Genomic DNA, 83,886 nt, shown 5'->3' with positions numbered 1-83,886 from the left:
TTCAGGGCAAAGACAATCTGCTCTTCGGTGAATCGTGACTTTTTCATCGGCACAACCTCCGCTCAGGGGAGTCATTATCATGCCGGAATTCTGTTTCTGAATGGAGCAGGATTTCGGGTCAGGGTCAATTTCTTCTCACGCAGAAGAAATGTATGCTGATGATTTTAATGATTAATTAATTGCGGTCCTCTTAGGAGATCTCTTTGTTTTTTTAGGTTCAGGGTAATTTGAATGACATGTTTATAAGTTTAAGCGAGAAACCTGCTACGTATGACAAACTTAATGATTTTTCTTGTCACGACCACGTTTCATTTCTTTCATCCGTTGGTCTTGCCGTTCCGGCTTTAGTCTGTGAGCCTTAGATTCTGCCGCACTGATGTTAATATCAGGCTGCGCAAATATAAAATTTTCATACCCTCCCTCTGAATTTAACCATGACGCCCCCCCTGAGGGTTGGTCGGAGCGAGATAGACTATCTGTACATGCCGGCGTTACTTATGAGTAGATAAGTTATGAGCCGAAATGAAAAAAGAAAACTTAGACATGACAATAACCCTTAATGAGTTTTGAAATTGATTAGGTAAAGGAAAAGTTAATGCTGTGAATTACGCAATCGGTATTATTCGTGAGGTGCCTCTATATAAGAAATAGTTAAAGATTCAATGCGGGTAGATTAAGCCTGACGGCATTGATTATAATGAGTTAATGATTTGAAGCGGCAGGCATTATTGAGTGTATCGGGGTTGTCATCATCCGAATTATGTCCAAGCTTTGCCCTGAATAAGTGTTATCTTTTTGATTTTTTTTGTGTGATTGATAAGTGTTGAAGCGTAAAATGTGAGGATTTTAATAAATGGCTGATTGAATTTAATGATGAAATTCGCAAGAGTGTATGTGTATGTTTTATATATGTCGTTATACGTTACTTTCAAGGCGTACCTTTTATTCAGGTCGACTCTCAGGCCGATTTCTGAATCGCCATGGATAATCTAGACACTTCTGAGCCGTTGATAGTATTGGTTTTCATATTCTGTCGGTGACATCTGATCGCTAAAACCATGCCGACGCTTACTGTTATAAAACATTTCGATGTAATCAAAAATATCGCTGCGGGCTTCTTCCCGCGTTCCGTAGATCTTTTTCTTTATCCGCTCGCGTTTCAATAACTGGAAAAAGCTTTTTGCAACCGCATTCTCGTGGTAGTTACCGCGACGGCTCATGCTGCCCTCCAGGCCGTGTGATTTCAGGAACGATTGCCACTCATGGCTTGTGTACTGACTGCCCTGGTCCGAGTGAACCAGCACCTGTTTTTGTGGATTACGCCGCTATAAAGCCATCAGCAGTGCATTCAGGACAATGTCCTTTGTCAACCGGGATTGCATGGACCAGCCGATAATTTTGCGTGAGAACAGATCAACAACCACGGCAAGATATAGCCAGCCTTCGTGGGTCCTGATGTAGGTTATGTCCGTTACCCAACGCTCATCCGGAGCATCCGGATTGAACTGCCGCTGGAGCCTGTTGGGCGACACGATACTGACCTCGCCTTTACGTGCCCGCGGGCTCCGGTATCCGACCTGAGCCTTTATCCCGACACGTTTCATCAGTCGCCAGACTCTGTTCACTCCGCACTGTTGCCCGCTGTCCCGCAGATCTAGATGGATCCTGCGATAACCATAGACGCATCCCGATTCCAGCCAGAACTGTTTAATCTGTCCTGTCAGTCTCAGGTCTGACTGATGGCGTTGTGAATGCAGCTGCTGAAGCCAGGAGTAAAAGCCACTGGGATGAACATTAAGCACCCGACAGAGCAGGCGAACAGGCCAGCAACAGGTGTTGTCACGGATAAAGGCGTACCTCAGTCGGACAGCTTTGCGAAGTACGCCGCGGCTTTTTTAATATGTCCCGTTCGTCGGTAACCCGCTTCAGCTCTTTCTGGAGGCGGCGGACCTCACCCTGAGCATCTGACTGTTCTTTATTAGTGGAGGATTCCGGACCGTACTTCTTTATCCAGGCGTAAAGGCTATGGGTGGTAATATCGAGACGTGTTGCAACACTGGAAACAGAATGACCGCGATCAATAACCTGTTTGACTGCTTCAATTTTAAACTCTTCGGGATAACGTTTACCGCTCATGGGCACCTCTCTTTAAGTCATCTTAAATGACTCCGAGGTGTCTGTTAAACCCGTGGCGATTCATTCGGAATTGATAGTGTAATCCTGGAAGCAAGCACTGAAACGCCCTGTATAAAAAAAGCAGCGTCAGTGAGATTGTAAGAATAGCTTGGGGCAGTATAGGCAAGCGCATTGGTCGTTTCGTTTCCGTCAGTGAACTCATCATGCCTGACGCCGGGGCCGGCCTCAGCGCGCAGAGTATGAAGCGGCCCGCTGAATATCTGCCTGCCGTATCCGGCTACCGTGGTGTAGCGGCCGCGGTACCAGTCGAGTCTGTCGCCTGACCACCCGCTCTGTGAGAAGAGGCGTCCAGATTATGCCGCAGGCGCAGGCCTGCCTGATATTTCTCAGAGGAGCGGGTGTAATCAGAGCTGTAGTTGTAGGCTTCTCCCCAGAGGCTGTAAGCGTTCGCCCTATCAACCAGGTCAGCGTTGAATCAGCCCAAAGGGTGGGTGTCCGGAATTACCTCCCTCATGGGCGTAGCTGCCCTGAACGTTACCTGCAAAATCACTTTCAGCCGTAGAAGGATTATCAGGAACGGTAAAATGTTGACGCTGGCCGGGGGCCCCGCCGAAAATAGGCTCAGGGCAAACAATGGCATGCCGTGCACTGAGGTCAGTGCTTTCAATTTTCAGCTCACATGTAAAAAAAGAAAGCTTATATGGACTGAAAATCTTTTCCTGCGGTAAGTCGCTAAGGCATCGTAAAAATCATTAACGATTTCATTAAGATGAGCGATTTTTACGTCATTGCGTGACCGCGTCCAGCAGCACGACCGGCACATAGACGCGGGTCAGTCCGGTACCCAGCGCAGCCACGAGCAGGGGGAGCAGGGATCCGACCAGCGAGGTGGTGCCTGGAGCACGTCATATTCCGAATCGTGGCGCTGCTGCCTGCGCCATTGACTGACCATGGATGCCATCCTGCCCCAGAAACAAAGGTGATGGCAGCCTGCGCGGCCTCAGCATCAGTCGGGCCACAGACTGGCTCTCCATCCATCCAGCCTGCCATCCGTCAATGAGAAGAGGGTACGGGTGACTCTACTGCAGCGCGCGCAGCCGGCAGGATCGCTGAAAAGCCGCGTGAAAAAAATGATACTCCGGACAGAAGAGCGCATCAGTGCCCTGCGGGTAGAAACGTCAATGTGTCAGGTGAGCAGAATCACCCTTTTATACCTGAATTGCTGCATCATTATTCCGGCTGTAAATAACTGGCCGACCCGCTTTCGCGCCAAACACCTGTTCTGTCATCAGGCAACGCCGCCTGCGCGGCGCGCGGCTATCACTTCCTCAGGAACACTAAGTTCCGGCCCCTGCGTAGTGGCTGTATGCCTGAACTGTGTTCCTCCAGAAACAGGTATCAGTACCAGAACTTTCTGAAAAGTTCTTTTCCTAAGAAGTACCTTTCTGTGCTGCAGAGGCCCGGTGCCCGGGTTAAACCGGGTTGTCCTGCAATCTGTATTGCCCGGGCATTTCTCTGAATGTTCCCTGAATGTGAAACCGCCGCTGGAAAATTATCGTCGTCTGATCAAAAGTCGCATTTAGATATCTTTACGTTATAAGAGGTTAATTTACGTTTCGTTCATCTTTTGCCGATTTGTATCACACCGGGGGAAATATGAAAATCATCGTGGGGGGTACAGGTTACCCTGAAAAAAGAAACATCCTGACTGACGGTTTACATGACTATCAGGACTACCGACTCAAGAATGTCTGGACCTGGGCCAACGCTTTCAGACAGAGGTTTCTGCGCCGCAATAAGCTGTTTATCTTTCGTCCATTTCCCTTTTTCTTCTCAGATGACGCCGACATCATTCATCTGTTCAATGAAGTCGCAACCGGTGCGGGCAGCTGGGTGGCAACCTTTGAAACCGAACTGCCCCGTGTCCTTCCGATCAGGGGGATTGATAAATTCACCAATCCCGAACTGTCCCGGGAGCTCAGGCATGTCAGCTCACCGGGCTGCAGGGGTATCATCGCTATATCCGAAGCCACCCGGCAAATCCAGTTGCAGTTACTTGAGCACTTTCCGGCTGAGCGGTCGGCTATCCTTCCTAAACTGCACGTCCTGCATCCCCCTCAGCCGGTTCTGCAGGAGAGGATCGCAAAGACGGTGGGAGGCCCGCTGACCTTTACCTTTGTGGGAAATGAGTTTTACCGGAAGGGAGGCGCTGAAGTCGTGCTTGCTTTCAGTCAGCTGCTCAGGGAAGGCGCGCTCAGCGCGAACGATGTGCGTGTCAATATCGTGGGCGACACGAGCAGGACGCACAACGTGGCGCACGGAAATTTTCAGGACGACGCGACGTTTCGGGGAAGCATCGAAAAAGCGCTCCGCGAAACGCCGGTCTTCCAGCCATTCACCTCTCTGGCCAACAACGCGGTACTGCAGCTTATCCGGTCCACTGACGTCGGGCTGCTGCCCACGTGGCAGGACACCTACGGTTTTTCCGTCCTTGAAATGCAGGCGTGCGCCTGTCCGGTGATCACCACAAACATCCGGGCGCTACCGGAGATTAATCCGGACGAAGCGGGCTGGATGATACGCTGCCCGCTGAATGGATCGTTCGAATTGAGCGTAAAGTCTGAGGATGAGAAACAACGGCTGCGCATAAGCATGGTAGAACAGCTTAAAAGGATAATTATGGATATCATGAAAAACAGGGCCCAGCTTGAGAGTAAGTCAGCAGGTTCATTAAGGCGCATACGCGCAGAGCACGATCCCCGTCTTTTTCAGCAGCGGCTGAACGCGGTGTACAGGGGAGAAAAAATGCCGGAACCTGCCTCAAAATGAAGCATGTACCCGGATGGATCCTGGCATTCATTCTGGTCGCGACAGCCCTGATGCTGATACCCCATGGCATCCAGGTCGTCAGGGAGCACGTAAAACCTTGGGTGCAGTACTGCCGTGACCCTTTCACTGCCAGACATGCTGTCATCCGATGTGCGGATATTGAGCCCTGATGTCCCCGGACTGAGCAGCATGGAAGCCTCCTCAGAAAGAATTTAGATGACTGGCAGCGGCATGGCCAGCATCCAGAAGCTGGTCAGCCCGGTCACCAGCGAGGTGAGCAGCAGCGATCGCGCCGGCGGCAGAAAGCCACCCCAGCGACATCGATACGCCGGATGATGCGGGCGCCGGAGGTACCCGCCCATGCGGCGATTCTTTCACGCCGGTTATTAATGTAAACCATAGCAGTAAAAAAGCCCGCACAGCGAGTGAGCTAAAGCGCGGGCAATCTTTGGGGGTAACTATCGAACCCTCTGGTTTGTTACCATCATGCACTTTCCAGCAACAAAAGTTGCAATCTGAGCCGCCTGGACGAAGAAAATAAACCGCTTCCGAAAATGGAGCGGGCGTTCAACTGCAGTTTGTGATGTACAACATCACATCACTCATATTGAAGGGATATGGAAAGCTATTAGAAAAAACTGAGATCGTTATATAATCTGAATTTAGTGAAATGGTATGATTTTTAGCATTAAGAATTAACCACGTATGTAAGTGTTAACTCTGGGATCTTATTGTAAATATCAGAAATCCTTAAGACAGTAAGTCCCGATTATACCTGAATACAGATGTGACAGTTTTGGGGGCAAAAAAAAGCCCGGGCAAGTGAGTCCGGGCGGCATAATTAAATGCCAGATATAGCAATAGAATGTTGGTAATTCCGAGGAGAACCGGAACGGTTTTATGATAGAGGTGGTTCCTGAATAGTCCAGTCGTTAGTCATAAAAAAACCCGCGCAGAGGCGGGTAAAAAATTCGTTCAACTGGAAATTCTCTTTTCGTACGCATAACGCTTGCTGTGTGTATATGAATACGTCGCTATTATAGCAACATAAACTTGAGCGTTTTGAAAAGTTCCATGATAAGAATTTACTGGATGGATTAGCCGATTTGGTGCGGTTTCAGAAGTGATAGTTTCGTAATTAAAAAAGCCCGGCACTGATGGCGTCCGGGCTGCACATAGGGTGCCAATCATTATCAATCGGAGTATGCCGTTAATACAGAGAAGTAGAAGCGACATTTTGATATTAGGATGAGCCCGTAAAAATTCCAGCGAAGCGGTACAATCAGTGACGCAAATCTTTAGGTCAGTCAACTCACAAACATACGCGCTGATATCGCGGTTGCTGAATTTTAAGGGCGCATTGTCTGCAGATCCAGAGGGATGACTGCGTCAGCAGTATTCGCACAATATCTTTAAACAATACAACGCCGCACAGCCCGGCAAGCTTCTCGCTATTAAGCGTCGGAACAAATCAGGTTAGCGCTCGCACATGAGCTGAACCGCACGTTCAGGAAGGCCAGCAGGCGGTTAATATTTGCTGGGCCAGCCGCGTCACCTTTCAGCCATGACCGTCGTACCGTCTGTACGATAGCTCTGAAGCAGTCGACGACTCTGTATGTTGAAAATACCACAATTCTCAGCAACAAGGTGGGTTGTCATTTGCCGGTCGACAAATTCCTGATTGATTCAAGCCGATTAACTGTGTCATTAAAGAAAAAATCCCAACAAAAAGTTGTCACGACAGGATCATCATCAGGTAGCCTGACTCGGACAGGTCAGTAGCTCTTTGTGGCCAGTGCACATAATTATACCTTTCATGAAAGCTGCAGGTTCTGCTACCTATCAAGCCTGACAGCCATGAATTAGTTAAAATATTCTTTCTCAAATATATTCATCGGGTCACATATTCTGAATGTCACAGCCACTTTTAGGGGGGGAGTATGATATCAGATTGAATAACTCAATTTGTTATTGATCCCGCTGAGAGGCCTTACTGTACCTAGAAGATTTAGTCTGACCCTGTTAGTCGAAATAATTTTTTTGCACTCCGTATGTGATTAAATTAGAAATTTGCGACCGGGAAGTGAAAAGAGTCCGTTTTACGCTAAAATTAATTTCCCGTTACTGGAAATTCAGGTCACATCAGACAGCTATGAACTATAATGACGTTCTTCCATGCGAAATGGTAGGGAAATATTTCTCTGGTAGTTTTTCATCTTATAAGAAACTCATGACGCAGGTTATCTCTGTTGAACGTAACGGTGGAGGTTTCCTTGTTACACATACTTTCAACGGCCGCATCAGGAAAACCGCCTTGTCTGTGTTCAGGCTTCGCTTTCCTTTTATTTCTTAACCTTTTTACCCACGTGCTGTCATGGATATTCGATTTACATGACAGCTGGCTCTGATAAGCGTTGCGCTGAAGGCATCCTGTCAGCGTACGAAATCTCACTTTACCGAAAAGAGAAACTGCTGGGTATCCTGACATCAGAGAATATTGCGAACTCTCACCGGACAGTTCAGCATTACCGTATCGTTGAAATAATACGGAGTCGATTTTAGGTCAGATAAATCCTTTATCCGGTTGCTGAATCATTAAAGTGTCCCGTGGGGAGGTAATGTCATCATCAGCGCATGAGGCAGCATGCCTTGCGATCCGCGGTTTACTGGAATGACCACATCTGGCCTTGAAAGGATCTATTGGGGGATTTTAATTCATACAGTTTCTTTAACCTATACTTATCGTTAATTCCGGGATTCAGATGAGGGTACAGATGAACAGTTTACTTACGGTTGAATATGAAGTTCAGATAAAAAGACTGGCTTGCCTGCATCAATCAGGAGAGGAATATCAAATCATCAAATCTGATATAAATGCAGCACTAATGCATCTGAGCAGAGAGATTGGTCTAGATCCCGGAGACCGGGTTGAGACATGGAGTGAGCTGCACACCTCTCTTAAGAGGTCTCTTTTAATCTCTGCTGACCCGCACTGGATTAATGTCATCCGGTTTGCCCTTTCAAGGATAAAATCCTACAAGAAAAATGCTCTTGTATCCCGTTCGGGTAAAAGAACGGCTCATACTTGATGGCTATTCAGGCGCTTCATAAGCTTAGTGGCTATCGCGCTTATTAGCATTAGATAGACCCCCGAAGATCCCTACTTTAGTCTAAGGTCCCGTTTGCGCGGGCTGTTTTTCTGTGTGGTCAGTGAAAACTTTCTCTCAGAAAGACGCGCGCCAAAGCCGGTGAGCGGGGTTCAACTCTTGAGTTGGAGTGGAGGTGTGACATCAATGTTGCATAACGTTCGGCCTGAAGACCAGTCAGTAATATCTCATTGATTTGAGCCCCTGACAAATTCCTGCAAATTAAGATAACCGGGCTTTTGATCAGGTCGGTTACCTTGCAGACATGAAATCAGCCCGTTTCAGAGATGGCTTCCGGAAGCCAGCTTCTTCCATATGAGGCAGTGTATATCGTACAGGTCATGCTATCTAACACTCTAAACGGCAGCCTTTTACTGGTGTACTTGCGGCTTCAATCAGGTGGTTTATCGTTATATTGTAAAAATACTTCCTGCGGACTTTGGTCGCTATGCTTCCTGGTAAATTACGTCTCCGTACGTTGCTCATATTACTTTCCGTCGGCGGAGTGATACTGACCGCCTGCCTGCTGCTCGGATCGCTGCTGATTTTTCAGAAGGGCAACATTGAGGACAGCCTGCTTGAGAGTAATATCGCCTATGCGCGCAAGCTCGCCGACACCACCGATCGTTATCTGAGCACGGCGCAGCGTGAGCTCGCTTGGAGCGCCGGGCAGATTAAGGGGCTTAACGATCCGGGACACCTTCGGGACGAGACCGATCGCTTGCGACTGCAGTCGGGCTTTTTTAATACTGTAGTGGTGGTTAACCGCGACGCCTTTATCGCCGCGACCTCGCCGGAAAGCCTTAGCCTCATCGGCATAAAGCTGCATTCCGACGCCAGCAGACAGGCCATCACCACGCAGAAGCCGTTTATCTCATCGCCCTTTACCTCTGCTACAGGTAACTACGTGATCTTCCTGTCTCAGCCTCTGTTTACACCGGACGGAAGTTATCTGGGCTACATAGGCGGCACTATCTACCTCAAAAAGCAGAGCATGCTGAGCGACATTCTCAGCCTGCATTTTTACGCCCGCGGATCCAGCGTCACCGTCGTCAGCAATGACGGCCTCATTATATTCAGTCACGACCCGGCTCGAGTGGGAAGCAGAATGGCGTTGAACTCAGCGTTGCAGAAGCGACTGGCCACCACGGATAGCGGGGGGTTCAGCACGGAAGTTGACGGGCAGAAGTTCCTGACGGGCTACGCCAGCCTGCATAATACCGACTGGAACATTTTCATTGCAGGAACCTCTGAAACAGTCCGGGATATCCTGGTGCGAACCGCAAAAAATGCGCTGTGGTTCCTTCTGGGGATCATTGTCCTGACGGTCGCTCTGGTGATCCTGGTGGCCGGGCGTATTGCCTATCCGCTGGAGAAGCTGGCCGATATGGTGCGAAATGAAGGCAGTGAAGCGTCGTTCGATTCGGTACCGGCTTGGTATTATGAAGCCGACAGCCTGAAGGAAGCCGTACAGTATCACCGTCACGCGGTGGCGGCTCGCATTGCTGCGCTCAGCGACGAGGCCATGAGCGATCCGCTTACCGGGCTCTGCAACCGCCGTGGCTTTACGCTGCTGGCAGACAGGAACCGTGATGACGCAACTCAGTGCGTCATAGCCATTGACATCGACCACTTTAAAAAAATAAACGACTGGTACGGCCATGAAGCGGGTGATGCGGTACTGGTAAGCCTTGCCGGCCTGCTGCGGCAGACCTGCCGCGCGGGTGACGTGGTCAGCCGTTTTGGTGGAGAAGAGTTTATTGTCCTTCAGCCCCGGACGTCAGTGGAAGATGCGGCCCGGACAGCGGAGCGCATCCGCGAATTAGTCAGCTCCACAACGTTCCCGTACGTGGGGGTCATGACGGTCTCTGCAGGAGTAGCCGCGCTGGCAGACAGTGCCGGAGACAGGGATACGATGCTTCGCCGGGCAGACGAAGCACTCTATCAGGCGAAGAGCGCAGGGCGTAACGCGGTGATTGTAGCAGGTCCCTGGAGTGTCTGACGTCGTGAAGAGCAGGGATCATGAGCACGCTTCTTTTGGCAGCATTTCTGTCGCTGGGGGCCCGTGATTAAGGTCCAGAGCAATGAAAAATTCTTTGTGAGGGCCCCCTCTGCGCTGTTTTTGTTGTTTGATGCTCAGCAACCTGAAATAGTGTGAGGAGTGACTCTGTTCTTTAACTGCATTGCTGCAATCAGCGCCATACATTAACAGAGAGAGCCTTTGCGGTTATAATCTGCATCTCTATGACCTGATTCGCCGGATAAGCAACAGCACTGTAAAAAGGTTATGATAAAACTGGCTCCGAAGCATTTTCGGCTTCTTTCCCTGATGCAGGAAAGAGAATCGGTACCGGCAGACATAATGCCTGCCGTAATGGCGACGCTGATAAGACTGCGGCTGGCCGAATTTTTTTACGGCGAGGAATGGCGAAGGGTCAGTGAGCGCTACCGCCTGACGGCGAGGGGAAAAAGGGTTCTCATGGCGTACGATGCCAGGATTAAGCGGGACCAGCAACGCAGTAAATGTCAGGGAAGCAGCAGGCGGTGCGAGAAAAAACCTGAGTCTGACATAACGTAAAATTTGGCAGCAATTAAGCCAGTATACGTCAGCAGGCCGTACTTTGTTCCGGACTGCACACATGCTCCCACGTAAATAACTTTTTTTATAAAAATCGTTTTTCTTTTCATTTTTCCCGAGCAGAAGAAGTCATTATCTCTGAACCCTGAGAGAACCACTGCTACAACGCTTATTGTAGCAGTGGTTCTTCTGCGATGATTTAACGTCTGTACGCTCCAGCTGATGTGTAGCAGGATATTCATCTGAGGCTCCCCCACAGATGACAGTCAGTAAAGTTATCTGTCTGCACGGTTTACAGATAGGCTAGTCATCACCCTTGACGAAGGGTTCACACGAACTAAGCTTCTCCTGATTCTAATAACAACTGCAGTATGAAATCCGCATGCTATGCCGCGCCCATCAGCGCGGTTTTTTTTATGCTAATAATCACCTTCCTGACTGTTAAGACTCTAATCGTCAGGAGTGAAACAAATCATTAAATGTTTTTTTCATCTATGTTACCGTCATCCCGCGATCATCCTTGTCGCGAATTTCTTTACTTTTTTCCGACCGACATACCTGGTCAGGTTGCGGGACTTTTTTATCATCTCCCTGAGTCAGTGCCCCTTTTTTGCTTTTGCTGCCTATTAACGGCGTCGCAAGTTGAGTCCGGACTTCGGTAACCCGCAGAATCTGATCCAGCTCCCCTTGAAGCTGTTACTGACTGTTCTGATGACGCGTTGCGCCATCAATGGCCATCAGCACGGTTGCCTACATCCGCGCTTACCGGCTTAATACCGGCAACCGTATCATTGCCGAGCTTTAGGCGCCTGAAGAGGCATTGCGCAGCATGCACAGCCAGGGCATGTTGATGAGGTCATTGTGCATTCCCAGGCAGCCTTCCGTCAGCAGGGTAGCTCATTCCTGCGCGGCCGTTGTCAGCACTGACCACGCAGCTTCCAGCCCAGCCACTCGTCGAGTTCACCTTCCGGCAGCGGTCGGGAGTAGAAGAAGCCCTGCGCCTGGTCGCAGCCGTACTGCGTAAGTGCGTTAACCGTTTCTGCATCCTCCACCCCCTCTGCCAGCACCGTGTAATCCAGCTCCTTCAGCATCGCGATGATGCTACGCGCGATGATGCGCGATGCGGTGTCTAACGAGATTTCGCTGATGAGCGTGCGGTCCAGTTTGATGACGTCCAGCGGCATGCGCCGCAGGTAGCTGATATTGCTGTAGCCGGTGCCGAAGTCGTCCAGCGAAATGCCAAATCCCCTGAGCTTCAGCATCTCCAGACCCTGCATCGCCGCCGGGCTTTCAATAATGCGCTCGGTCTCCAGGCACTCTATGCCCAGCAGCGAAGTGGGCAGCTTTGCCCTGATCATTTTTGCTTCCAGTGCGTCGGCAAAACCCTCACGCGAAAAGTCTCTGCAACTGACATTGATGGTCAACGGGAGCTGGATGCAGCTATTGCGCAGGCGGGCAAGGCGCGCGATCGCGCGATCGGTTACCCAGGCTGTAAGCGTGCTGAGCAGCTCAGTCTGCTCAGCCAGCGGCACAAACAGCGCGGGAGAGAGTTCGCCGCGCTGAGGGTGACGCCAGCGCGCTAGCACCTCCAGGCCCACAGGGCGGCCGCTCTGCAGGCAGATTTTGGGCTGGTAGGCGAGCCACAGACCTTTGTCTTCCTGCAGAGCAGCTGCCAGATCGTTTATCAGGGTAAAGTCCTGGGTGTGACGGGCATCGGATGCCAGGCTGAAGCGCATCGCGGGAACGCCGCGCCCGATGGCTTCGTGCAGGGCACTAACCGCGCGGCGTAGCACCTCCTGCGCCGTAATGCTGCCCGTGGTAAAGGCCACCTCGCCGGTGTGGGTGCTGAGCGCCACGGCGATGCCGTCGCCCAGGTCGGCGCTGATCCCCTCCAGTCGTCCTGCCACCCAGTCCGCGGTGAGCCGGCTGTCGTCACGCGTCAGCACGGCAAAGCGGCCGGTGGCAACGGTGTAGAGCAGCTCGCCAGTGGCAGGACGCAGCCGCAGCGGCAGCAGCGTGGCTACGTCCTTCAGCAGGCTCTCCACCGGACCCATGCCCATTGAACGCGCGAGCTCATAGGCGCGCGGCATGTCGATGCAGTCAATCAGCACCAGCCGACGCGGCGTATTGTCCCCCGCCACCGCCAGATACTGAAGGTCACGGATAAGGCGCTGGCGGTTAGGCAGGGCAGTGACCGGGTCAGCAAACCCGGCGGAGTGCCAGGCCTCCAGAAACGACATCACCAGCGCGGCCAGCAGCTTCAGGGTGGTGACTTGCTCAGCGCCAAACGGGTGCGGTGCGGTGTCAGTGACGCACAGCGTGCCGAGCACGATCCCCTCCCGGTTTTTGAGTGGCACGCCGGCATAGAAGCGGATGTAGGGCGCGCCGGTGATGAGCGGGTGCGTCACAAAGCGGGCGTCCAGCCAGGTGTCGGGCACCACCACTGCGCAATCATTATCCACCGCGTGGCGGCAAAGGGAGTCTCTACGCGAGGACTGCGTGAGGGCGAAGTTGTGTGCGGCCTGCACGTGCTGGTGCTCGTCGTCCAGCACGGAAATAAAGCTTCCGGGGATGCCGAGCGCCTGGCTGGCCAGCCGGACAAACTTGCGCAGCACGTCATCGCGACTTTCATCGGGACTGCGCAGCGCTTTCAGCGCCCGCGCGCGGCGATCGTCGTCGCCGTTAAGATTCATCAGCATGGGTTCCTCCGCCCCGGCCTGGTTCCGGTGCGAAATTATAAAGGTAAAGTGGACGGTAACGAACCGTTATAAAAGGCGGTAACTGCGAAAGGAAAACACGATTAAAAACTTTCTTATGGCGCTTACTATAGGCGTTATCTGGTCTGATGTCATGCTTATTTTGTTTAGAAAATTATTTCAAGTAACGCGATTCTTTAATTTTATCGTCGGGGGGTGTCCTTTTTTAATTATTCCTGCCAGACTCCTGTTAAATAAATGTAGCGTACAAATTAATCACGCGCGCAATTAAAAATAAATGATAATGTTTTTTTTAAAAATAATAACAACACCGGGGAAGCCTTATGCAGCTGCTTAACACTTTACCATCCGCCGCGTCGTGCTGTGGATGATGATCCTCTCACTGACAGCAGTGGCGCGGGCCGGCAGCTACGGCGCGATGACGCTGCGTGAGATGTACCGCCTCGCCGACAGCGGCGATGCCACCATGAACGAGGTGCTGCACGGCCTCGGCGGGGTCAACGCGCTGATTGGCTAGATAGATCTGGCCCCGTAATAGAAGAGCAAAGGCATAGCGCAGGTCATGCTGGCGGTCGCGGAGCTTAACCGCATCACGCTGCAGAACGCCGCCCCGGTACAGGAATACTCCGCCACTACGGGCAACCTGAGTGGGCAGACGACCGCGCTGGGCGGTGCCATTACCCGTTTAAGGTGCTGGAAGAAGAGGGCTACACGGCTGCCGCAGCGTCCGCCCCGCCGGTCAGCTTAAGACGGGCTATCCCGCCATCCAAAGGCGAGTGGGTGGCCTTCGGGCATCATTAACGTGTGGTGCGCGGCGGGGGATTTTTCTCCAGCCACGCCCGCACGCGGTCGGCTTCCGGGCCCGACTCCCGCACGGCCCGGGTGAGACGCTCCTGAGTCGTACGGAGCTCCAGCGTCCAGAAGGTGATCTGCCATTGCTCCCGGATGTCTATTCGGCTCAGGTCGGGGGGGACCCGTCGCTGGATATAATTACGGTTTTTCATCAGGTTATCCTTTTTATCGGTATAGGGTGTGGCGGCGCGATAAATACGGCCACCAGTAAACCTGCCTATCCTGGCGAATAATCATCCAGAAAGAACAGGAATAATCCCTGTGTTAGGATTTCGTAAAAAAAGGAGAAGATTCCTGGTCGTATGGATAATATTCCCGTTGAGCTGTTCGGCTGATTTGACTTAGCAGAATAAAAATAAATGACGTACCTGCTGTTAATTACCCCGCTGACGATTCATGACGCATTGCACTACGGGATTTATATTAAGATAATTTAATGAATATGGGCGGCCCCCGTCTTTTTTCCTGAAGGTCCGTTATGGTCTGCCTATCTAAAAGGAGTATCGTCTGGGAAATCAGCTTTTATACCGGCCCATTGCGGTCGGTTCCGACGTCCGCGAGCTGCGGCTCGCCGCTGGACTGTCACAGGAGGCCGCCGCTGAGCGGTTTGAGCTCAGCCTGCGCGTCTGGCAGATGAAAGAGGCGGCAAAAAATCCCGCACCCCTGAGCCAGGGGGAGTACGAACTGCTGCTGCTGCTCGCCGGGCGACATCCGCATTATGCCCTTGTGCCGCAAAAGAAAAAGTAGCAGCCTCTGTACGCTGACGGCTCGCTGAAGTTCAGTCGGGCCCGGCCGATAAGAGAATAAGAACATGAGCGGTAAATACTACTAAGCGGTGCGGTGCGGACGCACCGCTCTCGAAGAGGTGCATTGCGCGGGTTGTGTCGGGCTGGCTGAAGCCGGCGGAGTCCGCTTTCTTGGCACGTTTTACTCGCTCAGGCATGCGCTTCAGTCCGCGCTCCTGCGGCACATCGACTGCGTTATATGCCTGCGGTGCGCCTCCCTGCAGCGCTGAACGCGCCCAGGAATGGTCCTGAAATTACATTTTCGTGATGCCCGTACTACAGGGCGTCACTATATCCCTGACCCCGCCCGCGGGGGTGGGGCAGCCTGACGGACCTTTCTTCCGGCGGCGGGGTGGCAGGCATTTCTGCGGCCCCGTCTGATTGAACGAGTCCCCTTTTTGCTGTGTCATGCCGGCCACAGCTCATTCGACCTCTGGGGGGACAGACCCTGAAACGCCCGACATCAGACCACGAGGTTGCCCGCCTCGCGGCGCTGGCATCCTATCAGCAGGCGAATGCGCTGCCGGAAAACGCGCTGGACCGCCTCACCACGCTCGCCGCGCGCCTTTTTCGCGTACCCACCGCCTTCGTTTCGCTGATTGATGACCAGCGGCAGCTTTTTGCATCCCGCTACGGGCTTAACATCACCGGCACCGCCCGTAGCGTGGCCTTCTGCGACCACACGCTGGCGCAGGGCGAGATCCTCTGCGTGCCCGACGCCCTGGACGATCCGCGCTTTCGCGACAGCCCGCTGGTGCACGGCTACCCACACATTCGCTTCTACGCGGGGATCCCACTGACTACCCCGGACGGGCACCATATCGGTACCGTGTGCCTGACCGACACGCAGCCGCGCCCGCCACTCACGGACGCGGATCGGCAACATTTGACCGACATTGCTGCGCTGGTAATGGACCGGATGGAAGTCCACCGGCTTGAACTGCTGCGCCACGCCAGTCAGCAGCGGCTGGAGTCCATCTCGGCCACTTCCCCGGACGCCATCATCTGCACCGACCTGCGACAGGGCATCACCTTCTGGAATCCGGCTGCCACCGCGATGTTCGGTTACGGGCCGGAGGAGATGGCGGGTCAGTATGTAGCCGGGCTTATTCCCGAGCGCTGCCAGACCGACTACCGCAACGAGCTGGAGCGCCTGACGGCCGACGAGGCGGCGATTTCGCAGCCGCGCACGCTACAGATATGGGGGCTAAGGCGGGACGGCCGGGAATTTCCGGCCGACGTATCGTTCTCAGGCTGGCGGGAGGGCGGAGAACGCCTGGTGGGGATGATCATCCGCGACGTTACCGCCCGGCATGAGAGCGAGGCCCGTCTCTGCGAACTCGCCTCACTGGACATGCTGACACGCCTGGCCAGCCGCGGTGCGTTTATGCAGCAGCTGGGGCAGCTGACGGAGGCCGACGTGCCTTATACCCTGCTGATGATCGATCTGGACGGCTTCAAGGAAGTCAATGACACGCTCGGGCACGCCGCCGGCGACGCGCTGCTCTGTCACGTAGCGGAGCAGATCCGGCAGACGTGCCCCGGAGCGGTTACCGCCGCCCGGCTCGGCGGCGACGAGTTTATCATCCTGCTGCCGGGCGGAAGTAGCGGTGCCGGACTGACGGCAGATCGCCTGATTGCCGCGGTGCAGAGGCCTTTCAGTTACCACGGCTCACCTGTGGTGGTCGGCGCCAGCACAGGTATTGCTGCCTATCCTGAACACGGAGAGGACACGTCGGCCGTGATGTCGGCGGCGGACCTGGCGCTCTACCGGGCAAAGGCGTCGGGTAAGGGCTGCAGCGTCCTGTTCCGGCCTGAATACCTGGCGGCGGAGCAGCGCCGCCGGCGCTTTGAGCGCGAGCTGGAAACCGCGGTTCGCCAGCAGCAGTTCATTCTGCACTACCAGCCGCGTTATGATGCTGGTACCGGCCGCCTGCTCGGCTGCGAGGCACTGGTGCGCTGGCAGCATCCTGCCCGCGGCCTGCTGCTGCCCGCTGATTTTATTGAGATGCTGGTGAAAAGCCCGCTGTCCGTTACGCTCGGTGAATGGATTATCCGCACCGCACTGGCGCAGGTCCGCCAGTGGCAGGTCCGCTGCCCGGAGCTTCGGGTCAGCATTAACCTGTTCCCGCGACAGCTTTCTGACCCCGGGCTGGAAAGCGTGCTGCGGGAGTCGGCAGGCGGCGACGCCGTCTTTGTGGACCTGGAGGTTGATGAGCCGCTGCTGGCGGAGCTCGTTCAGGATGCTCCGGCGCAGTTCGCAGCCATCCAGCTCACGGGGGCCGCATTTGTTATAGATCATTACGGCCGTACGCTGGGCGCCATCAGCCTGCTGCGACACGGCTTCGTCAGCGGCTTCAAGATCGACAAGTCGCTGACTCTTGAGCTCGATACCAACAAGCGCGTGCGTATGATGTTCAGGGCCATCGCGGCGCTGGGGAAAAGCCTCGGGCTCAGCGTGGCGGCGGAAGGGGTGGAGGATGTGGGGCAAAGGGCGTTCGTGACTGGCGCCCAGTGCGACATCATGCAGGGCAACGGGCTGTGCAGGCCCCTGACAGCAGCGGCCTTTGAAGCTCTGCTTGCCGCGGAAAACGCCAGCATGACAATCATGGACAAATGACTAATCGGGGGAGTTACCGTCGCTGCGCATCAGAGGTGAGAAACAAAATGGAGAAAGGAAACAACCGTTCTTTATATTCTACAAATAAAATCGGTCCAACATTAGTGCCGTCTGCAGCCGTACGGGAAGGGTCATAGTAAAGAAGGGTTCTGATCATGAGGCTGCGAGCAGTGTATGGCCGACATTTATGACAGGCGCCCACTGGTATTATCTCCTGACGCCGTTCGTGAGTAGCTGAATCCGGAGACGTCGCGCGGCCGGGCAGAAGAAATCGCGCATGACGCAGCCTGACTGAAAAGGCGTTCCTATGGCAGACGGTTAGCAGAAAGGCAGGTCATCTTCATCAGGGCAGGGACCTTATTTAGCCAATCCCTGACGGTTAGGGCTTACCTGCTGAGGCTATCGAAGACGAAAGCTGTGCCTGGCGTTCACTATGATTCTTTATCCAGTTACTGATCTGGCTCGTCGCGGAGCTGTTCAATGGCGAACAGCAAAGAAGGGGAACATTCTTCTCTGTTTTTACTTAAAGAGCTGCATCAGCTCGATGGCCAGTCGCTCACGATTTAATTCCCCGCCCTCGCTGGCTAGCCTGAGACAGCACATGCCGGCAACGAAACAGGCATCATAAAAATTTCTTTAACGGTTTCATATTCATGGATTCTCATCAGAACTCCAACTGATGCCGTGTCAGGTAATGAAATGCAGGCTTTTAAGGAAACTGTTGTCTCAAGAGAGGCGACCCGCAGCCTGAGAGGGATTAAGCGCAGGGTAACTCCGCGGCGGGCATGGTGAGTATGAATTCTGCTCAGTTTAATGTTGTTAAAGGGCGAATGAAGCCCCGTAAATTGCCCTGATACCGTTGTACGGATGGGCGCGCAAGCTATCCGCACTCTGCAGGGAAATCCTCCGCCAGCAGGTGGTGTAGCAGCGCGTCGTTACCGGGCACTGGCACCCGACGCCAGCCCGATCGCTTCAGTATGGCATCCAGCGCAGGCAATTCGCCGGTGAGTCGTGCAGACAGCGGTGCTGTCTGTCGGCCATGCTCATCAAATCCCTTGTCCAGCGCGCTGCGGCAAAGATACACGCCGGACACCGTCGGGCTGAGCCGTAGCTGGTGCCGGCCGCACCATTCGCGCCCGGCCAGCACCATATAAATCCAGCCTGTCAGCTTTACCGCCTGCAGCGCGTGCTGCAGGCGATAAAGGTCGTTTTGTGCTCCCAGGTTGCCGCTTCCCGCGCGCCAGAGGTAGTCCAGCTTGCCGGGCAGGTCAGCCTGCAGCCCTTTCCCGCGTCCTTCTTTCAGCAGCCAGCTGATATCGCCGGCCACCCCCCTGGAGAAGCGTCGCTGCTTCTCAGCCACAGCCAGCCATCTGACCAGAAAAAGATTATCCTGCGCGGCTGAACTAGTGAGCCCGTCGCGGCGGGCCGTATGCAGAGCAACCAGCCCGCACCAGGCAAGATGACTGACTCCGAGGTTACCGTTGTCCATGGGTATTCCTTTAATACGGTTCCTCCCGCAAACGGAGGCACCTGAAAAAAACATTGTAAGACATCATTCATGTTCAGGTAAATGAACCGGGCGTAAGGCACCTTCAGCTTTAAAGGCGGGCTGAAGCCAGCAGCAGGCCGCCCGACACGAATCATAATTCTCTGTATCATTATCCGGCGCGGCTGTCAGTTACCGGCCTCCTGAATACGGGAGATAGGGTCAACTTTTCGCGCTTACAGGTCGCGTGAAGATGCAATGGCAACAGCATCAGATGCTCCCGGGAAATTTCTTCTCCGTAGATAGCATTACCTGGCAGGCTATCGGGAGTATTATGGCTCTGCAGAAAAGAGCGTCATCCCTTGCAGACGGACGAGGAAGATATGAGATAGTCACAATCGGCGGCGGAGCCCATCCAGCCTTTTGCCACCCTCAGCTCCATGAACATCACCTGATATGGTGCGGCAACGGCATCAGTGCAGCGATGCCGAAACACTCACACTGGAGCCTGGGCGCGGTGGGGCTGTTATGCTGACAAATGAGAAGCGGCACTTTGTCAGCAATTCTGTTGCGCTGGCAGCCGTTACCTGTTCCTGAGATGGGTCATGGCCTTTTTTGCGAAGCAGTTGTAAAAAGCTGCGGTGCCGGGGCCTCCCGGTGATTCAGAGAGACTACCACCTGAATCGCCCCTGTATTCCTGCTGTACTTGTGTAGTCTGGCCCCGTCGCTAGAGGGATTCACCGCACATTGAGCATAGCACCTGCTACGATTTTAACTTTCGTAACGTTAATATTTAGTCGGTATCCTCTTTATGCCAGTACCCATCACAGAGCCGAAAGATAAAGCGGCAGACTTTCAGTTATCTGAAAAATGGAAGGTGCTTTGCGCAATACCTTAACGGGGTTCATATTTAATGCCAGTAATACGGAGAAGGTATGAGCTGAACTGAATATATAGTGAGGTCTAAAGACAGCCAGATAGTGGCAATTTACCCAAAGGATCGAATGGGAAGCGGTAAGTACGATGCCACTTGAAGCAATTTCCATTCACTACTTATGCAAGGTAATGCTGCAATACGCTACTACAGGATAATCCACTGGCTTGCGCTGCCAGAAGGGCGTAGGGAGCGTAAATTTACCTTTTTCGCCGTGAAGTCAAAAACCGGGCCAGCGCCCGGTAAAAGATGCAATTTTCCATTGCACCCAGGTCCGGAACTGCTCCGGACCCCCGATAACCTAAATCGTCTTCAAGACATGTCAAAAAATATCTGCAAAATCATCTTTTTAATTTAGAGGCCGTAAGTGAAGTTCCATGGACTAAAAAACGAGATTTTGCACGAAGCCAAGGTTACGAGGGAGCCTGCTATGTGGACTGACATCACAGGACGTGAGCCCTCGCTTTTCCAGCGTATTATTTTACCTAACGGCATTCTGGACATGGAGGCGACCTGCCTCGGCAATAGGCGAGGGGGGCAGTATCATGCGGGAGTGCGCTACAATAAGGTCTTTAATCCTGTGGTCCCCTCACTGGAAGCCGGTCATCGCTTCTCTCTGAATGCTGAAAGAACTGGTTGAGCTGCAGCCTGGTCCTGAGTCACCGCAAGAGATATTTTTGCCCGAGGCTTACTTGAGGTATTCTACTTAAGATCAGGGCGTAACCCTCACTGCATTACGATATTCGTCAGTCTTTCAGACTCAATTTATCAACATAATATCGCCATATTGCGGACATCTTTGCTGGGATCCCGGCATATATCATTGGGCAGGTCTTTACAGCTAGTACTCTAACTTCCGGGGTCAGCGAGTGTCCTGCCCGTCAGGGTAAAACCATGGTGGAAAGCAATCGGCATGTACAGGATGAAATCAGCAGAAAACATCTGCTATTCAGAAAATTAGATCAATCTTTTAAATGGAATCCGCGACCTGAATCTTCTTCTACAGCTTAGGCAAGCCCGGGTTAAGCCTAAGTCCTATGCGCTAATTCTGGCGATGAACTGTTATTTAACAATTAATGACAAAAGAGCGCATCAAATCCAGGTCACCGCTCAGGCCGTGTATTTTTCAATGGAGATGCTTGACATTAAAAAAGAGATTTTGTAAAAATTAAATTGCCTGATGTGTTTCATTCGCTAGTCCAATCATTCATCTCGCATATCAGGCCGGAAGCCCCTCCTCAACCGTAGGGGCTTTTTGTTTGTATCAATTCTCCCAGAGCTCAACTGAGCATTCCACGATGCACTGCGTCAGGGTTTATTATTTTTATTATATGTTTTAGATTGTTATCAATGCGGTGAATCCCTCTAAGCGATGAGGCGACAGCAATCACTCTCCTGAGTGGCAACAAGCCTAATAGCGGGTAAGACTGGCTGGGCTTACTCACCGGGAGGCACCCGGCGCCGCAGACGTTTCAAAGTCGGAACGAATCCTCCTATATGGCCTGGCATGAGATAAGAGCCAGCGCAAGTTTGCGGATGAGGGAGGCTGCACTTCGTCTACCGGGAGGCACCCCGCGTTCCGGCAACCTGCTATTAAAAATTATTGTATATTTCCCCCTATGGGGAGGGGGTAAACAGCAGGGCACGTGTAAGAATGAAGCGACACAGGTTGTGATTTTTCTTAGCCACGGGAGGCCTCCCGGCACCATAACTGTTACTGAATAATTGAAAAGCGCTGAATCGTCACCGAAAAGCTTCAGGGCAGCCGTGAGCACTATAAGGTTCCCGGAGCAGATTTATCACTGAATTACCAGAATCCTGCTGAATATGCAGTAAGCTCGAAAATGTAAAGTAAAAATATAAATAAAGCGTCAAAACTAATTGACCGTTTTTATCAAATTACGTGGTCAGCACTACTGAACTGAGAAACTTTATTTATTCAGGTGAAGTTATACTAACTGCGTTAGCACAAAATATAACCTAGACTGTCCATTCCGTGGTACTATCTTACCTTAACTTAATTTAGGTCTGTGTGATGAATTTTAAAATACATGATAAGCTCATTCATGAGGTAGAGTCCCCAGAAGGCCTTCTTTACAGAATGATAATTATTTACACCTGTTTTATGACTGCGTTGATAGCCATCCTTTTTTTGGTAATAGGTGACACAACAAAAATAAATTTTTATTTCTTTATAAACTCTTGCACTGTAACAGTAATGGTATGGTTTATTAGAAAGTCATTCAATATATTTTCGAGAGATATACATCTGCTGGCTTTCAGGGTAAGCTTATTTTTTCTCCTGAATTCTTCCCTTGCGTCTATGGCTGGAGGCCTTAACTTGATTGATAGGGATACAGCATCTGTTATTGCCGCTCTTTTATATGTTCCAGCAATGCTGGTTATCATTCATTCGTTCAATAAATTCATAGCCTATGTTAATCATAATTATAAATCCGCAGTCAGTCTGTCATTAACAGATGAACTGACCGGATTACCAAACAGACGACACCTCAATGTTAAACTTAGAGAGCTTGAAAGCAGGGCTGGTACAATTTGCATTGCAGACATTGACCATTTTAAAAAAATAAATGATACATACGGTCATGAGGCTGGAGATAAGGTGCTGAGAAACATGGGCCTGAGACTGAGTTCGTTTGTGAAAGATGAAATTTTCATTTCAAGATCTGGGGGTGAAGAATTTGCTATTATTATTTTTGATAACACAAATGCTGAAGATGTTATCAGGAATATAAAAACTTCAGTCTCAGATGGTTGCAATGGAAGTATCGGGGTGACGTTAAGTATTGGAGTGGCAATAAAGCAGAAAGAGGACTCATCTTCCGCTGCTATTACATCTGCTGATAATGCTCTATATCAGGCAAAAAGTGCTGGAAGAGACTGTATCATGTATGGTCAACGCTATCGCAGATAAAATATCTGATTTTTTAAAGGGCGAGATGCCCTTTTAATTTCCAAGCTATGAAGTCTTTTAGTCGGGATTTTTAAGCTAATTTCTTTGTGCGTCTAATAATTTAAGTAAATGCAATACTGCCTTAGAGGGATTTCTGTGCCGCCAGGCAAAAGCTATATCAGTGTATAGGGTGTTGTTTTCAATCTCACAAATCACGATGTTCGGATTGTTAACACAGCACATTGACTCAGGCACTAATGCGATGCCACATCCTGCCCCTACCATACCAAGAGAAGACATTATTTGTGGCGCCTGAAGAAATCGCGCGGTGGTAAATCCTGCGCGTATGCATGTGCTGGCGATGAGTTCATAAAGACTGGGAGCGACTTCACGCGGAAACATAATCAATGTTTCATCCGCCAGATGCACCAACGAAACGGTGCGTTGATGACTGTATGGATGACCTGCAGGTAAAGCAATCATCATTCTCTCAGTTGCAATAACCTTCAGATTAAACGATTTACTGCTTTCACAGGGTAAGCGAATAAATGCTGCGTCTAGTAATCCATCATGCAGATCCTGCATCAGCAAAGCCATATTCTCTTCCCGGGTGATGAGTTCCATCGCCGGATAATGCGTTTTGAATCGATGAATAAGTTCAAAAACTGGCGCCCCAAAGGCCACCGAACTGGCAAAACCCAGTTGGATTTGTCCGCTTATGCCCCTAGCCATGCCGCGGGCTCTCTCAAGCGCATGATCGGCAAGGTGCACAATTTCTAAGGCATCACTGAGGAATGCCTTGCCTGCTTCGGTGAGTTCAACACCACGCGTCTGACGTTTCAATAAAGGTGTCCCAATTTCATGCTCCAGCCGCTGAATTTGTTGGCTTAACGGGGGTTGAGAGATGCCCAGAGCCTCAGCGGCACGAGTGAAATGCAGCGTCTCAGCGACAGTAATAAAATAACGCAGATGGCGAAGTTCCATATCAAAAACGTCTCAAAGTTAACATGTTTCGCTATTGGATTCGGCTAGCTAAAAAGACCAAGATGACATTAAGACGGCTTAACTATCTATTTGCGAGGTGGCAAATGTATAACTTTGTATCTGAGTCTAAATGCGATGAACAGTTGAGAGAAACTGTTAAAAAAATTAATCACGATTCACCAGAAAAAATCATCTATCAGACTTCACTCATGAGCGCATTACTTAGTGGGGTTTATGACGGTTCAACCACAGTTTCCGAGCTGCTGAAACAAGGTGACTTTGGTCTGGGGACCTTTAATCGGCTGGATGGAGAACTCATTGCCTTTGACAGTAATGTTTATCAACTACGCTCTGATGGCACCGCCAACCCTGCTAATCCCGGACAAAAGACGCCTTTTGCTGTTATGACCTTTTTCAAACCAGAGTATCATCACCGCCTAGCCGAAACTGCTACACGAGAAGATGTTCATCAGGTTATCAACAGCAAAGTCACCTCAGACAATCAATTCTGCGCCATGCGCATCAGCGGACACTTCCATACTGTTCAGACACGAACAGTACCCTGTCAGTGCCGTCCTTATCGCTCGATGCCTGAAGTACTGGGCAATCAGCCCACATTCACCTTCAAGGACACCCTGGGTGAATTAATCGGCTTTCGCACACCGCAATACATGCAAGGAATCAACGTGGCAGGTTATCACGAGCACTTCATTACTGATGACCGGCAGGGTGGTGGGCACATCCTCGATTACGTGCTCAGAGAGGGAAATCTGACCTTCGGCGCGATTAACAAGCTTATCGTTGAATTACCCAGTGACAACGAATTTCTTCGGGCAGAGCTCAATCCTCACAATCTTGATGAAGCCATTCGGTCCGTCGAAAGCTAACAGCAGGAGGCAAAATGAAAACGTTGAACAATAATGCTCTTTGGAATAGCGGCGCCGATTTAGTTGTCGCGCAGCTTGAAGCACAAGGTGTAAAACAGGTGTTTGGGATCCCCGGAGCCAAAATAGACAAAGTATTTGATTCACTGCTGGATTCACCCATTCAGCTAATCCCCGTAAGGCATGAAGCAAATGCCGCCTTTATGGCCGCCGCGGTAGGCAGACTGACGGGACATGCAGGTGTCGCACTCGTTACCTCCGGCCCGGGTTGCTCTAACCTGATTACCGGTATGGCAACCGCTACCAGTGAAGGGGATCCGATGGTGGCGATAGGAGGAGCGGTTAAACGGTCGGATAGCGCTAAACAGGTTCACCAGAGCATGGACACCGTTTCGATGTTTCGTCCGGTCACTAAATATGCTGTTGAGGTGACAGACCCTGCCGCACTGCCCGAATGTGTGTCGAATGCCTTTCGTCATGCTGAAAATGGACGCGGCGGAGGCGCATTTATCAGCCTGCCACAGGATGTTATCGATCAGCCTGTTTCCGGTAGCCCTTTGAAAAACCATGGGCACGTTAAGCTGGGTGCCGCTCCCGATGGCCTGATTGCCGCTGTCGGCCAGGAAATCAGCCGGGCAAAAAATCCTGTCATTTTGCTGGGACTGATGGCCAGCCAGCCAGAAAACAGTGCCGCAATCCATGAATTACTGTCAAAAAGCCAGATCCCTGCGACCAGTACATATCAAGCTGCAGGCGCGGTCAGACAGGAGAACTTCTCTCGGTTCGCAGGTCGTGTAGGATTATTTAATAACCAGGCCGGTGACAGATTGTTGCAGCAGGCTGACCTGATCATCACTATTGGCTACAGCCCGGTAGAGTATGAACCGGCCATGTGGAACAGTGGTAAAGCGATTCTGGTGCATATTGATGTGTTACCAGCTGATACAGATAACCACTATCTGCCCGACGCTGAACTAGTGGGCGATATAGCGCAGACCGTAGGCAAGATTGCCGCGCACATTCACTTACCACTTCAACTCAGCAACGCCGCTTCTTCTGTACTGGAAGACCGACAGCACCAACGGCAATTGCTGGCCATGCAAGGCGCCAGCCTGAATCAGTTTGCACTGCACCCACTGCGCATCGTACGTGCGATGCAGGACATCGTTAACTCTGATATCAGTCTTACCGTTGATATGGGCAGCTTCCATATCTGGATAGCGCGTTATCTGTACAGTTTCCGGGCGCGCCAGATTATGATTTCCAACGGACAGCAGACTATGGGTGTCGCTCTGCCATGGGCTATCGGAGCCTGGTTAGTTGATCCTTCACGCAAAGTCGTGTCGGTCTCCGGGGACGGCGGATTTCTGCAGTCAAGCATGGAGCTGGAAACTGCCGTCAGGCTAAAAGCCAATATTCTGCACATCATCTGGGTCGATAACGCCTACAACATGGTCGCGATGCAGGAAGATAAAAAGTATCAGCGTATATCAGGCGTCAACTTCGGCCCGGTTAACTTTAAAGCCTATGCCGAAGCATTCGGCGCCATCGGTTTCGCAGTTAACTGCGCAGAAGAACTCGAGGCAACGTTACGCAGCGCGATGGATGTCAGCGGCCCTGCAGTGGTTGCAATCCCGGTCGACTATAGCGACAACCCGCTGCTGATGAGTCAGTTGAACCTGAGCCAAATCCTCTGATTTAAAAAGGAAAATATTATGAAAAACAGAGTCGCATTTGTGACCGGAGCCGGCCAGGGTATCGGCTCAGCTATTGCCATACGCCTGGCTAAAGACGGCTTTGCGGTTGCCATCGCGGATTTCAATGTCGAAACAGCACAGCATGTCGCTGATGAGATAGTCCGGTCGGGAGGAAAAGCTATAGCACTAAGGGTTGATGTCACCCAGCGCGAGCAGGTCTTTCATGCCGTTAATGAAGCACGCCATGTTTTGGGGGATTTTAATGTAATTGTGAACAATGCTGGTATTGCGCCATCAACTCCTATAGCGGATATCACCGAGGAGATCATCGATAAGGTTTATGATGTCAACGTCAAGGGTGTGATTTGGGGTATGCAGGCAGCAATCAGCGCGTTTGTCGCGGAGAAACATGGCGGTAAAATCATCAACGCCTGCTCTCAGGCAGGGCATGTGGGGAATCCGGATCTGGCCGTATACAGCTCCAGTAAGTTCGCCGTTCGCGGGCTCACGCAGACGGCGGCAAAAGACCTTGCAAATCGAGGTATTACTGTTAACTCCTTCTGTCCGGGTATTGTAAAAACCCCCATGTGGGAATCCATTGACAGACAAATCTCTCAAGCTGCGGGGGAGCCAGCAGGCTTTGGCACGCAAGAGTTTGCAAAACGAATTACGCTGGGCCGACTCTCCGAGCCGGAAGATGTGGCCGCTTGTGTGTCATTCCTGGCGGGGCCTGATTCCAACTACATGACCGGCCAATCGCTACTCATCGATGGCGGAATGGTATTCAACTAATTCCTCAATTGTGCTTACTCACATTCCTGTGTGAGTAAGCAGTTAGCCATGCTCAAGACCAGGAGGAGGCACTTAACCAGGCATCTCGTCTTAAATACGCAGTCTGCATTCTGGTATCAGATCTCAGCCAAAAGGCCCAATGTGAATCATCAGGCGGTAAGAGGCAGCTTATTGGTTAACCATAAGCAAGTTGATCCAGCCAGACCCTCACAATCAAAACGCTCTGGCAGGCTGACGTAAATTGTTCATCAATCAGCAAAGGCGCACTTCTGCTAAAAGAGGTTCGAACACATAAGGCTGTATACCTTCCTGATCCTTCATCAGATGAAAAGGTCCAAAGGTCAGTCCGTGAATAAGGTTAAGTAACGTCAGAGAATCAATGCTCATGAAACTAGTCAGTACTATCAGAAAAACTTTGTATGCGTTTCTGTAGACGGGAAATTTGTCCTGTTATATCTGCCGTCCTTTCCGCAAGTCCTCTGATAGCACTGGCAATTACGGAGAAGCCACGCCCATGTATACCCGCCCTTGCCGCTTCGATACTGGCATTGAGAGAGATAAGTTTGATCTGTGCAGCAATATTTCCGTTCTCTGAGACCAGTTCGGCAATTTCTTTCGCTGCTTCAGCTGTCTGAATGTTCCTCCTGACCTCGCTATCTTCATGCAGCCGTCGGTCTTTTCGGGCCTGAATATCAATCAGCGCCCCGACGGCACGGAGCGGAGTACCGTCGTGCGCGCGCTTTGTCTGACCGCGAGCCTGAAACCACCGGTATTCACCACTGCGAAGCTTAAGGCGATATTCTATATCGAAACCTGTCTTGCCGCTGTAGTCCATCAGGTGCTTAACGAAAGCGTCAAGTGCAGCCTGCCTGTCATCCGGATGAAGGCGTGAAGCCCAGCTGTCCATCACGTCCGGAAATTCTTCGACAGTTTCAAAACCCAGCAGTTTTCTGAACTGCGGTGACCACCAGAAGACGTTATCAGGATTAAGCGGATTGCCTCCAATGATATCAAGATCCCAAAGTCCATCGTTGAGCATTTCCCGCGACAGGTCAAAGCGCGTGGAAACAATATCAAAAAGACGTGCCTGAGTGGTCTGCTGTTCAATATTTTTGATAATGCCTACTAAGCGCGGAGGCGAAAATTCCACACAGTACTTTGCCTGAAATAGAAACCACTGAAAATTGGTTTTGTCAGTTTTGACCATGCACTGAAGCGGTTTCTTAGCCGGACCATGGCTGAGTGAAGAGAAAACGAAATCTGTGAAAGCATCCTGATGCTGTGTATGAACTCTCTGCATAAGAGAATGCGTTCCGACTTCTTCATCAGGGGTCAGACCTAAAAGACGACGGGCTGAGTGCGATAAAAATACGGGCGAATCACTGTACCTGTCGGGTGACTCAATGTACCAGACGCATTCATGCCCTATCTCCATCACACACTTCAGTAGTTCAGTATCACTGTGATATGCGTAGCGCTCTTGAATATCTGGTACTTCAGATATAGCTGATTTAACCTGTACTGTGGCAGGCTTTTTTTGTAGTAATTTTTTGAACATTATTTCTCCTGGTTAATTTACATCGGCACAAAAATAAGACTGATATGTCATATCGGCGCGTACAGTCAGAAGTTCAGTGAATTAAATTAAGTTGTAACAATAACTGTACTAAAATGGCCTTATCATGGACTTGTCGTCAGCGCAGGATTTCAGAATTTTTCTGTTGATAATAATGCCCTGCAGCTAAAGCAAACAGCTCGGGTTAACAGGCGTAAGTTCTCCTGCAACGCTACCTACTGTTCATAGATAAGGCAGTCATGACCCTGAAATCCCAGTACTGAAAAAGTCACTGTTTATTTATAATTTAAGGTTTCTTTGGGCGAATTTTAGATACGATTTTTTTTCAAGGTCTTATTCTTTGATTACTAATAATTAACATCGGCGATGGTGTACCCCCGAGGACGCTGGTTGAATGGAGTATCAGTATCGGACATTTAGAAATCAACGCTGTGTACAGTTTTATGAATCCAAAATAGATAAATGACTGTGCTGTTCTCTATAAAATCTTCAACTTTCTGACTCTGGACATTTGATGAAAATACCATTTTTAAGATTGATTATTCCTGTTGAAGCAGGACAGCTATCCGTAACAAGTCAGCTAATTTTAACAGTATTAGCTTGTCATATCTGTTCTGAATATTTTATGTGCAGAAGATTCAGATTCATAAATATTAACTATAAGAACTCGGGAAAGCGCTGGCGTACCAGCGCTTATGATAAACCTGTTTTTAAAGAATAGCCGGAGAATTTAAAAACTTTCCCAGTTTACTTTACTCACATTAGCAGCAATCACATCAGGCATTTTTTGCAATTGTAATTTTTTTCTGATTACCGGCCTGACACTTACCCCGGCATGGGCCTGATTTTTATCAAGGATGAAAGTGGACACCAGTCCTGACAGTGTTTCAGCCTGTTCCTGGAGTGATTTTGAGGCTGAAGAAGCCTCTTCAACCAAAGAGGCGTTCTGCTGGGTGACCTCATCCATCTGCCCGATGGCCAGATGGACTTGCTCGATGCCCTTGCTCTGTTCAGATGTTGCGGCCGCAATCTCATTAACCAGGTCTGCAACTTGCTGAATCGCACTGGTGACGTTCTCTGTGTTACCGCCAACATGCGTTGCCTGCTGAAGCCCTTGTTCGACCTGAGAAACGGAAAGTGAAATCAGGTCCTTTATCTCACGTGCAGCAGTAGAAGAACGCTGTGCCAGATTACGCACCTCAGAGGCAACAACCGCAAACCCTCTTCCATGTTCACCGGCGCGCGCGGCCTCTACCGCAGCATTAAGCGCCAGAATATTGGTCTGGAAAGCAATTCCTTCAATCAGTCCCGTAATTTCAGAAATTTTTGCTGAACTCCCGCGGATATAGGACATGGTTTCCAGCATCCCACTGACTGCGCTCCTGTTCTGACGGGATAAATCATTAGCATTGTTTGCCAGTGTGCTTGCTTCAAAAGCTCCCTCAGCATTCTGCCGAACAGAATCGCTCAGGGTAGCCATGCTTGCAGAAGTCTGTTCCAGCGACGCCGCCTGTTGTTCTGTACGAGATGAAAGATCCTCGTTTCCTGCGGCAATCTGTGTTGACCCCGTACTGACTGAGTGTGCCGCCTGGTTCACCGATAAAAGCGTTGAGGAGACCCTTTTGAGCAGATTGTTAAACGCCGATGCCGTCTTTCCTACTTCATCATTTCTGATCACGGAAGCCACTTGCGTCAGATCAAGGTGGTTGCTGACGTCAGTTATTGTGTTTTGAAGATTGTTCAGGCTGCGCTTTATACCCAGAACGATATTGATACAAAATATGCCAAGAACCAGGATAACTCCTGCCGATACAGAGGTCATTATCCAGAACGTCTGAGAATAAATTTTCTTATTAACGACTCGTAGTCCATCACCAATTTGAATATTTAAATCTATTTGTTTAGTGAATTGTGACTCCATTTCTCTCGTGGCAGCACCCACACCTTTGTCCCCCCTGAGTAGAGCCAAAGAAACCGCATCATCATTATTACTGCCTGAGGCAGCTAAGAACGCGGGCAGGGCAGCACGAACGGCATCAATGTTACGAAATGCCTGCTCAGTCATAGCCTTATCTTCGTCACTGGAGATATCGTTCGCCATGTAATAATCAGTAAGTGACTTCAGTGTGTGAAGCAGGTCGTTGATCCTTTCTTGTGCGGCGTCCTGGTCAGCTTTCGTTAAAGCCGTCTGATGACGGTACAGCGCAATACCCAGCTGATTCGTGGTACTTATGGATTTGTTCAGGTCCTTGATACTCGGTATCGCATTGGCCTGTACATATTCGAATCGCGCCTGAAAGCCCGAAATCACTGCAAGTGAAACGGCAACAATCGATAAGAGAGATACAGCCAACAAAAAAAACGCCATCAATAATCGCTGTGTAATGGTCATATGAGCCCTGGTATAAAAGTTAATAAAAAAATCAACAATGTATTATCGACGTAATCTCAACAGGCTTTAATAGATTATTTTTTGAATATCTACTGAGAGAGGCTTGATGTTTATTAAAGATCCGCTAAGCAGGTTACTATTCTGTTGTGTTATCTGACACCGAGGGGCAGATTTTGGCTTCCATCCTTCAGCAGAGAAACCGGAGCTATACCATGCTGCGATATACATACGTAAACTCTGTCTGAAGTACGACCTCCGCTTCTGCGCATGTTAAATTCCCACTTTCATAGTCATGACCGATAAACACATGCTTTGAAAACAATATTCACTGTAATCAACATTTAAGCTACATCGAACAGCGTGATCATGGCTGTTCGAGGATTGCGGATGGAGGGGATTTTCGCAACGCAAAAAAATCAATAATTTCTCCTTTATGTTTCATCGTGTAAATTTTTCTTGTTCTTTACCGGTAACATCTTACTTTCATTAGGTACGTTTCAAACATATCAACTGAAGAGGAATATTTATGACTACGCATCATTTTCTTAAAGTAATTGAGACTTTGGGAGTAGGGATTTTTGCTCTGTTATTAGTCTGCCTGGCTGTTACCGGGACACTGTCAACTTTAGGCATTGATCATTCCTGGGCATACCCTCACAGATAACTGACTTTTGCACCAGGGAAATTGAGAGCGCGATAAAAAGATATCAGACCCTGTTTTCATGTATTACGAAGGGTGAGGTCATGTTGCTCAAATAGGAAATTGAATTCATCAGGAAAAGATGTGTTCGGCAGTTATAACCTGTTGAATGTCATGAGGTTCAGCCAGGATAAACGTAGCTTTCCCCATAACAGGCGGGCATACATATGTTTTGCCGAATTCAGTTTATGTATCATCAGATATTGCAGCGCTTTTCTGACACCTGAGTGTGTTAAACGAAACCCAGAACGCAAGTAATAGAAAACTGAAAGACAAATAAATGCTAGAGAAAACATTGTCCGGTAAGGCACTCGCTTAATCTGAGGGTATCGACCCTAATGAACCACTTCCGGTCATGACCGCCGTAATAAACAATCCAGAGTCATCAGCGACAGGTAAGCACGCTTTGCCGAACTGAAGCTTAAGATTTCATCAGTCGTGCTCTGTAATAACAGGTCCGATTATGCGCTTAAGGCATATCTTCGTGAAATGACTGACGTCATTCTAGGATATCTATAATGACCCTATGATATTTATAGCCGGATCCGGACGCATCTGAAGTTCAAACCAAACTTACTGGCAGGTGATGTCAGACTTGCGGTTAGCTATGAAAGTCACTCCGGCCTAAATGAAATCATATGGAGAGAGACCAATGAAAGCAGTACTTGAAGCAGGTTGCGTTGCCCTGGTTATTGACTCAGTAAATCCTGAAAATATCGGTAAATCTGTCACATTAATCAGTTGGTGCGCGGCTGGAGAGCAGTTTAATGCACCTGACGGTACCTGCGTAAGAATGCCTGAAAACACAGGTGGGTGGCTATGCGCAGGTGAAATTGTGTGTGGTGGAAAAATGTCCGTCTCGATGCGCGATTTCAGACGTTATGGATGGTGCGTTTTCCCACCTCAATACCTTATGCCAATGAACGGCGACCCTTTTGGGCATCTTCATGACGGTCATAAGGAGCTGTGTAATACCTGATACGCGGAAAATACTGAAAGCGACAAACTGTTTAAAATTCAATCAAGCTATAATACCCTCACACTTTATCAGCAGTGGTGATGCAACGATCGACAGAATGCACTGATAGAACGACTTGCAGCAGAACCAGGCAAAAGAGATTACAACAATAGTAAAACTCACAAAATGAAGCGGATCGTAAAAGCTCACGACAGGATCAGTGAATTAACATTACAGCCCATTAACCATCTCATATTTAAAGCTCAAAGAATCTATCCGTATACAGGTTGAGGGGTATACTTTCTCATTAGTTCTGGAGGAAAGGTGGGGAATAAAATCTATAAAAAATGCTCTTAAAGAAAATATTTAGGGCGAATCACTTAAATACACAGCATGGCCTCTGACATATTACTTGTAAGGTCGAGAGTAAAGCGGAAAGAGCACTGCCATCAACAGTTAGTGTTTGCTCCTCAGTAGTCAGGTGAAGGCACTTTGTAGTTGCTATAAATCAATGAGAAAGTTATCAGATATTACTGATATGATATGTTTAAATATGTTGTTAAAAGCAACAAATGCAGTATATCATGCTTTTAATTGGTGAAAATTACGAGCGTCTCTGCACTATATGTCTTATTTCCCACTAATTAAGAACTTTCTTAGTTTAAGATTTGTCTTAGTAATTCGTTTGGCATTTTTGGAGTAAGGGCTATTGAAAAACATAAGAAGAAAGACATGGATAATGGTTTTTTTATTTTGTGTTTTATTTTGGGGGGTGGTATTTACCGCTATCTCATTCGCCAATGAGAACGGTAAGAATAAACCAGTAGCCCAAGTGAATGGGCCCACTAAGCTCGTTGATATACAAAAAATAAAGCAACTTAAGCTCAATGATAAGCAAAAGAAATTTATCGAATCGCTTATTGAACCCGCTGATAAAAAATCAGATTAACTTCTAAGCCGCGCTGCGGCTTTTTTCGTGTACATTGTAAGTGCTGGCAAACTCGTTCTGATTCCCCAACGATACCAGCGAGTAACAGCCTCCGATTGTTGCTGCGGGAGAACATTGTTTGAGGCATAGGAAATCCGTGGCGGGGATGTATGCCGCTAAAGAAAGGTCGAACGAACCTTCGCTGTCAAAATTTAACTGGCGCAGTTTTGCCGTGCCGTTGAGAATGGCCACAGAGTAGCGGTTGACCGGGCGCCGTCACAGTCGGGATGATGCCACAATCGACAGCGGGGATTTCTTCTGCAGGTGGTGAGGTCAGTTCTTATATCTTCCGGTAGTCTCTTCGCTTTTTCCGCTGTTTTTTTTACTCCCTAGAGTGTCGTGTCCGCTGAAACTGGCAAGGTTAGAGGGGGGCGTTTAAGGCCTGAGGCTGGCCAGTACCGTGTACATTGCCCTGACTTTTCGATTGGGCCATCCCGATCCATCTGATGCAGTACCGTCTGCATCTCATCTCGCGACGCATAAGTTGCTCTCATAACATGTAGATATCGTATTGCAGTCAGAGTTAACAGCGTATGTTCAGGCGTACATTGTTGGTCACGTTATATATGTGGCGATGATAGCGCTCTCAGCCAAAACCTCGTGGTCAGTGCGCGGCAGAAGGGTAAAAGTTAATAATTCGAAAGAGGCTGTGGGCGCTCGTGATCATCTGGCACTAGCGACATATCATAACTTTGATGCATAATCATTTTTATTAGCTAAATCGGTTTAGCACAGATTGAGGGGAATGACGATGACGCGTGTTTGGTGTCTGGGCGATGCGGTAGTTGATTTATTACCTGATACGGATGGGCGCTTGCTGCAGTGTCCGGGCGGCGCGCCCGCAAATGTAGCGGTAGGTGTTGCACGCCTTCGCGGTAACAGTGGCTTTATTGGGAGAGTAGGAAGCGATCCCTTCGGACAGATTATGAAAAAGACATTGCAGCAGGAGAATGTTGATGTCTCTTACATGCGAACAGACCCTGCGCAGCGTACCTCAACGGTCTTGGTATCGCTGGACAGCGCGGGAGAACGCACATTCACCTTTATGGTTCGACCCGGTGCAGACCTGTTCCTTGAAATTGATGACCTTCCCGATTTTCAACCTTCAGAGTGGCTGCACTGTTGCTCAATCGCGCTGCTGAGAGAGCCTTCAAGAACAGCTACGCTCACCGCCATGCAGCGTATACGGGATTCTGGGGGCTTTGTCAGTTTTGACCCCAATATACGTCTGGATCTGTGGCCTGAGAAAGCGGCGCTCCGACATTGCATTGATCAGGCGCTACAACTGGCGAATGTGGGGAAACTCTCTGAAGAGGAGCTGATATATATAACGGGTTGCACGGAGGTGGATGCTGGTATTGCGCTTCTAGCGAAGCGCTTACCGGTTACCTTACTGCTGGTAACCCAAGGTAGCGCCGGCGTGCGCGGCTGGCACAACGGTACGCTCACTCATCATCCCGCTAAAGCGGTCAACAGCGTGGACACAACAGGAGCAGGCGACGCTTTTGTTGCCGGCCTGTTATGGGGACTGGCGCAGTATGGCATGCCTGCTGATGGTGATCAGCTTACCGATCGTCTGCTGTGTGCCCAGATCTGTGGCGCGCTGGCGACTATGGCCAAAGGAGCTATGACGGCTCTGCCTGACTATCATCAACTCCAGGATCACCTCTCCCGATAGATCTACCCCTTCATGTTTTGCGACTTACTTCACATCAACTAAATCGGTTTAGCAAAATTCGTTGCGCTTACAAAATTGGGGCGACTATGATGCAGGCCTAAACCGGTTTAGCAACATTACAAATAGTTGATGACAGCCTTTCCTCTGGGATGCAAAACAGTGAATAAAACTCTAATTGCTTTAACCCTTAGTACGTTATTAGCTGCTGACTCAGCATGGGCGGCGCCCGATACCCAGAGTATCGAAGCACGCCTAGCGGCAATGGAAAAAAGACTGACCGCGGCTGAACAGCGTGCCAGTGCAGCGGAATACCGTGCGCAGGAAGCGGAAAACCAGGTACAAAAGCTCGCCACTGCACAGCAGCAAAACACTGGCATTAACGGTAGCGTCGTGCAGCGTCCTGTCAGACCGGAGCAGAACAAGCCCATCGGAGGTAACAGCGGAGAAGGTGAATTTGAATTTCATGGATACGCCCGCTCCGGGTTGCTGATGAACAGCTCTGCTGCAAAAACGCAGGGCGGTCCCACCGTTACCCCAGCGGGTGAGACCGGCGGTCACACTGGCCGTCTTGGCAATGAGCCGGATACCTACGTTGAACTCAATCTCGAACACAAGCAGGTCCTGGCCAACGGTGCCACTACCCGTTTCAAAGCGATGCTGGCCGATGGTCAGCGAACCTATAACGACTGGAGTGCTGCCAGCAGCGATCTCAATGTGCGGCAGGCGTTTGTGGAACTTGGTCAATTACCCACGTTTACCGGTGCGTTCAAAGACAGCACTGTCTGGGCTGGTAAGCGCTTTGACCGTGACAACTTCGACATTCACTGGATCGACTCCGACGTGGTGTTTCTCGCCGGCACCGGCGCGGGCATCTATGACGTGAAGTGGGCCGAAGAAGTGCGCAGCAATCTGTCAGTTTACGGGCGCACTTTTGGTGATATCGAAAACAACGAGAATACCGCGCAAAACTATATTCTGACGTTGAATAACTTTGTTGGCCCGCTGCAGCTGATGGTGAGTGGGATGCGCGCAAAAGATAACAATGCACGTAGTGACATTGATGGGAACCGCGTCAAAGGCGATGCGGCAAACAGTGGTTTGCATGGATTGATCGGCCTGCACAGCGACAGCTTCTATGGCCTGCGTGAAGGCTCAGCAAAAACGGCGCTGCTTTACGGTCATGGACTGGGTGCCGAAGTAAAAACTATAGGTGCCGATGGGGCACTCCTGCCGGAAGCGGATACCTGGCGCCTTGCCAGCTTCGGAATGACGCCGCTCGGTGGTGGCTGGCATATCGCCCCGGCGCTGCTGGCGCAGAGCAGTAAAGATCGATACGTCAGAGGCGACAGCTATGAGTGGGCTACCGCCAACCTGAGGCTGATACAGGAGATCACGCAGAATTTCGAAATGCAGTATGAGGGCTCTTACCAGTATATGGACCTGCGCCCTGAAGGCTACAACAACCGCAGTGCTGTCAGCGGTAACTTCTATAAACTTACCGTGGCGCCAACGCTGAAAGCTGGTGACGTGGGTGAATTTCTGAAACGCCCGGAAATCCGCCTGTTCGCCAGCTGGATGGACTGGGATCACCGCCTGGACAACTACGCAAGCGATGATGCCTTTGGCAGTAGCGGCTTCAGCGCCGGTGGCGAGTGGAACTTCGGCGTGCAGATGGAAACCTGGTTCTGATTATGCGGCCCCCCCCGGGGCCATGTTTCTCACTGATGGCATAAAAACGAAAAACTGAGGTCATAATGGATTTTGAACACATCTCCCGCGCGCTACTGCCGCTGCTCGGGGGGCGGGAGAATATTGCCAGTGCAGCACACTGTGCAACACGACTGCGACTGGTACTGTCAGACGATGCAAAAGCGGATACCGTCGCGATCGGCAAAATAGAAGGTGTGAAGGGATGTTTTCGCAATGCAGGACAGCTGCAGGTGATCTTTGGCACTGGCGTGGTGAACAAAGTCTATTCTGCCTTTATTCGCGAAGCCGGTATCAGCGAAGCCAGCAAGTCAGAAGCTGCTGACATCGCCGCGCGTAAACTTAATCCTTTCCAGCGTATTGCGCGTCTGCTGTCGAATATTTTTGTACCCATTATTCCGGCTATTGTGGCATCTGGCCTGCTGATGGGCCTGCTGGGAATGGTAAAAACCTACAGTTGGGTGAATCCTGATAATGCGCTTTATATCATGCTGGATATGTGCAGCTCAGCAGCCTTTATCATTCTTCCTGTCCTGATTGGCTTCACCGCCGCGCGCGAGTTTGGAGGCAACCCGTTCCTCGGCGCTACGCTGGGTGGCATCCTGACTCACCCGGCGCTGACAAACGCCTGGGGCGTGGCGGCCGGATTCCACACCATGAATTTCTTCGGTATAGAAGTGGCGATGATTGGGTATCAGGGCACCGTATTCCCGGTACTGCTGGCAGTGTGGTTTATGAGCGTATTGGAGAAACAGTTGCGCCGGGTCATCCCGGATGCACTGGATCTGATTCTGACGCCATTCATGACGGTGATTATTTCCGGCTTTGTTGCTCTGCTGGTCATCGGCCCGGCGGGGCGTTTACTGGGGGATGGTATTTCTTTTGTGCTCAGCACACTGATTGCTCATGCTGGCTGGATGGCAGGATTACTGTTTGGCGGTCTTTACTCGGTGATTGTCATTACGGGTGTGCATCACAGCTTCCACGCGATTGAAGCCGGCTTACTCGGCAACCCCTCAATTGGCGTAAACTTTTTGCTGCCGATCTGGGCAATGGCCAACGTGGCACAAGGGGGTGCCTGCCTGGCGGTATGGTTCAAGACCAAAGACGTGAAGATTAAAGCTATTTCATTGCCATCCGGTTTCTCCGCGCTACTGGGCATTACGGAAGCAGCCATTTTCGGTATTAATCTGCGCTTTATGAAGCCATTTATTGCTGGACTGGTAGGCGGTGCACTGGGCGGAGCCTGGGTGGTTTCCGTAAATGTTTCAATGACCGCAGTGGGGCTAACCGGCATTCCGGGTCTGGCCATCGTACAGGCAAGCTCAATGCTCAATTACGCCATAGGAATGGTTATCGCGTTCAGCGCCGCGTTTATCCTATCTTTACTGCTCAAATACAAAACGGACGCAGACTAATGGACTCCTCAGCATTGCTCCCCGCCATCCTGCATGCCGTGATGCGCGGCCAGCCAAAAGCGATTAGCGACTCGTACTATCCCGGCTTTCATCTTGCCCCGGTGACCGGGTTACTCAACGACCCGAATGGGTTCATCCACTTCGCAGGACGCTACCATCTGTTCTATCAGTGGAATGCGCTGGGCTGTCAGCATCAACATAAGTGCTGGGGCCACTGGAGCTCCGGCGATCTGGTTCACTGGAAGCATGAGCCAATTGCGCTGATGCCCGATCAAGAGTATGACCGAAGCGGCTGTTACTCCGGGAGCGCCGTCGATAATAGTGGCGTGCTGACGCTTATCTATACTGGCAACGTCAAGTTTGACGACGGTTCACGCACTGCCTGGCAGTGTCTGGCCGTGCAAAATGAAACGGGCTGTTTTGATAAGCTGGGGCCGATTATCCCGCTACCGGCGGGTTATACAGGCCATGTCCGCGATCCAAAAGTCTGGCAGCATGCTGGCCAGTGGTATATGGTGCTGGGCGCACAAAATAACCGGAAACAGGGAACAGTACTTCTGCTACGCTCTGCGGATTTACTTCACTGGCACAATCTGGGTGAGATCGCAGGCAGCGGGCTGAACGGACTGACGGATGCCGGGTACATGTGGGAGTGCCCTGATATGTTTAGCCTTGATGACACGACTTTCCTTATTAGCTGCCCGCAGGGCATTAAGCGTGAGGAACACCGTTTTCTTAACGCGCATCCTTGTACGTGGACCGGCGGCACTCTCGATTATGTAGCGGCCAGTTATACCCATGGACCACTGAATGAACTGGATTCAGGTTTTGAGTTCTATGCGCCACAGACCACGCTGAGCACTGACGGGCGGCGCCTGCTGATTGGCTGGATGGGCGTGCCGGATGGTGAAGAGATGCGCCAGCCCACTATCGCGAATGGCTGGATCCATCAGATGACCTGTGTTCGACAGCTCGGAACGCGGGAGGGGCGCCTCCTGCAGCGGCCGATAGAAGAACTGAAGGTGTTGCGCGGCGAGGAACATTACTTCCAGGGGCGGGCAGCGGAGGCGCCGGTGATAAGCGCGCAGCGCCTTGAGATAATGATTGCGGCACAGGGTAAAATCACGCTGGATTTTTCCGGCACCTTGCAGTTGAAATGGCACGAGGAAGGATTACGCCTTGCCCGGCGCAGCCTTGAAAGCTGTGAGTGGCAATACAGATACTGGCGGGGCGCCGTCAGCCATTTGCAGATTTTGTGTGACCATTCCAGCGTAGAGATCTTTATCAACGATGGAGAAAGCGTAATGAGCAGCCGATACTTTCCTGCGCAGGCGGCGCAATTAACCCTGATCGGAGACGCAGAAGTAGAAGCCCGATACTGGCCGTTGCGTCACACCGTGATAGAATAAGTCATTGTTTCATTGACTGATGCATTGACGTGAGAAAAACAAAACGCGTTACCATTGCTGATATTGCTTCGCTGGCGGGCGTTTCTAAAGCGACTGCCAGCCTGGTGCTAAACGGGCGGGGCAAAGAGCTACGTGTAGCAAAAGAGACGCGGGAGCGTGTGCTTATGCTCGCGCGCGAACATCATTATCAGGCCAGCATCCATGCGCGGATGTTACGTGATAATCGCAGCCACACATTGGGGCTGGTGGTGCCCGAAATAACCAACCATGGCTTTGCGGTTTTTTCTCATGCGCTGGAAAACCTGTGTCGCGAGGCGGGCTTACAGCTACTTATTTCCTGTACGGATGAAAATGCTGGTCAGGAGCGGGTCGTGGTGGATAATTTAGTGGCGCGACAGGTCGACGGACTGATTGTGGCGTCCAGCATGCTCAGCGACAGCGATTACGTGAAACTGAGCGAGCAGCTCCCGATCGTGTTGTTTGACCGCTATATGGGTGATACACAGCTACCACTGGTAGTGACGGAAGCTGTAACGCCAACTGCAGATCTGGTCGAGCGGCTGGCCCGTACTAACCCCGATGAGATCTATTTTATCGGCGGACAGCCTCGTCTTTCACCTACCAAAGACCGTCTTGCTGGCTTTAAGCAGGGGCTGGAGAGAGCAGGGATCACGCCGCGCCCAGAGTGGATCATCAACGGCAACTACCATCCCAGCAGCGGCTATGAGATGTTCGCCGCGCTCTGTGCCCAACTGGGGCGTCCTCCTAAAGCTATATTCACCGCTGCCTGCGGCCTGATGGAAGGGGTGCTGCGCTACATGAGTCAGCACCACTTACTTGACTGTGATATCCGCGTGGCCAGCTTTGACGACCACTATCTCTATGACTCGCTTTCTATCGATATTGATACCGTTAAGCAGGATATTCCTCGTCTGGCGCAGGAATGCTTTTCTCTGGTAACGGCGCTTATTGCTGGCGAGGAGCCTGACTTTACCAGACGTTTTCTTACTGCGACATTGTGTTTACGTCACTACCAAACCAATTAAAGTGCGCGGTTTGTGCCTAAAGAACGGGGTACAACGCTACTTAAACTTTCATTTTTGCGACCGTTAAACTGATTTCACTCTGGTGTACAGGCAGTTTTTTACCTACCGACTGTTCAGGCTAATTTTTTCCAGCAGCTGCTCTGCACCCTTGTCTACCCCCGTTTCTGCCGCACTCATTGAACCGAATGTTGCACCCACGTTCATGGCGTTAGGATACTGCTCCGCTACGTAGGCAAGGAGAAGCTCGCCCGTAGCGTCGTCTTTTACTTCAACGGCATAGTTAACGTACCCGCTCATCAGTCCGCGCCCGCCTCGCACAGACTGAACGATGTTATAAGGCCCGCCGGCAAGGTCGAATTTAGTAAAGGTGCCCACAACCTGTGGCGTGGTCTCCGCGCCGGTCAGCGACAGCTTCAGGCGGAGTGAGGGAGCAGTGCCGGCACTGTCGTTGACGGTAAACTTCTGCGCCAGCACCTCTGCAAACTTCTTCTGCATATAGTCGGCCAGATTTCGCCGATCTTCCTGTGAAAGGTCATTAAACTGCGCGTCGCTGCCGCCATAGATTTCTATGGGGTCCAGTATGATGTTGCGGTATTTACTCCAGTCAACGGGGATGGCGTAGCGAAAGGGGATTCGGTCGCTGTCGTCAGCCGTGTTGGGCGTCATTCGGGACGTGGCCCCGATGTCGGTATACTTTACTGGTGAAGTGGAAGAACACCCCGCAGCGATAATGACGGCGGTCAGAATAAGCGCGTGCGAAAGCTGTTGTGTCAGACGAACCATAAAATCTCCGGTAAGTTTTTTTATAAATGAACTGTACGGTATAGTTAATGTGGTTTATTATGACTCTGTCAAGAAAATGTTTCAGTTCGTGTCTGTAACTTTCAGAAGAGGAGCGCGGCATGCTTTACATTTACCCGGATCTTTCGTCTTCGGACATCACCTACGTTTCACGAGCCCGGCAGGTGATCAGGCCGGCGAGGAGTGAGGAATGGCCGGCACCTGAATTCAAAGAGAACGGTGAAAGCGGCGGCTTTGTCTGGAGTCTGCCTCTCCGCTATTCCGGCCTGCCGGTGCGGCGAAGGCTGATAAGAATGATGCTGGCACTGCAGAAGTGTGGAGACGCTATGGGCAGAGATGATTCCCGGAATCGGTACTCCTTTACACCAGCAGCGGACTATGCGCGCAGCGTTATTGATACGGCGATGCTGCGCGGAGAGTTGCGTTGCCGCCCATCCGGTGAAATGGCGCGCGACTACCTGGCGCAGGCGGAGGCACTAATGAAAGTAATGAACGGCACTCATCAGCACAAGCCGCATCTCCGTAAAGAAGTCAGGCGAAGAACGGCTGATTTTCTGCGGCGTTACGCGGCGGCAGCAGAGGCATGAAGGTGTTACTTATCAGAGCTGCTCTAGTACTTGTTTTTATGGCTGGTGGCTTCCTCACCGAATATGGCATCCGTTTTGCCTGATGAATGAGTGGCTGTCAGCGAATGACCTGGAGAATCTGTCGCCCCGGCAATGGTTCTCGAAAAGGGTCATGTTCCTGACCGGGGCGTGCACCTTGCTACGGGCCGTATCCCGCCTCCGGGAGATGAATCGCCTTTGCCGGCCCGTGCAGCGTCGGGCACGGTATTATGCCGTAAGAGAGTAGTGGGCCTTCAGGGCCGTTGCGAATATTTCCGGGGACAGAATGCCTTGCAGTCAATGCGCTGTGCGCGCTGACTATGCTGGTTCTCAGTAACGTCACCCTTATATGAATGCTATACGCACTATCAGTATGGTAATCACGGGTATTGCCTGCAGAAGGCTTCAGCGACTTTAAAAGGGGAGGGTCCAATGGTAAAAAAGCTGTCGGGAATCAGAGGTGACGCATCCTGGATGGACTGGGGCATGATAAGTATCCTGATTTTATTTGGCACTCTTACTGCAACCGTCATGATTATGTGGTGGCGCGTAATAAGTAATATATCCGAAGTCATCCGTATCAGGCGCCTGAAAGCCATTCGCGGGCGAAAATATGCTGAAGGTGCCTGGGGGACCCGCCAGAATTCATTGATAACGCTGCTTCTCGCAGAAATTCTGGTGGCTCTGGCCATCAGCGGTCTGATTGTACTCATGCTGGCGGGCGCGTCATTTTAGCTGCTAACAGTCAGCATTAAAAAACCCGCCTGGAGGGCGGGCTGATAAGGTTCAGATGTGGCTGCCGATGGAAAGACAACCGGAGAGCATCAGCACGGCTATACCCGTAACGAGACTGTAAACAAGACGCATGTCAGCTCCTCAGAATAACGAAACGCAGCCGCTCAGTAAAAGCGAACTCAAGGCCAGGACGGCCACCACTACAAAGCGATATGACATCGTTGTACCCTCATAATTAAACTGTACGTATCAGTTCACTTATGCCTTATGATTAGTCAATCACTTATGTTAAAAATTAAGCCAGTCTGACGGTATCAGCGAGGAGAGGCGCCCGCTACGAAGATCTCCACAGCGCTTTTCACCATCGTGATGATGTCGCTGCGCGTATACACCGGCATACTATGCAGGAGAAAAATTTCATCAGCCTCGGCCCTGACCAGTGCAGAAAATTGTTTTGCCCTGAGGTCTGGCCGGGCGGGCAGCAGGTCGCCGGCTTCAATATGGTGCTCCATCAGTGCCGCCAGAGCGTTCATGCTTTCACGAACGCCGGACTCATGGAAAATGTCTCCGATGTCCGAGTGACCTGCCTCGCCGATTACCATGCGATACAGCTGTAATCCCTTCCAGTCAGACGTCATGGCACCCAGCATGCCTTCACCAAAGCGCTGCAGCCTGTCAGATAAAGGGAGATGAAGATTTTCATGACTGTATATATCGTCTGCCGCCCGTGTCAGAAAATTGGTGCCGTAGGTCCTGACAACGGCTTCAAGGAGACTTTCTTTGGAGGAAAAGTAATTATAAAGCGTGGCTTTGGAGCACCCTGCAGTTCTTGCTACAGCCTCCATGGAGGCGCGCTCGTAGCCCTGCTCGATAAAAACGGTCGTGGCCGCATTCAGAATGTCAGTTCGTTTCTTTTCAGTCAGCGTTCGCATGTTAATTCTCCCTGCTTAGATTTTTATTTTAACAGAACCGCATAGTTCATTAAACGTGTACATTTATTAGTTTGAAAACAAGAACGGTAGAATTCGTTTTTCAAGACAAGGTTATGCAAAGCCGTTTTAAGCCTCCTTTGAAAATGCTTAGGGTCAGCAGTGATTGTGCATATTCAAGAATCTGGCTGAACGGGTCCTTTGTTAAGATTCTCGTTGAGTAGAATATGATTGAATAAGCAGCATCCACCGCAGTCACTCAGTTAAATTAATATTCCTGCTCTTTCAGTTCCGGCCGGAAATACCGAGACACTCAGCAGGGGTGGGTTGCTAGTTGCTTGTCGAGAATGTCCTTAATGACTCTAAGCCGGTTAACTTCTTCGAGAGAAAGTTAACGCGTTACGTCGGATACGCATTTTCCGGACAAAAGAGGAAAGAGAAAGGAAGGATTTCTTTTCTCACTTTCCGGCGCGCAGATTTGCGCCGGCGTTGCCGGTAATGTAACAATCCCTCCTGAAATCATTCAGCATTTCCGGTACACGGCCGGTAATCATCCGAAGACAGGGAGAACTGCTCCTGAATCAGCCCGTGCCGGAGTGAGGGGGCGTTGCCTTCAGATCCGCGTAAAACACCAGGGGGGGAAGCAGGCAGTGAAGCTCTATGAAAACGTGGTCATTGGTAATTTTCTGTACGGACTGGGCGTTTCAGTGGGCGCGCGCCTGGGGGTAACGTGCTGCCGGCCTCCGTTAACCTGCTGCAGCAGACGCCAGAAGACAAGGCGCTGTGTGACGTCCTGCTGTCATTCCCCGGCCCGCTGCGGCTGATTGAGTTCAAAAGTGCGGCAAACCGGTCCGATAAAGAGCAAGCCCGCTTCCGAAAGCTGTCACACGCGCTGACCTGTAAAAAGGCACTGACGACGCTGTCGCACCGGATCCACTGGTACGTTGAGACCACCCCCTGACGTGCAAACGGGTGTAAAAACCTACTTTTCGAGCTATCTCAGCGCACTTTCCCTGCCGGCCCGTCAGGCTGTGCCCCTTAACCTTGAGCGCTTTATTAGGCAGACGACGCGCAGTATCTTTGCAGGTCATACTGATGAAGAAAACCCGGAGGCCGTCAGTGACTACCTGAAGCTGGTAAGGTGGTGCCAGGGGGTGGATGAAGCGAGCAGCGCAGGCGCGCTTATCGTCGTTTGCGACGGCAGGGGGAACCTGCGGTACGCTGAGCTGAAAAATATTATGGAGCTGTCAATGACGCATGAGCACTGGATCGGATACAGGCAGGAATTGGAGCATCAGGCAGTGCTGGACAGAGAGCACACCACCGATCGCGACACGGGGTGGGAGCTGAGCCGGTGAAAAACACAAACGCCGTCAGCGAAGACGACATACGCCTGTTTTTCGACGCTGCAGACCGGCTCCTTCAGGCCTCACAGCGGCAGGGAGATACAGCAGAAAGAGCGACGTCTGCGCTGCTTAAGGTCACCGCCGTGCATGAAAGGCAGATGCGTGAGGTCAGGGATGAGGTCATCGGTGCCGTCACGTCCATGGCCGAGTCAACGGCGCAGGAGTCTGCCCGGCTTCTGGCTGGCCACTTTAGCGAAGCCGATCGTGCAGCAAAGAAGGCTGCCGACCGCTATGAGCGCGCCTGGCGGTCGCTCGGCTGGCGCAGCTGGATCTGGTTTCTGGTCGCACAGGGAATGATGTGCCTGGTGGCCAGCGTGCTTATCGTGACGCTTGTACCCTCGCTGGATGAGATACACGCGCTACGGACGGTACTGGAACAGCTGCAGGAGGAGGCTGAAGGCTACCCGCTGCAATGGGGAAACTGCAAGGTTAACGGCAAAGTCACACGGTGTTTCCGGACGGACAATAAAGCAGGAATTATAACGCCTGAAGATGGCAGTACCTGGCTCGTTCCATTACGTAAGCCGTAACGCCAGCAGGTTCTTCGATACGGGCGCCGGCTCCTGTTATGCGAGGACGCCTGCCGTGAGGGCAAGCAGGCGATCCTCGCCGTGGGTGCGGCATTTTTTTCTCCTGAGGAGCATACAATCAGATCCAGATGATAAACGGACCTTTATTATGGATAATTACGCGCCGACAGCAATCAGGCCGTTACCCGCTTCACCGGAAATTTTCCCGCCGGCCGTCTCCTGATATCTGCCCTGCCTAGATCACGGGCAGCAGCACGCTCAGCATCCATGCGCTGATCAGTCCGGTGGCCAGCGTTACGAATAGCAGGGGCAGCGGAGAAAGCGCCGGCGGCTGAGGACGAAACCAGAATTCCCGGCCTTTAAGATTTGCACGCCGGCGCCGCCAGTTTATCGCGGAACAAAGCAGGTTCACCCAGAGATAAAGGTTCACCGCCGCGAGGCCGGACATCAGCAGCAGGTCCGTCAGCGTCACAAAATTCCGCCAGTCCATTATCACAGGCCCTCCCCGGGCAGCAGCAGCCTCTGCGCCTCAGCCGGATCCAGCGAGAACCGCACGCCGAGCTGGCGGGTGACGTCCAGCGCAAACACTCTTGTATAGATCTCCGTCGACTTCGCGCTTTTGTGCCCGAGCAGGCTCTGCAGCGCCTTGAGCGGCGTGCCGGCGTATAGCATGTGCATGGCGTAGCTGTGCCGGAAGGTGTGCAGGGTAACCGGAACGGAAAACGTCACACCCTCTGATGCCGCCGCTTCGGTAGCCTCGTTCAGCCAGGTACGCGCCGTCCTGTCGGTGATGTCCCACAGCCGCACCCGCTCCATGCGCCCAGTCTTTTCGCTCCGGCGCTCAATAGGTATGCGCAGGGTGGCGATCATCATATCCAGCTGCGTGACGTACTGCGCGTCGGAAAGGGGCACCAGCCGGTGGGGCACGACGCCGGCGGCGCGGCGTCCGGCCCGGTGCTCCGCCTTATCCTCCCGCTGCTTGCGCGTGGCCAGCTGCACGAACGGGTACTGCTGTCGCAGCAGAAAGTCCCCCCTTATCAGCGCCAGTGCCTCACTGATGCGCGCGCCGGTGTTCCACAGGGTGGTGAACAGCATCTTGCGGCGCAGGTCAGGCGTGAAGTGGAGGAGGGCGCAGACCTCCGGCGCCAGCAGATGCTTCGGCAGGTCGTCAACCAGCGCGGCCATCTGACGCAGGGCCAGCGCGGCGGGATAATCGATGGCCACAGGCAGATGCGCAGGCGGCGCGGCGTGACCGTATGAAACGAGACCGGTCATGATGGAACACTTTCCTGTTTATCTGAGCCAGCTGAATTCAGCAGTTTTAGCGCGTCCATGGTTTTACGACGGCTACGGCCGTATCGGAGATCGGTGTCAATGATTCTGGCCCTAACGGCTGAGAGAACGCGCCAGGCAGACCAGTGATGTAATGAAAGTCCATCATCAGGCATGCCGCAGGTTCGCCTTAGCTCCCGCGAAATCCGGATGGCCCTGAGCCCCAACCTGCATGATTGGCTATTGAGCTCGTGGATACCATCGCTACCGTCAAAAGGAGTGTCGTTTTCGAACGCACACCCAGCAGATTTTCGCCCCTCCTCCCGCAAAACAGGGAGTTCGCTGATCAGGTACATCAGCGCGTGAGGAAGCGAGCGCCAGTCTCCTGTAACACCGGAATAGTCGATTTCTGGGAGATAGTGTTCAAGCATGATACGGCCTCGGTCGTCATAATCACCGGACTCTGTGGCAGAAAGCACGCACTGCTGGGCAAATCGTTCCAGCAGGAAAACCAGCTCGGTGGCGATGAAGTAGCGCTCTCTGGCCAGCTTTTCTTCTGACGCCCGCAGTTCACGGGCAGTGGCAAAGTGGTGTGAAAGCCACTGGCTGCCCAGTGCACCACCGATACCGGCCAGAGCCGTAATCACCGGCACCCACACTGAAATCCCTGCGCTCATCCGGCCTGACGTCCTTCATTACCTGCGGACCGCTCCACCAGGTCGTGGGCCAGCTCGGTAAACTCCACGTACTCGCAGCGCAGGTACCGGCAGTAAATGCGGGCGTCGGGGCCGGTGAGCCCGTCCGGATTCCCGGTCAGGTAGCGCTCCAGCACCCCTAGGCAGTGTTCGTAGGTGTCCAGATCGTCACGCCACTCCCCGATCGCGCCGGCCTCATCGAGCTCGTGGCGAAACGTGCTGAACTTGGCGCTCAGGACGTTCAGCCCGAGATGGGTGGCGGCGTGCACGTTTTCGGCGGAGGGATCGGCCACGGCAGCGCTGATTTTTTCAAAGGCGCAGCGGAAGTCGCTGCGGTTAAAAAGAGACTCGAACATCAGGGCTCCTCGTTTTATAAAAACGGACGGACACTGTCACATATGGTTACCGTTGCGGTAATGACATTATAGGGAGTGAAAATATCTTAAGTTACATTTAGCGATGAAACAGTAAGCCATCAAACAGCCACCACACTAAATTACCGGATCACCTTGCGAGCTGGATCCGCTTTCTTCTTTATTTACGACTTTCCCGGAAGCGTAGCACGCCGATATGGAACGTCATAGCGTCATCTATTCCCGCATCTTTCTCTAATGCAACCCGTATGTTGTGGCTGATACATCTGATTAAGACACTATATGTAGTAGTGTGAACAAAAAACCGCCCTACAACTGAAAGATCCGGTTCTTCCTTTTTTCCGGATCTTCGGGGTTTAACAATGACCCGATTCAAACGGTCGGTCAAAAAATATCACTATCAGCGTCACAACCATCAATACAGCGTCAGTTATTGCAACATTAATATTCTAAATGTAATGTGACTTCATGACGGCGATTTGTTCGCTGTATGACGGATACGAAGGTAATAATGACGGAAGATGATGAAAGTACTCCACGTGAAGCGGCGAGGGCGATTACGGTGCGCAACCTCCCGCCGGACGTCGACCGAGAGATAACCGCGCAGGCCAGGGCGGCGAACCGGTCGAAGAGCGAGTTCCTGAAGGAATTCCTCTCCGCCTCGTTCGGTGACCTGATCGGCAACTACATGCGTTCGGATGGCCTAGTGGCGCTGATGGACAGGGATGTGGCCCGTATGATGAACGCAGCCCTCGCCGACTACTGGTATGACAGCGCCCAGACGCTGGCCGAAAACCGCGCCTGGTGCCGCCTGCTGGGTATCGTCAGTCAGGAGCAGCTGGCGCGCATCATGCGTGACGGCGTGCCGCTGCTGGAGATCCGCGCGAAACAGCTCGCTGACGTCACGCACATTCCGCACGGCAGCTCGCTGGCGTTTGCGCTCTTTGCCGAAGCTGCCAGACGCGACCTGAGCACGCTGCTGAAGGTTCACCGCACGCTGTTCTTCCTGCAGAAAGAGGAGGACTTCCTGGACATGGTGGATCAGATACGCGAGAAATTGCACATGCCGCAGACGGAGCGGCCGGTATTGTGATGCCCTGAAACGAGAAGAGCCACTCCTGAGAGTGGCTTATTCATGCCCGGCATAATCCTTCACAACCCGGGCCGCCGCGTTCAAAGGCGTCCGACTGCACGTATTTATTGACCATAATTCGGAAATATTTCCCGTATGTGACGGGCGGAGTCAAGGTCAAGATCAAAAATGCCCTCCTCAAAATCCAGACCGATAATTTCTGCATTTTTCCTCAGCCCGTCAGTAAAACCGATTTCAAGCGTGGCTTTGTAAAGCTCCCCGTGACTGTACAGGTGCGTGCTGTGCTCAACCCCGTAATAAACCCGGTCTTCCCGGTCATAATTGGCATGTGTGTAATCGGTAAATCCGTGAGTGGCGTTCAGCCCGACGCTGAATTCGGCATCGTAAGTGGCCCCGTCCCGGCTGACGTCAATCAGCTGCAGCGTCGCGATCTCCAGGCTCATTATCTTGATATCTTCTACTTCAGGATCGATACCTTCATCGGAAGAAACACTGAACTCAGCCTCTTCAATTTGTTTCCGGGCCGTTGCAAGGATATCCACCCGGAGCTGCTCCAGCACGCTATCAGCGAACGTGGACAGCTCCGCCAGCTCAGCATCGTTTCTGTTAACCAGGTCAAGCAGTTCGTCAATGCCGGACAGATAAAGGAAATTATTGTTAGCTGCCGCAACCGCCTCCATATCCCTGTCACCGCTTACCACATAGACTTTGTGCATGCGGGCCCTTGCCAGGGCATCCACCGCAGCAAGTGAAAACGCGTCCGGAAACTCTGACTTCTTCGCCTCCCGGTGAAAAGGTGGTGCCCCGCTGAAATAGTCATCAAAGATCTGGTTGGGACTGACTGCGGCGACTGAAATAGTTTCGGTCAGGCCATTATCCACCAGGGCACGGAATTTTCGGGTGGCTTCGCCCAGAACAGCGTCAAGTGTCACCGCCGGAAAAAGGCCGCCGCCGGTGGCTTCATCTGCAACGCGCAAAAAACTGGCGTCCTTCTTAAATTGGTTCAGGTGCCTGACCGCCTCAGTGGCAAATTTTTTCAGATGAGACTCAATCTCAGAACGCACGACGTCAGTTATCAGCAGGTGTATTTTCCGTTCAGCGACCATTTGTTCCAGCCTAGCCAGCGCGTAGTGGCCAAACTGAAGCCTTTTCATTTCATAGGCGGAAGTATCGATAAACACAAGTCGCGTCTGTAGCTCCATGCGGTGGGCCTTTTGTATTGATGTTGTTTGTAAGCAATAAATATAACCCACCTCCTGCGCGCGGTAATGCACCTTCATGACGTCAGGTGGCTGTTGTCGGATCCGCTTCTGCCTTTTTCCGGATCCAGTCCAAAAAGGCGAACGCGATATGTGATGAGAAGACCTTCACCGTAATAAATCAACAGCACCCAGGTGATGCACAATAAGAAAAAATCAAGCATTAAATATATTATTTAGCAAATACAATGCTATGATAGCATTTTTAATGCTTGTCATATAAAGGAAGACTATCATGCTCAGCCAGCTTAACCTACGTTTCCCCAGAAAGCTGATCGACAGCTTGAAGTCGCGGGCGTCCGCCGAAGACACCTCGGTCAACGCCCTGGCGGGGCGCTTTATTGAAGAAAAACTGATGGCATCCGCGCCGAACGACGAGTGGCTGAGCCTGAATGCCGATCCTGGTGCAACCAACCTGTCGCTTTACCGGAAGATTGTGCGCGGGGAAACCTTTGGTCGCCAGGCGTTGAAGCCGGCCGAGCTGCGCTGGCTCTTTACCCGCGCGCATCAGGCCACACAGACCGGCAGCACGTTCATGAGCTGGCCGGCGATAGAGGCGCTTCTGGACATCACCTTTAACGCGCTGGTTTACGCGGAGGAGAACGGCATTCCGGTGGACAACTACTACATCAACCGTGCCTTTGACCTGAGCGGTGAAAACTACCGCGAAGAGGCGGACCGGTTCATGGCCGGCATGCGCCGCAACGTGGACACCACCTGGGCAGAGTTCCTGCTGCGCCCGCTCTCGTCAGGCGCCCTGAACCTGGAGGCCTTTCCCGACGAGGCGATCGCCCGGATCTGCACCACTGAGCGCCTGAAGCTCATTTTCCCGCTGCTCGTCCGCGCGCAGCAGTATCAGCCGGCGGCGCAGAAAGACTGGGCGATCGCAACAGGCCTGGTGACGGAGGATCTGAACCGCGTCGTAAAAATTAACGATGTCTGCCTGCAGGTATGGATCCGCGGCAACCGTATGCCTCAGGCGCACGGCCTACACCATAAGGCGCCGCAGCTGAGCCTGACGCTGACGGCTGACCGGGTGGCGCTGGCGTTCGGCTGGTCAATGTTCAGTGAACTGACACGCCTGTTTCAGGCCCGCGCGTGGCTGAACGTCACGAAGGCCTGGAGCGACCGGGGCAGTCTGGCCGGCGTCTATTTCCCGTACAACGAATCTGAAGACGTCATCATTTCCCTGGACGGGGTGCACTTCTTCGTGAAGCTGGAAGAGTATCTGGCACTGGAGGCGGAGTTTCTGTCCATGGTAGCCGAGCCGGACGTGGCGCCGGTGCTGGCCGACATGCGCGCCCTGTACGGGGATCTCTGATATGCGTGAACAGAATTCTGCTATACAGGCCGCGGCCGGCAATGACCTCCCTGTAACCACTCCAGAGGAAGACCGCTATGGCTATGTGGCACTGGCAGAAAGCCTGTCACGCAGCATCATCGCGCTGGATGACAATGTCAGCTCGGTGATCGGCATTGAGGGACCGTGGGGTTCCGGTAAAACCAGCCTGCTGAACCTGCTGCGGCATCGTATGGAGCAGGACCGTCCTGAGGGAACATACGTTCTGCAGGTTTCACCCTGGCTTAGCCCTGACGGAGGATGTAAGGTTGAAAACCTGCTTATACCGGTTGCGGACATCCTGAACAAGGTTGAGCAGGGCAATTCTTCATGGCCGTGCAGGTTGTGGCACCGTCTGCGCGGAAGTAAAGCCTCTGCGCTGGCCACTGATGTGGTGCGCTACGCGCAGCAGGCCAGCGGACGACTGGCTCCTCTGGCCGAACTGGCTGGAAACTTCATTCCCGGAGCGGGGATAGTGGCCAGCTCAATGAAAACCCTCTCAGCAACAGATTTATCCGCCAGTGGCCGGACAGCTGATGCACTGAGGGATGATATTGAAAAGAAAATCGCTTCACTGGACCTGAATTTTATCGTTGTTCTGGATGACCTTGACCGACTCGAACCCGCCCAGGCCGTTGAGGTTCTCCGGCTGGTGCGCTCCGTTGCAGACTTTTCCCGCTTCCGTTACGTGATGTGCTACGACCCGGAGGTGCTCGGGCATGCCGTGAAGCGTGGGCTGGGCGTTGCAGACGGTCAGCATTACCTGCAAAAAATTGTTCAGCTGCCATTTCCGCTGCCTCGTCACGAATCGTTTGATCTTCGACGTGAATTTTTTAATGAGGCTGTAAAGATATACATGAACGTGAGCGGCAGGGAGCCTGATAAAACACTCCTGACCGATCTCAAAAACGTGGCGAATACATTTGGAGCCACTCTGAGTACGCCACGTGAGGTGAGGCTGGCGCTCAGTGCCCTTGCGTTTCGCTATCCCCCCCTGCGGGAATTCTGCTGGTTTCCGGATCTCTGCCTGCTGCAGCTGCTGCGAGTTACACTTCCAGAAATGTACTACTGGATAGAACATTATCTGACCGAGCAGGCAGTTGTCGATTCCGGTGAGGGACAGGTATCCGATAGAGAAAAAGCCGCCATGAGTAATGCACTGACCGGTATTCTTGAGTCGCTCCCAGCAGTCTCACCGCTCTCAGTCGTGACGCTGAGGCGCTGGTTGCCCGGCATCGAGGGTATCAGGAACGACAATCCGGTGCTTTTCTCTAAAACGGTGCATGTTGAGGAGCAGGAGCGTTCATCTGGAAGACGGCTAAGCAGCAGAGACTGGTGGCGTTATTACTTCGCCTTCAGCCCGCCCAAAAACATCCTGCTTCCGGACTTTTTTGACGAACTTTTCAGGCTGGCCGGGAGCGATCCGAAGCCCCTGCTGCTGGCTGAAAAGCTGCTTAATCTGGTGACCTTGAACGGCTTCTCCTCACGCACAAAGTTCGAGCAGGTTATTGATCAATTGACTCCACAAAGACTCAGCGTAATTACAGCAGCACAGTGCCGGGGATTGTTATGGTTTTTCTTCGAGTATGCCGATGATCTGGTCAGCCGCTATCGGGGACACGGGAACTGGTTTGCCATGTATGATATTGAGCTGGATACTCTGGTCGATCGTCTGCTAACAAGGCTGCTCAGCGAGGAGCGTCCTTCCACGCTTGATTATCTGTCTGAAAGACTCAGGAACGATAAAGCCGTTTACTGGACAGCCATCTATTTGCGCCATCTTGTCTGGCAGAATGGCATGGCCGGTACCCGGCCTGAGCCCGAAGAGAACAGGGTTTTCGCTGACAATGAACTGACACAACTCTGCACCATTTTTTGCCAGCGTCTTGACGATCGCGAGTTGTCAGACTGGTTTATTCATTTCGAGGATCTACCCGGATTTATCTTCGCCTGGAAAGATATAGGCACAACGGCTCTTGTCAGCACCTGGGTTGCATCGAAGATCCGTGATGACGAAAGTTTTCTGAAATTGCTTCTTCAGCTCCGTTATCGCGGGCTCAGCAGCGCCACCGGTTATTACCGTGCACTGCGTCTGAGTGATATCGCAGAATTTCTTGAAGGAGAAGAGACGGTGACTCAAAGGCTGGATGACATTGAGAGAAGCGGAAATTTTCCAGAGCTTGTTAACCAAGTGAGAGACGCGATCTCGTTCAATCGGTAAGAATGTCTCAAATTCACAACTAATTTTTATGCGCATTTTCGGGTAATCAGGTATGAAATTAACATCTAATGATATCAAGGCGGTAGGGCAGCTTTTCGAAGATAAAAACAATGCGGGTTACGTTCTGGACTTTACTGATAAAACCATGCGGGAATTTTTTGAATCCGAATTCTCGATAGATATTGATAACGAACTTTACCGCGACGACGGCGGCTCAAAGATGAAGCGTCTGCGCTGCTTCGTTAAAAAAACTGAACGCATTACCGTTCTGAAAGTCGTGACCCGCCTGTGGGAATACCGGAAAACGCTGAGTGACCATCCAATTACCGCCCAGGACGAAAGCAACTACGGTCGCCTGATTTTAAAAATCCAGGGAGCGGACAGTCAGGCTGCCTCCGGCTTCACGCCGGCCTTAGTCGTACCTACCGGTATTGATAACAAATACTTTTTAGGCGGCCTTGAGGCGCTCCATAAACTCCCTTCACAGCAGAGGGGCTACGGGTTTGAAAAATGGCTCAATGAACTGTTTGAGGCATTTTATTTAGCCCCAAAGGGGGCCTTCAGGCTCAGGGGCGAACAGATTGACGGCAGCTTTCAGCTGAATAATGAAACCTATCTTATAGAGGCCAAATGGCAGGACGCGAAAACAGGTCATGCAGATCTTCACGTTCTTCAGGGGAAACTGGAGCAAAAAGCTTCATGGGCCCGCGGCGCCTTTATCAGCTGGTCCGGTTTTACAAAAGAAGGACTGGATGCATGGGGCAGGGGTAAGCGGGTGGTATGCGTAAGCGGATATGACCTGGCACTGATGCTGAAAAACAACGTGAGCTTCAGAATATTAATGGAGGAAAAAATACGACGCGCCGCAGAAACAGGATCTTTATATGTCAAAATTGATGAAATCTTCCCGGACATAACAAAATGAATTCTTGGCTGACAAACTTGTGTCGCATGAAATTTAAATGAGTGCCGCAAACGTCCTGATCTGCACCTGTCTTTTTACGCCATTACGTCCTGCGAAGCTTAGACCCAGTCAGTATGCGGAATTTTTGTGACGTTACTCAGCCTATAAACGAGCTGTCCGCTGCACTTCAAAAGATGGAAAATGCATGAAAAAACCTACACCGGTGCCTCACGACGCGACCTTCAAGGCTTTCCTGACGCATCCCGATACGGCCCGGGACTTTATCGAGCTGCACCTGCCGGCAGAGCTGCGCGCCGTCTGTGACCTGAGCACCCTGAAGCTGGAGTCCGGCAGCTTTGTGGAGGAAAACCTGCGCGCTTTCTACAGCGACGTGCTCTACAGCCTGAAGACCGCCGCCGGCGACGGCTACATCCACGTGCTGATCGAGCACCAGTCAACGCCCGACCGGCACATGGCGTTTCGCCTGATGCGCTACGCCGTGGCCGCCATGCAGCGCCACCTCGACGCCGGGCATAAAAAGCTGCCGCTGGTCATCCCGGTGCTGTTCTACACCGGGAAGCGCAGCCCGTATCCGTACTCCACCGACTGGCTGCAGGAGTTTGATGACCCGGCGCTGGCCGGCCGCCTTTACGGCGCGCCGTTCCCGCTGGTCGACGTCACGGTGATCCCGGACGATGAGATCATGAATCACCGCAGCATGGCCGCGCTGACCCTGCTGCAGAAGCACATCCACCGGCGCGACATGGCTGACCTGCTGGACCGGCTGGTCGCCACCCTGATGGCCGGTCACCTCACGGGACAGCAGCTGGTTTCGCTGATAAACTACCTCGTACAGGCGGGCGAAACCGACGACGCCGAAGCCTTCGTACGCAACCTGGCGCAGAGAGTGCCGCAGCATGAGGACGAACTGATGACGATTGCACAGCAGCTGGAGCAGAAGGGACTGGAGAAAGGACGTCAGGAAGGGCGTCAGGAAGGCAAAATGGAGGTCGCCCGCAACCTGCTGCAGAAAGGCATTCCGCTGGAATCGGTGAGAGAACTAACCGGGCTGTCGGATGACGACCTCGCAAAAATTCGCCACTGACTGAAAACAGGATAACGAAACCATGGCTAATGAGCTGACGGGATTACTGGACGGCGGCGCGCAACTGCTGTCGTCCTGGCTGCCCACTGGATTACGCACGGCGCTGGATGAGGGCGCTCATCTGATGACCTCGTGGTTTGAAACAAACCAGCTGACGGGGCTGACCGGCGTGATCCTGATAGCGGGGCTGTATATTACCGGGCTCGCAATGACTGGCATTATGCTGGGCTCGTTATCTTCATCACATCGGAAGTTAAAAGAGCCCCAGCCCGGGGCCCGGGCCTGAATTTACCCGGACGTTAACCTCCGTCATTCCGCACCTGTTTGTTCGCGTCATAAAAGGTTAAAATTCAGGCTCAAACGCGCATCCTTAAAGGCTGACACCATGTTAAAGCAGTCATCGGCAAAAAAATCTGAGGAATGGCTCCTTAAAGTCCTCGGCAGCTATGTGAATATCGGTTTAGCCGCCATGCTGTTCGCCGTGACGGGGCTGAGTACCCTTTTCTACTTTCTTGGCCGCGCAGACACGCACAGGGCGGTCTACCTCGTACTGTCCGGCGCGGTGGCGCTCCTGCTCCTTGTCGCCTGGCAGAGTAAGCGCTCGCGTCTCTGAAAAATACCGCACGGACGTTTACTTTCATTCTCCCTTTGGTTCTTTCTGATAGACCGGGTCGGTTCCCCGCGGGTACTGCAGGGCCAGATTGCGGTAATACTGGAGCCGTTCCATGAAGTATTCGCGCAGCTCCCGTGGCTGCTGCCTTTCAGCTTCGGCCGGGATAACGGGCAGATTAAGGCGCTCTCTGTACGCCACGCCTGAGGCGGCCAGATCCACGTTGACCTTCGCCCGTTCTTCCGGGATGCGTGCGGCTAAATACTGTGACATGTGAAATCCTCCTGAGGTCAGTATACCCGGCTCTCCTTACTGCAGGAGGTGACTATGTGCGGACGATTTGCGCAGTACAGCAGCCGTGATGAGTATTTTGATGCGCTCGGCCTGAAGCCGGACGAAATCACGTTCGACCCTGAGCCCATCGGCCGGTTTAACGTTGCGCCGGGCACGAAGGTGCTGCTCCTCAACGAGCAGGAAGACGTCCTGCGCCTCGACCCGGTTTTCTGGGGATACGGACCGGAATGGTGGGATAAGCAGCCGCTGATTAACGCACGCGGGGAAACAGCGGCCAGCGGCCGCATGTTTAAACCTCTGTGGAACCACGGCCGCGCCATCGTGCCCGCTGACGCCTGGTTCGAATGGAAGAAGGAAGATGATAAGAAGCAGCCGTTCTGCATTTATCATAAAGATAATCAGCCCCTGTTTTTTGCCGCGATCGGTAAACAGCCTTACGGAGAGGATCACGGCAAAGAGGGGTTTGTGATTGTGACGTCGGCCAGCAACAGGGGCATGGTCGACATTCACGACAGGCGCCCGCTGGTGCTTTCCCCTGACGCCGTCCGTGAGTGGCTTAGCCCGGAGACGACGCCCTCGCGGGCAGAAGAAATTGCCCATGACGCCGCCCTGCCGGAAAAGGCGTTTATCTGGCATCCGGTGAGCAGAAAGGTGGGAAACATTCACCATCAGGGCAGAGAGCTGATTGAGCCCGTCCGGGAAGGACAGGACTGACGGGCGTGATTTAGCGGGGAGCCTTATCCTGCTTCTTCATCCAGTTCGCCGCGCAACTGCTCAATGGCAAATATCAGCGAGGAGGGGCACTCTTCTCTTTTCTCGATCAGGGCGCCCAGCAGCCGCATCAGCTCGATGGCCAGCCGCTCACGGTTAATTTCTCCACCCTCGCTGGCAAGCTTCAGGCAGCACATGCCGGCCGCGAAGCAGGCATCGTGGTAAATATCCTGGTCAGTTTCATCTTCACTAGTTCTCATCAGCCCCCCCGCTGAAGTTGTATTCGATAACGAATGCATGCTGACAGTGAAACAGGTGTATCAGGACGGCCAGCCCGCTGCCTGAGAAGACTGAAAATCAGGTTACCATCGCCGCGGGCCGAGTGAGTACAAATTTCGTACAGTATGAGACTGCCACAGCTCCGGGATGAAGTTCTGGCCATGCCCCATCATCCGGGGCTGCAACATATGGAGCCGGATTTAATCAGGTTATTCAGTCGTATTAAACCGGGGCTCTCTGAGCACTTCACTGACTTCATCCAGCAGCTGCCGAAGGGCAATTTTTTCGGGAAGTTTGCCCATGGTTCTCCTGTTACATGACGTCCGGGCAGCCCTGTCGGCAAATGCCGTGAAGCGTTCATCTTGCCATACCTGACCAATCATCATCATATTAATGCCAATCTGGGCGCTGGCACTGGGGTCATACCCTTCTCCCGGGCTGAATATACTTTCCAGCGCTGGCCGCACGTCATCGTTCATGTGGCTAAAGTCCTGCTCACGATACCAGTCCACGGACCGCTTAATCATAATGAGCAAAACATCCTTAAACTCTGCTTCTTCGCTGTCGGTCATACACCCTCAGAGGTATTTATTTAAAATCCTCAGGCAGCAGTGCATGCTGGCCACAATCTTAAAAAAGCATAGTAGTACAGCCAGTCCTGGCTGGATATCGGATCTGATACCGGGTCAGGCGAGCAGTGCGCAGCATGCATCTGGATGCCGCGTCAGCGGCATGTAGGCGCCAGAAACAGTTAAGGAAGGCTCTTTGGCTGGGTATTTGCATTCACTTGATTACCCGTTTGCATTTTGCTTGACCATCGCCACCGATGCTGAGGGGAACATCGCATTGCGTGACCGGCAACTGTGTGCCATAAGACGTTACTAACCCCTTCATGATGGCTCGCCGGGCTCATCATTTGAATAAAGATTATTTTCAAACACGCTTTGGGCGTGTGGCAAAGAAGACCACCGCTGCGCCGATGGCGACAATGAGCGTATCTTCAATCAGCCCGCTCTTGGTCTGACTCATTTCACCCATAGCCTTTTTGCGTGCCGCAAGCGTGGCATAGGCAAGTGGCACAGCGGTAGAAATAGCGATCGCTGCCCCGGTTTTTTCTTCTCCACCGGGTGCCAGCGCGGCACCTGCAATCCCTGCACTGGCCACGCGTGCTGACAAGCCCAAAAACACAGTGCGGTCTGGCGCGGACTTCATCTTGTCACCAAAAAGTTCACCCGCACCCATTACTAACGCACCATATTTGAACAGGGGACGATCCAGCAGGATAAGTCTGCCTGATGTGTCGCGTCCGGCAATACGTGCTGCAGCGAGAGCCGCCATTGGTGTCATAGAACGGCAACTGGCGACAAGGCCAATTAAGGCTGAATAGACAAATTCCGTTATTTTCATCGGGTGTCTTCCGGATAAAAAGAATTTCTACAGCCGCTGCGCGTCTGACTCATTCTGAAAAATGAAAATGCTGACGACGGCGCGGCATCCTGAGCAAATGATCGCTGTAATAGTCAGTATAGATGAACGGATTGAGACAGCAGAAATGGTGGAAACAGAAAGCGTAAGGATGAGGACCGCACTTAATTTCCGACTCAAATCTTAGCGATAATTACCTTGGGGTATGGCCGTCGAGACGAAAGGCTGCGTTTTTACACGATTAACTAGCATTATTTTATGTCGGGCAAAATTGATGCCGAAGATCCGCTTTCGCTCACAGCGGGCATTAGCTGTTGTGGATGTCTGCTGTGTGCCAGATATAGTCATTCGAACCCTGAGGATTACACTTTTAAGTGATTCAGGGTATGCGCTTACTGGTTACGAATATTGTGCCAGAATCATGTGATCTGATGATTGCCGCTTTGCTTTCGAGCCAGTAAGTGCTCCACGTTCGCTAACGAATACTCAGGGCATGCAGATAAACTGCTGACTATATTTCTTTCGAAGGGCGTGGAATGCATACCAATCCCCGTTTAAAAGGAGTTGGTGATGACTGCTATAGCTCAGTTTGCTGCTCATGTTGGTCTGGATTGGGCGGATAAAAAGCACGATGTCTGCGTTCAGTTTAAAAACGGTGAGCGCACATTCCATGTGATTAACCATACGCCGGAAGCGCTTGATACCTGGCTCAATGAGTTGCACCATTAGGTCAAAGGCAGGATCGCTATCGCCCTTGAACTGAAGAAAGGCCCGGTAGTATATGCTCTCCAAAAGTACCCCTTTATTACTGTCTTTCCTGTACACGCGTTATCATTGGCCCGCTATCGGCAGACCTTCTGGCCAAGTGGTGCGAAGGATGATCCTCAGGATGCCGAGTTGGCGTTAGATCTGATGCTACGCTATCCCCAAAAGATAAAAGCCATCGAACCCGACAATGCTGATATCCGTTTACTTCTACAACTAGTCGAGCAGCGTAGGCTGCTGGTAGAAGACAAATGCCGCTTTGTTAATCGGCTCATTAACACGCTTAAGCAGTATTATCCTCAACCCCTGGAATGGTTCTCGCATCGGGACAGTTCATTGTTCTGTGAGCTCATAATTCGCTGGCCAAGCCTGCAACAGCTCAAACGTGCCCGGAGTAATACCGTCCGTCATTTTATGAACGCAAGAGGTGGTCCCGCTGTTGCGTATACAGAACAGCGGGTTACAAGCATTGCCAACGCGATTCCCCTGACCACTGATAAAAGTGTCATCGAGGCGAACGCGCTAATGGCAACAGCTCTTGCATCACAAATCAAACTTGTAGGTGAATTTATCAGAACCTACGACGAACGAATCGAATCGTTATTCGATACGCTTCCGGATGCAGAGCTGTTCAAATCACTACCGGGCATGGGGCCGTGTATGGGCCCACGTATGCTTGCCGCACTGGGTGATAACCGCGACCGTTTCAGCAGCGCTGAGGAAATTCAAAACTACGCAGGTATTGCTCCGGTGACTGAGCGAATTGGCCAGAAATCCTGGGTTCACTGGCGATGGCAGTGTGCAAAGTTCGTCAGGCAAACCTTTGTCGAATGGGCTGCCAAAACGGTTAACTCATCATACTGGGCCAAGCTGTATTATCAGGGGATGCGAGAAAAAGGAAAATCTCATCAATCAGCGATCCGGGCTCTGGCATTCAAATGGATAAGGATTATTTACCGCTGCTGGAAGACCAGAACCCGTTATGACGAAGCGAAATATTTGCTGGCACTGGAAGCGCGAAAATCGCCTTTACTAATGCCGTAGAAAGCTTGTCGAATGTCTCAGGGCGTGAAGCGGACGTTCCAGAAGCCAGCTCCTTTTCAATCCAGCGGGATCATTATTTTTTTTTAACACCCTATTTCTGGCTCGAAAGGCCACGAACCATTCTCACAGGATTAATTCTGTTGTAGCCAGCACTGAACCCCCATTGTTGCAGACTCAATGGCACCTGCCAGATAGCCTGAGAACTGCGGCGACCATTCACTGGCGATACCTGTTATCACACCAGACCATTCTTCACTGGCGGGAAGTTGCTCAGGCATTATGTGTCCGGCTTCCTGCAGCAGATCAAATTCCGTTGCAGTAAACGGATCCGCCGCCCAGTCTTTAATATACTCAGCTTCGGGCTCTGCCGCATCCTGGCCAAATAAGCGTACCAGCTGCTCCCGGCAAAGGTTTTTGAGAGCAGCTTCGCTGACAGTCCATCTCGATTTTGCCGGTACGCCAATAAAACCAAAAATCGCCGTTTTACCCGAGTCTGGCTCGGATACGTCGTGGATCTCTGCCATTGGCCCCACGCGGCTCCCTGCATGCCCTGAAAGCTGTCGTGCATGCAATAAGTCCGTTTTATATACAGCGACATATTTCGCATGAGGGGCCATCCATGTCGGGGTTTTCCGCCAGCCTGACAGCACCTGTTCCGGCATTGCCGGATTGAATTCTATTTTCGCTGCCAGGGCAGGAGGCAGAGCGAGGAATACATGCTCACCGTTAAACACGGTTTTTTTACTGCCTTCGGCCCTGGTATGGACCTGCACTTCTTTGCCAGCCCGGGAAATCGCCACCACCTGATGGCCGGTTTTAATCTTCTCAGCCGGGATCTGACTTTTAAGTGCCGCCGTCAGCGCGTGCATTCCTCCCTTCAGCCTGAAAGACGCCGGGGAGCTCTCCCATGCCGGGTAGCGTTCGGGGGGCGAAGTCAGCTGGCGTTCGTAAAGCATGTCACCCGGACGGCCATGCGCGATGACCGAAAGCTCAAGCCGCTCGATAAGTTGGGCGAAGTCCGGCTGAATATCGGGCCAGAACCACGCTGCCCCCATGTCTGCATGAATGCCTGCGGAGGTGCCCGCCAGTTCCGGGCCTGACAGCACGCGGCCGCCAGTTCTGTCACGGGCTTCAAGGATCACATAATCAACACCCGCTTTTTCAAGCAGCGTGGCGGCATAAAGGCCGCTTATGCCCGCACCAATGATCACTACGCTCTGCTTCATAATGTCGCTCCGGTCAGGGTGGCAGGGCTGAGATGTCCCGTTTTCAGATAAAAAAGTGCGCCAGAGGCGGTAGCCATCAGGGCAGGCATATCACCCGGCGGAAACCGCAGCCAGCTTCCTGCCTCATAGCAGCCCTCCGGCGCCCCGAGTTGCCCTTTCAGAAGAAGAAGTTCTGCTCCGCCAGCAAGTGGCTCACAAAAGATCCGCTCGCCCGGAGCCAGCTTCTGAAGCACCACGGTTTCCTGCGTGCCGGAGAATAAAGGGCAGATTTGTCTTTGCGGCTGACCGTGCCAGTTAGCTGCCTCCCGGGTATTTATCCTGACCGGCTGGCGTTCTTCGGCAGACATCTGGCGCAGCTTGACGAAAATGGTTGTGCCGTCGCGGCTTGAGGGTTGGTGAGAAGAACCGTCCGGGCTGCGCAGGTACCAGCCGGCAGGGTGGTCGACACCATTTTCGGTAAACGTCCCCGCGAGTACCAGAATCTCCTCGCCGCCGGGATGGCTGTGTGCGGGAAATTCGGAGCCGGGCGCATACCTGACGAGGCTGGTTGCGCGGGCCTGCTCGTGACCAATCCGGTCGAGCATCACGCGCTCTACACCGGCCTGGGGAGAAGGTATCCACTGATAATTATCCGGGGTGACGATCGCACGCTGCGAAAAATCAGAGTTTAGTAACATCATAGTCAGTGATCAGACGGCCCTGCGGGGACCGTCTGAAGGCCTATTTGTTTGGCAGGTTATCGTAAACATCCAGAGCACGCGCGGTATACGTCAGCGCGGCGCCAGTGTTCAGGTTAATGGCAACGGCCAGCGCTTCGGCGATCTCTTCACGCGTGGCACCGTGCTTAACCGCAGCGTCCACGTGTACGGCCAGGCAACCGTCACAGCGGGTGGTTACGGCCACGGCCAGTGCAATCAGTTCATGGGTTTTGGGATCGAGATGCTTGTTTTCAGATGCACCCTTATCCATCTGCTGAAAACCTTTCATAAACTCTGGCTGCAGTCTGGCAAATTTACCGATGGTGGAGAGCAGACCATTGCGATATTCGTTCCAGTTCAAGAACATTCAAAACTCCGGTTTATTTTCTCAAAGATCGTTAGTTACATGACGCCGTAAATACATCCGTTTTAAAAAACGGCCGGTATTCACTGCCGTTGAGAGCGATTATCGGTAAGCCTGACAGCTTCAACAAATCAGATAATCTTGCGGAGCAGAGAAGAAATTCTATGTCGTAGCGCGTCGTGGAATAAGCATTATGCGCCCGGATAACCGCCGGGGCGGCGTAATACCTGAGGCGGCAGTTTATTAATGGTCTGAGACGACATCCTGAAGAAGCCAGTCGTGGAAAACTTTTACTTCATCGCGCATGACTTTTTGCTGCGGGGTGACCAGATAATAGGACCATGTGAGTGGCCACCGGTAGTCGGGATGCAGCTGGACCAGTTGCCCGGTTTCGATAAGGTTTTTCACCAGAGCATACCGGACAATAGCTACTCCCCTGCCGCTCAGGGCTGACAGGATCACTGCTGAGGTGGAGTTAATATGCAGTCCGCTTTCCAGCGCTTCGGGTGCACCGACCGCCATAAGGACATCATTCCATGACGGAAAATCCGCCCCGGGATGCGGCGTGTCATCGTGTATGAGTTTTTGCGTGGCGAGCCATTCACTGCAGGCCATTTTCCCGGGCGGCATCAGGCGCGGACTGCATACCAGCACGGCTTCTTCATCCATCAGCCAGGTTTTATTCACGCCTGACCAGTCACCCTGTCCGCAGCGAATACCGATATCCGCCTCGCCATGCGACACGTCCATCAGCTTTTCCGTGACGTTAAGCCGCAGATCGATATTCTCATACGTTTCCGAAAAGCGGTTCAGGCGATCCATCAGCCAGTTCATCACCAGCACCTGCGATGCCGTCACCACCACCACCGAGCGCGATCGGCGCCCGCGAAGCTTGTTTAATCCGGTTTCGAGTCTGTCGAGCCCCTGAGTGATGTCCTGCAACGCTTCCTGCGCTTCGCCGACCAGCGTCAGCCGCTCTTTTCCTGAGCGGGTGCGGTGAAGAAGCGGGTGTCCGACCCAGTCTTCCAGCGAGCGTACCAGCTGGCCTACTGCGGCAGGCGTTACGCCCAGCTCCTGTGCCGCGCCGGTAAAGCTGCCGTGTCTGGCTGTGGCTTCAAAAGCGTGCAGCCATTTGAGCCGGTTTAGCGATCGCATGGTGGTCATCCTGATTCATTATTTTCCTCAGTATACGTTAGCGAAAAAGATTTTCTTTCCTGAGTCGCAATTTCTTCTCAGTCGTCAATCAGAGAGCCGGGTGGCATTCTGATCCCACACGATGAGGAGCTCGGCTTTTCATCAATGACAACCCTATGAATTAAATGAGGTTAGTGATGAACGCATCTTTTGCCGGTAAAAAACTGTTAGTGGTCGGCGGTACAAGCGGTATGGGCTTCGAAACGGCGAAGCTGGTCCTGAAGAACGGCGGCAGCGTTGTGCTGGTTGGTAATCGTCAGGACAAAGCCGAGCAGGCCCGTCAGGCGCTCGCTGCAGATGGTCAGGTTGCCATCATCGTTGCCGACCTGATGAAAGAAGAAGGTATGCAGCACGTGGTGAACACCATTAACGCCGAACACAAAGATATCAGCCTGCTGGTCAATGCGGCTGGCGTATTCTTCCCGAAACCGTTCACCGAACATGAAGCGTCAGACTATGACATGTACATGAACATTAATCGCGCGACGTTCTTTATCACCCGTGACGTGGTGCGCAATATGGTCGAAGCCGGTATCAAAGGCTCTGTTGTTAATATCGGCTCCATGTGGGCGCAGCAGGCCATCGGTGCCACTCCGTCTTCAGCTTATTCAATGGCAAAAGCGGGTCTGCATGCGCTGACGAAAAACCTGGCCATTGAACTCGGTGAAAAGGGGATCCGCGTGAATGCGGTTTCTCCGGCCGTTGTTCACACACCGATTTACGAAGGCTTTATTCCTAAAGACGACGTGAAAGGCGTAATGAACAGCTTTGACAGCTTCCACCCGATCGGCCGCGTAGGTACCCCGGCGGATATCGCGGAAACCGTTGCTTTCCTGCTTTCTGACAAGACTGGCTGGGTCACCGGCGCTGTCTGGGATATTGATGGCGGCGTCATGGCTGGCCGTAACGCCTGATGACTATGCCGCACGCGCTTGCCCGCGTGCGGCACCGGAGGGATTATGCAAATCCAGACCGCGCATTATGACCTTGTTACCTCGTGGCAGGGAGGCATGGCCAGCCGGACGCATTGCCGGTCCTTTTCCGCAGACAACGCTGCCTCTGTCCCGCAAAGTCATGTTATCGATTCCGATGAACCGGTTTTGCTGGGTGGCGGAGGGCTGTCTCCTGACCCCCGGGAGCTGATGCTCGCTGCGTTTAATGCCTGCATGATGGCCACCTTTATTCAGGAAGTCAGGGCTGAAGGTCTCGCCCTCACACAGCTTGAAATACACACTGACGGCCGTCTTCCGGAGGGTATACCTGCAACCGGTGACAGGGCGGCAGAGAATGCGTCCGGCAGGCTTCAGTATGTCATCTGTGTAAGCGGTGACGGCACAGTGCATCAGTTTGAAGGGATCCATCAGAGGGTGATTAATTTCTCTCTGAATCGCGGATTACTGGCCCGGAACATGCTAATCGAAGGCGACTTAATACTGAGCTGACGCGGCTGGATTGTTCCGCTCAACATGAAGAGCTGATATGACCACGCCAGGGTAACTCTCTGGCAGGATGAAGGGCCAGCTGACGCCGATCTTCTCAACGCGATAAAGGCCCGTCGGCCCGGCGAAGAACTGACAGGGATTGGCCTGATATCACCTGAGAAAAGCCTGTCTGGCGAAAAAGAAACTGTGGAAGCAGTTGTCGCTGTCGCCACCTGTAACAGGGGATCCCGTTCTTTCTTCGCCCCTGCAATCTGATAACCCCTGATTTTCCGGTGTAATTTATGAATAAAAAATATCGTGCTATGCAGATTGTTGCTCCCGGGGTGCTGCAAATGACAGAGCGGCCCCTGCCCGCTCCCGGCCCGGATGAGGTGCTCATCAGGATTGAAGCGTGCGGCGTATGCGGTGCCGATCTCCGGGACGCTGAAAAAGCACCACAGGAGGGTCAGCCCGGCCGCATTCCGGGACACGAAATCGTCGGGTTTATTGCCGGGAAGGGGAACAGGGTGCCCGATATATGGCAAACCGGTCAGCGGGCAGGCGTCGGGCGTCTGGGGGGGTATTGTCAGGACTGCAAGTCATGTCGCAGCGGGCTTTTTCATCTCTGTGAAAACCAGCTGACACCGGGCCTCAGCTGCGATGGCGGCTACGCAGAGTACGTTGTCATACGATATACCGCGCTGATAGCCATTCCCTCAGCGCTCTCTTCCGTGCATGCCGCCCCGATCCTTTGCGCCGGGACCGCGACCTTCAACGCACTGCGCGATTCAGGTGCCAGAGCGGGCGACAGAGTGGCGATTCTCGGGATGGGGGGACTTGGCCATATGGCCGTCCAGTACGCCCGTAAAATGGGTTTTGAAGTGACGATGGTTGCACGCGGTAGCGAAAAAGAACGAGCTGCTCTTGAGCTGGGCGCACATCATTACATCGACACACTCAAAGAAAATGCATCAGAACGCCTGAAAAATGATGGCGGTGTGGATTTTATCGTGGCAACGGCACCGGCTTCAGAAACGGTATCAGCCCTTCTGTCCGCTCTGGCCCCCAGAGGAAAAGCTGTCCTGCTGGGTACCGGACAAACTCCGCTGCAGGTCATGCCTGGGATAATGATCGGCGCTGAACGTGCCCTGACAGGATCCTTCGTCAGCACACCGGCGCAAACCGAGCGCGCGCTGCAGTTCAGCCACCTCTTTCAGACTTTACCCGTTACCGAACAGCTGCCCTTTGAGCGTGCAAATGAGGCTCTCAACAAAATCAAAATGGGTCAGGCCCGCTACCGGATAGTGCTCACCATGAGTCAGGATAATTAATCACATGCCCGCAGAACATTTCCTGCCTTTAGCTGAGCAGAAAAATAATATTATTCGTCTGTCGGCCGCTCAGGCTCTCGCCGGTGCTAACTCGGTGGTCTTCTACGCCACGGGTGCCATTGTCGGCAACGCTATCGCCCCCAGCGGCGCGCTGGCAACGTTGCCCATCACCATGTTTGTTACAGGGATGGCGGCCTGCATCCTGCCATTTGGTTCACTGGCGCGGAAAAAGGGACGTAAAGCCGCATTTATGGCCGGCACCGGAGCGGGCGTTATTACCGGCCTGACTGCAGCCCTCGCCGTCATCGCCGGCTCATTCCTGCTGTTCTGCATTGCTGCATTTCTGGGTGGTGCCTATGCGGCCGTAGCGCTCAGCTTTCGTTTTGCCGCCACGGATGGCGTCACGCCCGAACGCCGTGCCCGGGCTTTATCGCTGGTTATGGGGGGCGGAGTGATTGCTGGCGTGGTTGGCCCCATGCTGGTTTCAGGAACGATGCATCTCTGGCCGCCACATACCTTCGCCGTCACGTTTCTTGCGCAGGCTCTCGTGGCCGTTATTTCGGCATTCATACTCAAAGGCGTGAAAACCACAGAACCTGCCGGTGCGATAAGAACGGGTGGACGGCCTTTACGCGAAATTGCCAGCCAGCCAGGGTTTGCGCGAACCGTATTTAGTGGTGCGGTAACTTATATGGTGATGAACTTCCTGATGACGGCAGCACCACTCTCGATGCACATGCACGGCATTTCCCAGCAGGCATCCAATCTCGGCATCCAGTGGCATGTTATTGCCATGTACGGTCCGGGTTTTTTCACCGGCAAGTTAATCAGCCGCTTTGGGGCCATGCGTATCGCCGCTGCGGGTCTGCTTATCACTGCATGCTCTGTCCTGGCCGGACTCAGTGGGACCGATATTTTCCACTACTGGCTGTCGCTGATTTTGCTGGGTCTGGGCTGGAATTTTGGTTTCACTGGCGCATCGGCGAAAATCATTGAATATCACCGTCCCGAAGAGAAAACCCAGGTTCAGTCCCTGAATGATTTTGTGGTGTTTGGAGTGATGATCGTCGGGTCCTTTACTTCAGGTGCTCTGCTCAGCCTCTACGGCTGGAATGCCGTACTGTGGGGGTCTCTTGTTCCCATCGGGCTTGCCTTTTTAGGTATTATTAAGGAGTTACGGACAAGAAAGCAGGATAAACTTAGCTTCTGAGGCAGTTGATTTTGGGCATACCTGTCGATGCCCTCAGCCCCACGATCTAATAAACGTCCGCTTCACGCCCTGAGACATTCGACAAGCTTTTATGGCTACAGTAAGGGCGAGTGTCGCGCTTCAAGAGCCAGCAAATACTTTGCTTCATCGTACTGGGTTCTGGTCTTCCAGCAGCGGTAAATGATCCTTATCCATTTGAAGGCAAGAGCCCGGATTGCAGACTGGTGAGATTTTCCTCTTTCTCGCAGTCCCTGATAATACAGCCTGGCCCAGTATGATGAGTTAACCGTTTTTGCAGCCCATTCAACAAAGGTCTGCCTGACGAACTGGGCACACTGCCATCTCCAGTGAACCCAGGATTTCTGTCCACTTCTTTCTGTCACCGGTGCAATACCTGCGTAGTTTTGAATTTCTTCAGCGCTGTTAAACCGGTCACGGTTATCACCAAGTGCAGCAAGCATACGTGGGGCCATACACGGCCCCATGCCCGGAAGCGATTTGAACAGAGTTGCATCTGGCAATGTGTCAAACAGCGTTTCGATTCGTTCGTCATAGGTTTTGATGATTTCACTCACGACTTTAATTTGTGTCGCCAGTGCTGTTGCCATCAAAGCATTAGCCTCTATAACACTCGGGTCTGTCGTCAATGGGATCGCGTTATCAATACTCACCACACGCTGCTCGGTAAGGGCCATTGCGCGGCCACCTTTGGCATTGAGAAAGTTGCGGATCGTCTCGCGCCTGGCTCGTTTCAGTTGTTGCAGACTGGGCCACCGTATAATCAGTTTAAACAACAGTAAGCTACCCCGATGTGAGAACCATTCCAGTGGCTGAGGATAATACTGTTTAAGCGTGTTGATTATCCGGTTCACAAAACGTCGTTTATCTTCAACCAGCTGACGACGTTGCTCAACCAGTTGCTGGAGTAACCGGATATCCGAATTGTCGGGTTCAATAGCTTTTATTTTCTGGGGGTAACGCAACATTAACTCTAATGCCAACTCGGCATCCTGCGGATCATCTTTAGCGCCGCTAGGCGAGAAGGCTTGACGGTAACGAGCCAGGGACAAAGCGTGGACGGGGAAAACGGTGATAAAGGGATATTTTTGAAGTGCATATACCACGGGACCTTTCTTCAGTTCGAGAGCTACTGCGATTCTGCCTTTAAACTTCTGGTGTAACTCAGTAAGCCAAGCATCAAGCGCTTCTGCAGTAGGTTCAATCACATGGAACACGCGTTCACCGTTTTTGAACTGAACGCAGACATCGTGTTTTTTATCTGCCCAGTCCAGACCAACATGTGCAGCAAACTGATTTATCGCAGTCATCACCAACTCCTTTTCACCGGGGATTGGTATGCATTCCACGCTCTTCGAAAGAAATATAGCCAGCAGTTTATCTGCATGCCCTGAGTATTCGTTAGCGAACGTGGAGCACCTACTGGTTCGAAAGAAAAGCGGCGATCATCACATGATTCTCGCTCAATATTCGTAACCAGTAAGCGCATACCCTGAATCACTTCAAAGTGTAATTCTCAGGGTGCGAATGACTATATTTCGCTCATAGCGGACCTTAGTCTGCCGTTGCAAGAATACATGACGTCTGGCTGTCATCGGGTATTATTTAATAACCGGGATATCGCGCAGTCGCGTGGTGTACCGTGGAGACAGCATTTCCCGCTTCATCTGCCAGCTGCTGTCCTGAGCCCCCTGGCCCGCAAACCACACCTTTCCCCGGCCCGAACGGTTGATGCCGTCCAGCGCCGCCATCAGTGCGTCAGCGTTGGCGCGCGGCAGCTGCTCGCTGAACATGTCGAACTGCGCCACGCCAGAGTGATAAAAATCACCCAGCATGACGCCGGCCTTCGCGTACCGGTAGCCGTCACGCCAGATAGTACCCAGACCCCGCAGCGCGGAATCAATGATGTCACGGGTGTCGTTCGTCGGATAGTCGCAGATGCACGATGCGGAGTTCGAGTACCGCGTCCCTTCCCCGTGACGGCCCGTGGCGATAGAGACGCTGATGTGCCGGCAGCGGGCGTCCTGCTCCCTGAGCTTTTCCGCCGCGCGCGTGGCGTAAAGCACCACCGCCTGCTGCATGTCCGCCAGATGCGTGACGCGCTGCCCGAAGGAGCGCGAGTTCACTATCTGCTGCTTCGGCGGTGGTGCGTCCTCAAGCGCGAGGCAGGACTCTCCGTTCAGCTCGCGCGCGGTGCGCTCGGTGATGACGTTAAAGTTCTTTCGTATCATGCTGGCGTTGCTGACTGCCAGCTGCAGAGCCGTGGTGATGCCCAGCTGGTTCATGCGCACGCTGATGCGCCGCCCGATGCCCCAGACGTCGCTGACGTCAGTCAGCTGCAGCAGCTTCCGCTGCCGGCTCCGTTCGGACAAATCCACCACGCCGTTTGTCTTAGTCCACTTCTTGGCCGCGTGGTTGGCGAGCTTGGCCAGCGTCTTGGTCGGCCCGAAGCCCACGCCGATAATCAGCCCCGTTTCCTGCCGGATGCGCGCACGCATCTGCTGGCCGAACGACTCCAGCGGGATCAGGCTGCCAATCCCGGTCACGTCCAGAAAGCTCTCATCAATGGAATAGACTTCCTGCCCGGCCGCCATCTCTCCCAGTATGGCCATCATGCGTGCCGACATGTCACCGTACAGCTCGTAGTTGGAGCTGAACACGTGCACGCCGTTCTCGCGGAAGAAACGCTCGTTCTGAAACAGCGGGGCGGCCATTTTAATGCCCATGCGCTTCGCCTCTGCCGAGCGCGCAATCACGCACCCGTCATTGTTAGAGACGACGACGATGGGCCTGCCGCGCAGGTCGGGCCGGAACACGGTTTCGCAGGAGGCATAAAAGTTGTTGGCATCCGCCAGGGCAAACATGGTCACGCTCCGGCGGGTCCGCTGAATCCCAGCCCGGCCACGTCGGTGAGGGCATAGGCCACCACGCCCCAGACCGGCAGCGGCTGGCTCACGTCGATCAGCGTGACGGTTTCATCCGCATCCGGCGCCTGCAGGGCGGGAACGGGGTTGAGCAGCAGGCGCCGCAGCGTCAGCTCGCCTTCCACCTCGGCAACAATGAGCTGGCCATGCGTCGCGGCCAGCGCCCGGTCGATGGCCAGCACTGAACCTTTCACGATGCCGGCGTCAGGAAAATCGCTGTCGCTGCGCATCAGATAGGTGGAATGAGGGGAGAGGCTGACGAGGTCACCCAGGTTCAGGCGCGTCTCTCTGTAATTCTGGGCCGGGCTCTGAAAGGTCATAGACAGTCTCCGTTCTGACAGCAGGTAAGCGCGGTGAAACAAACGGGTTTGACTGGCTTCAGTGTCGCGGGGGCATATCACATGCGCGCGCCCTGCAGTATTTTACGCGCCCGATTATCCACAGTCGCCAGGGATGGGCTGCCGGCCGCCTGAGCAGCGTCTGCCACTGCGAGGCGGCAGCCGGCCAGTCATGCGCCATCTCCGCTCTGACGGCGGGCTGACTCAGCTTCTGATAATAATTCATACGTGCTCCTGACAGCGCCTGTGTACAACGCGTACAGGCCGGATGACATCTCTGATATCAGTATAAGCCGCTATCCTTACAGCCGCAGCGGGAGCTCACCATGTGTGGAAGATTTGCGCAGTACAGCAGCCGTGGTGAGTATTTTGACGCGTTGTGCCTGACATAGGACGAAATTCCGTTCGACCGGAGCCCACAGGCTGGTTCGACGCCGCGCCAGGGACGCGTTTGCTGCTCCTCATCAGGAGCAGGCCAGAAATGCTGAACCGGATTAAGGCCCAGGTAAAGCTTCCCGTTCTGGCTCTTAAAACCAATTATTTTAAAAGCTGATCAACAGGATTTTAAAGGAGAACAAACAGTGTTATCAACGAAGGCCGCAGCCGGATTTCTCATTTTTAGTCATTATTCAGCCCTGTTTGTGTACGGGAGATCTCATGCCATCTGAACCGGGTATCCGACACGATCTTACGCTGGGGCTCTACTGCCTGCCCGCCATCATCGTTATCAGCGTTGCAGGCTATTTGACCAATCATATTGCCGCAGCCAGTATCGCAACAGGTGGCGCGATTACCCTTGCTTTCGGAGCAAACAAAACTTGGGGAGGATCATCACTGTCATTGCTCGCAACCACTGTGGCGGGTCTTATTTTTTCTGCCTGGCTGGGTAGTCTGACTGGAGATATATTTTCCCTGTATGTGGCCGGTGCACTGCTTTACACCGGCTTGTATGTGGTGATGGCTAACATCGATGTCAGTGCATGGTGGATGCTGCAGCAGTGGACAATGACTTACCTCGTGTCGGGCAGCTTTGCCGGAACCCTGGAGCATGCCCTCCTGCGTGCCGGTCTTGTCGGTGCAGGCGGAATACTACAGATGATAATTCTGGTAATAATCTTCCAGCGACGAAAATTTCAGCTTCGCGATTTCAGCCCGGGCACGTGGAAACGTTTTTTAATGCATTTTCTTGTTAAGTACAAACATCGTGTCCATCTGCAATGGTCAGTCATATGCGGCATGCTGGGGATGGCTGGGGCGCTGTCGGCAGTTCATCTGCTAAACCTGACTAATGGCTACTGGGCCGGTATGACGCTGCTCATCTGCCTGCGAAATAATTACCGGGATACGTTATCAAGGGTGCAGGCACGTGTGCTTGGTACTCTGACAGGCTGCATTACGGCAGCTGGCCTTATCGATTATTACAGCAGTTCGTTATTCATAATGGCTGGCTTTATTATCACCGGGTTTGCTGCCTTCACCTTCTCTTATTCAATGATAAATCGCTCGTACAGCCTCTTCAGCTTTCTCATCACCACAATGGTGGTTTTCATGATCTCAGGATTCGGTATTCCTCAGACAGGGATTGCCATTCACCGGTTTGAGTCGACCGCCCTGGGAGGGGCAACGGCTATTCTGGCGATCGTACTTACCCGGATGGCCACACGGGAACAGATTCTTAAGGTCAGCCGCTCAGGGCCCGGATGATTTTCAGCATTACGGATATCTGTTGTAAGACCGGCAGGTTTGTAATCACCGAATATCGGGCAGGCTCATTTTACAAGTCAGTCGTCTTCAATCCCTGAAAATCCGACATAAAGATGAAAGCGGGAGTCTTTTTTAATTTTTTTTAAAATTTCCCGTGTCGTGCCTGAGCCATTTTCTGAAAACGGCTCAGGCCAGAAGGCGTTACGTGATGATAATTTTTCCTTTTAACTCCAAATCCTGAGCATAATCGCTGGCTGCCTGCCTAAAAAAATCAGTAATGCTGCTACTCTGTATTCCTGTTTTGAAGAGCGCAGGCAACGGTACTGCTCTCATAACTTGGCCATCTGTTATAACGAAAACCGTGGCAGCCCCCTGTTCGGCAGGACCTTTATGGGCAGGCTTCGTTTTAAAAGACCGGATAGTGTGCACAGCGCATAAAAATATACCCCGCAGTCATTACATATCAGAAATACTCATCAGACGCTTTGCCGCTGGATCAAAGCAGGCAGATACCCTTGAGTCCGGCGACGCAGTTTCTTCCGGCCTTTTTTGCAATATAAAGCGCGCCGTCTGCGGCAAGCTTGAGTGACTCAGGCGTATCGCCGGGGACTGAGGTGCCTATTCCGGCGCTGACGGTCACCACCTTTTCAGAAAGTTCACTGGCATCGTGCCTGAGAGACTCTCTGCTGACCGCCTCAACCACTCTCTGTGCTACCTTCTGCGCCTGTCTGTCATCCGTTCCGGGCAATATGATGGCGAACTCCTCCCCCCATAGCGGGTTACTCTGTCGCTACTTCGTAAAGGCATACATTGCAAAACCGTTGCCACAATTTGAAGGCAGCGGTCACCGGCAACATGGCCATATGTGTCGTTGTAGCGCTTGAAGTAGTCCACGTCGAGCATAATCAGAGACACCGGGCCGAGCCCGTCGGACAGCGCTTTCGCAAGATAAAAATCAAACTGACGGCGGTTACCCAGACCGGTCAGACCGTCAATCATGGCCAGGTCGCTCAGGGTCTTGTTAAGCCGCGTCAGGTCATCCTGAGTATTCAGCAGCGTCTGCTGACTGAGACGCCGGGAGCGCAGCTGGCGAAGAACCAGAAATCCGAATAACAGAACCAGGAGCCAGGTAAGCACATTAACAGCAACGCCCTTAACATTATTCTTCCACCATGCCATCCGGAGGGCGCTGGTTTCATAACCTACGGCCACGACGAGCGGGTATCGTTCCAGCCGGGCATAGCCGAAAAGTCGCTCCCGCCCATCAAGCCGGCTGTTCCAGACGGCACTTCCGATACGGGACTGCCTGAGGAAAGTCGTGAAGATCGGGCTGGCGGATAAGCTGCTGTTGATCACCGATTCGGGAAATGGCCGGGCGTACAGCAGTACTCCCTCCATGTTCATCAGCGCAAGCAGATCACCAGGACTCAGTTCGTACCAGTTGTAAAACTGGCGAAAGAAGTCGACCTTAACGGTGCCGAGCACCACGCCCGCAAAATTTCCCCTGATATCATTCAGACGACGGGAAACCGGAATGACAAGTTCTCCTGTGACGGTGCGGATGACCCTGCCAATGTGTATGCCGGAACCGTCATGGTCACGGTGCCAGATAACCAATGAGCGGTCAGCATCACTGATGGCGGAATGAGGAGCGGGGCGGGAGCTCGCTATGGTTTTACCAGAAGGATCGTAGACGGTGAGGGTAGCGATCTGAGGAAGAGGGGTGGAAAGCCCGGACAGGATGCCGTGAGAGCCATTATAAAGTCGCGGTCGCCTGAAAATATCCATCGTCTGACGGTCAACTTCATCAAGTGCAATATTCACCTGCAGAAAGGTGTCCTGTGCCTGCCGGGACATCGAAAGCGCCTGATTTCTGGCCTGAACAGAAGTGTCTATCAGCCGCTCCTTCCAAGAATCTGACAGCGCCCAGAGAAACGCGACAGCAATGAACAGTGTGATAAAGAGCAGAATAAAAAATACAAACCTGTCCGTTTTAACCCGTTGTGTTGAGAGCAAGGACTGTCTCCGGTGGGCAGCATATCACTTGATATTAGCAGTAATTAATGGTACTACAATGTGCCTGAGGTGAGTGTCAGGTTTCAGTATCTGAACTGCTCACGGCCCCAGATGCCTGCAATCGCGCTAATGTAACAAAGGGCCGATGGCTGTACGTTGCAAAGCCTTTTTATGATTTTCAGACGAAAATATATTTCTCTGGCATAGCAGCATCGCCGTCTGCAATTGCCTGCGCTTTGGGAGCCTGATAAAGCGATTCCGGTCATCACTGGTGGGGAAATTCGCTGCGCTGAAGGAGTCAGGATCGCATAGCCACGTAGCTGGTCCCGTACTGTTCTCCCGTACCTAGAATTTTCCGGATAAATCTGGGCTGATAGGTATAACATGCCTGAGTGATTATCAGCTAAAGAGAAGCCGAGATGGAAGCCGGGCGAGATTTTCTTACAATTTTACGGCCAGGTCAGCGCGTGTCTGCAGCGGTCATCATGACGCTCGTGCTGCTGTGTGCGGGCGTCATGACCGTATTGAGTCACTTCAGCAAAACGGAAGAGCAGACCCGGAACGACAAAAATCAGCGGGCCAGCGACTATGTCGCCTCTCTTTACAGGGAAGCCGAAACCGTCAGCCGCGCCGCGGAGCCTTTTGAAGAAGGTGCCTGTACGAATGAAGTGCTCACGCGGCTGCGTCATATCGTGGCAGTGAATCCCCATATCCGCTCCGTAAATCTCTATCCGGAGAACGGTACGGGTTGCTCATCACTCGAAGGCCGGCTGCCGGAAAGGAAAGTCTCCTATTCAGAAGGCCATGTCCCTTTTTACACGACAATGAAACAGGAGGACGGATACATTTATTACCTGGTTTATTTCAGATCGTCCGCCTCTTTAACCGGCGTAGCTGTTAATGGTTATTTTGTGCGGGACGCGCTTCGCTATATTTCCCCCGATGCTGCCTTCTATCCTTTGCAGGATTTCATGAAGCTGAGTCCTGCGGGTTATGCCTGGAAAAGTTCACAATATCCCTTTGTGCTGGTTTCATCTGACTCCATTAACATCCGCAGGCTTCTTCTTCACAGCCGCGCGGTTATTCTTTTCATTCTTGGCGTCAGCCTGCTGGCGGGCTGGTTGACTTATGTCAGCACCGGTCTGATAAACACGCCGCGGTTTGCGTTGAAATACTATCTGTACAAAAAAAGCTTTTACCCGGTGTATCAGCCTGTTATCAGTACGCGAGACAGAAAGGTGGCGGGGCTGGAAATCCTCATGCGGTGCGGCAATAAAAAGGGGAATGAAGTGTCGCCGGCGCTTTTTATACCGCTTGCCGAACAGAGTGGAATGATTGGGGATCTGACTATGCAGCTGCTGGAGAAGGTGCGGAAGGACTTTGCTATGTTGTCAGAAAAAGGCCTCTATCTCGCCGTGAATATCACCTCCGAAATCGTCGAAAATCCCGGGACCTTTCGTGAATTACTGAAGTTTACCGAACATGCACAGCGCTATGGACTGGACGTGCTTGTTGAGATTACCGAACGTCAGAGCTTCAGCCTGACAGAACAGCTGTCCGAAAAATTCGCCCTGTTACGCAAAGCCGGCCTGCATGTTGCCATAGACGATTTCGGAACGGGATACTCTAATCTCTCCAGCATCACGCAGCTGAATCCGGATTACCTGAAAATTGACAAGGATTTTACTGGCTACAGTATGGCAGGGGGGGTCAGGGAAGCAGTGCTGGAGAGCGTGCTGCATATTTCCGCAATCACGGCTATTCCCGTAATTGCGGAAGGCATTGAAACTCCCGCGCAATTCCAGTATTTGCAGGAACGGGGCGTCTGGCTGTTCCAGGGATATCTCTTCTGCCGGCCCTCTGATAGCCGGCGCGTATGCGATTTCATCCAGGACTTCTCCGGTCGTCATTAATAGCTCCGTTTTGTCGGCTGCATGACATCTGTATGCAGACAATGAGAGGCGGTATACGGAACAGAGCTTAAAGAACAAATATCATCATTAGTAATAAATATTTTGCCGCCATGTGTCAGCTCATCATTCACCAAATGCCACTGCAAAGTTTACACCCGCTGATTCGCAGCTGAGCTCCTTATAAAGGGCTGAGATAATCAGGCCCCTGCTGAAAATAGGAAAAATGGGTAAAGGCTCTGCGGGGCAACAACCTGCATACGGCTGCCGATATCCCACACCGGCCCGGCAATACCGCCCGGACAGCGCTCCAGCGATGCATGCCTTGAGCGCTGCGATAAAGCGGAGCTGCTCTTCAGAAAAACGGTAATGGAAAGCCGGTTCTGGAGGTAAAAGGATCAGGTGTCCCTCTGCTCTCTGCTATGCACAATTCTGAACATCTGACTCATATTTATCTCGTGTCAGGTCAGATGAGAAGCGATCCAGTCCCACGAAGATTGAGTCAGCCAGCCATTGTATGGACGGGTAACCTTGATGATCAGCAGATGATCGTTGCTGTCGAGATGCTTTCGAAGCCGAATGCAGAGATTCTCCGCGTTTTCATTCGTACTGGTTAGCCAGGTTGAGTCAAGAGGGTGAAGATGATCGGTTTTTTTAAGCTCCTGATAGAGCGCATCGTATTTCTGGCCGGGAGTATTATGATCGTATGAAATACAGAAAACTGTCACTGAAGTTGTCTCTGTGAGTGAATCAGGTTCTAATAGTGTTAAAGCGCGTTTACGAATAAGACTATTGAATTATTTATAATTTGCAAGCTGGATCGATTCAACACTCCGGTAATATTTCAGCTACTCCGTAAAGGAAAAAAGCCGGCACACAAACAGGGCTATCATATGGCCGGATGCGGTTATTCCGGCCATCGGCAGTCCTGGGCGAGCCGGATTCAGCTCGTGACTAAAAGAGTGGAAGCAGCACGATTAGCATCCAAGCGCTGATCAGCCCGGTTATCAGCGCGGTGAGCAGCTGCGGAAGCGGCGAACGGGACGGTGGCAGGAAACCGTCCCAGCGACGTGTAAAAGCCGGACGATGACGGCGCCGGAGGTAATGGCGCCATGCGGCGATGTTCATCCACCACAGGTAAAGGTTTACCGCCAGAAGCCCGGTCAGCAGCAGCAGGTCCGGCACCGTAATCATATCCCACAACTCCCCTGTCACAGGCGCACCCCGGGCAGCAGCAGTGAGCGTGCCTCTAACGGATCCATCGAGAACCGCACGCCAAGCTGGCGCGTCACGTCCAGCGCAAACACCCGGGTATACCATTCGGTGGACTTCGCGTCCTTGTGCCCCATCAGCGTCTGGATGACTTTCTGCGGCACCTGGTGCTGCACCAGGTGCATCGCAAACGAGTCCCGGAACGTTTTGGGCGTCACCGGCCGGATGGAGAAGGTGACGCCGTCACGCTCGGCGGCCGCGACCGCCTGCGAGATCCAGCTGCGCGCGGTATCCTCGCTCCTGATATCCCACAGCCGGGCGCCCGCCGGCGGGTTTACCGTCGCAAACCATTCTCTTAACCGCTGCACGAACCCCGGATCGGTGAGCGGCACCGCGCGCGGCGGGTTCTCCTGAATTTCCTTCTCTGCCTCCCGCTCCGCCTGCTGTTCCTCCTTCGTCGGGCGGCCGCGCCGGCGGCTGCGGTTTCTTGCGGCCTCCTCGAGCCCGCGCTGCTTGAGGGTGCGCAGCACCACGAACGGTGACGACAGCGGCGCGCCGGTGAGCGGGTCGTCGAGCACAAAGTCCTCCCGGGTCAGCGGCAGTATTTCGTTCAGTCGCCCGCCGGTGTTCCACAGGGCGTCGATGAACAGCCGTTTGCGGAGATCGGTCACCTTAGCGAGCAGCACCGCCACCTCGGGCGCCAGCAGGTAGCGGGGCATGTCGGTGCCGTAAGCGGCGGCGAGGTTGCGCAGCGCCACCGCACTTTCATAGTCAAAGTAGCGCGCGGCGCCATGATCGTGCAGATTATGCTCAGTGACAACGCTGTGCGAATTCTGCGGGATTTCTCGGGGTAAAGTGCTCAGATTTTCAGTCTCCGTCGTCTGCCGGGTGAGAACGTATTTTCGCGCGTCTGTCCAGCGAAAACCACGGGAATAAATCGATCCTCTCCGGATCCTCTGTGGAACGGTTTTCCGGCTATTTTTCCGTATACGGAGAATAACCTGGACGGCCCGGAATAAAAAGCGGGGCGTTCGGCGGCGGTTCCGGCGGAAAATGTACCGTAACTCACTGACGATAAAGCAAAGTTAAGCCAGAGAGGCCCGTCACGATCGTACCAGGCACTCTGATGTGGATGCCTGGCTACCCACTGAATTGAGTAAAACACTGCGCTGGCACGCGAAATGCTCATAACATCAATGGCTGAAGGGTACAGGGCGCTTATTGTCTGTACCGTCAGCAAACACTACTCTGCTGCCGGAAAAGTCAGCAATGCCTGAGCAGGCACTCACAGGAGATTCAGTTTATGACTAAGAAAAAAGATGCCCGAGCGGTCTAAGCACTGGTTTGAATGCAGCAATGGTTAAAGCCCCGAAGTGGCGGTTCAAAATAGAGTTGATATTAAATTTAATAACCTGTCTGGTAATTTTGAGAAATCGGCAGGGAAATTGAAAGTGAATCAAAGAAAAGTCATCATATCATAAAAGATATAAAAAAAATCTTGAAGTGCTAAGCATCCCTTATTGAAATAATAATATTTTAAATTTGCATAAGCCTGCTGGAGAAAAATTTCGGCATTCAAATCCACCTGTTTTCAAACATAAAACTATGAAACACGAATATACCGATCATAAGAGAGATCGGCACTCACCATTTTCCGGTATACTTTCTCAGCTGTAAAGACGCAGTGTCCAAAGTAATGAGTAAAAACAGGCATTTTTAACCTTCCCTGGAAGATAATGGACCCGGCGTTCATTCTTATAAATCTGTCCCCCTGGCAAAAAAAGACGGGGATATTATAGGACAACACCAATATGCACCCCTGAGGGCTGACAGCATAATAAATTTGTTTTGTTCTGTTACAGCTGTGTTTATTGATAGTAAAAATCATCTCTTTTCCATTACGCATATTACAGGTATGCATATGACAGAGACAAAACAAACAAGTTCAGTGTGACTGTCAAAAGAAAATCTCATCGCTGGCATTATTTCAAGATGCCATTCCCTGCTTTGAAAAATATTCATTCAGTATCAATGCTGCATATTCATTACAGGTTACTGTAATGAAATCGAAAAATCGTTAACGCTCAAGAATTAAAATGAACGCAAACTGTCTCAAAACGCATTACTCATATCAAACAACATATATCTGTGAATCATGCACCTGTCTCTTTAAAAGCAATATGTATGGCTATTCAGACGGATCATCAGGACAACAAAGAATGAGAAAGTTAGTGACCGGGCTACTCTTCATCGCGACCTCTGCTACGGCGGGAGCAGGTGAACTTATGATAAATGACATTAAATTTGAGGGTCTGCAAAGAGTTACCAGAGGGGCAGTACTGCTTACAATGCCGGTTCACGTGGGTGAACAGGTGGACGATGAAGAAATCCGTCAGACCATTCGTGCCCTTTTTGCATCCGGTAGCTTTGATGACGTCCAGGTGTTACGCGACGGAAATACCCTCATTGTCAAAGTCAAAGAACGCCCAGCGATTGCCAGCATATCTTTCGCCGGAAATAAGGCGCTTAAGGAAGACCAGCTCAGGCAGAATCTGGATGCGTCAGGTATCAGAGTGGGAGAAGCTCTTGATCGCACCATGCTTTCAGATATTGAGAAAGGACTGGAAGATTTTTATTACAGTTCCGGGAAATACACGGCCAGCGTCAAAGCGGTTGTCACGCCGTTGCCTCGCAATCGCGTAGATCTTAAATTTGTATTTAATGAAGGTGTGTCGGCAAAAATTCAGCAAATCAATATTGTCGGCAATCAGGCTTTCTCTTCCGATGAGCTCATCTCTCACTTACAGCTCCGGGACGATGTCCCATGGTGGAACCTCATCGCCGACAGAAAGTATCAGAAACAGAAACTGGCTGCCGATCTTGAAACGCTCAGAAGTTACTATCTGGACCGCGGTTATGCGCGTTTCGCTATTAATTCTACCCAGGTCAGTCTTACGCCCGATAAGAAAGGAATTTACCTGACCGTCAATCTTCATGAAGGCGATGTTTACCATGTATCTCAGGTCATTTTTACCGGAGATATGTCCGGACATGCCGAGGAAATTGAAAAAATCGCTAATTTCCCTCAGGGCGCTCTGTATAGTGGTGCGGCCATAACGACTAAGGAAGACGCTGTAAAATCAATGCTTGGCCGGAATGGTTATGCATTTCCGCAGGTCAGCACGCAGCCTGAAATTAACGATGCAGATAAAACGGTAATTTTACATGTTAACGTCGATTCGGGGCGTCGCTTTTACGTTCGCAGGGTGAAATTCAGCGGCAATGATACTTCGCGGGATGCCGTCCTTCGCAGGGAGATGCGGCAGATGGAAGGTGCCTGGCTCGCAGGAGACAAGCTTGAACAGGGCAAGGCTCGCCTGAACCGCACGGGATATTTTGAGAGCGTAGATGTCGACACTCAGCGCGTACCGGGAAGTCCGGATCAGGTTGACGTGATCTACAAAGTGAAAGAGCGGAATACCGGAACGTTTAATGTCGGCCTCGGTTATGGTACGGACAGTGGTATCAGCTATCAGCTTGGCGTCAGCCAGGACAACTGGCTGGGGACGGGTAACACGGTAAGCTTTAGTGGTACAAAAAACAGCTATCAGACCTATGTTGAGGTGGGGGCGACTAACCCCTATTTCACCGTGGATGGTGTCAGTCTGGGCGGGAAGCTCTTCTATAATGACTACAGCGCAGAAGACAATGACCTGTCTGAGTATACACTGAAAAGTATTGGCGCGGGCAGCACGCTGAGTTTTCCTGTCAGTGAAAACAGTAATCTGAGCACCGGATTTGATTATGTTTATAACCGCGTAAGCAACATGTCTCCGCAGGTTTCAATGTGGCGCTATCTGGGTTCACAGGGGATCCATCCTTCCGTGACAACTCGTACGGTTGATGATGACGGAGCGAGCGATGCGACCTATACCGCTAATGATTTCTTCTGGAATGCCGGCTGGGGATATAATTCACTGGATCGCGGCTTTTTTCCTACGTCAGGTGTAACGGCCGGGTTCAATACTAAAGTCACCATTCCGGGCTCAACCAACAGTTACTACAAGAGTACGCTGAACGCCAGTGCTTACCTGCCAATCAGCAGTGACCACCGCTGGGTACTGATGGGCCGGACGAAAGCAGGATATGCAGATGGGCTGGGCGGCAAAGAGGTGCCGTTTTACGACAACTTTTACGCTGGCGGTTCCAGCTCTGTACGCGGTTTTTCCTCAAACACTATCGGCCCCAAAGCAGCTTATTATCGCTGTAACGGTTCTGAAAGCAGTACCAGTGCGTGCCCGGTGACGAAATCCAGCGATGCGGTGGGAGGAAATGCGATGGGGATTATCAGTGCGGAACTGATTACCCCGACGCCGTTTGTCAGCGAGCGTTACGCGGACTCGCTCAGAACATCGTTTTTTGTTGATGCGGGGAGCGTGTGGGATACAAAATGGCAGAATACTGCCGAGACCCGTGCTGCGGGCATCCCGGATTACAGCGATCCAACTAAGATCCGCGTGTCGTCAGGGGTGGCCCTGCAGTGGCAGTCCCCTCTGGGACCGCTGGTCTTTTCCTACGCCCTGCCTCTTAAGAAATATGAAGGGGATAAGTCAGAACAGTTTCAATTCAACATTGGTAAGACCTGGTAGCAACCTATCGGCCGGGACGATCTCCCGGCTTTATTTAACCCCGCGGTCA

General features: G+C 52.2%; 65 protein-coding genes and 4 pseudogenes. 38 read left to right on the top strand and 31 right to left on the bottom strand.

All coding sequences use genetic code 11. The annotated features are described in order from the left end of the window. Window positions 1-989 precede the first annotated feature (989 nt). Both F3J38_RS21925 and F3J38_RS28190 read right to left on the bottom strand, forming a co-directional pair. A pseudogene (locus F3J38_RS21925) lies at window positions 990-2,136 on the bottom strand (IS3 family transposase). A 44-nt stretch (window positions 2,137-2,180) separates the two neighbouring features. Then, window positions 2,181-2,420, bottom strand: a pseudogene (locus F3J38_RS28190) (DUF481 domain-containing protein); the annotation flags it as partial. Window positions 2,421-3,792: 1,372 nt separating this feature from the next. Between F3J38_RS28190 and F3J38_RS21915 the strand changes: the two are divergent. After that, window positions 3,793-4,965: a glycosyltransferase family 4 protein gene (locus F3J38_RS21915; RefSeq protein WP_167141981.1), complete on the top strand. Its 1,173-nt coding sequence runs from the start codon at window positions 3,793-3,795 to the stop codon at window positions 4,963-4,965. Window positions 4,966-5,177: 212 nt separating this feature from the next. On the opposite strand, the gene F3J38_RS21910 is transcribed toward F3J38_RS21915, so the two are convergent. Beyond that, window positions 5,178-5,327, bottom strand: coding sequence for a hypothetical protein (locus F3J38_RS21910; protein ID WP_167141978.1), 150 nt, complete (start codon window positions 5,325-5,327; stop codon window positions 5,178-5,180). A gap of 2,412 nt (window positions 5,328-7,739) precedes the next feature. Between F3J38_RS21910 and F3J38_RS21905 the strand changes: the two genes are divergently transcribed. Continuing rightward, window positions 7,740-8,054, top strand: a complete 315-nt coding sequence (locus F3J38_RS21905) for a hypothetical protein (RefSeq protein WP_167141975.1) — start codon at window positions 7,740-7,742, stop codon at window positions 8,052-8,054. Window positions 8,055-8,559: 505 nt separating this feature from the next. Continuing rightward, window positions 8,560-10,113 carry a sensor domain-containing diguanylate cyclase gene (locus F3J38_RS21900; RefSeq protein WP_167141972.1) on the top strand — a complete coding sequence of 518 codons (1,554 nt, stop codon included), beginning with the start codon at window positions 8,560-8,562 and terminating at the stop codon, window positions 10,111-10,113. Window positions 10,114-10,637: 524 nt separating this feature from the next. On the opposite strand, the gene F3J38_RS21895 is transcribed toward F3J38_RS21900, so the two are convergent. Both F3J38_RS21895 and F3J38_RS21890 read right to left on the bottom strand, forming a co-directional pair. Next, window positions 10,638-10,931 (bottom strand): hypothetical protein, encoded by a 294-nt coding sequence (locus F3J38_RS21895; protein WP_167141970.1) that lies wholly within the window; start codon window positions 10,929-10,931, stop codon window positions 10,638-10,640. Window positions 10,932-11,606: 675 nt separating this feature from the next. After that, window positions 11,607-13,388 carry a bifunctional diguanylate cyclase/phosphodiesterase gene (locus tag F3J38_RS21890; RefSeq protein ID WP_167141967.1) on the bottom strand — a complete coding sequence of 594 codons (1,782 nt, stop codon included), beginning with the start codon at window positions 13,386-13,388 and terminating at the stop codon, window positions 11,607-11,609. A 385-nt stretch (window positions 13,389-13,773) separates the two neighbouring features. Between F3J38_RS21890 and F3J38_RS21885 the strand changes: the two genes are divergently transcribed. Then, window positions 13,774-13,923: a hypothetical protein gene (locus tag F3J38_RS21885; protein ID WP_155287977.1), complete on the top strand. Its 150-nt coding sequence runs from the start codon at window positions 13,774-13,776 to the stop codon at window positions 13,921-13,923. A gap of 280 nt (window positions 13,924-14,203) precedes the next feature. Here F3J38_RS21885 and F3J38_RS21880 read toward each other — a convergent pair whose 3' ends face one another. Further along, window positions 14,204-14,410 carry a DUF3606 domain-containing protein gene (locus F3J38_RS21880; RefSeq protein WP_167141964.1) on the bottom strand — a complete coding sequence of 69 codons (207 nt, stop codon included), beginning with the start codon at window positions 14,408-14,410 and terminating at the stop codon, window positions 14,204-14,206. A 355-nt stretch (window positions 14,411-14,765) separates the two neighbouring features. Between F3J38_RS21880 and F3J38_RS28185 the strand changes: the two genes are divergently transcribed. After that, complete coding sequence (locus tag F3J38_RS28185; protein ID WP_072050582.1) at window positions 14,766-15,005, top strand: transcriptional regulator; 240 nt, start codon at window positions 14,766-14,768, stop codon at window positions 15,003-15,005. A gap of 531 nt (window positions 15,006-15,536) precedes the next feature. Continuing rightward, window positions 15,537-17,663: a putative bifunctional diguanylate cyclase/phosphodiesterase gene (locus tag F3J38_RS21870; protein WP_240156060.1), complete on the top strand. Its 2,127-nt coding sequence runs from the start codon at window positions 15,537-15,539 to the stop codon at window positions 17,661-17,663. A gap of 880 nt (window positions 17,664-18,543) precedes the next feature. Here F3J38_RS21870 and F3J38_RS21865 read toward each other — a convergent pair. After that, complete coding sequence (locus F3J38_RS21865; protein WP_167141960.1) at window positions 18,544-19,152, bottom strand: DUF2913 family protein; 609 nt, start codon at window positions 19,150-19,152, stop codon at window positions 18,544-18,546. 1,361 nt (window positions 19,153-20,513) lie between these two features. Here F3J38_RS21865 and F3J38_RS21860 point away from each other — a divergent pair. Both F3J38_RS21860 and F3J38_RS21855 read left to right on the top strand, forming a co-directional pair. Further along, window positions 20,514-20,723: a hypothetical protein gene (locus F3J38_RS21860; RefSeq protein ID WP_167141958.1), complete on the top strand. Its 210-nt coding sequence runs from the start codon at window positions 20,514-20,516 to the stop codon at window positions 20,721-20,723. A gap of 1,395 nt (window positions 20,724-22,118) precedes the next feature. Then, on the top strand, window positions 22,119-23,018 hold the full coding sequence (locus F3J38_RS21855) for a GGDEF domain-containing protein (RefSeq protein WP_167141956.1): 900 nt from the start codon (window positions 22,119-22,121) through the stop codon (window positions 23,016-23,018). A gap of 75 nt (window positions 23,019-23,093) precedes the next feature. On the opposite strand, the gene F3J38_RS21850 is transcribed toward F3J38_RS21855, so the two are convergent. Beyond that, a complete protein-coding gene (locus tag F3J38_RS21850) occupies window positions 23,094-23,981 on the bottom strand; it encodes a LysR family transcriptional regulator (RefSeq protein ID WP_167141953.1) in 888 nt (295 codons plus the stop codon). Between the two features lie 104 nt (window positions 23,982-24,085). Here F3J38_RS21850 and budA point away from each other — a divergent pair, with 104 nt between their 5' ends. From budA to F3J38_RS21835, 3 genes are read left to right on the top strand one after another with little or no spacing between them, the layout of a single operon-like run. Then, window positions 24,086-24,868 carry an acetolactate decarboxylase gene (budA, locus tag F3J38_RS21845; RefSeq protein WP_167141950.1) on the top strand — a complete coding sequence of 261 codons (783 nt, stop codon included), beginning with the start codon at window positions 24,086-24,088 and terminating at the stop codon, window positions 24,866-24,868. Between the two features lie 14 nt (window positions 24,869-24,882). Then, window positions 24,883-26,562 (top strand): acetolactate synthase AlsS, encoded by a 1,680-nt coding sequence (alsS, locus tag F3J38_RS21840; protein ID WP_167141947.1) that lies wholly within the window; start codon window positions 24,883-24,885, stop codon window positions 26,560-26,562. A gap of 18 nt (window positions 26,563-26,580) precedes the next feature. Then, entirely contained in the window at window positions 26,581-27,354 is a 774-nt protein-coding gene (locus F3J38_RS21835; RefSeq protein ID WP_034823407.1) for a (S)-acetoin forming diacetyl reductase, read from the top strand. A gap of 391 nt (window positions 27,355-27,745) precedes the next feature. Here the strand turns inward: F3J38_RS21835 and F3J38_RS21830 are convergent, their stop codons facing one another. Together F3J38_RS21830 and F3J38_RS21825 are read right to left on the bottom strand one after the other, a co-directional pair. After that, window positions 27,746-28,912 carry a methyl-accepting chemotaxis protein gene (locus tag F3J38_RS21830; protein ID WP_167141944.1) on the bottom strand — a complete coding sequence of 389 codons (1,167 nt, stop codon included), beginning with the start codon at window positions 28,910-28,912 and terminating at the stop codon, window positions 27,746-27,748. Between the two features lie 748 nt (window positions 28,913-29,660). Beyond that, window positions 29,661-31,322: a methyl-accepting chemotaxis protein gene (locus tag F3J38_RS21825; RefSeq protein ID WP_167141941.1), complete on the bottom strand. Its 1,662-nt coding sequence runs from the start codon at window positions 31,320-31,322 to the stop codon at window positions 29,661-29,663. Between the two features lie 1,352 nt (window positions 31,323-32,674). Between F3J38_RS21825 and F3J38_RS21820 the strand changes: the two genes are divergently transcribed. The 6 genes from F3J38_RS21820 (at window position 32,675) to F3J38_RS21795 (ending at window position 41,226) form a co-directional block, all read left to right on the top strand. Continuing rightward, entirely contained in the window at window positions 32,675-33,001 is a 327-nt protein-coding gene (locus F3J38_RS21820) for a hypothetical protein (RefSeq protein WP_167141938.1), read from the top strand. A 1,718-nt stretch (window positions 33,002-34,719) separates the two neighbouring features. Further along, window positions 34,720-35,646, top strand: coding sequence for a fructokinase (gene cscK, locus F3J38_RS21815; protein WP_167141935.1), 927 nt, complete (start codon window positions 34,720-34,722; stop codon window positions 35,644-35,646). Window positions 35,647-35,805: 159 nt separating this feature from the next. Then, entirely contained in the window at window positions 35,806-37,335 is a 1,530-nt protein-coding gene (locus tag F3J38_RS21810) for a carbohydrate porin (protein ID WP_167141931.1), read from the top strand. A gap of 65 nt (window positions 37,336-37,400) precedes the next feature. Then, a complete protein-coding gene (locus F3J38_RS21805; RefSeq protein ID WP_167141928.1) occupies window positions 37,401-38,771 on the top strand; it encodes a sucrose-specific PTS transporter subunit IIBC in 1,371 nt (456 codons plus the stop codon). After that, window positions 38,771-40,180 carry a sucrose-6-phosphate hydrolase gene (locus F3J38_RS21800; protein ID WP_167141925.1) on the top strand — a complete coding sequence of 470 codons (1,410 nt, stop codon included), beginning with the start codon at window positions 38,771-38,773 and terminating at the stop codon, window positions 40,178-40,180. The genes F3J38_RS21805 and F3J38_RS21800 overlap by 1 nt, the downstream gene beginning before the upstream one ends. A 29-nt stretch (window positions 40,181-40,209) precedes the next feature. Next, complete coding sequence (locus tag F3J38_RS21795; RefSeq protein ID WP_034823415.1) at window positions 40,210-41,226, top strand: substrate-binding domain-containing protein; 1,017 nt, start codon at window positions 40,210-40,212, stop codon at window positions 41,224-41,226. A gap of 102 nt (window positions 41,227-41,328) precedes the next feature. Here the strand turns inward: F3J38_RS21795 and F3J38_RS21790 are convergent, their stop codons facing one another. Beyond that, window positions 41,329-42,009, bottom strand: a complete 681-nt coding sequence (locus F3J38_RS21790) for a DUF3313 domain-containing protein (protein WP_167141922.1) — start codon at window positions 42,007-42,009, stop codon at window positions 41,329-41,331. Window positions 42,010-42,128: 119 nt separating this feature from the next. On the opposite strand from F3J38_RS21790, the gene F3J38_RS21785 reads away from it, so the two are divergent. Both F3J38_RS21785 and F3J38_RS21780 read left to right on the top strand, forming a co-directional pair. Further along, on the top strand, window positions 42,129-42,614 hold the full coding sequence (locus tag F3J38_RS21785; protein ID WP_240156058.1) for a hypothetical protein: 486 nt from the start codon (window positions 42,129-42,131) through the stop codon (window positions 42,612-42,614). A 450-nt stretch (window positions 42,615-43,064) separates the two neighbouring features. After that, window positions 43,065-43,367 (top strand): hypothetical protein, encoded by a 303-nt coding sequence (locus tag F3J38_RS21780; protein WP_240156057.1) that lies wholly within the window; start codon window positions 43,065-43,067, stop codon window positions 43,365-43,367. Window positions 43,368-43,681: 314 nt separating this feature from the next. Here the strand turns inward: F3J38_RS21780 and F3J38_RS21775 are convergent, their stop codons facing one another. Beyond that, window positions 43,682-44,299 carry a TetR/AcrR family transcriptional regulator gene (locus tag F3J38_RS21775; protein WP_167141919.1) on the bottom strand — a complete coding sequence of 206 codons (618 nt, stop codon included), beginning with the start codon at window positions 44,297-44,299 and terminating at the stop codon, window positions 43,682-43,684. 727 nt (window positions 44,300-45,026) lie between these two features. Here F3J38_RS21775 and F3J38_RS28180 point away from each other — a divergent pair. From F3J38_RS28180 to F3J38_RS21765, 3 genes are all read left to right on the top strand, one after another. Further along, window positions 45,027-45,257 carry a hypothetical protein gene (locus F3J38_RS28180; RefSeq protein ID WP_240156056.1) on the top strand — a complete coding sequence of 77 codons (231 nt, stop codon included), beginning with the start codon at window positions 45,027-45,029 and terminating at the stop codon, window positions 45,255-45,257. A gap of 1 nt (window position 45,258) precedes the next feature. After that, the gene (locus F3J38_RS28175) at window positions 45,259-45,654 is read left to right on the top strand and encodes a hypothetical protein (protein ID WP_240156055.1); all 396 of its coding nucleotides are present in this window, start codon (window positions 45,259-45,261) and stop codon (window positions 45,652-45,654) included. Window positions 45,655-45,800: 146 nt separating this feature from the next. Beyond that, window positions 45,801-46,232, top strand: a complete 432-nt coding sequence (locus F3J38_RS21765; protein ID WP_167141916.1) for a hypothetical protein — start codon at window positions 45,801-45,803, stop codon at window positions 46,230-46,232. Between the two features lie 235 nt (window positions 46,233-46,467). Here F3J38_RS21765 and F3J38_RS21760 read toward each other — a convergent pair whose 3' ends face one another. The 4 genes from F3J38_RS21760 to F3J38_RS21745 are packed head-to-tail and all read right to left on the bottom strand — an operon-like array spanning window position 46,468 to window position 48,555. Beyond that, window positions 46,468-46,722 (bottom strand): hypothetical protein, encoded by a 255-nt coding sequence (locus F3J38_RS21760; protein ID WP_167141912.1) that lies wholly within the window; start codon window positions 46,720-46,722, stop codon window positions 46,468-46,470. 2 nt (window positions 46,723-46,724) lie between these two features. Further along, window positions 46,725-47,507 (bottom strand): tyrosine-type recombinase/integrase, encoded by a 783-nt coding sequence (locus F3J38_RS21755; protein WP_167141910.1) that lies wholly within the window; start codon window positions 47,505-47,507, stop codon window positions 46,725-46,727. Beyond that, window positions 47,504-48,181, bottom strand: coding sequence for a hypothetical protein (locus F3J38_RS21750; RefSeq protein ID WP_167141907.1), 678 nt, complete (start codon window positions 48,179-48,181; stop codon window positions 47,504-47,506). The genes F3J38_RS21755 and F3J38_RS21750 overlap by 4 nt, the downstream gene beginning before the upstream one ends. Continuing rightward, window positions 48,178-48,555: a hypothetical protein gene (locus F3J38_RS21745; RefSeq protein ID WP_167141904.1), complete on the bottom strand. Its 378-nt coding sequence runs from the start codon at window positions 48,553-48,555 to the stop codon at window positions 48,178-48,180. Before F3J38_RS21745 ends, F3J38_RS21750 begins: the two co-directional genes overlap by 4 nt. 529 nt (window positions 48,556-49,084) lie before the next feature. Here F3J38_RS21745 and F3J38_RS21740 point away from each other — a divergent pair. After that, window positions 49,085-49,666 carry a YlcI/YnfO family protein gene (locus F3J38_RS21740; RefSeq protein WP_167141901.1) on the top strand — a complete coding sequence of 194 codons (582 nt, stop codon included), beginning with the start codon at window positions 49,085-49,087 and terminating at the stop codon, window positions 49,664-49,666. Window positions 49,667-49,770: 104 nt separating this feature from the next. On the opposite strand, the gene F3J38_RS21735 is transcribed toward F3J38_RS21740, so the two are convergent. Continuing rightward, window positions 49,771-50,868, bottom strand: coding sequence for a PIN domain-containing protein (locus F3J38_RS21735; RefSeq protein WP_167141898.1), 1,098 nt, complete (start codon window positions 50,866-50,868; stop codon window positions 49,771-49,773). Between the two features lie 292 nt (window positions 50,869-51,160). On the opposite strand from F3J38_RS21735, the gene F3J38_RS21730 reads away from it, so the two are divergent. The 6 genes from F3J38_RS21730 to F3J38_RS21705 all read left to right on the top strand — a co-directional run bounded on the left by F3J38_RS21730 (window position 51,161) and on the right by F3J38_RS21705 (window position 57,107). Next, the gene (locus F3J38_RS21730; protein WP_167141895.1) at window positions 51,161-52,246 is read left to right on the top strand and encodes a hypothetical protein; all 1,086 of its coding nucleotides are present in this window, start codon (window positions 51,161-51,163) and stop codon (window positions 52,244-52,246) included. Window position 52,247: 1 nt separating this feature from the next. Next, the gene (locus F3J38_RS21725) at window positions 52,248-54,485 is read left to right on the top strand and encodes a KAP family P-loop NTPase fold protein (protein ID WP_167141892.1); all 2,238 of its coding nucleotides are present in this window, start codon (window positions 52,248-52,250) and stop codon (window positions 54,483-54,485) included. 52 nt (window positions 54,486-54,537) lie between these two features. Then, window positions 54,538-55,410 (top strand): restriction endonuclease, encoded by an 873-nt coding sequence (locus tag F3J38_RS21720; protein ID WP_167141889.1) that lies wholly within the window; start codon window positions 54,538-54,540, stop codon window positions 55,408-55,410. Window positions 55,411-55,594: 184 nt separating this feature from the next. After that, entirely contained in the window at window positions 55,595-56,494 is a 900-nt protein-coding gene (locus tag F3J38_RS21715; RefSeq protein WP_167141886.1) for an Rpn family recombination-promoting nuclease/putative transposase, read from the top strand. Window positions 56,495-56,516: 22 nt separating this feature from the next. Then, window positions 56,517-56,780, top strand: coding sequence for a hypothetical protein (locus F3J38_RS21710; RefSeq protein WP_167141883.1), 264 nt, complete (start codon window positions 56,517-56,519; stop codon window positions 56,778-56,780). Between the two features lie 99 nt (window positions 56,781-56,879). After that, entirely contained in the window at window positions 56,880-57,107 is a 228-nt protein-coding gene (locus tag F3J38_RS21705; RefSeq protein WP_167141880.1) for a hypothetical protein, read from the top strand. Window positions 57,108-57,131: 24 nt separating this feature from the next. Here F3J38_RS21705 and F3J38_RS21700 read toward each other — a convergent pair whose 3' ends face one another. Beyond that, window positions 57,132-57,377 (bottom strand): DNA polymerase III subunit theta, encoded by a 246-nt coding sequence (locus tag F3J38_RS21700; protein WP_167141877.1) that lies wholly within the window; start codon window positions 57,375-57,377, stop codon window positions 57,132-57,134. Between the two features lie 54 nt (window positions 57,378-57,431). Between F3J38_RS21700 and F3J38_RS21695 the strand changes: the two genes are divergently transcribed. Further along, window positions 57,432-58,112 (top strand): SOS response-associated peptidase family protein, encoded by a 681-nt coding sequence (locus F3J38_RS21695; protein ID WP_167141874.1) that lies wholly within the window; start codon window positions 57,432-57,434, stop codon window positions 58,110-58,112. Between the two features lie 23 nt (window positions 58,113-58,135). Here F3J38_RS21695 and F3J38_RS21690 read toward each other — a convergent pair whose 3' ends face one another. The 3 genes from F3J38_RS21690 to F3J38_RS21680 all read right to left on the bottom strand — a co-directional run bounded on the left by F3J38_RS21690 (window position 58,136) and on the right by F3J38_RS21680 (window position 59,795). Further along, on the bottom strand, window positions 58,136-58,369 hold the full coding sequence (locus tag F3J38_RS21690; protein ID WP_167141872.1) for a hypothetical protein: 234 nt from the start codon (window positions 58,367-58,369) through the stop codon (window positions 58,136-58,138). A gap of 228 nt (window positions 58,370-58,597) precedes the next feature. Further along, the gene (locus F3J38_RS21685) at window positions 58,598-58,960 is read right to left on the bottom strand and encodes a hypothetical protein (RefSeq protein WP_034827997.1); all 363 of its coding nucleotides are present in this window, start codon (window positions 58,958-58,960) and stop codon (window positions 58,598-58,600) included. A gap of 361 nt (window positions 58,961-59,321) precedes the next feature. Continuing rightward, window positions 59,322-59,795, bottom strand: coding sequence for a hypothetical protein (locus F3J38_RS21680; RefSeq protein WP_167141869.1), 474 nt, complete (start codon window positions 59,793-59,795; stop codon window positions 59,322-59,324). Window positions 59,796-60,383: 588 nt separating this feature from the next. On the opposite strand from F3J38_RS21680, the pseudogene F3J38_RS21675 reads away from it, so the two are divergent. Further along, window positions 60,384-61,622: pseudogene (locus F3J38_RS21675) on the top strand (IS110 family RNA-guided transposase). A gap of 131 nt (window positions 61,623-61,753) precedes the next feature. On the opposite strand, the gene F3J38_RS21670 reads toward F3J38_RS21675, so the two are convergent. The 4 genes from F3J38_RS21670 to F3J38_RS21655 form a co-directional block, all read right to left on the bottom strand. Beyond that, window positions 61,754-62,848 (bottom strand): flavin monoamine oxidase family protein, encoded by a 1,095-nt coding sequence (locus F3J38_RS21670; protein WP_167141866.1) that lies wholly within the window; start codon window positions 62,846-62,848, stop codon window positions 61,754-61,756. After that, the gene (locus tag F3J38_RS21665) at window positions 62,845-63,528 is read right to left on the bottom strand and encodes a cupin domain-containing protein (protein WP_167141863.1); all 684 of its coding nucleotides are present in this window, start codon (window positions 63,526-63,528) and stop codon (window positions 62,845-62,847) included. Before F3J38_RS21665 ends, F3J38_RS21670 begins: the two co-directional genes overlap by 4 nt. Before the next feature lie 40 nt (window positions 63,529-63,568). After that, the gene (locus tag F3J38_RS21660) at window positions 63,569-63,913 is read right to left on the bottom strand and encodes a carboxymuconolactone decarboxylase family protein (protein WP_167141860.1); all 345 of its coding nucleotides are present in this window, start codon (window positions 63,911-63,913) and stop codon (window positions 63,569-63,571) included. Between the two features lie 240 nt (window positions 63,914-64,153). Beyond that, window positions 64,154-65,065: a LysR substrate-binding domain-containing protein gene (locus F3J38_RS21655; protein ID WP_167142002.1), complete on the bottom strand. Its 912-nt coding sequence runs from the start codon at window positions 65,063-65,065 to the stop codon at window positions 64,154-64,156. A 176-nt stretch (window positions 65,066-65,241) separates the two neighbouring features. Here F3J38_RS21655 and F3J38_RS21650 point away from each other — a divergent pair, with 176 nt between their 5' ends. The 4 genes from F3J38_RS21650 (at window position 65,242) to F3J38_RS21635 (ending at window position 69,066) form a co-directional block, all read left to right on the top strand. Beyond that, window positions 65,242-66,018, top strand: coding sequence for an SDR family NAD(P)-dependent oxidoreductase (locus F3J38_RS21650; protein ID WP_167141857.1), 777 nt, complete (start codon window positions 65,242-65,244; stop codon window positions 66,016-66,018). Window positions 66,019-66,063: 45 nt separating this feature from the next. Then, complete coding sequence (locus F3J38_RS21645) at window positions 66,064-66,546, top strand: OsmC family protein (RefSeq protein ID WP_167141853.1); 483 nt, start codon at window positions 66,064-66,066, stop codon at window positions 66,544-66,546. A gap of 281 nt (window positions 66,547-66,827) precedes the next feature. Then, complete coding sequence (locus F3J38_RS21640) at window positions 66,828-67,856, top strand: zinc-binding dehydrogenase (protein WP_167141850.1); 1,029 nt, start codon at window positions 66,828-66,830, stop codon at window positions 67,854-67,856. Window positions 67,857-67,860: 4 nt separating this feature from the next. Beyond that, complete coding sequence (locus tag F3J38_RS21635; protein WP_167141847.1) at window positions 67,861-69,066, top strand: MFS transporter; 1,206 nt, start codon at window positions 67,861-67,863, stop codon at window positions 69,064-69,066. 95 nt (window positions 69,067-69,161) lie between these two features. Here the strand turns inward: F3J38_RS21635 and F3J38_RS21630 are convergent, their stop codons facing one another. From F3J38_RS21630 to F3J38_RS21620, 3 genes are all read right to left on the bottom strand, one after another. After that, on the bottom strand, window positions 69,162-70,394 hold the full coding sequence (locus tag F3J38_RS21630) for an IS110 family RNA-guided transposase (RefSeq protein WP_167141844.1): 1,233 nt from the start codon (window positions 70,392-70,394) through the stop codon (window positions 69,162-69,164). Between the two features lie 291 nt (window positions 70,395-70,685). Then, a complete protein-coding gene (gene umuC / locus F3J38_RS21625; protein ID WP_167141841.1) occupies window positions 70,686-71,948 on the bottom strand; it encodes a translesion error-prone DNA polymerase V subunit UmuC in 1,263 nt (420 codons plus the stop codon). A 2-nt stretch (window positions 71,949-71,950) separates the two neighbouring features. Beyond that, entirely contained in the window at window positions 71,951-72,328 is a 378-nt protein-coding gene (locus F3J38_RS21620) for a S24 family peptidase (protein WP_167141838.1), read from the bottom strand. A gap of 675 nt (window positions 72,329-73,003) precedes the next feature. On the opposite strand from F3J38_RS21620, the gene F3J38_RS21615 reads away from it, so the two are divergent. After that, window positions 73,004-74,050: an FUSC family protein gene (locus F3J38_RS21615; RefSeq protein ID WP_167141835.1), complete on the top strand. Its 1,047-nt coding sequence runs from the start codon at window positions 73,004-73,006 to the stop codon at window positions 74,048-74,050. A 496-nt stretch (window positions 74,051-74,546) separates the two neighbouring features. On the opposite strand, the pseudogene F3J38_RS28475 reads toward F3J38_RS21615, so the two are convergent. After that, window positions 74,547-75,454 (bottom strand): annotated as a pseudogene (locus F3J38_RS28475) (sensor domain-containing diguanylate cyclase). Window positions 75,455-76,485: 1,031 nt separating this feature from the next. On the opposite strand from F3J38_RS28475, the gene F3J38_RS21605 reads away from it, so the two are divergent. Next, on the top strand, window positions 76,486-77,979 hold the full coding sequence (locus tag F3J38_RS21605) for an EAL domain-containing protein (RefSeq protein ID WP_167141831.1): 1,494 nt from the start codon (window positions 76,486-76,488) through the stop codon (window positions 77,977-77,979). A gap of 951 nt (window positions 77,980-78,930) precedes the next feature. Here F3J38_RS21605 and F3J38_RS21600 read toward each other — a convergent pair. Together F3J38_RS21600 and F3J38_RS21595 are read right to left on the bottom strand one after the other, a co-directional pair. Beyond that, window positions 78,931-79,191 (bottom strand): hypothetical protein, encoded by a 261-nt coding sequence (locus F3J38_RS21600; protein WP_167141828.1) that lies wholly within the window; start codon window positions 79,189-79,191, stop codon window positions 78,931-78,933. Then, window positions 79,188-79,946, bottom strand: a complete 759-nt coding sequence (locus tag F3J38_RS21595; protein WP_444505528.1) for a tyrosine-type recombinase/integrase — start codon at window positions 79,944-79,946, stop codon at window positions 79,188-79,190. The genes F3J38_RS21600 and F3J38_RS21595 overlap by 4 nt, the downstream gene beginning before the upstream one ends. A gap of 1,461 nt (window positions 79,947-81,407) precedes the next feature. On the opposite strand from F3J38_RS21595, the gene bamA reads away from it, so the two are divergent. After that, window positions 81,408-83,837 (top strand): outer membrane protein assembly factor BamA, encoded by a 2,430-nt coding sequence (gene bamA / locus F3J38_RS21590; protein WP_167141824.1) that lies wholly within the window; start codon window positions 81,408-81,410, stop codon window positions 83,835-83,837. Window positions 83,838-83,886 lie beyond the last annotated feature (49 nt).

This window comes from Candidatus Pantoea formicae (genome assembly GCF_011752625.1).
GTDB classification, from domain to species: domain Bacteria; phylum Pseudomonadota; class Gammaproteobacteria; order Enterobacterales; family Enterobacteriaceae; genus Pantoea; species Pantoea formicae.
Note: the sequence above shows the minus strand (reverse complement) of the source record. Positions and strands in the feature narration are given on the sequence as shown.

Coding starts and splice junctions, on each gene's coding strand:
- F3J38_RS21915 (WP_167141981.1), top strand. CDS start 3,793: ATGAAAATCATCGTGGGGGGTACAGGTTACCCTGAAAAAAGAAACATC.
- F3J38_RS21910 (WP_167141978.1), bottom strand. CDS start 5,327: ATGGGCGGGTACCTCCGGCGCCCGCATCATCCGGCGTATCGATGTCGC.
- F3J38_RS21905 (WP_167141975.1), top strand. CDS start 7,740: ATGAACAGTTTACTTACGGTTGAATATGAAGTTCAGATAAAAAGACTG.
- F3J38_RS21900 (WP_167141972.1), top strand. CDS start 8,560: ATGCTTCCTGGTAAATTACGTCTCCGTACGTTGCTCATATTACTTTCC.
- F3J38_RS21895 (WP_167141970.1), bottom strand. CDS start 10,931: ATGAATATCCTGCTACACATCAGCTGGAGCGTACAGACGTTAAATCAT.
- F3J38_RS21890 (WP_167141967.1), bottom strand. CDS start 13,388: ATGCTGATGAATCTTAACGGCGACGACGATCGCCGCGCGCGGGCGCTG.
- F3J38_RS21885 (WP_155287977.1), top strand. CDS start 13,774: ATGATGATCCTCTCACTGACAGCAGTGGCGCGGGCCGGCAGCTACGGC.
- F3J38_RS21880 (WP_167141964.1), bottom strand. CDS start 14,410: ATGAAAAACCGTAATTATATCCAGCGACGGGTCCCCCCCGACCTGAGC.
- F3J38_RS21865 (WP_167141960.1), bottom strand. CDS start 19,152: ATGGACAACGGTAACCTCGGAGTCAGTCATCTTGCCTGGTGCGGGCTG.
- F3J38_RS21860 (WP_167141958.1), top strand. CDS start 20,514: ATGTGGACTGACATCACAGGACGTGAGCCCTCGCTTTTCCAGCGTATT.
- F3J38_RS21855 (WP_167141956.1), top strand. CDS start 22,119: ATGAATTTTAAAATACATGATAAGCTCATTCATGAGGTAGAGTCCCCA.
- F3J38_RS21850 (WP_167141953.1), bottom strand. CDS start 23,981: ATGGAACTTCGCCATCTGCGTTATTTTATTACTGTCGCTGAGACGCTG.
- budA (WP_167141950.1), top strand. CDS start 24,086: ATGTATAACTTTGTATCTGAGTCTAAATGCGATGAACAGTTGAGAGAA.
- alsS (WP_167141947.1), top strand. CDS start 24,883: ATGAAAACGTTGAACAATAATGCTCTTTGGAATAGCGGCGCCGATTTA.
- F3J38_RS21835 (WP_034823407.1), top strand. CDS start 26,581: ATGAAAAACAGAGTCGCATTTGTGACCGGAGCCGGCCAGGGTATCGGC.
- F3J38_RS21830 (WP_167141944.1), bottom strand. CDS start 28,912: ATGTTCAAAAAATTACTACAAAAAAAGCCTGCCACAGTACAGGTTAAA.
- F3J38_RS21825 (WP_167141941.1), bottom strand. CDS start 31,322: ATGACCATTACACAGCGATTATTGATGGCGTTTTTTTTGTTGGCTGTA.
- F3J38_RS21820 (WP_167141938.1), top strand. CDS start 32,675: ATGAAAGCAGTACTTGAAGCAGGTTGCGTTGCCCTGGTTATTGACTCA.
- cscK (WP_167141935.1), top strand. CDS start 34,720: ATGACGCGTGTTTGGTGTCTGGGCGATGCGGTAGTTGATTTATTACCT.
- F3J38_RS21805 (WP_167141928.1), top strand. CDS start 37,401: ATGGATTTTGAACACATCTCCCGCGCGCTACTGCCGCTGCTCGGGGGG.
- F3J38_RS21800 (WP_167141925.1), top strand. CDS start 38,771: ATGGACTCCTCAGCATTGCTCCCCGCCATCCTGCATGCCGTGATGCGC.
- F3J38_RS21790 (WP_167141922.1), bottom strand. CDS start 42,009: ATGGTTCGTCTGACACAACAGCTTTCGCACGCGCTTATTCTGACCGCC.
- F3J38_RS21785 (WP_240156058.1), top strand. CDS start 42,129: ATGCTTTACATTTACCCGGATCTTTCGTCTTCGGACATCACCTACGTT.
- F3J38_RS21780 (WP_240156057.1), top strand. CDS start 43,065: ATGGTAAAAAAGCTGTCGGGAATCAGAGGTGACGCATCCTGGATGGAC.
- F3J38_RS21775 (WP_167141919.1), bottom strand. CDS start 44,299: ATGCGAACGCTGACTGAAAAGAAACGAACTGACATTCTGAATGCGGCC.
- F3J38_RS21765 (WP_167141916.1), top strand. CDS start 45,801: ATGCGTGAGGTCAGGGATGAGGTCATCGGTGCCGTCACGTCCATGGCC.
- F3J38_RS21760 (WP_167141912.1), bottom strand. CDS start 46,722: ATGGACTGGCGGAATTTTGTGACGCTGACGGACCTGCTGCTGATGTCC.
- F3J38_RS21755 (WP_167141910.1), bottom strand. CDS start 47,507: ATGACCGGTCTCGTTTCATACGGTCACGCCGCGCCGCCTGCGCATCTG.
- F3J38_RS21750 (WP_167141907.1), bottom strand. CDS start 48,181: ATGAGCGCAGGGATTTCAGTGTGGGTGCCGGTGATTACGGCTCTGGCC.
- F3J38_RS21745 (WP_167141904.1), bottom strand. CDS start 48,555: ATGTTCGAGTCTCTTTTTAACCGCAGCGACTTCCGCTGCGCCTTTGAA.
- F3J38_RS21740 (WP_167141901.1), top strand. CDS start 49,085: ATGACGGAAGATGATGAAAGTACTCCACGTGAAGCGGCGAGGGCGATT.
- F3J38_RS21735 (WP_167141898.1), bottom strand. CDS start 50,868: ATGGAGCTACAGACGCGACTTGTGTTTATCGATACTTCCGCCTATGAA.
- F3J38_RS21730 (WP_167141895.1), top strand. CDS start 51,161: ATGCTCAGCCAGCTTAACCTACGTTTCCCCAGAAAGCTGATCGACAGC.
- F3J38_RS21725 (WP_167141892.1), top strand. CDS start 52,248: ATGCGTGAACAGAATTCTGCTATACAGGCCGCGGCCGGCAATGACCTC.
- F3J38_RS21720 (WP_167141889.1), top strand. CDS start 54,538: ATGAAATTAACATCTAATGATATCAAGGCGGTAGGGCAGCTTTTCGAA.
- F3J38_RS21715 (WP_167141886.1), top strand. CDS start 55,595: ATGAAAAAACCTACACCGGTGCCTCACGACGCGACCTTCAAGGCTTTC.
- F3J38_RS21710 (WP_167141883.1), top strand. CDS start 56,517: ATGGCTAATGAGCTGACGGGATTACTGGACGGCGGCGCGCAACTGCTG.
- F3J38_RS21705 (WP_167141880.1), top strand. CDS start 56,880: ATGTTAAAGCAGTCATCGGCAAAAAAATCTGAGGAATGGCTCCTTAAA.
- F3J38_RS21700 (WP_167141877.1), bottom strand. CDS start 57,377: ATGTCACAGTATTTAGCCGCACGCATCCCGGAAGAACGGGCGAAGGTC.
- F3J38_RS21695 (WP_167141874.1), top strand. CDS start 57,432: ATGTGCGGACGATTTGCGCAGTACAGCAGCCGTGATGAGTATTTTGAT.
- F3J38_RS21690 (WP_167141872.1), bottom strand. CDS start 58,369: ATGAGAACTAGTGAAGATGAAACTGACCAGGATATTTACCACGATGCC.
- F3J38_RS21685 (WP_034827997.1), bottom strand. CDS start 58,960: ATGACCGACAGCGAAGAAGCAGAGTTTAAGGATGTTTTGCTCATTATG.
- F3J38_RS21680 (WP_167141869.1), bottom strand. CDS start 59,795: ATGAAAATAACGGAATTTGTCTATTCAGCCTTAATTGGCCTTGTCGCC.
- F3J38_RS21670 (WP_167141866.1), bottom strand. CDS start 62,848: ATGAAGCAGAGCGTAGTGATCATTGGTGCGGGCATAAGCGGCCTTTAT.
- F3J38_RS21665 (WP_167141863.1), bottom strand. CDS start 63,528: ATGATGTTACTAAACTCTGATTTTTCGCAGCGTGCGATCGTCACCCCG.
- F3J38_RS21660 (WP_167141860.1), bottom strand. CDS start 63,913: ATGTTCTTGAACTGGAACGAATATCGCAATGGTCTGCTCTCCACCATC.
- F3J38_RS21655 (WP_167142002.1), bottom strand. CDS start 65,065: ATGCGATCGCTAAACCGGCTCAAATGGCTGCACGCTTTTGAAGCCACA.
- F3J38_RS21650 (WP_167141857.1), top strand. CDS start 65,242: ATGAACGCATCTTTTGCCGGTAAAAAACTGTTAGTGGTCGGCGGTACA.
- F3J38_RS21645 (WP_167141853.1), top strand. CDS start 66,064: ATGCAAATCCAGACCGCGCATTATGACCTTGTTACCTCGTGGCAGGGA.
- F3J38_RS21640 (WP_167141850.1), top strand. CDS start 66,828: ATGAATAAAAAATATCGTGCTATGCAGATTGTTGCTCCCGGGGTGCTG.
- F3J38_RS21635 (WP_167141847.1), top strand. CDS start 67,861: ATGCCCGCAGAACATTTCCTGCCTTTAGCTGAGCAGAAAAATAATATT.
- F3J38_RS21630 (WP_167141844.1), bottom strand. CDS start 70,394: ATGACTGCGATAAATCAGTTTGCTGCACATGTTGGTCTGGACTGGGCA.
- umuC (WP_167141841.1), bottom strand. CDS start 71,948: ATGTTTGCCCTGGCGGATGCCAACAACTTTTATGCCTCCTGCGAAACC.
- F3J38_RS21620 (WP_167141838.1), bottom strand. CDS start 72,328: ATGACCTTTCAGAGCCCGGCCCAGAATTACAGAGAGACGCGCCTGAAC.
- F3J38_RS21615 (WP_167141835.1), top strand. CDS start 73,004: ATGCCATCTGAACCGGGTATCCGACACGATCTTACGCTGGGGCTCTAC.
- F3J38_RS21605 (WP_167141831.1), top strand. CDS start 76,486: ATGGAAGCCGGGCGAGATTTTCTTACAATTTTACGGCCAGGTCAGCGC.
- bamA (WP_167141824.1), top strand. CDS start 81,408: ATGAGAAAGTTAGTGACCGGGCTACTCTTCATCGCGACCTCTGCTACG.